Below are 113,185 nucleotides of genomic sequence, written 5' to 3'. Positions count from 1 at the left end.
GCGGCGCAACCACAACAACCGTTTACCTGCGTCGCGCCACGGGTAGAGAACCACGAATACGATGTCGACCATGGCCTGCTCGAAGGGCAATGGACCTGGTTCATCCGCAGCAACCGCGACGGCATCAATTTCGCCCTGTACCAGGCGCCCGATATGGGCGAAGCGCCGGCCGAAGCCGACTGGCAGAACCTGATCCCCCACAGTGACACGGTGATGATCGACGGCCTGAGCCTGAACGCCAGCGCCATGACATTGAGCCTGCGCGAGGGCGGCCTGCCGATCATCGAAGTCCACCCACAAGGTTTACCGGCCTATCGGGTGCAATTGCCGGACGCGGCCTACAGCCTGCACGTGCAGAACAGCCTGGAGTTTGTCAGCGAGCGCATTCGCCTGCGCTACGAAGCGCTGAATCGTCCGGCGCAGATCCGCCAGCTGGACCTGGCCAGCGGTGTTCAGGTCGTACTCAAGCAAACCCCGGTGCTGGGTCCGTTTGATGCCGATGCGTATGTCAGCCAACGGCTTTGGGCGACGGCACCGGACGGTACGCAAGTGCCCATCAGCCTGGTGGTCAAGCGCGAGGCCTTGGGCAAGCCCGTGCCGCTGTACTTGTACGGCTACGGCGCCTATGGCGAAAGCCTCGACCCATGGTTCTCCCATTCGCGCTTGAGCCTGCTGGACCGTGGTGTAGCGTTTGCCATCGCCCATGTGCGCGGCGGCGGCGAACTGGGCGAGGCCTGGTATCGCGCTGGCAAGCAGGAGCACAAGCACAACACTTTCAGTGATTTCATCGCTTGCGCCGAACACCTGATCGCCCAGGGCTTCACCTCGGCCGATCAGTTGGCGATCAGCGGCGGCAGCGCCGGTGGCCTGCTGATCGGCGCAGTCCTCAACCAACGCCCGGAGCTGTTCAAGGTGGCGATCGCCGAAGTGCCGTTCGTCGACGTGCTCAACACCATGCTCGACCCCGAACTGCCACTGACCGTGACCGAATACGACGAATGGGGCAACCCCGAGGAGCCGGACGTTTATGATCGGATTCGGGCCTACGCGCCGTACGAAAACGTCCGCGCCCAGGCGTATCCGGCAATGCTGGTGATCGCCGGCTACAACGACAGCCGCGTGCAGTACTGGGAAGCGGCCAAGTGGGTGGCGAAACTGCGCGCGACCAAGACCGACGAAAACCCGCTGCTACTCAAGACCGAACTGGGCGCTGGCCATGGCGGCATGAGCGGCCGCTACCAGGGATTGCGTGACGTAGCGCTCGAATACGCATTTGTCTTGAAGGTTTTGGGCGTGGCTTGAGGAACTCTGTGGGATGGCCGGGTCTTAGCTCCATACGCCGGGCCCAGATAAAACACAGTCCAATGTGGGAGCGAGCTTGCTCGCGATAGCGTCGGATCAGTCAATTTCAATTCGACTGACACGCCGTCATCGCGAGCAGGCTCGCTCCCACAGGGAATCGCCTTACATTCAAGACAATCCAAAACCGCAGAACACGATAAGAAAAGACCGTGACGACATGTCAGAACCGACCTTACTGAACAACCAAATTCGCGACTGGCTGATGGACTGTGGTCTGTTCGACCAACTGCTGCCCGTCGACTTTGCCGCGGCATCGGGCTATTTCAGCATCAGTACCGTCGCCCAGGGCGAAGCGATTTTTCGCGAGGGCGATGCCGGCAGTTTCATGTGCATCCTTCACACCGGCCAGGTGGCCGTGCAGAAAACCGGCCCCGACGGCCAGCCCGTGACCATCGCCACGCTGCGCAGCGGCCGCGCCTTCGGCGAAATGGCCGTGCTCGACGGCGAACGACGCTCGGCCAGTTGCATCGCCGCCACCGAATGTCAGTTGTTGAACCTGGGCAAGGACTCCCTGGAAAAAATGCTCAACGACGCACCGAAGATCGCCGCCAAGATCATCCGCGCCCTCGCCGTCTCCCTGTCCAAGCGCCTGCGCATGGCCGACGGGCAGTTGCTGTCGCAGCAGGTGTAGCTGAACCATTGGACCTTGCACGAGCCCCTGTGGGAGCGAGCTTGCTCGCGATAGCGGTGTGTCAGTCGACTTTAATTCTGACCGATCCGCCGCCATCGCGAGCAAGCTCGCTCCCACAGGTTATGGCGTCGAGTTAAAAATCTAACCCCCCGGCGACTTCGCCTTCGCCGGCTTCGGTTCCATGCCCGGGATCGGCTGGTCCTTCGGCGGCCTGGGCATTTCGATCGGCGGCAACAGCGGCGGGCCGCCACCCGGTGGGGCAGCCTTGGGCACGCCGTTGGGCGTGACCGGCGGATACGGCATGGGCGTGGCGGTGCCCGGCGCCCCGGGAATGCTCGGCGGGTTGACGGGAATCGTCGGTTGCTGGGCCTGGGCGCAACTTATCGAGAGCGCCGCCACGGCAATGGCCGTTAGAATGGTGCACTTCATCAATGGCTCCGTGGCTATTGTCTGCTTTCAGGCTAGTCCCAACCGGGCCGGTCTGCCCCATTCCCATGAGATTTCCATGAAACGTTTCGTTCTTCTCGACACCACGCCCATTCCCGACAACGGCGGTGCCTTGTGCCTTTTCGAGTATGGCGAAGATTTCGTCATCAAGATCCAGGGCGGTGACGGCGGACAGTTGATGAATACCCGCATGCACGGTTCCGAAGATGCCCTGGCCGAGATTCCCTGTCGCAAGGTCGCCGGCCGTCCCGGCTCGCGGGTGCTGATCGGTGGTCTCGGCATGGGCTTCACCCTCGCCTCCGCCCTGAAACACCTGGGCAAGAGCGCCGAAGTGGTAGTGGCCGAGCTGGTCCCGGGTGTGGTCGAGTGGAACCGCGGCCCCCTCGGCGAAAAGGCCGGGCGACCGCTGTCGGACCCGCGCACCGTGGTCCGCATGGAAGACGTCGCCAAGGTCCTGCAAGCCGAGCCGCAAGGGTTCGACGCGATCATGCTGGATGTCGACAACGGCCCGGAAGGCCTGACCCAGAAAGCCAACAGTTGGCTGTATTCGGCCGGCGGCCTGGCCGCGTGCGCCAAGGCCCTGCGCCCCAAGGGCGTGCTGGCGGTATGGTCGGCCAGCGCTGACCGGCAGTTTTCCGACAAGCTGAAAAAGGCCGGCTTCAAGGCCGAAGAGGTGCAAGTGTTCGCCCATGGCAACAAAGGCACCCGCCACACCATCTGGATTGCCGAGAAGCTCAAGGGCTGAGCTAAACTCTGTCCAACCGTCATCAGTCTTTTTACAAAGGTGAACCCATGAGTTCGTCCACCCCACCGTCCAACACCGCCAAGCTCGACCGCATCCTCGCCGACGCCCAGCGCGACCGGGAAATGGGCTACCGCGACAAAGCCCTGAAAATGTACCCCCACGTCTGCGGTCGCTGCGCCCGTGAGTTTTCCGGCAAGCGCCTGAGCGAACTGACCGTCCATCACCGTGACCACAACCACGACAACAACCCGCAGGACGGTTCCAACTGGGAACTGCTGTGCCTGTACTGCCACGACAACGAGCACTCGCGCTACACCGACCAGCAATACTTCGGCGACGGCTCCCTGAGCACGCCGAAGATCGCCAAGGCGACGCATAACCCCTTCGCCGCGCTGGCCGGGCTGATGAAAAAAGACGAGTAGTCGTCATTACCCGAAAATGTTGCAGGCAGTAAGGCCGCCATCGCGAGCAAGCTCGCTCCCACAGGTTTTGTGGACGCCGAAAATCCAGTGTGGGAGCGAGCTTGCTCGCGATGGCAATCTAACAAACACCACTGATCTCGAACCTGACCACCCTCCCCCATTCCCGTATAATCGCGCCTTTTCCCAAAGGCACCTCCGTCCGTGGCCAACAAACGCTACAGCTGCATCGGTCTGTTCAACCCCAAGTCGCCGGAAAACGTCGGTTCGGTCATGCGTGCCGCCGGCTGTTACGGCGTCGCGTCGGTGTTCTATACCGGCAAGCGCTACGAACGCGCTGCCGACTTCGTTACCGACACCAAAAAAGTCCACTACGACATCCCGCTGATCGGCATCGACGACCTGAAAAAGATCCTGCCCCTGGGCTGCGTGCCGGTGGCCGTGGAACTGGTGGACGGCGCCCGTCCCTTGCCCGAATACACCCATCCGGACCGGGCCCTGTACATCTTCGGTCCGGAAGACGGTTCTCTGGACAAGGACATCCGCGACTGGTGCGAAGATGTGATCTACATCCCCACCAACGGCTGCATGAACCTGGCCGCTACAGTCAACGTCGTGCTCTACGACCGCATGGCCAAAGGCAACAACACCCGCTCGGGGCCGCAATTTCGCTGACCGGCGGGAAATTCCATGGAACGACGGATTCGCTCTGGCAGTCAGCTTTATACACATCCCCACACTGGAGACAGATCATGAGCGACAACAATCCGTTCGGGCCGGTTGAGACCACCCCTTTCCAAACCCGCAGCCCGCAGAACGTGCACGGCTGGGAGCGCATTGGGTCACTGGCCGGTGGGGTGCTGATGATGGGCAAGGGATTGCGCCGCGGCGGTGTGATCGGCCTGGCCCAACTGGCAATCGGCGGCATGGCCCTGGCCCGCGGCATCACCGGACATTGTTCGGCCAAGACCCTGCTGGAAAAAAATCGTCAGCACCTGCACGACGCCCGCGCCCGGATCGAGCAGGCCGGCGATGAACTGAGCCGCATGAAAACCAATGCCGAGGCGGCGACCGGCACCGCTACGGTAACGGGGAATGATTCGTTGGTTTCGCCGAAGGCTGGGCTCTGATCGGACAGATGCGTAGAGGCTGATGGCCCCTTCGTCGGAACGCCGCCCGGAGCAGGCTCGCTCCCACAGGGAGTTGGTTGATTACAAAGGGTAAGTCAACCGAAGATCCAGTGTGGGAGCGAGCCTGCTCGCGAAAGCGGTGTTACTGAAGTAACCGCGTATCCAGAACGCTGGAGCCCCCGCCCAGGATGCTCTCGCTGAGCTGCACAAACTCCTCGGTGTCGACGGTTTCCAAGCGCATCGCCCCTTGCAGCACATCATCCAGCGAACGCTTGTTGCGGGTTTTCAGGCGGATTTCCCGGTCCAGCTCCTGCAACAGCAGCACCGCCTTGGACACCATCGCCGGGCTCACCTGTTCACCACGCAACATCGTGACGCCCTTGCTGTCCCGGGCGAGTCGATCATTCAATGCCTGATAACGCTCGTCGCTCATGCCGCCGGCACGGCGCAGCAATTCGATGGCGTAATACTCGTTGAGCCCTTCGCTGATCCAGTCGCTGCGATCATGATCGTTGATGCGCGCCAGCACCTGGATCAACTCCCGCAATAACGGGCTGCTGCCCCGTTCGCTGACCAGCGCCGGACGGCTGTGCAGGTAAATCGATTCATGGCCGCCCTGGGCGCCACGCCACATCGGATCGCCCGCGCCAACGATCAACAGCTTGGCCGGATGGCGCGGCACGATTGCCTGCACCTGCGGCCAGACGAAGGTCAGCAGCGTCAGCACGTCCATCCGCCGCATGCCCTGGCCTCGCGGCGAAGCCACGGTCACTTCGGTCTCGCCCAGGCGCGTGCGGCGGCTGCCGAGTTTGCCGGCCAGCATCCAGCCCGTCGGCCGGTCGAACAGGCGCGAAGGGTTGTCGATGCGAAAACGCTGCTTGCCGATACGCGGCCAGGGCGTCTCGATGCTTTGCCAGCCACCCGGCAATTCGAATTCCAGGCGTGACACCAGCTCGGTGCCGTCCTGCTGATCCAGCCTGGCTGGCGGTACCAGATCATCACCGCGCAGGAGCGCCCATCCGGGGGTCATGCGGGTCTCAAAGGAGCCGTTTTTGCGCGACTCGCTGAGGCGGACGCGATAAGTCAGGCTCGCCTTGTCGGCGGCTGGGCGCCAGACGCCCCGAGCTTCGTGACCGGGGGTCAGTTGCCACTGGCCATCGGCTTTGAAATCACTGTAGCGACCATCGCTTCCAAGATCGAAATCCAGGCTGCGCACCGCCGAGCCCCGCGCCAGCGTCAGGCGCACTTCGGCCTGGTCGCTCTGCGGCAACAGGTGGACGTGATAATCCAGATCGACTTTCTGCGCGGCCCACAGCGGTCCGCTCACCGCCAGCAGCCCGGCCGCCAGCATCCGTTTCAATCCTGCAGCCATGGGTTCTCCCGGGGTGCGATGGCGGATGTTTCAGCCGGCGCGGAAAATCAGGTGATCTTCCCAATCCTCTTCAGCCACGCTGCCTTCGGCGAGCATGCGCCCGGATTGGGAAATGCGTTCGTGGTGCACCGCGTCACGGTCGCCGCAGACCAGATGGTGCCAAAGCGGCAGGTCCTTGCCCTCGCTGACCAGGCGATAGCCGCAGGTTGGCGGCAACCATTTGAACTCATCGGCCTTGCCCGGCGTGAGCTGGATGCAATCAGGAACAAAGTCGCGACGATTGGGGTAATCGGTGCACTGACACGTCTTCAGGTCGAGCAACTTGCAGGCGATGCGCGTGTAGTAGACGCTGTTGTCGTCTTCGTCTTCGAGCTTTTGCAGGCAGCACAGGCCACAGCCGTCACACAGCGATTCCCACTCCTGTGAATCGAGCTGATCGAGGGTTTTGCGTATCCAGAACGGTTCGACTTTGGCGGCCATGGCTCAAGCATCAACATCACGTGGTGAAAAGGCCGACAGTCTAGTGCCGGGGCCTCTTGAGGCCAAGCATTGGCGACTGTCGGTACAAGGGGGCTTGTCAGCCCGGATGTCTGGACGTAGGTTGCTTCATCACGTTCCCGATCCCAGCCAAGGTAAGCCCATGAGTGCCAATCCCCGCATCGCCGAATACGCCATCCACCCCCAGTTCATCGAACGCTGGTCGCCCCGCGCTTTCACCGCTGAAAGCATTTCCCAAGAAACCCTGCTGAGCTTCTTCGAAGCCGCGCGCTGGGCGCCTTCGGCCTATAACTCGCAGCCGTGGCGTTTCCTGTATGCCCGTCGCGACACGCCGAACTGGGAGCGTTACCTGGGCCTGCTCAACGAATTCAACCGTGGCTGGGCCCAACACGCCTCGGCGCTGGTGATCATCGCCTCGAAAACCACCTTCGCGGTGCCCGGCGCCACCGAGGAAACCCCGGCCCAGTGCCACACCTTCGACACGGGCGCGGCCTGGGGCCACCTGGCGTTGCAAGCGAGCCTCAGCGGCTGGCACACCCACGGCATGGCCGGCTTCGACCAGGACCTGACCCGCAAGGAACTGAAGATCCCCGACGGCTACGCCCTGCACGCGGCCGTGGCGATTGGCAAGCTGGGAGACAAATCGACGCTGGCCGACTACCTCCAGGCCCGCGAAGTGCCGAGCCCGCGCCGGCCGTTGAGCGAGCTGGTGGCCGAGGGTGATTTCACCCTCTGATCTCGACACAATCCCTGTGGGAGCGCATTGAATGCCGGATCAGTAGCCCCGACTGAAATCCACTTCCCCGCGCAACGCTTCGCCGGCCTCATAGGCGCGCAGGTTCTCCAGGAACAACTGCACCATCATCGGCGGCGACGTCGGTGCGGAGCTGTGGCCGGTCAGCAACAATCCCCAGGCGGTCCAGAACGGATGGCGCTGTGGCAACGGCTCCTGGCGGCACACGTCGATTACCGCACCGGCCAGGTGCCCGTCCTGCAACGCTTGCACCAGGTCCGCATCGACCACGGCCACGCCACGGCCGACATTGATGAACAGCCCGGTGGGTTTGAATTGCTTGAACAACGCCGCGTCGTAGATATCGTGAGTGTCCGGTGTATTCGGCAACAGGTTGATCACGTAGTCCACCTCGCCCACCAGACGGGGCAAGTCCTGCAACGCGCCAACTTCAATAAACGGCACCAATTCCCGAGCTTCACTGGCGATGCCGTACAACTGCACGCCAAATGGCACCAGGAACTCAGCCACGCGGCGACCGATATCGCCGGTCCCGACGATCAATACCTTGCGGCCCGCCAGGCTCTGGCTCTGGCGATTATCCCATTTGCGCTCCACCTGGCTGACCAGGCGCGCCAGGACTTCGCGCTCATGCCCGAGCATGTAGGTGAGCACATATTCGGCCATGACCTGGCCAAAAATGCCCACCGCGCGGGTCAGACGGTAGTCACGGGTCAGGCCCTCGGCCAGCAGCGGCGTGATCCCCGCCCAGGTCGATTGCAACCAACGGGGCTTGTGGCCCTGACGCAACAAGGTCGCCAGCAAGTCCGGCTGGCCGAGCCAGACCGGGCAATCGGCGGCCAGGCGTGACAGTTCAGCGGAGTCGCCGCTGGTCAGGATTTCGATATCGGCTGCAGCCTGGCGCAGGAGCTGGGCATACATCGCGTGGTCGTGTTCGGCAATCAGAACGCGCATGAATCAAACCTTTCAAAAACAGTGCAAACGACCGCCGACAGAGTGTTGCTCCATCTTCGCGGCCATCCCGATAATCATTCCAGTGTTTCGAGAGCCCCCAGGACGGACGCCCAAGGCAATCAGACCGGGTCGTTGCGGCGCAACAACTCTTCGGGCAGATGCTCGATGTACTCGTCTTCCGCCGGTGGCATCTGCAGGTGATAACCCTGGGTATCGAGGTTCTCAAGCACCTTGTTGATGTCTTCGCGGGACAATTGCCGCTCCGGGCTCAGAACCAGGTCGAAGGCATGGATCGCCTTGCCGAAGGCCGCCATCAATGGCTCAGGCACACGCTTCAAGGCGTCGCTCTTGAGCACATACAGGTACATCTCGTTTTTTTTCGAGCTTCGGTAGATGGAGCAGATACGTTTCAAGGCTGTTCTCCGGCGGTGGCCAGGCTGTCGAGCAGCGCCTGGCCCATCAACTCGCGGCGCCAGCCACGCAGCGAATCGGGCAGTTGGTAAGGTCCCTCGGGATAGCCGCTCTTGATCAGGGCTTCGAGGGTTTTCTTGCGAAGCATCAATTCAGGAGCAATGCCCAGGCGCTCGGCTTCAGCCTGGCCCAGCGCCTTGAGGCGCTTGATCAGCGCCGCGGCCTCGATGGGCAGCGGCTCGGCCACGGCGGGCGGCCATTGTTCGGGCGGCACGCTGCCGGCACGCTTGATCAGGTCCAGCAGGAATTCGCCGTCCTGACGCACCGTGCGCGGGTGCATGTCTTCTATTTTTGCCAGCGCGCCGAGGTTATCCGGTTGCGTGCGGGCCAGGGGCCACAGCGAATGCTCGCGGAGGATGCGGTTACGTGGCAGGTCACGGGCTCGCGCCTCGCGTTCGCGCCAAGCGTAAAGCTCACGCAGCACGGCCAGTTGCGCACGGGAGAGTTTCCAGGCCAGCTTGGCGTCGCGGTAGACCTCATACGGGTCGACTTCACGTCGCAGGTTGGCCACCAGCTCGGCGCCATCCTCCAGCACCCAGGCGTATTTTTCGCCGGAAAGCTTCGGGCGCAACTCGACGAAAACTTCCGCCAGGTGCACGGCATCCTCGGCGGCGTAGCTGATCTGCGTCTCGGAAAGGGGCCGCTGCAACCAGTCGGAACGGGTCTCGCCCTTGGGCAACTCGATACCCAGCACTTCCTGCACCAGCCGCGAGTAACCCATCGAAAAGCCCAGGTTCAGGTAAGCGGCGGCCAGCTGGGTGTCGAACAGCGGCGCGGGCAGGCTGCCCGTCAGGCGCAGCAAGACTTCCAGATCCTCGCTGCAGGCATGCAACACCTTGAGCACAGCCGGGTTCTCCAGCAGCGCAGCCAAGGGTTGCCAGTCATCAATGGTCAATGGGTCGATCAGGTAGGCGCTTTTACCGTCACCGATCTGCAGCAAGCCGGCAATGGGATAAAAGGTGTCGACCCGCATGAATTCGGTGTCGAGGGCGACGAATGGCAACTGTTGCCATTCGGCGCAAAACCGACCGAGGCTATCGTTGTCGCGAATCCAGTGAATATCGATGGCCACACGGCTCTCCCTTGAAGAATGGCGCGCAGTATATATCGCCGTCGGCGATTGCGAGCATCTACGGAGCAAGAGCTTTAGAGAAATCGCCTGCGCAAACGCAAGAATAGTCCTACATCAGCGGTTAACTGGTCTTACGTAATACATAAACTCGCTTCAAGGCGAAACCGGGCAGGAAATCCTGATACCACTGCACGCTGAAACCGGCCTCGATAAACTCGGCTTCGACCCGGGCCCGGTCGACCAGGCGCCTGGGTGGCGGCTGGCCGGTTCTCAGCCGGCCCTCGATCTGGACCGACACGATCACTGTGTCGCGGCTGACCCGATGGAATTCGCGCAGCAACGCCAGGCGATGCTCGCTGGCCTGGATATGCAGAAACAGTTGCAGACAAAAAATACAGTCCACCGCGTTCGCGGATAGCCCGAGGGTGAACGCGGAACTCGGGAAGGTCCTGACCCGCTCAAGCAACGCTTGCTCGTGGTGGGCGAGCGCGTGATCAAGCATTTGCGGCGACGGGTCCGCCGCCAGGATCACCCGGTTGGCATGTTCGGCCAGCACCGGCCAGAAGCGCCCCGCCCCGCACGCCACATCCAGCACCAGGCCGGGCTCGCCGGCGGCCTTCAGAGCGTTGCGCACCAACTGCTCGTCACGCCAGAACACCAGGCGCAACCGCCGAGGCGCCGGTTGATGGCAGGTTTGCGCATGCTCCTGCTCGTGCTGTCGGGTGAATTCAAGCTCGACGGTGGATGGGGATTGCCCGGGCATACTCACAGCTCAGTAAAAATAAGTGAGCAACAGCTTAAACAGTGCCGCGTGAAAAAAAGGTGTAGGAAACTTCTACTCACGGGCCAGCACGCCGTCGATGACTGCGCCGCGACAACCGGCAAACATGTCCAGCTCCTGGTTGTAGACCTTGCTGTTGACCTCCAGCAGCCCGAGCATCGAATGAAACAGGTTGTCCTGACTGAGGGGTTTTTCCCGACTCAGTTGCAGGCAATGCGTGTCGACCGAGAAGGCTTGCTGATAACCGTCGGAGAACCAGGCCAGCATCGCCACATGTTTCTGTTGCTCCGGAGCGAGCATATAAGGCGTGCCATGGAGGAACAGGTTGTATTCGCCAAGCGACTCGCCATGGTCCGACAGGTACAGCATGGCCGTGTCGACCTTGTCCTGATTCGCCCGCAGCAGGTCGATCAGCGTCGACAGCACATGATCGGTGTATACCAATGTATTGTCGTAGCCGTTGACGATGCTTTCGCGGCTGCAATTATTCAACGCGTTGCTTTCACACACCGGGGTGAAATGCTCGTACTCCTTGGGATAACGCTTGAAGTATTCCGGTCCGTGGCTGCCCATCTGGTGCAACACCAGCACCGTGTCCTTGTCGAGGGTATCGATGAACTGCTGCAGGCCCTGGAGCAGGATTTCATCGCGGCATTCACTGTTGGCACACAGGGCCGGGTCCTTGAGATTACTCACGTCCTGCACCGCAACCCGATCACAGGTGCCTTTGCAGCCGGACTGGTTGTCGCGCCAGATCACTTCCAGTCCGGCGCGCTTGAGCACATCCAGCAGGCCCTCTTCGTTCTTGGCCTTGCTCGCGTCGTAGTTCTTGCGGCCCATGTTGGAAAACATGCACGGCACCGACACGGCGGTCTCGGTGCCGCAGGAATGCACGTCGGTAAAGGCAATCAGGCCGGCCTCTTTATCCAACTGCGGCGTGGTATCGCGGTGATAGCCGAGAATGCCAAAGTTCTCTGCACGCGCGCTCTCGCCCACCACCAGCACCGTCAGGGATTTGCGCCCTTGGGTTTGCCAGGCCGGGTTGCGCTGCGCATCCTCGCCCAATGTAATGAACGGCTGCTTGGCCGAGGCGACCTGCTCGCGCAAGTAGCCGATCGAGGCGCCGATGTAGTTGCTCGGCACCACCATCAGATGCAACTCGTGATGATTGCGAAACAGCGAAGACAACCCTTGGTAATTGATCAAGGCAACCCCGCCCAACAGCGCAGCCGAGACGACGCCGACGAGCAACTTGCTTAACAACTCCCTGGGCCAGCGACGATAACTTATCGGGGTCTTGAACAGTAACCATGCAGGCAGTACACCTAACAGTAAAAGGTAGCCAAACAACTTTAACGACAACAGGTCACGCACTTCCGTGGCATTGGTTTCGGCAAAGTTACGCAACATGCCGGCATCAATCAAAACACCGTATTGGGCCATGAAATAAGCGACCCCGGCGCTGATCATGAACAACAGCATCAACAACGGCTTGAGCAGCGGACGGAACGCCACCAGTGTCAGCACCAGGTTGAACGCGCAGAACACCATCACGGCAAACGCGATGCACAGCAACACACCGTGTCCGTCCGCCGCCGTGATGGCGAGCAGGTGTTGCCACAGAATGGCATTGAAGGCCACTAACAAAAAGGCACTGGCGACCAGCGTCACCCACTCGGGGCGCACGGCTTTAATAGTCAGCATGAGGGTTGGAGACTTCCTGAAAGTTGCTCTTTAAAAAGACCTGCCGTAGGCAAATGTGAAAAATTCATTTGCTACGGCAACACAAACTTTAGGCAGTCCACCATCAATTTTTCGTGAAAAAGTTGCTGTTAAATAATTTTTCAACAGCCACTTCAAAACACTTCAGGCCTGGTTCAGGTACCAACGCCAATCCTGCTCGCCGACCTCGCCCATGAACTGGCGATATTCGGCGCGCTTGACCGCCAGGTAGACGCCAAGGAATTCATCCCCCAACGCGTCCCGCGCCCATGTCGAAGATTCAAGGGCACGTAAGGTGGTCAGCCAGTCGGTGGGCAACAATTGGCTCGCCTGGGCGTATCCGTTGCCCTCGACAGGCGCTCCGGGATCGCGCTGTTCGCATATGCCAAGATGGATACCGGCCAGGATCGCCGCTGCGGCCAGGTACGGATTGGCATCGGCACCACAGATACGGTGTTCGATGTGCCGAGAAAAGGCCGGGCCACCCGGGACTCTCAGGCTGACGGTGCGGTTGTCCACGCCCCAGGTCGCAGCCAGCGGCGCGTAGCTGTGGCTTTGGAAACGGCGGTAGGAATTGGCATTAGGGCAAAACAACAGCAGCGAATCGAGCAAAGTCGCGAGCATCCCGCCCACCGCATGACGCAGCAACGGCGTGCCGTCGGCGGCTTCGCTGGCAAACAGGTTATTGCCCTCCCGGTCGGCGAGACTCACATGCATGTGCATGCCGGAACCCGCCAGGTGATCGAACGGTTTGGCCATAAAACAGGCAGCCATGCCGTGCTGGTGCGCCACGCCCTTGACCAGCCGTTTGTAGCGCACTGCGTCATCCATGGCTTGCAGGGCATCGGTGCGGTGTTCAAGGGTGATCTCGACCTGCCCCGGCGCGTATTCGGAAATGGCCGTACGGGCCGGGATACCCTGCAGCTTGCAGGCCGCATAAAGATCAGCAAGGAAGGGCTCGATCTGTTCCAGCTCACGCAAACCATAGACCTGGGTGGAACGCGGCCTGCTCCCATCTGCGTCCCGCGCCGGTTGCGGCCGCCCCTCGCTGTCCCGTTGCGCATCCAGCAGGTAGAACTCCAGCTCCGCCGCCATCACCGGGTAATAACCCTGCGCCTGCAAGGCTTCGATCACCCGACTGAGCAGATAGCGCGGATCGGCGATGGCCGCCGGCATGCCCTCCCGGGGATGCATGCCGACTTGCACGGCGGCGGTAGGAATCCGCCGCCACGGCATGCGCTGCAAGCTGCCGCTGATGGGGTAGGCACGACAATCGATATCACCGACGTCCCAGACCAGGCCAGAGTTCTCAACATCGTCGCCATTGAGCGTCAGTCCGAGGATCGTGCTCGGCAGTGGCCGGCCACTCTGGTAGACCGCGAGCAGCTCGTCCCGATGCAGCCACTTGCCCCGAGGCACACCGTTGTTATCCACGATAAACAATTCGAACAGCTCGATATCCGGATTCTGTGCCAGGAACGCCTGGGCTTGCTGCACGGAGGCAAAAGAAGATTCGACAAGACTCATGGGAACGCTCGTATTTTCGTGTCGGACGGGCGATCAGGCACCGTCATCCTGTGCTCGCTATCAACGAGCACGGTTCAAGGAATCAACAGGAAATACGGCCATCCGGAGGACGTGCGTGGCGACAATGCCAGAGGGCCCAGAACGCCAGTTCGCAGGGCAGCGCAAAGGATGCTGGAGGCACGGCAGGCGGTTGGGCGCCGACCAGGACGATGGCGGCGCACGGCGGGTATTGAAATGCGACAGGCCAACCATCCATAGGAGCATCACGGAAAAACATTCGACAAGAGCCTCCCATGACGCCAGGAGCCGTTAAACCAGGATTTGATGGAGTCTGCGTTGGCGTCGGCTAAACAATCGTCTTCGCCATGCCGGCTGAACACCGTCTTGCCAGCGGGAAAAGCAGCGGTCGGCATTCTCTGCACACGCTCGTTCCGTTAGGATCAAAACCTGTTTGCGCACGCCCCGCGCAAGGAGCACAGCGAGAGACAGAACGGATGCTGAACAGCAACACCCTCAGAAAGCTCGACATGCAGGACCTCATGGTGTTCAGCGCCGTATTCGAGCAAGGCAGCGTCACCGGTGTGGCGGAAATCCTCTGCGTCAGCCAGTCAACGGTCAGCTACAGCCTGAAAAAGTTGCGGGCCTGCTTTGACGACGAACTGTTCATCAACACCCGGACCGGCATGCGCCCCACCTTCAAGGCCGAAGGCATGCACGAGCATGTGCGCAGCATCTTGCAAAGCATCAACCTCTGCCATGCCGGCACGCCGGCCTTCGATCCGACCCGGCAGGCCGTGACCTTCGAGATTTGCGCACCGGAATACTTTGAACAGCTGCTCCTGCCACAACTGCTGCAAGGCTTCGATCATGCAGACCTGCCCGTCGTGGTGAACGTGCACAAGCTCGGAGCCGATATTCCCGTTGATGACTTGCGTGACGGCAGCCTGGACCTGGTGATCTGTTTCGGCCCCCATTTCCACAGCAGCCATGCCGATCTCAAGACCCAACGCCTGCTGGAAGAAGAACTGGTCTGCGTGACAGACAAACGGTCGGCTCCGCTGGAATCGCCGTTGAGCATCGAAGCGTTCGTACAGCGTCGACACGTTTTCCCCACGCCTTGGGCGTCGCCCACCAACATGGTCGACGGCTGGCTGACGCGGCAGGCTCGGCAACGGCAGATCGCCGCACGTGCCAACAGTTACGGCGCGGCGTTGAAGATGATCACCGGTACCGATTTCCTCCTGACCCTGCCCCGTCGCATCCAGCAATTGCTGGCCAGCGCAGCGACATTCCAGCACTGCCGGGCGCCGGCGGGCTTGCCGGGATTTACCCTGGACATGCAATGGAGCCTTGCGGCCGATCAGGACAGCGCCAACGCCTGGCTGCGTGAACAGATCGTCAAGGCCTGTCCCGGGCAAGACCTCGCTTGAACCTCAAAGACCGATGGCGGCCTTGGCGTAGGGGCCGCGGTCGATATCGAGGACTTCCACGCACAGTTGCACGCTCACACCGGCGGGCCATGGGCCAAGATCCTGGATCACCGCCAGCAGGCTATCGGCCAGCTGCTTCTTGATTTCCGGCGAACGGCCGCTCAGCAAAGCCAGCTTCACATGCACGAACCCACGCTCCCCCATGCCGGTGCCGACGCGAAACGTATCGATTTTCACGGCCCGGCTCTTGATGTCGAACTCGGCGGCGAACTGACCGGATGCCACCAGTGCGTTGTTCATGCGCAACAGCGCGACGTCGGCGTTCAGCTCGGTCAGGTTCGCGGTGTACTCCATGTGCAGGTGAGGCATGTGTTCGACTCCGTTTCGAAAAGATGATGTTGGGATGACAGTCGGCGCAACCATACCTCGACTTTGCAGTTTCAGGCAGGTTTTGTTTCGTCCAGCAAGCCGGCACGCTCGCTCATGAAAGCCTCCAGGCGGGACCGCAACCAGCGTTCGGCCGGGTCATTGTCGACATGGCTCAGCCAGACCATGGAGAGGTCCAGGGTCGGCGTCTGGAAGGGAAAGGGTTCGCAGAACACCTGGCCGGAAGCGGCCATGGCGGTGGCGGTGTAGTCCGGCAGGCTGGCGATCAGGTCGGTGCCAGCCAGCAACGCCGGTAGCGCGCTGTACTGCGGCACCGACAGCACTACCTGGCGCTTGCGACCGATCTCGGCCAGCCATTCGTCAGCAAACCCGGCAATGTTGGCGGTATGGGAAACCAGCACGTGGGGCCGCGAACAGTATTCATCCAGGGTCAGCGGGGTATCCGAGGCATCGGCGCGCAACACGCAGGGCTGGATATGTCGCAACAGCTTGCGCTTGGCATTGGCCGGCAGCCCACGGGTCTGGCTGATGCCGACAGTGATATCGCCCGAGGCCAGCAAATCGGGGATACGCCAGTAATCGACATGCTGGACCACGAACACGATCTGCGGCGCCTCTTGCCGCAAGCTGCGCAACAGCGGCGGCAAGAGGCCAAACTCGACATCGTCGGACAGCCCGATGCGAAACGTCATGGCACTGCTGGAGGGGTCGAAATCATGGGTCAAGCTCAAGGCAACCGACAGCGAATCCAGTGCCGGCGACAGGTGCTGGATGATTTCCTCGGCCCGCGCGGTGGGCTCCATGCGATGCCCGACCCGAATGAACAACGGATCATTGAACAGCGTGCGCAAGCGATTCAGGGCCGAGCTGATGGTTGGCTGGCCGAGGAACAGCTTTTCCGCCGCCCGTGTCACGTTACGCTCAAGCATCAGCGTTTCGAAAACCACCATCAGGTTGATATCGGCCTTGCGCAATTCGTTGCGGTTCATCCATTGCTCCTGGTTCCGGTCGGATAAAGCAAGCGCTGCAATGTGCGGAAATATCTCACAATCATTGGAAACGTATTCCCATTGGCGAAAAATTCCAGCTTGGCTAGGCTTGCCAGGACATGTTCAGCATGTCCTGAATCCGTTAATCGCATGGAGCGAACCGATGTACTTTGAAATCTACCGACAAACCCGAGGGACCCCGAACACAGGACAAGGCCAATGGCGCTGGCGCCTGCGAGCCGGCAATCACGAAACCATCGCCAGCGGTGAATCCTACGTGAACAAGGCAGACTGCCTTCACGTCATCGGATTGATCAAAACCGCCCAATGCGAGACGCCTGTAAAGGAAATCTGAAGCCGTCCATTCGTATCACTCGAAGCTGCTCGATGAGCAGCTTTCCCTTAACTACAAGCCGCCGCTGGGATCGGTCGCACCGGACAGGTATCGTGTGCAGACAAAAGCGAGAGCCGACCTCCCATGACTCAACCCGGTAACCGTCGCGACTGGCTGCTGCGCGCGCCTGAATCGAAGAAGCTGGAGCGCATCGAAGCCTACTTCAGTGGGCACGGCTATAGCGCCCACCGGCATGACACCTATGCCATAGGGTTCACGCTCGCCGGGGTCCAGAGCTTCAACTACCGGCAGAGCAAACGTCATAGCCAGCCCGGCGGAACCATCGTCCTGCACCCGGACGAAGTCCATGACGGCGAGGCGGGGACAAGCGATGGTTTTCATTATCGAATGTCCTACATCGAACCGTCATTGATCCAGCAGGTATTGGGGGGCCGGCCATTGCCTTTCATCGAAGGCGGGTTGTCGAACGATCCCCGGCTCAACGTTGCGACTCGCAGGCTCTTGGGCAGTCTCGGGCATCACCTCGACCCGCTGGAGGAAGACGACGCCCTCTACGACGTGGCCCAGGCACTGGCTGACGCGGCAGGTAACCAGCGCGGACGCCGACTGCTTGACTACCCCGCAGCGGAGCGCGCGCGCCTGTTCATTCATGATGCCCTTGACCAGGCCATTACCCTGGATGACCTCGTGCAGGCCAGTGGCCGGGACCGATGGAGCCTGTCCCGGGACTTTCGCGCCCTGTACGGCACCAGCCCCTATCGCTACATCACCCAGCGTCGATTGAATGAAGCCCGTCGCCTCGTGCTGCATGGCATGCCGCTGAGCGAAGCCGCACTGGCCTGCGGCTTTTTCGACCAGAGCCACATGACCCGGCTGCACACCCAGGCCTTTGGCATTTCACCGGCACGCTGGCTGAAAATGCTGCGCTAGCGGCACGCACGGCATAACGCGAAAAGCTGCACGATCCTCCAATACCCACGCAGTTTCCAGCGCTAAGGTGATGCTCATCAACCACAGAGGAGCACGCCAGGATGACTCGATATTCGCCCATCAACTTCGCGCAGAAGTACACGCTGTTCCATGATCAGTGGGCACCGAAAGTCGTGGCTGAAATGAATGACTACCAGTTCAAGATCGTCCGCCTGGAAGGCGATTTCATCTGGCACACCCACGCCGACACGGATGAAACCTTCATCGTGCTGGACGGCGAACTTCGTATCGACTTTCGCGATGGCGCGGTGCTGATCGGTCCGGGCGAGATGTATGTCGTCAAGCAAGGCGTCGAGCACAAGCCCAGTGCCGCGCAGGAAGTGAAACTGTTGCTGATCGAACCGCGGGGAGTCATCAACACCGGCGAACAAGTGAATGCGCGAACCGCGATCAATGACGTCTGGATCTGACCGAGCCAGGCTCAATCGTATTCCGCCTCCTGATGGTCACCCAACAGCCGCCGTTGGCGAGGTGTCGCGGCGGCCAGCACCGCGGGATTGAACTGCCAGTGCAGGTAAGGTGAAAACTTCTGCGCGACCATCCGCCGGCCATAGTGCACCTGGAGCATGTAGCGGGTGCGGTCGGCGGTCCGGTTGTCACTGCCGGCGTGCCACAACTCGCTGCGCAATATCAGCACATCACCCGCCTGGCACAGCACCGGTTTAGCCGCACGGCCCTGCCACTGGGTTTCGCCGGCCATGGGCGCCCGCCCCGCCTTGTGGCTGCCGGTAATGACCCGCGTCGGGCTCAAGTCGGCGTCGATGTCATCAAGGTAGAACTGTGCGGTGAAAACCTGCATCGGCAGTTCAAAAGAAGGCTCGGCCAACAGGCTGGGGGGCAGCTGCATCGGCAGGTAATCCAGGTGCAGCGCAGCGCCGACAAAACCGGGATGGCAGCGCCAGGCGGTCTGCCCGATGATGTGGCAATCCTCGCCCAACGCCGCCTCGGCCAGCTCGATCACCCCGCTCACCTCCAGATACGGCAGCCAGAACGGGTCTCGATTGAAGACGCATTTGTAATGATCGATGACGCCGCTGTAGTCCCAGTGGTGGGGTTTCAGTTGGTCGATGGCCTGGCGTATTTCGGTGATTTGCGTGGCGGTCAACACACCGGGCATCAGGACAAAACCGTCCTGATGCAATGCGTGCAAAAGATCAGCGGTGGACACGGTCGCAACCTGCTCAGGTGCGGAAACGGCCGGTCAGCTCCGCCAGGTTCCTGGACAGGTTCGACAGCTGCTGGCTGGCGTGCATGCTTTGGGCGGAGTTCGCTGCCGCTTCGTTGGACAGGTCACGAATATCGGAAATGTTGCGGGCAATCTCCTCGGTCACGCTGCTCTGCTCTTCACAGGCATTGGCGATCTGCGCGGCCATGTCATTGATCCGCTGGATCGACCCGCCAGTACCACTGAGCACCTGGTCGACACCGGCGGCGCGCTCGACGCTGTCCCGCGCCTTGCTGCTGCCGACCTGCATGGCCTGCACGGCCTTGGCGACACCGCTCTGCAAGCGCTCGATGCGGACCTGGATATCCTTGGTCGAATCCTGGGTACGCGCCGCCAGCGCCCTGACCTCATCGGCCACCACCGCAAAACCACGACCCTGTTCGCCAGCTCGCGCTGCCTCGATGGCGGCGTTCAGCGCCAGCAGGTTGGTCTGCTCGGCGATGCCACGGATCACCTCCAGCACCGCACCGATACTGGACGTTTCCTGGGCCAATGCCTCGATCGTGCCCGAGGCACTTTCCACTTCGTGGGCCAGTTGGCGGATCGACTCGATCGTGCTGCTGACCACCTCGGCGCCGTCGCGGGATTGGCTGGTGGCCTGTTGCGCGGCGTCCGAGGCGCTCACGGCGTTATGAGCAACCTCATGCACAGCGGCGCTCATCTGCGTCGCGGCGGTGCTGACTTGGTCGAGCGCCGCGTGCTCGCTGCTGATCAGCCGGTCATTCGTCGCAGCCATAGCAGCCATGGCCCGGGCTGCCGAGTCCACTTCCCCGGTTACCCGTCCGACCTCGGCAATCAGCGGCTGCAACTTGTCCAGGAACCGGTTGAACGCGCTGCCAAGCTGCCCGAGCTCATCAGCCGAACGCACTTCAAGGCGCCCCTTGAGATCGCCGCCGCCCTCTGCAATCTGCTCGACGCGGTGCAACAAACGGCGCATCGGGCTCAGCACCACGAGCGGCAAGGCAACCAGAACCAGGATGCAACCGAGCAGGCCAACCAGCAGAATAACGCCCTGCTGCACGCCGACCGCCTCGCCATTGGCGATGGCCGCATCGCCCTCGCGATGGGACGCCGCATCTTCCAGATCACCCAGCTTGTCGATTGAATCACGCATGGTTTCGAACAGGCGCTCGCTGTCACCAAAGCTCAGCGCGCTGGCGCCCTGCGGATCGCCTACCGACTGCTCGACGACCCGCCGCGAAACCTGCATCCATTTCCCGAAACTGTCATTGAACTGGCTGACCAAGGCCTGAGCCTCTGCGCCGGGCTGCATCGCGGCATATTTCTGCACACGGTCATAGGCCTGCTTGGCATTCTCGCCATGACTGGCACTCAGCGCTTGAATATGCTCATCCGCATGACCATCCAGCAGACTGCGCTCGGCCACAAAGGCCTGATAAAGATCGCGGTCGGCATTGAGCAACAGGCTGATGGCCGGCAGATAGCGCTTGGTCAACTGCGTACTGGACTCGGTCACCTGACCGATGCCGCGCATGCCCGTCCACCCCATCAGCACCAGCAGCACCGCCAGGAACGCAATCGGCAGAGTGATTTTCCAACGAAAGCCAAGGTCGGCGAAAAACCGTAGCATGGTGTCACTCCTTACATGGGGGATAACCTGCCTATCGGCAGCCATGCCTTGAGCTATAGACCATTAGTCTAATTGTTACAAAGATTGGCGGTCTCGAAATGCGCACCCTACTCAGCCGTGTTTCATCGAACTGGACAATTCGCGAGCTGCCATTGAGATGGATAGCCGCATGAAAACCGTCCCGAGCATGATCCATTTCGGAAAGCAGCAGGACCAAGTGCTGAACGGGTGCGCGCCAACCAATGTTTCATCGCAGGTGATGGATTGCCGCCTATAAAACCTATAGCGATAAAGCGCCAATTTTTAGGACTTGGAGAATGAAATACGTAATGAGCTGAAGGACCTATTGGCGGTCTACACCCAATGATTTTAGCGTTCGATCCGTTCCATTCATACAAAAGCACGGGGTACAAGCGCGGCATTACCTGTAGCCGCGCTTGCGTAGCGCTCGACTAATTTAGCGACCACCTAGCCTTAATTTTCCATTTATGTTTTCCAGTTTAGAAATATCCTCCAAGCTATATGTACCGCTGTTAGGATATGAGTTCGTACTTATATTTGTCCCGCAGTAAGTGCGAACTCGGCACTGCCCATCTCCCTTATCAATATATTCCGCCCTTGCCTCAGGCGACGACCCCGACCCGCAACTTCTAGAAGCTGAGCTTTTACGCCAAGCATCCTCGCACTGGTCCGCGAGCACAATTTGATGAATCCCCAAGAACATCACTGACAGGGACAGGGCAATTACTTTATTTAAGTTATTCATCCAATAAATCCTCATAACATGAAGTGGCAACTTCATAGTAGGCATTATCATTGCCAGGAACACTGTTATAAATGACAGTTTTTCAATCATTTTTTGAATCAGGATTTAGTTTTATAACTCTTTTAGCACTATCAGGCGTCCGGCTGCCGATCCAGTGCCTTGCACTTGCCCTTTCGCTATTGATCAGTTGAGGAATTTCCATTGCTCCGCCGAATTATGCTCTCTTGCTTGGCTCTGCCAAGGCCCGCCCAACTGGCCACGACGCAACGTCACTGCACTGAGCGGTAATGAAGCAAGGCTCTCCGTCCTGAAAACGCCTCAAAACCAAACGCCAGAAACGACTAAGCCCCTGAAATGTTCAACCATTTCAGGGGCTCAGTCGTATTCAATAATGGCGGAGAGATAGGGATTTGAACCCTAGGTACTGTCGCCAGTACAACGGATTTCGAATCCGTCCCGTTCGGCCACTCCGGCATCTCTCCAGTGGCGCGCATCATACCAGCACATTTGCCGGAAGCGAACCCCCGAGCGAAATTTTTTCCGTGCTATCAGACGCTTGCGTCGATTACAGCGGGACACCCAGGCGTTGGGCGACTTCTTCGTAGGCTTCGATCACGTCACCGAGGCCTTGGCGGAAGCGGTCCTTGTCCATCTTCTTCTTGGTGTCCTTGTCCCAGAGGCGGCAGCCGTCCGGGCTGAATTCGTCACCCAGGACGATGGAGCCGTCGCTGAACACGCCGAATTCGAGTTTGAAGTCGACCAGCAGCAGACCGGCGTCGTCGAACAGTTTGGTCAGCACTTCGTTGACCTTGAGCGACAGTTCCTTCATGCGCGCCAGTTGCTCGGCGGTGCCCCAACCGAATGCCACGACGTGGGATTCGTTGATGAACGGGTCGCCCTTGGCGTCGTCCTTCAGGAACAGCTCGAACGTGTAAGGGTTGAGCTTCATGCCCTCTTCCACGCCCAGGCGCTTGACCAGGCTGCCGGCGGCGTAGTTACGCACGACGCATTCGACCGGGATCATGTCCAGCTTCTTGACCAGGCATTCGTTGTCGCCCAGCAGCTTGTCGAACTGCGTCGGCACGCCGGCGGCTTCGAGCTTTTGCATGATGAAGGCGTTGAACTTGTTGTTCACCATGCCCTTGCGGTCCAGCTGTTCGATGCGCTTGCCGTCGAACGCCGAGGTGTCGTTGCGAAACAGCAGGATCAAGCGGTCAGCGTCATCGGTCTTGTAAACCGACTTGGCTTTGCCGCGGTAGAGTTCTTCACGTTTTTCCATGATGGGCTCCGCTTGCTAAGTAGATGGGCTAGGCGATATGTCGCCAGTCGAGCCCTGAATCTTGATCGGCCAGTTGCAGCCAGTCCGGGTCGCACCCGAGGGTGTCGACGAAACATTGCCGGGCCAGCTGCGGCAGGTTGTTCTTGCTGCTCAGATGGGCCAGGACCAGGTGTTGCAGGCCTTGCCAGCCCAACTCGGCCACCAGGAATGCCGCCTGGTGGTTGTTCAGATGTCCGTGTTCCCCGCCTACCCGTTGCTTCAGGAAGTAGGGATAGTACCCTCGCGCCAACATGTCGCGGCAGTGGTTGGACTCGATCATCAATGCGTCGAGGTCCCGATAACTGTCCATCACCCTGTCGCAGTACGAGCCCAGGTCGGTGAGCAATCCGAAACGCCGCTCGCCATCACTGAACACATACTGCGTCGGCTCGCGGGCATCGTGCGCCACGCTGACCACGCTGATGTCCAGGGCACCGATACGCAACTGCTCGCCACCGGCCACGAAGCCAGCCGGCTCGATGGGCTTGCGCAGGCCACCGAACGTCCCGCGACTGAGGTAGACCGGCAGATTGTAGCGCCGAGACAGCAAACCCACGCCATGCACGTGGTCGGCATGTTCGTGGGTCACGAGTATCGCGCTCAGTTGCGCCGGGTGCACACCCAGGCGCAACAGGCGCTTCTCGGTTTCCCGCAGGGAGAAACCGCAATCGACCAGCACGTAGGTGCCAGCACTGGCTATCAGCGTGCCGTTCCCCTGGCTACCGCTGCCGAGAACGGCAAAACGCATCGGATCAGCCCAGGTTGTCCTGAATCACACCCAATACCTTGCGAGCCACATCGGCTGGCGCCACGGTATTGATGTTTTTCTCGACGGTGACCTGGACGTTGTCGCCGACCTTGCTCAGGCGAACCTGGTAACGCTCGGCGCGGGCTTCGACTTCTTCCTTGTCCGGCGCACTGCCGAACAAGCTACTGAAGAAGCCAGGCTTCTCGTCTTTCTTCTCGGCTTTTTCAGCGAGGTTGATGTAGTAGAGGCCCAGGCTGCGGTTGATGTCTTCAACCCGCCATTCGCCCTGCTCCAGCGCGCGGCCAACGCTCGACCAGGCGCGATCGAGGTCGGAGCCGACGTTGAGCACCGGGTTGCCGCTGCCGTCTTCGCTCAGGCTGACCCGGCTCGGCGTGTCGTAGTCACGGGTCGCGAGCATCGAGACCGAACCGCCCTGCTCGGCGTTACGGCTCATGCTGGCGAGCATGTCGTCGACCAGCGCGGCGTCGAGACTGCCATTGACCGAGCGATTGGTGAAAGCCACGTCGGCAGTGCTGCCGGCGGGACGCTCGGCGCTGACCACGTAGATTTCACTGGTGTTGCGCTGCACGCCCGGCTCGATGCGCACGCGCACGCGGGTTTCGCTGTCGGCTGCGACACCGGCGGCGCTCAGGCGCTTGGCCATGGCCGCGGACAGTTCATCGGAGCGCTGCCAGGTGGTGGTGAATTCGCCGGTCTGCGGGCGCTGTTCGTCCAGGCGGAAACCGTTGTCCTGGAAGAACTGGATAGCCACGGGCCAGACTTCGGCCGGTGGATGCTGGCCCATGACCCAGCTCGAATCACCGCTCTTCTGCAGCGTGTAGTCGCTGGCATCGGCCACGGCCGACAGCGGCTGTGGACGCGGGACAACGTATTCGCCCTTGACGCTGTCGTCGGCGACGTTGCGCGGGATCGGCAGCAGCGGATCCAGGCGCTTGGCAACGCTGACATCAGGTGGCAGTTGCATCGGTGCAGTCTGTTGCGCTTCGAGGTAATCGCTACCACGGTCGCGGAAATAACCATCCGGGCCCCAGATCCATCCACAGCCACTGGTGCTGGAGATAATCAAGGCAAGTGCGGAAAGGCCGGCCATTCGCTTCATGCGGTGTAGTTCCTCAATTAAACCAGGACGCCGGACTGGCGCATGGCCTGCCGCAGCTGTTCGTGACAGGTAGTGCTCAACCAGGTGAGCGGCAGGCGGATGCCTTCGTGCATCAGGCCCATTTCGACCAGGGCGAATTTCACCGGGATCGGGTTGGCTTCGATGAACAGGTCCTTGTGCAGCGGCATCAGTTTTTCGTTGATTGCCCGTGCGGTCTCGGCGTCGCCCTTGAGCGCGGCCTCGCACAGGTCGGCCATGGCGCGTGGCGCGACGTTGGCGGTGACGGAAATGTTGCCCTTGCCGCCCATCAGGATCAGCTCGACAGCGGTCGGATCATCGCCGGACATGACGATGAAGTCCTCGCTCACGCCATCGAGGATGGCCTTGGCACGCGTCAGGTCGCCAGTGGCTTCCTTGATGCCGATGATGTTCGGCACGGTGGACAGGCGGATCACGGTCTCGGCCTGCATGTCGCAGGAGGTGCGGCCGGGAACGTTATAGAGGATCTGCGGGATGTCGACGGCTTCGGCAATGTGCTTGAAGTGCTGGTACAGGCCTTCCTGGGTCGGCCTGTTGTAGTACGGAACGACCAGCAGGCAGGCATCGGCCCCGGCTTCCTTGGCGTTACGGGTCAGCTCGACGGCTTCGCGGGTCGAATTGGCGCCGGTGCCGGCGATTACCGGAATGCGGCCATTGACCTGCTTGACCACCGCGCGGATGACTTCGATGTGCTCGTTGACGTCAAGGGTGGCCGACTCGCCGGTGGTACCGACGGCGACGATCGCGTGGGTGCCGTTCTCAAGGTGGAAGTCCACGAGTTTGCTGAGGCTGGCCCAGTCAAGACGCCCTTGTGCATCCATGGGTGTGACCAGTGCCACCATACTGCCCGCAATCATGAAACCGCTCCTGCCGGAAAAAGAGAGCGGTAATGGTACTGGCGCCAAGATGCTTGTACAAGCGAACTCCCATTCCCCTTGGCGATGGTTTTCGCTACCCTTCAGGCTTTGATCGGTACCGATAAGCTCACACGCCGGTTCCCAGCCTCCGTTTTCGTCGCTACAAGCCCCGATCCTGCGTTTGTCCTGAAGCATTGGCTGATCCCGCAATGCAGCAGAAACCCGGGCAGAGGGCTTGAACCGTTCGCTTTCGCAGGGCTGCTACCGTGCCGCGCGGCACAAAGGTACCGACCGCTCATCGCTTTAGGAATGCTGCATGTCCACCCCCACAGTCCGCGAACAATTCCTTGTTATCAGTGCCCTTGGCGCAAACCCCATGGAGCTGACTAACGTCCTGTGCCGCGCCAGCCATGAAAATCGCTGCGCCGTCGTGACCTCACGCCTGACCCGTCATGGCGAATGCAGCGCCCTCGTGCTGGAGATTTCCGGCAGCTGGGACGCCCTGGCGCGCCTGGAGGGCAGCCTGCCGGTGCTGGCCAAGAAGCACGCCTTCACCGTCAACGTGGTGCGCAGCGCCGCGCTGGAAAATCGTCCCCAGGCCTTGCCGTATGTAGCTTATGTGAGTTCGGCCTACCGCCCGGACATCATCAACGAACTGTGCCAGTTCTTCATGGACCATCACGTCGAGCTGGAAAACCTGACCTGCGATACCTATCAGGCCCCGCAGACTGGCGGCACCATGCTCAACGCCACGTTCACCGTGACATTGCCGGCCGGCACCCAGATCAGCTGGCTGCGCGATCAGTTCCTGGATTTCGCCGACGCGATGAACCTGGACGCACTGATCGAACCGTGGCGCCCACAAAACCCAATGTAAGGAAGCGTTCATGGCCGTTGCCATCGACCAGCCGGTTACCGATTTCCAGGCGCCCGCCACCAGCGGGCAGACCATCAGCCTCGCCGCCCTGAAAGGCAAACAGGTGGTCATTTATTTCTACCCGAAAGACAGCACCCCCGGTTGCACCACCGAAGGCCAGGGTTTTCGCGACCACTACGCGCAATTCCAGGCCGCCAACACCGAAATATTCGGTGTGTCGCGGGACAGCCTCAAGTCCCACGAGAACTTCAAGTGCAAGCAGGAGTTCCCCTTCGAGCTGATCAGCGACAAGGACGAAACGGTCTGCCAACTGTTCGACGTGATCAAGCTGAAGAAGCTGTACGGCAAGGAATATCTGGGCGTTGATCGCAGCACCTTTTTGATCGACAAGGATGGCGTGCTGCGCCAGGAGTGGCGTGGTGTGAAAGTGCCGGGGCATGTGGATGCGGTGCTGGCGGCGGCTCAGGCGCTCAACCAAGCCTGAAGATCTTTGTTGTCTGCACTGGCCTCATTCGCGAGCAGGCTCGCTCCCACACTGGATTTGTGGCGTTAATCAATCCCCTGTGGGAGCGAGCCTGCTCGCGAAGGGGCCATCAGCCTCCCGACCAGTCAGATTGACTTCTACAACAACGGCGCCACCACCGGCTCCTTGCTCGGCCACGCATCCAGCACCGCCTTGAACAACGTCGCCAGGGGAATCGCAAAGAACACCCCCCAGAAGCCCCACAGCCCGCCAAACAACAACACCGCGCAGATAATCGCCACCGGATGCAGGTTCACCGCCTCGGAGAACAGCAGCGGCACCAGCACATTGCCGTCCAGCGTCTGGATGATCCCGTACACCGCCATCAGATAGATGAACTGGTCGCTCCAACCCCACTGAAACAGCGCGATCAGCGCCACCGGCACGGTCACGACCACAGTGCCGACGTAAGGCACCACCACCGAAATGCCCACCAGCAACGCGAGCAACGCAGCATAGTTGAGCCCCAGCGCCACAAAACCGATGTACGTGACGCCGCCACAGATGAAAATCTCGATGACTTTCCCACGGATGTAGTTGGCAATCTGCCGGTTCATCTCCTGGGCCACACGGGTGATCAATGCCCGCTCGCGCGGCAGGTAGCCTCGGACCCAGCGTCCGATCATTTCCCGATCCTTGAGAAAGAAAAACACCAGAATCGGCACCAGCACCAGATAGATCATGATGTTCACCAGCAACGGCAGGCTGGACAGCGAAAACGTCAGCGCCCACTGGCCGAACTTGCCGATCTCGCCACGCACCACTTCGATGGTCTGCAGCACTTGCTCGTCCGAGACCAGGTGCGGGTAGCGTTCCGGCAGCAGCAACAACAGCGATTGCCATTTGGCGAGCATTCCCGGCAGTTCATTGAACAGGGTCACCAATTGATGCCAGAGCAACGGCACGATGACCACGAGGAACACCACCAGCAGCCCCATGAACAGCGCGAACACCAGCCCTACCGCCACGGAGCCAGGCAAACGCAGGCGTTCCAAGGCTGTGACCAGCCCCTGCATCAGATACGCCAGCACCATTCCCGCCAGCACCGGCGCGAGCATCCCGCCCAGCGTCAGGACCGCCGTAAACGCCAGGAACAGCAGCACTGCCAGGACCACCGCTTCCTCATCGGAGAAGTAGCGCTGAATCCAGTCGCGTAACACTTTGAACATTAAAAATCCTTAGGAGACGCTGTCGGTTTTCAGGCTTTTTTCAGCCAGTAACGGTAGACGCCGTTATCGTCTTCTTCGCGCAGCAGCGTATGACCGGCCAAGCGGGCAAAGGTGCGAAAGTCGCGCTGGGAGCCCGCATCCGTGGCCGTCACTTTGAGCACGGCGCCACTGGCCAGGCGATTGAGTTCCAGCTTGGCCTTGAGCAACGGCAGCGGACAGTTCAGTCCACTGGCGTCCAGCTCGGCATCGTGGGCTACAGCATCGGTCATTGTTTCACTCCGCAACAGGTCGTCGAGCGGCCTAGAATATCTGGTCCCGGACCCGCTGTCCGGCTACAGTAAGGTCTTTGTCGACTAAGGCTTCGTGCATGACATTTCTGCGCCCCACCCTGCTGACGCTCGCTTGCCTGCTCGCCTCACCGGGCTTCGCCGACGACCTGCCGTCACTTGGCGATGCCAGTTCTGCCATCGTCTCGCCGGAACAGGAGCATCAGCTGGGCCGCGCCTGGCTGGCCTTGTTGCGCAGCCAGGTCTCGCAACTCAACGATCCGCAGCTCAAGGACTATGTCGAAACCAGCGTCTACAAGCTGGTGGAGACCAGCCAGGTCAACGACCGGCGCCTGGAATTCATCCTGATCAACAGCCCCCAGCTCAACGCTTTCGCCGCGCCCGGCGGGATCGTCGGGGTCAACGGCGGCCTGTTCCTCAACGCCCAGACCGAAGGCGAATATGCTTCGGTCATGGCCCACGAGCTGGCGCACTTGTCGCAACGCCATTTTGCCCGCGGCGTCGAAGCCCAACAGCGCATGCAGGTGCCGATGATGGCGGCGCTGCTGGCCGGCATCGTGATTGCCGCCGCCGGTGGCGGTGACGCCGGGATCGCCGCCATTGCCGGGACCCAGGCCGCCGCCATCCAGGAGCAACGGCGTTTCTCGCGGCAAAACGAACAGGAAGCCGACCGCATCGGCATCCAGAATCTGGAGAAGGCCGGTTACGATCCGCGGTCGATGCCGACGATGTTCGAGCGTCTGATGCGCCAGTACCGGTTTGACGCCAAGCCCCCGGAATTCCTGCTGACTCACCCGGTCACCGAATCGCGCATCGCCGACACCCGCAACCGCGCCGAACAGGCCAAGCCGGGCGGAATCGAGGACAGCATGCGTTACCAACTGATCCGCGCGCGGGTCCAGTTGACCTATGAAGAAACCCCCGGCCTGGGGGCCAAGCGCTTCCGCGCACAGCTGGACGAGAACCCGAAGAGTGACGTGGCCCGCTACGGACTGGCGATCGCCCAGATCAAGGGTGGCCAACTGAATGAAGCCCGGGAGAACCTCAAGCCATTGCTGGCCAAAGCGCCCAACGAGATCATCTACAACCTCGCCCAGGTAGACCTGGACATCACCAGCAACAAGCTGGCGGACGCTCAATCTCGCGTGGATCGACTGCTGAGCCAATATCCGGGCAACTACCCGCTCAATCAGGTGCGCGTCGATCTGTTGCTCAAGCAGAATCGCCCCGCCGATGCGGAAAAGGCCCTGGAAACCCTGCTCAAGAGCCGCCCGGACGATCCGGACATCTGGTACATGGTGGCCGAGACGCGTGGCCTGTCAGGCAATATCATTGGCTTGCACCAGGCACGCGCCGAATACTTCGCGTTGGTTGGCGACTATCGTCAGGCGATCCAGCAACTGGACTTCGCCAAACGACGCGCCGGGAGCAATTTTCCTTTGTCATCGCGCATCGACGCCCGCCAGCGCGAACTCATGGAACAGGAGCGCATGGTCAAGGACATGATGGGCTGAGCATTGACCAGGCATAAAAAAACCGCCTCGATATCGAGGCGGTTTTTTTCAGCTCAATGCCGACTTATTCAGCCAGCTTGAAGGTAATGAAGCTTGCACGCCCCTGGCGCAGGACGCGCATCGACACCGAGCGATTCTTCGGCAACGCCTTGGCGATGTCGGTGAACTCCTTGGCCGAGCCGATGGCCTGGTTGTTCAGGTGAGTAATGATGTCGCCAGGTTGCAGGCCGATCAACGCAGCGGGACCGTCCTGTACTTCCTTGATCACCACACCACCCTGCAATTCCAGGGTTCGCTTCTGCTCATCGGTCAGCTCGACCACCGCGACACCCAGGCGATTGCTGCTGCGCTCGACGCCGGACTTGGGCAGCGAATCCAGTTCCTTGCCTTCTTCCGGGATCGCGCCGACAGTCAACTCGACATTCTTGCGCTTGCCTTCGCGAATCACTTCCAGGTTGGCCTTGGCCCCGGCCTTGAGGGCGCCCACCAGATGCGGCAAGTCGGCGGACATGACGATCGGCTGCCCATTGAGGCTGAGAATCACATCGCCCACTTGCAAGCCGCCCTTGGCGGCCGGACCACCTTCCTGGATCTGCGCCACCAGCGCGCCGGCAGGTTTCTCCAGGCCAAACGACTCGGCCAGGTCCTTGTTCACTTCCTGGATGACCACGCCCAGCCAGCCACGGCTGACCTTGCCCTCGCTTTTAAGCTGGTTGGATACATCCAGGGCCACGTCGATCGGAATAGCGAAGGACACCCCCATGAAACCGCCCGAACGGGTGTAGATCTGAGAGTTGATACCCACCACTTCGCCGTCGAGGTTGAACAGCGGCCCACCGGAGTTGCCCGGGTTGATCGGCACGTCGGTCTGGATGAATGGCACGTAGTTTTCGTTTGGCAGGCTACGCCCAATGGCGCTGACGATGCCCTGGGTCACGGTATGGTCGAAGCCGAACGGCGAACCGATTGCCACCACCCACTGGCCGGCTTTCAGGTTCTGCGATTTGCCGAGCTTGAGCACCGGCAGGTCCTTGCCTTCGATTTTCAGCAAGGCCACGTCCGAACGCGGGTCGGTGCCGATCAGCTTGGCCTTCAGTTCACTGCGATCTGCCAGGCGCACGAGGATCTCATCGGCGTCGGCAATCACATGGTTGTTGGTCAGGATGTAGCCGTCTGGCGAGATGATGAAGCCCGAGCCCAAGGACTGCGCTTCACGCTGACGACCACCGCCAGGCGAACGCGGCTGTGGCATCCCTCGCTCGAAGAACTCGCGCAGCATGGGCGGCAGGCCTTCCAGGTCCGGCATCTGCGGGTCCATCACCCGACGCTCCGGCAGCTTCTGCGTGGTACTGATGTTCACCACGGCAGGCGAAGCCTGTTCGACCAGTTGAGTGAAGTCCGGCAACTCGACCGCCACAGCGGGAACGGCCTGACCGAGCACCAGCACGGTGGCAAAAATGGAGAGATAGGTTTTCAAGCGTGGTATCGACATACGGCTCCCGTTACGACGAGCATGGTTAAGCGATATGGAGCAGAAATACCTGGGAACGATACGCCAGTATTTTTGTTCCGCAAACAGACAAGGCCAGAGCCGAGCGGCTCTGACCTAATAGAAAAAAACTGGTTATTTTGCAAATGAAAATGCTGACAGGAAGTTTCAGCATTTTGCTCAAGCACGCTTGCCGGCCTCTTGCGCAATCGAGCCACCCGGGCAGCGTGTTATTGGGCTGCCGCGACGTCGGAACGCATGGACAATGCGATCCGTTCCGCCGTACCGATAGGTATTTCGCCAACTACCGTCACCATCATCTCGCCTTGGGGTGTAGTAAGCCGACGCGATACCGCTGCGGTCGGGCCAAGCTGCGTGCGGGTGTCGGTGGCAGTTGCACCGTTCAGCGGCTCCAGGAACACCGAGAAACGGGCCAGGCCATCGTCATACATCAAGCTACTGACCTGGATCTTGGTGTCCGGGTCCTTGTGCGCAGCGCTACTGGTCAATTCAAAGCCGGGCGGAAGCCAGTCGGAATGCCAGGCGGTTTTCACCGTGGCGGCCTTACCGGGCCCCTGCGCAACAGCCTTGCATTCGACACTGGCCTGCAGATCAGCGTCTGAAGGCTCACCGATGTTCAAGCGAGTGAATTGGAAACGTTCGAGCAACTGGCCTTTGTCACTGAGCAACAGGGACTTGAGCGGCAAGCCGGTCTCTCTGTCGAGATGCAGCTCAAAGCCATAGCGATGCTGATCCTTGGGGGTCAGGGCGACAATGACAGCCTGACGCCCAGCCACGCGCGACTTGCCAATAACGGCAAGGTCATACCAATTCTTGAGTTTCTGCGGATCGAGCGCACGTGCGGTGCCATCTGGCGTATTGCCCAGCCCGGCGATCAAGGTGCCGCTGACGCATTGAGTCTTTCCGTCAATGCGCATGACCTCCTGTGCCGAACCATCGAGCTGGAGCAGCCGCTCGCGGACTTTGCCATCCTGGACGCGATGCCAGATGTTATGGGTAGAAAAACTACCGTTACGCTCGTAAACGAAAGTGCCTTGGAAGCTTTGCTGCTGCTCGGCTTGACTCAGACGATTGAGCCAGTCCTGAGCTTCACCGGCATAGGCTGGAACAACGCACCAGCCACCTACCAGAAGCGAGAAAAGAGGTATGGCGCGCATGGTCCTCCTTAACGGTTTTCCAGACTGGCCGCACGAGCGTATGGCAGCGCGCTTTCAGTACCTTTCAGCGCAGCCTGCTGGGCATGCTGACGCAGGTAATTAGGCAAACGCTGATCATGCCAGCCTGGCTGGCCTTGCAGTACACCGTTGGTCATCGGACCGGCAGCTTCCGAACCTTCGCTGTAGCCGGCCAGTACCGCCGGACCCTTGACCTGTGGTGCTGCCAGGCCAGGCTGATTGGACTGCTGCGCCATTTGCACGCCGGCAATCTCATCCTGGTTGTACAGACGCACACCTGCCAATACAGCTACGGTAACCGAGGCAGCAACTGCCAGGCGACCCAGGCTGCGCCATGGTCCGCGAGAGGCTTTTGCCGGCACGGCTTCGTCAGCCAGCGCAGCAGAAACGGCCGCAGCGATATCCAGGCGTGGAAGCAACAAGTCCTTGTGCATCACCGCCCGGGCAATCTGGTAGCGAGCCCAGGTCTCACGGGTTTCAACATCGTCAAAGGCATTTAATACCCGACGCAATTCCAATTCGTCCGCTTCGTTATCCATCACTGCGGACAGCGATTCCTGCAGGGCTTCACGACTCATGGCGTTCCTCTCTTGGCTGTCGCCGCTGTCTCAGTTTTCCTGCAACAATGGTTGCAGGGCTTTATCGATGGCCTCCCGAGCGCGGAAGATCCGGGAGCGCACGGTACCCACCGGACATTGCATGACGCTGGCAATGTCCTCGTAACTCAGACCGTCGAATTCACGTAAAGTTAACGCCGTACGCAAATCTTCAGGCAGTTGCTGAATGGTTCGATGGACAGTGCCTTCGATCTCATCCCGCAGCAATGCACGTTCCGGTGATTCGAGATCCTTGAGGCCGTGATCGCCGTCATAGAACTCTGCATCCTCGGAGCTAACATCGCTATCCGGCGGCCGGCGGCCGCGTGAAACCAGATAGTTTTTCGCCGTGTTGATGGCGATGCGGTAAAGCCACGTATAAAACGCGCTATCCCCGCGAAAATTACCAAGTGCCCTGTACGCCTTGATGAAAGCTTCCTGGGCAACATCCTGGGCTTCATGGGTGTCGTGCACAAAACGCACGATCAACCCGAGAATTTTGTGCTGGTATTTCAGCACTAGCAGATCGAAAGCTCGCTTGTCGCCGCGTTGAACGCGCTCGACCAGCTGCTGATCCTCTTCCTGGGTTAGCATGAACACTCCTCGATAAGCTCGAAGGAGGCTTGCATTACTAATCGTCCAAGCTTGCAACCATAGACTCGGGCTTTTCGCAAAAGTTCTCCCCCTTCCAAGCAAGTTTCCGGCGTGCTCTGATCCGGCACGCACGAAAAACGCAGCACGGGATTGCCCGGCCGCGCGAATAATCTGTCGTCGGGCCTGTCGGATGGGACTCGAATCGAAGTCCTGCACCAACCCGACGCTGTTCCCTTTTGCAGACAACCGTCTATTGAACCTAGGCGCTTGGCAAAAGTTCCCACCATTTGTAGCTCTTCGAAACGAAAATTTAGCAACCGTGACGAGATAAACAGCGTTCTGTCCTCGAAAAGGCTGCGTTGTCGCCGTTTCAGCAAAACCTTGATCCGACGAAGCGCGTCGCTTCCCTGTCGCACTGGTTCCATATTGCCATGAACGCCCGGCTATTGTGCCGATCCCCCCCTCTATATACTAGTGGGCTGCACGGTCGCCTGCCCCCATTGAACCGGATGCCTGGCCCCCACCCCGACCCGGGTCGCTTTGAGCGGAAACCATTCGAATGAGCCAACAGTTTCAACATGATGTTCTGGTAATCGGCAGCGGCGCCGCCGGATTGAGCCTTGCGCTGACATTGCCAGCGAACCTGCGCATAGCAGTGCTGAGCAAAGGCGACCTGGCCAACGGCTCGACGTTCTGGGCCCAGGGCGGCGTCGCCGCCGTGCTGGATGACACGGACACTATCCAATCCCATGTCGACGACACGCTTAACGCCGGCGGCGGGTTGTGCAATCGCGAAGCCGTGCGTTTTACCGTCGAGCACAGCAGGGAAGCCATCCAATGGCTGATCGACCAGGGCGTGCCTTTCACCCGTGACGAGCAATCGGGCACCGAAGATGGCGGCTTTGAATTCCATCTGACACGCGAAGGCGGCCACAGCCACCGGCGGATCATCCATGCAGCCGATGCGACCGGCGCGGCAATTTTCAAGACCCTGCTGGCCCAGGCCCGGCAACGGCCGAACATCGAATTACTGGAACAGCGAGTCGCGATCGACCTGATCACCGAGAAACGCCTCGGCCTGGAAGGCGACCGCTGCCTGGGGGCCTATGTGCTCAATCGTGGCACCGGCGAAGTCGACACCTACGGGGCGCGCTTCGTGATCCTCGCCTCCGGCGGCGCGGCCAAGGTCTATCTCTATACCAGCAACCCCGATGGTGCCTGCGGTGACGGCATTGCCATGGCCTGGCGTTCAGGCTGCCGAGTGGCGAACCTGGAATTCAACCAGTTCCACCCCACTTGCCTGTATCACCCCTTGGCCAAGAGCTTCCTGGTGACCGAGGCACTGCGCGGCGAAGGCGCTCATCTGAAGCTCCCCAACGGCGAACGCTTCATGCAGCGCTTCGATCCTCGCGCCGAACTGGCCCCACGGGACATCGTTGCGCGGGCCATCGACCATGAAATGAAGCGCCTGGGCATCGACTGCGTGTACCTGGACATCAGCCACAAACCCGAAGCCTTCATCAAAAGTCATTTCCCCACGGTGTATGAGCGCTGCCTGGAATTTTCCATCGACATCACCAAGCAGCCGATCCCGGTGGTGCCAGCGGCGCATTACACCTGCGGCGGGGTGATGGTCGACCAGCACGGCCGCACCGATGTACCCGGCCTGTATGCGATTGGCGAAACCAGCTTCACCGGATTGCACGGAGCCAATCGCATGGCCAGCAATTCGCTGCTGGAATGTTTCGTCTATGCCCGCTCGGCGGCGGCGGACATCCTCGATCAGTTGCCGCAGGTTGCCATCCCGACCACCCTGCCTACCTGGGATGCCAGCCAGGTGACCGACTCGGACGAAGACGTGATCATCGCCCACAACTGGGACGAACTGCGGCGCTTCATGTGGGACTACGTCGGCATCGTACGCACCAACAAGCGCCTGCAACGGGCCCAGCATCGGGTGCGTTTGCTGCTCGATGAGATCGATGAGTTCTACAGCAACTATAAAGTCAGCCGCGACCTGATCGAGTTGCGCAACCTGGCGCAGGTGGCGGAACTGATGATTCGCTCAGCCATGGAGCGCAAGGAAAGCCGAGGACTGCACTACACCCTCGACTACCCGGACCTGCTGCCCGAGGCATTGGACACTATCCTGGTGCCGCCCACCTACGCCGGCTGAACCTGAGCCGGACCCGCAGGCGCCGATGGACATCCGGCGCCAGCGCGTCGCGGGGCACGCACAACGAGCGGACCCACCACTCGCCCCGCAAGCGAAAGCGCAGCACCACAATCATCGGCAATGCCAGGCTGTCCGGCCGCAACTGCACCGCCTGCCAGCCGCCGCCCTCGCTCCAGAGCTGCCAGCCGTCGGCATCGCGACGCAAACCACGAAAAGCCTGGCGATGGCTCAGCAACAGATATCGCGGTAGCACCCAGGCGCCGTGGCCCAGGCACAACATCGAAGCAACGACTGCGAGCCAGGGAGGAATCGAGCACAGAAACAACGAGCCCAAGGCAAACACCTGGGCCAGGAGATAGGCCGCCAGCAGCTGCCGGGAGGCGCGCCAGCGGCACTCGAAGCGGCTACTTGGGCTGGACACGGTCCAGGATCATCCGGACCATGCGCTGCAGTTCCGGATCCTCGGATTCACTGCGTTCCATGAACCAGCCGAACATGTCCTGATCCTCGCATTCGAGCAAACGGACGTAACACGCACGGTCGACTTCATCAAGGTGTGGGTAGACCTCCTTCACGAACGGCACCAGCAGCACGTCAAGCTCAAGCATGCCGCGGCGGCTGTGCCAGTAGAGGCGATTCAGTTCAACATCTTCGACCATGGAGCACTCCTCAAATAGAGCGCAAGTATACAGGCCCGGCCGTAGCGGAACAGACGGCTTTGGTCGGGCGCCTCCGATCCTTTGTGAACTACCCATTTCAAGGGCGTCCCCTTATGATGTCTGCCAGACCTTTTACCCTGCGATGACCCATGGCTGATTCCGCTTTTTTCTGCACCCTGTCCCACGAAGGCGTTCTCGCGGTCCGTGGCGTGGACGCAAGCAAATTCCTGCAAGGCCAATTGACCTGCAACCTCAACTACCTGAGCGACAGCCGGGCCAGCCTCGGCGCACGTTGCACCCAGAAGGGCCGGATGCAATCGAGCTTCAGGATCCTGCTTGAAGGCGACGGCGTGCTCCTGACAATGGCCAGCGAATTGCTCGAACCGCAACTGGCGGACCTGAAAAAATACGCAGTGTTCTCCAAATCCAAGCTCACCGACGAGAGCGCCGCATGGGTTCGTTTCGGACTGGAAGGCGCCGATGCCACGCTCACCGACCTGGGCCTGGAACTGCCGGTCGATACCGACAGCGTGGTTCGCCATGAATCCTTGATCGCCATCCGCGTCTCTCCAGGCCGCGCCGAACTCTGGGCTCGCGCCGAACAGGCCGATACGCTGCGCACTCGCCTGAGCGCGAAACTGGCCGAAGGCGATCTCAACCGCTGGCTGCTGGGCCAGGTTCGCGCGGGCATTGGCCAGGTCATGCCGGCTACTCGCGAGCTGTTCATTCCGCAGATGCTCAACCTGCAGGCCGTAGGGGGCGTGAGTTTCAAGAAAGGCTGCTATACCGGCCAGGAAATCGTCGCGCGCATGCAGTACCTCGGCAAGCTCAAGCGCCGGCTGTATCGCCTGCAGCTGGAGGCAGGCGAGCTGCCAGAGCCGGGCACTCCACTATTCTCCCCCACTCACGGCAGTTCCATCGGCGAAGTGGTCATTGCTGCCCGCGCCGAACAAAACATTGAACTGCTGGCGGTGTTGCAGGCCGAAGCAGCGGAAGATGGCAATTTGCACCTCGGAGCTTTGGAAGGACCCGCGCTACAATTGCTGGACTTGCCTTACGAACTGGACCGCGACCGCGAAATCCAGCGTTGATCGCAACATTTTGTCGCAACACCCTAGAGAACCGAAATGAGCGATTTGGCGGATAAGGTCCAGCGGGATTTGGTGGCGGCCATCGATAATGATGACCTGGTCCTGCCAACATTACCGGAAGTGGCCATGCAGATTCGCCGGGCCGCCGAAGACCCGGAAATCAGCGTCAGCAACCTGAGTAAAGTGATTGGTCGTGACACCGCCCTCTCGGCGCGCCTGATAAAAGTAGTCAACAGCCCCCTGCTGCGTGCCACCCAGGAAGTAACGGACCTGCACACGGCCATCACGCGGTTGGGGGTCAACTACAGCAGCAACCTGGCGATCGGGCTGGTCATGGAGCAGATATTCCATGCTCGCTCCGAAGTGGTTGAGCAAAAGATGCGGGAAGTCTGGCGCAAGAGCCTGGAGATCGCCGGCGTCAGCTATGCGTTATGTCGCAGCTACACGCATCTCAAGCCCGATCAGGCGGCGCTGGGTGGACTGGTCCATCAGATCGGCGTGCTGCCGATCCTGACGTACGCCGAGGACAACAATGAACTGCTGTCGGACCCGGTCAGCCTCAATCACGTCATCGAGACGATCCATCCCGTGCTGGGGGACAAGCTGCTCAGCGTCTGGGAGTTTCCGGAGCGGTTGGTGAAGTTGCCGGGGCTGTACCTGGATTTCACCCGAGACTCGAAGCAACTCGATTATGTCGACCTGGTGCAGGTTGCCGCGCTGTACTGCTACAAGGATGCCGACCACCCGCTGAGCAGGATTGACGCGTTCGGGGTTCCGGCGATCAGGAAGCTGGGCATCGACCTGGACAACAAGGACCGCTGCGCGGATATCGAAGAAGCTCGGTCGATGTTTTATTAAGCAGGCCGGGCAATGAATGTGTGTTGGTCACAATCTGTGGCATTCGGCTCGGGCTCATTCTGAGCCAGGAGCAAAACTCACTCGCACCTTCAACCCGCCCTCCTGCCCATCATGCAGGGTGATCTGCGCCAGATGCGCACGGCAGATTTCTCCGACAATTGCCAACCCCAATCCCGAGCCGGCCACTTGCTGGTTGCGCCGATAGAAGCGCTCGAATACCCGTTCCCGCTCAGTCTCGGGAATGCCCGGGCCGTCATCCTCGACTTCCAGTACCGCCGGCGCGGTGACCCGCAGGATCACGTTACCGCCCGAAGGAGTATGGGCCAGGGCATTGTCCACCAGGTTGCTCAACAGCTCGTTGAGCAAAGTCGGCTCGCCCCGTAACCAGACGGGTTCATCGGCTTCCAGGGCCAACGCAACCCCACGGGCATGGGCCAGTGGCGCCATGGCCATGCCCAGTTCTCGGGCGAGCTGGCTCAGGTCGAGCAACTGTGCACCGCCTTCGGCAATTGCCCGCGCGCCGTTCTCCACCCGCGCCAGCGACAGCAGTTGATTCGCCAGATGGGTCAAGCGATCAGTGCCCTGGGCGGCGGTTTCCAGGGTTTCGCGCCAGGTCGACGGTTCGCTGGCGCGCAAGCCCAGCTCCAGGCGAGCCTTGAGCGCCGCGAGTGGCGTGCGCAGCTCATGGGCGGCATCGGCAATGAATTGCGCCTGGCGTTCGAACTGGCCGCGCAGCCGTTCGGTGAAATGATTGAGGGCACGTACCAACGGCCACAATTCGTGCTGGACTTCCACCAGCGGCAACGGCCGCAGATCGTCCGGCTGGCGTTCCTCCACCGCCGTGCGCAAGCGTTCCAGCGGGCGCAACGCCGCGCTGACCGCGAACCACACCAGCAACAGCGCGCCCACCGCCAGCATGCCCAGCCGCAACAAGGTATCGGCCATCAAGCCGCGGGCCATGCTGACCCGAGCTTCTTCGGTTTCCGCCACGCGGATTTCCGCCATGCCGTTCATTTCGGGTTCGCTCACGGCCTTGAGCAGGCTCACCACGCGCACATTCTGCCCTTGGTAACTGGCGTTGTAGAAACGTGCCAGCGCCGGGTAATCGTCGGTGCGCGGCGTACCGGGCGGCGGCCCGGGAAGATTCTCGTAGCCGGAGATCAGCTTCTGGTGGATGTCGTTGACTTGATAATAGATACGTCCGGCACTGTCATAGGCGAAGGTGTCCAGAGCGACATAAGGTACGTCCGCGCTGAGGGTACCGTCGCGCTGCGAAAGACCGGCGGCGATGGTTCTGGCCGACGCCAGGAGCGTCCGGTCGTAGGCCGTATCGGCGGCTTCACGACCATTCCAGTAGGCGCTCAGGCCACTGGCGAGCATCAGTACCACGAGCAACGAAGCGAGGTTGCGAAGTAGCCGCCAGCGCAGGCTGTCGGGCTTATGCATCGCGGTTTTCCAACAGATAGCCCAGTCCGCGGAATGTCACGATTGCCACCGCATGGCCGTCGAGCTTCTTGCGCAGGCGATGGACATAGATTTCGATGGCGTCGGGACTGGCCTCTTCATCCAGGCCGAACACCTGGGCTGCCAGTTGTTCTTTGCTCATCACCCGCCCGGGCCGGGCGATCAACGCTTCCAGGACAGCCTGCTCGCGAGAGGTCAGGGTCATCAGTTCCTCGTCGAGGGTAAAGCGCCGGGTGTCCAGGTCGTAGACCAGCCCACCACAGCGCTGCTGCCGCTCGCCACCCAGTACGCTACGGCGCAGCAGTGCCTTTACCCGCGCCTCAAGCTCGGTGAGTTCGAAAGGTTTGGCCAGGTAATCGTCGGCGCCGAGGTTCAGGCCATGGACCCGATCCTTGACGTCGCTGCGAGCGGTCAGCATCAGCACCGGCAGCGTCTTGCCCCGCGCCCGCAAGCGCGCCAGCACCTCGAAGCCGTCCATGCGCGGCAGCCCGACATCAAGGACCGCCACCGCGTATTCCTCGCTGCTCAGGGCCAGATCGGCGGCCACCCCGTCGTGCAGCACATCCACCGTCAACCCTGTGCTCTTGAGGGCCTGGGCGACACTTTCGGCGAGCTGCAGATGGTCTTCGACGAGCAGGACACGCATGGGATTTTCCTCGATTCAGGGATGGTCGGGGCCATTCTTTGGCGCGGAGTTTACAGCCGCATCCGCCACTGTGAAGCTCAAAATCATCCTGACAGCTTTTGAAAGGTTAGCGAAAGGTTGGGCCGCTAGAGTCGCTCCACGGACAGTTTCGACTGCCGGTCGCGAAACACATCGCGAAACGAAAAACGCCTCGAAGCGTTTTCGCCGAATAAAAACAATAAGCGGAGTATTCATCATGCTGTCCGTACAGCTTCTGGCTTCAACGCCCACCCGCCATTCCTGCCCCAACCAGACTACCCTTGCCTGTGCCGCTGCGCAGACCGAACTGCCGCGTCTTTGAAACGCGTTTGCGGATCTGCACCGTACATGTTCTGCGAAGCCTGACTTGAAACACACAACAACAACTCCTGTGGAGACAAAAATGAACCTATCACTGCGCAAAGTAGCCTTGGCCGCCGGATGCCTGATGTTCGCCGGGCAATTGCTCGCCGCGGACCCATCCAAAGAGCCGAAGCGCCCGGAATGCATCGCACCCGCTGCCCCTGGCGGCGGTTTCGACCTGACCTGCAAACTGGCGCAGAGCGCGCTGGTCAACGAAAAACTGCTGACCAAGCCGATGCGCGTCACTTACATGCCCGGCGGTGTCGGCGCGGTGGCCTACAACGCAGTCGTCGCACAACGCCCTGCCGACGCCGGCACGCTGGTGGCCTGGTCCAGTGGCTCGTTGCTGAACCTGGCGCAAGGCAAGTTTGGCCGTTTTGATGAAACCAATGTGCGCTGGCTCGCTGCCGTCGGCACCAGCTATGGCGCCATCGCCGTGAAAAGCGATTCGCCCTACAAAAACCTCGACGATCTGGTACAGGCCCTGAAGAAAGATCCGGGCTCGGTGGTGATCGGTTCCGGCGGTACCGTCGGCAGCCAGGACTGGATGCAGACCGCTTTGATTGCCAAGGCCGCCGGCATCGACCCGCGCAAACTGCGCTACGTGGCCCTTGAAGGCGGCGGTGAAATCGCGACCGCCCTGCTCGGTGGCCATATCCAGGTGGGCAGTACCGACATCTCCGACTCCATGCCACACATCCAGAGCGGCGACATGCGTTTGCTGGCGGTGTTCTCTGATAAACGCCTGGACGAGCCGGAGATGAAAGACATCCCGACCGCCGTGGAACAAGGCTACGACATCCGTTGGCCGGTAGTCCGTGGCTTCTACCTGGGCCCGAAGGTCACCGATGCAGAATACGAATGGTGGAAAAACGCCTTTGACAAGCTGCTGGCCTCCGAAGAGTTCGCCAAGCTGCGCGACCAACGGGAACTGTTCCCGTTCGCCATGACCGGTCCGGAGCTGGACGCCTACGTGAAGAAGCAAGTGGCCGACTACAAGATGCTGGCCAAAGAATTCGGCCTGATTCAGTAATCGCCTCTGTTCTCGCGGCGGCACCGGCACACTCGGCGCCGCCCAGGAGTTAGTCATGCTCGTCATCCAACGTATTATTGCCGCGGTGCTGCTGCTGGCCTGCATCGGCCTGGCACTGATGGCCTGGCCCTATCAGGCTGCCTTTTCCTATGAACCGGTTGGCCCGCGTGCCTTTCCCCTGCTGATACTCGGGCTGATGGGGCTGGCGCTGCTGTACATGCTGTTTCGTCCCACGCCCGTCGTGCACAGCGAAGACGATCCGCACCTGGACCGTGAAACCCTGCAGAAGATCGGTATCTGCGTGGCGCTGTTGCTGGTATTCGCCGGGACCTTCGAGCCCTTGGGATTCATCCTCGCCAGCATTCTGATCGGCGTGCCGATGGCACGTCTGTACGGCGGCCGCTGGGTGCCGAGCGTGGTGATCATCAGCCTCATGGCCATTGGTCTTTATCTGTTGTTCGACAAGCTGATGGACGTGCCGCTGCCCCTGGGCCTGCTCGGCGTCCTGGAGAATTGATATGGATACCCTGAATTATCTCGGCCAGGGTTTTGGCGTTGCACTGACGCCGTACAACCTCGTCACCGCGTTGAGCGGCACGCTGATCGGTACCGTGGTCGGCCTGCTGCCGGGCCTGGGCCCGATCAACGGCGTGGCGCTGCTGATACCGATTGCCTTCGCCCTGGGCCTGCCGCCGGAATCGGCGCTGATCCTGTTGGCGGCGGTGTACCTGGGCTGCGAATACGGCGGACGTATCAGCTCGATCCTGCTGAACATCCCCGGTGAAGCCTCCACCGTGATGACCACCCTGGACGGCTACCCGATGGCCCGCCAAGGCCTGGCCGGGGTGGCGTTGTCGCTGTCGGCGTGGAGTTCGTTCATCGGCGCGTTCATTGCCACCTGCGGCATGGTGTTGTTTGCGCCACTGCTGGCCAAATGGGCGATCGCCTTCGGACCAGCGGAATATTTCGTCCTGATGGTGTTTGCCATTGTCTGCCTCGGCGGCATGGCCGGCGACCGACCGCTCAAGACTTTCATCGCTGCGCTGATCGGGCTGTTCCTGTCTTGCGTCGGCATCGATGCGAACAGCGGCGTGTACCGTTTTACGGGTGACAACATCCATTTGACCGATGGCATCCAGTTCGTCGTGCTGGTGCTGGGCCTGTTCTCCATCAGCGAGATTCTGTTGCTGCTGGAAAAAACCCATCGCGGCCAGGAAGCGGTGAAAGCCACCGGGCGGATGATGTTCAACTTCAAGGAAGCGGCCTCGGTGTTCTGGGTGAACATCCGCTGCGGCGTGCTCGGTTTCATCATGGGCGTATTGCCTGGCGCGGGCGCGACCCTGGCCAGTGCCGTGGCCTACATGACCGAAAAACGCATGGCTGGAGCCAGTGGGACGTTCGGCCAGGGCGACAAGCGTGGCCTCGCGGCGCCGGAAACCGCCATCGGCGGCGCGGCCTGCGGCGCGCTGGTGCCGATGCTGACCCTCGGCGTCCCAGGTTCCGGCACCACGGCGGTGATGATCGGCGCGCTGTCGCTCTATAACATCACGCCCGGCCCGCTGCTGTTCCAGCAACAGCCGGACATCGTCTGGGGCCTGATCGCTTCGTTGTTCGTCGCCAACGTCATGCTGGTGATCCTCAACATCCCGATGATTCGTATCTTCACCCGCATCCTGGCCGTGCCGAACTGGGCGCTGGTGCCGGTCATCGCGATCATCACCGGGATCGGCGTTTACGCGGTGCACGCGACCACATTCGACCTGTTCCTGATGATCGGCATCGGCATCTTCGGTTACATCCTGCGCAAGCTGGATTTCCCGCTGTCGCCCGTGCTGCTGGGCTTCATCCTTGGCGGTCTGATGGAGCAGAACCTGCGTCGTGCATTGTCGATTTCCAATGGCGCGTTGGAAATCCTCTGGTCCAGCCCGATCACCTTCGGCTGCTGGGTCCTGACGGCAATCATGCTGTTCCTGCCGCTGCTGCGCATCTGGCGTCGTCGCAGTGCCCAGCGTCGTGCCCTGGCCAATGTCTGAGGCGACAACTTTCAGACAATGGTGGGGAACACCGCTGGTCGGTCTGGCCGGCGGTTATCTGGCCAGCCTGATCGGCTGGCCCTTGCCCTGGATGGTCGGCTCGCTGTTGGCGATCATCCTGGTGCGCTGTCTAACTCCCTGGCAACTGATGGAAATCCCCGGCGGCCGCAAATGCGGCCAATGGGTGGTGGGCATCGGTATCGGCCTGCACTTCACGCCGGTGGTGATGGAACAGGTCCTCAGCCACTTCGGCCTGATCTTCTTCGGCGCGCTGATCACCAGCGTGTCCAGCATCGTGAGTGTCTGGCTGATGCGCCGCACCGGCGAAGACCGCGCCACGGCCTTTTTCTCCAGCATGCCGGGCGGTTCCGGCGAGATGGTCAACCTCGGCGCCCGCAATGGCGCGATGCTCAGCCATGTTGCCGCGGGCCAGAGCCTGCGCGTGCTGGTGGTGGTGTTGTGCGTGCCGGCTGCCTTCAAATATCTGCTCGGTGACGGCACGCCGGTGCAACACGCCACGGCGGTGGATTGGTTGTGGCTGGCGGTTCTGTTTCCGGCGGGTGCCCTGCTCGCCTGGATCTGGGAGCGCTTGCGCCAACCCAATCCATGGCTGTTCGGGCCCTTGTTGGTCAGCGCGGCGGTGAGCATCGGCTGGGACCTGCACATCGGCCTGCCCGACGGCGGCAGCCAGATCGGCCAATGGCTGATCGGCAGCGGCCTGGGCTGTCATTTCAACCGGCAGTTCTTCCGCCGCGCACCGTCGTTCATGGGTCGTACCTTGATTGGCACGGTGCTGACCATGCTGATCGCCACGCTTGCGGCCCTGGGCCTGAGCACCTGGACCCACCTGGACTTGCGCTCGCTGACCCTGGGCATGATGCCCGGCGGCATCGCCGAAATGAGCCTGACGGCGGAGACCCTGCAACTGTCGGTGCCGTTGGTGACGGCGCTGCAGGTGATGCGGTTGCTGTTCGTGCTGTTTCTGGCGGAGCCGTTGTTCAGGTATTGGGTTCGCAGGCCGGATCCGGACTTGTAGACCGGGGTTGCCCTCTTCGCGAGCAGGCTCGCTCCCACATGGGATTTGTGTTTGTCCTCAAACCCCTGTGGGAGCGAGCCTGCTCGCGAAGGGGCCCTTATTGCCGACCACTAAACCGGCGGCAACCGCCAATCGATCGGCTGCTCGCCATGCTGCTGGAGAAACTTGTTGGTCCGGCTGAAATGCCCGCAGCCGATAAAGCCCCGATGGGCTGACAGCGGTGACGGGTGGACCGAGGTCAACACCAGATGCTTGGTCGCATCGATCAGCTTCTGCTTGCTCTGGGCATGAGCCCCCCACAGCAGGAAAACCAGGTGCGGCTGGTGTTCGCTGACCACTTCGATGACCTTGTCGGTAAAGTGCTGCCAGCCTTTTTTAGCGTGGGCATTGGCATTGGCGCGCTCCACGGTCAAGGTCGTGTTGAGCAACAACACACCCTGGTCGGCCCAGCTCTGCAGATAGCCATGGTTGGGGATATCGATGTTCAGGTCGCGCTTCAATTCCTTGTAGATGTTCACCAGCGACGGCGGCGTCGGCACGCCCGGCTGCACCGAAAAGCACAAGCCATGGGCCTGGCCCGGGCCGTGGTACGGGTCCTGGCCGAGGATCACCACCTTGACCTTGTCCAGCGGCGTGGAATTGAGTGCATTAAAAATCAGCGGGGCCGGCGGATAGATTTCCTTGCCGGCGGCGTATTCACTGCGCAGGAACTCGCGCAACTCCGCCATGTACGGCTGGTCGAACTCGGCACGCAGTGCCTGCTTCCAGCTGGGTTCGAGTTTGATACGGTCGTCAGCGGTCATGGTTGCACCCGGTAGAAACAATGGGCGCACCCTAGGAAAGCCTACAGGGCTTGTCAATTGATCTGACGTCAATCCGGCACTTTCCCCCACAGCAGTCATACTGATCATTCAATTTTCCGATCGAGGTCACGATGAATCTGCACTTCGAAGAACTGACCGGCATCAACGGGGCGCGCCTGGGCGTCGCCACCCTGGATGCCGAAAGATCCTTGAACGCCCTTTCCCTGCCGATGATCAACGCCCTGCGCGATCGCCTCGACGCCTGGGCCCGGGAATCGCAGATTGTCTGTGTGCTGTTGCGCGGCAATGGTGCCAAGGCCTTCTGCGCCGGTGGCGAGGTGCGCAGCCTGGTCGAAGCGTGTCGCGCCCACCCCGGCGAAGTGCCGCCGCTGGCTGCGCAGTTTTTCGCTGCCGAATACCGGTTGGACTTCAATCTGCACACGTATCCGAAACCGTTGATCTGCTGGGGGCATGGCTATGTACTCGGCGGCGGCATGGGCCTGCTGCAAGGCGCCAGCACGCGAATCGTCACGCCGAGCAGTCGACTGGCGATGCCGGAAATCAGCATCGGCTTGTATCCGGACGTCGGCGCCAGTTGGTTCCTGTCGCGCCTGCCGGGCAAGCTTGGCCTGTTCCTCGGCCTTACCGGCGCCCACATGAACGCCAGGGATGCCATCGACCTGGGCCTGGCCGATCGCTTTCTGCTCGATGAGCAGCAGGATGACCTGATCGAAGGCTTGTTGCAGCTTAACTGGCAAGAACAGACCGAGATGCAGCTCAACAGCCTGCTCAAGGCTCTACAGCAAGAAGCACTGCCGCAACAACCCGAAGCCCAATGGTTGCCGCGTCGGCAGCAAATCGATGAGTGGCTGGATGTCAGCGACGTGCGCTGCGCCTGGAAAGCCCTCAGCCTGCTGGTGGATCATCCGGACCCATTGATCGCCCGGGCAGCCAGGACCATGACCGAAGGCTCGCCGCTGACGGCGCACCTGGTCTGGGAGCAGATCAGCCGCGCCCGCCCTTTGTCATTGGCCGGTGTGTTCCGCATGGAATACACCTTGAGCCTCAACTGCTGCCGCCATCCGGAATTCAGCGAAGGCGTGCGGGCGCGGTTGATCGACAAGGACCACAAGCCGCGCTGGCATTGGCCGGATATCAATCATGTGCCGCAAGCGGCGGTCGAGGCGCATTTCCATAAGGTATGGGAGGGGCGGCATCCGTTGGCGGATTTGTCCAATGAGTAACGGACCTGCTTTTGGTGGGCATACCTTTGGTGAAACCCGCCTCCTTGTGGGAGCGAGCCTGCTCGCGATGGCGTCGGCCCTGACAGTAATGCTGTGTCGGGGATACCGCCTTCGCGAGCAGGCTCGCTCCCACAGGGTTTAGAGGGTTAGCTTTACGCAGGCACAAAAAAAGCGGCGCTCAATGCGCCGCTTTTTGCTGCCGATCCGTCAGCGGTGACCGCCCCGTCCGTCATGACCACGTCCATCATGGCCACGTCCCCGATGATCATGCCCACGGTCACGTCCGCCCCGGCCGCGACGGTCGTCATTCCAGCCGCCCCGGTCCCGGCCGTCCCAACCGCCCCGATGCGGATAGGGGCGATACGCCGCTCGCGGTGGCGAGTAATAGCGTGGGCCATGCTGGTAGTAGCGTGGAGCCGAGTAATAACGCGGCGCCGGCTGGTAGTACCGTGGTGGTGCGTAATAGCCACGCGGTGCCGAGTAGTAACTTCCACCGCCGCTGTAATAGACCGGCGCCGGTGAGGTGTAGACCTCGGAACGGTAGTAGCTGGAGCCTCCGTCGGAGTAAGGCACGCAGGCCGAAAGAGTCAAACCGAGAAACGCAATGAGCAGCAGTCGTCGATACATGGCGGCCTCCTGGACCGCGGATGGGCCACATCAGCGACGCTGACGGGCGGCAGTCATCTATTGGGTGACTGACGATTAATCTGACAGCGAAATCGGAATCTGGTGCGACGTTGCAATAACTCGAAACATGTAGCCTTTTGCTTCATTGCGGTGCGCCACGGCACCACAACAACGCATGAATCCGTTTGAGGTACGCGCCTTCCTGGCATGCGGTCGCTCTGGGCCGGGGCTTGCGCGTACTTGGCACGGCTCTCGCTTTAACGAACTTGTGCAGGAGTCATCACAGGTTCGCGGCACCACAATTTGCAATGGCTGACTAGGGTTCCGGCTCGCCTCTGGCGAGTGGCTGGTCCGAGAGTTGGCGACCTCCAGTTGAGGTTACACGGCGGGACAAAAGCCCGGGAGACAAGCCACCGTTCGCGGTGCCGCGTTGCTCCTGTCCGCCCTTGATCAACTGGAGAACCACCATGCTCAAGCTTCGTCTGTCCTCACTGCTCCTCGCCGCGCTTGCGGCCTTCGCGAGCATCCCATCCCACGCCGCGCCCAAGGACCATTTCAACGTCTGCTGGACCATCTATGCCGGCTGGATGCCCTGGGAATACGCCGGCAGCCAGGGCATCGTTGACAAATGGGCGAAGAAATACGGCATCACCATCGATGTCGTGCAGCTCAACGATTACGTCGAGTCCATCAACCAGTACACCGCCGGTCAGTTCGATGGCTGCACCATGACCAACATGGATGCCCTGACCATTCCCGCCGCCGGCGGCGTGGACAGCACCGCACTGATCGTCAGTGACTTCTCCAACGGCAACGACGGCATCGTCCTCAAGGGCGAGGGCAAGAAAGTCGCCGACCTCAAGGGCATGGACGTCAATCTGGTGGAACTGTCGGTGTCCCACTACCTCTTGGCTCGGGCCCTGGATTCGGTCGGCCTCGCCGAGAAAGACCTGAAAGTCGTCAACACCTCCGACGCCGATATTTCTGCCGCCTTCAACACCGACTCGGTCAAGGCCGTCACGACATGGAACCCGATGCTCTCGGACATCAAGGCCCAGCCGGGTGTCAGCGAAGTATTCAACTCCAGCCAGATCCCAGGCGAAATCATGGACATGATGGTGGTCAACACTCAGACCCTCAAAGACAACCCGGCCCTGGGCAAGGCACTGACCGGCGCCTGGTTCGAAGTGGTGGCGCTGATGAACGCCAGGAACGCAGCCGCCAATGCCGCGCTGGAACACATGGCCAAGGCGTCGGGTACTGATCTCAAAGGTTTCCAGGCGCAACTGGACACTACCAAGCTGTTCGCCACCCCCAAGGAAGCCCTCGCCTTCGCCACCAGCGAACAACTGCCCGCCACCCTGCGCAAGGTCGCCGAGTTCTCGTTCCGCCACGGTCTGCTGGGTGAAGGCGCCAAGGATGCCGACGCAGTGGGCATGGCGTTCGCCAATGGCGTGACCCTGGGCGACAAAACCAACCTCAAGCTGCGCTTCGATCCCACCTACGTGCAACTGGCCGCCGACGCCAAGTTGTAGGACCGGAGGACTGGCATGCGCCTGATCAACCGCTACCCCGATCGCCCCAGCCGCTTGTTGCTGGTGATCCTGCCATTTGCGCTGGTGCTGTTTGCCTACTTCATGGGCTCGGCGGAACGGCTGACGGACAACCCCAACGACAAGCTGCTGCCCAGCGCTGTGCAGATGGCCGATGCAGTCAAACGCCTGGCGTTCACCGCCGACGCTCGCAGCGGCGATTACCTGCTCTGGCAGGACACCGCTTCGAGTCTGCGCCGGTTGGCGATCGGCCTGGGCATCAGCGCCCTGGCCGGGCTGTGCCTGGGCATCGCCGCCGGCACGCTGCCGCTGTTCGGCGCGCCGTTGTCGCCGCTACTCACCGTGGTGTCGATGGTGCCGCCATTGGCGATCCTGCCGATCCTGTTCATCGTCTTCGGCCTGGGGGAGTTGTCCAAGGTGATGCTGATCGTCATCGGCATCACCCCGTGCCTGGCCCGCGACCTGGAGCAGCGTGCCCGGGAAATTCCGCCTGAGCTATTGATCAAGGCCCAGACGCTGGGTGCCTCGACCTGGACCCTGATGTTGCGGGTGGTCCTGCCGCAATTGCTGCCGCGCCTGTTGATTTCCCTGCGGCTGATGCTGGGTTCGGCCTGGCTGTTCCTGATCGCTGCCGAAGCCATCGCTTCCACCGATGGCCTGGGCTATCGGATTTTCCTCGTGCGTCGTTACCTGGCGATGGATGTGATCCTGCCCTACGTGGTGTGGATCACCCTGCTCGCCTGGCTGATGGACTGGGGCCTCAAGCGCCTGACCCGCCGAGCATTTCCCTGGTACGAGGGGGCGAAGGCATGAGCTTCATTACCGTGAACAACGTCTGGCAGCAGTATGCCGATCAAGTGGTGCTCGAGCGCTTGAACCTGAGCGTTGCCGAGGGTGAGTTCTGCACCCTGGTGGGTGCCTCGGGTTGCGGCAAGTCGACTTTCCTGCGGCTGCTGCTGGGCCAGGAACGCGCCAGTCGCGGACAGATCCTGCTGGACGGCGAGCCGTTGGCGGGCGAGCCGGATGCCAGCCGTGGAGTAGTGTTCCAGCGTTACTCGGTATTCCCGCACCTGACGGTACTGGACAACGTCGCCCTCGGCCTGGAATTGCCGCGCTCGCCGTTGCTGGGGCGTCTGTTCGGCGGCGCCAAACGCCAGGCCCGCGAAGACGCCGCACAACTGCTGGACAAAGTCGGCCTCGGCCACGCGCTGGACAAATACCCTGCGCAGCTCTCCGGCGGCATGCAGCAACGGCTGGCCATCGCCCAGGCGCTGATCATGAAGCCGCGGGTGTTGTTGCTCGACGAACCCTTCGGCGCCCTCGACCCCGGCATTCGCAAAGACATGCATGCCCTGCTGCTGGAACTCTGGCGGGAAACCCGGCTGACCGTGTTCATGGTGACCCATGACCTGTCCGAAGGTTTCAGCCTTGGCACCCGCCTGCTGGTGTTCGACAAGGTTCGTGTCGATCCCCATGCCCCCGGCGCCTATGGCGCACGCATCACCTACGACATCCCACTGAACAGCGACCGCCGCACCGCCCGTGCCGCCGTCGACGCCCTGCCTGCCGAACTGGCCGGCACGTTGCGTATCGCTTGAAAGGAGAAATTCGATGACCGATTCGATCCAGCTGTTTCCCCCCTTCGCCGAAGAATTGCTGCCCGGTGGCGGCCATCGCTCGTTCGTCCTCAAGCGAGGCCAGTTGCTGCGCCTGACCGATGTGCGTGGCGGTGCCAACGTGAGCCTTACCTTGCTCAATGCCAACGAAAAAACCGAGCGCCTGAACCTGCCGGACAGTCTGAAATGCCAACACACCGCCAAGCTCACCGCCGGTCATTGCCTGTATTCGGACATGGGCCGGGTATTGGCGGCAATCACTGCGGATACCTGTGGCTGGAGCGATAGTTTTGGCGGCGTGCTCTGCGCCGAGGAAGTCGCTGAAAAGTATGGTCAGGGCCGTTACCAGGAACTGCGCAACGGCTTCTTCCGCAACGGCACCGACAACCTGTTGGTAGAACTGGGCAAATGGGGGTTGGGTCTGTCCGACCTGCTGATGACCCTCAACCTGTTCAGCCGGGTCGATGTCGACGAGGCCGGCCACTTCCATTTCGTGGAGGGCAACTCCAAGGCCGGTGACTACATCGAGCTGTACGCACCGATGGACACCCTGGTGGTGCTGACCGCGCTGCAACATCCGATGGACCCGAACCCGCTATACGCGCCGCAGCCGCTCAAACTCAGCTGGATGAACGCCAACCCCAGCGTCGCCGAACACTGCCGCCAATCGCGCCCGGAAAACCAGCGCGGCTTCATCAACACCGACCGCCTGTTCGCCTGAGGATCGTCGCCATGTCACTCGCCATCGCCACTGCACACAAGCAACCCGAGACCGCCGTATACCGTTCCACGATTCCCGCCGGCGAACCCTGGCTGACCGAGGTCAAGGCCGGCCAGACCCTGCGCATCCTCGACCTGGAAGGCAACCAGGCGGTCGATACGTTGTTCTACAGCCTGGCCAACCCCAAGGAACGCTACGACGTGCAACGCACACTGCGCCGGCAGAACAGCGTCTACCTGAGCACCGGCAGCGTGCTGTATTCCAACCTTGGCCGCCCGATGCTGACCATCGTCGAGGACACCTGCGGGCGCCACGACACCCTCGGCGGCGCCTGCGCGCAGGAAAGCAACACCGTGCGCTACGCCCTGGAAAAACGCTACATGCACAGCTGCCGCGACAATTACCTGCGGGCCTGCGCCCACGACGGTCGACTGGGCAAGGGTGACATCGGACCGAACATCAATTTTTTCATGAACGTGCCGGTGACCGCCGACGGCGGCCTGACTTTCGAAGACGGGATCTCGGCGCCGGGCAAATACGTCGACCTGCGGGCCGAGATCGATGTGATCGTGTTGATCTCCAACTGCCCGCAACTGAACAACCCGTGCAACGCCTACAACCCTACCCCTGCGGAGCTGCTGATATGGAACTGAAACTCATGCGCCTGCGCCACTGGCTATTCGCGCTGTGCCAGAGCCGGTCGGGGCAGTGCATCAAATAACGCCTTGGTCTCCTGTGGGAGCGAGCCTGCTCGCGAAGGCGTCGGATCAGTCAGCCTTCATGCGGTTGATGTACCGTTTTCGCGAGCAGGCTCGCTCCCACACAGAGGTTGTGTGGTGTTCGAAGGTATCCGCCCACGGGGACGACCCCGTCGGCCATCGAAAACTGCGGGACGGCCCGCATCCCGATTCAGGCTGGCATTGCGGCCTGAGGGGTAAATGCCATGTTCGAAAAAATCCTGATTGCCAACCGTGGCGCCATTGCCTGCCGCATCCTGCGGACCCTGCGCGAGCTGGACGTCAAAGCCGTCGCCGTTTACTCCCAGGCCGACGAAGCCAGCCTGCACATCCTTCAGGCCGACGAAGCCCACTGCCTGGGCGAAGGCGCGGCGGCGGGCACCTACCTGGCGGTGGACAAGCTCCTGGCGATCGCCCGGGACAGCGGCGCGACCGCGATCCATCCCGGCTACGGTTTTCTCTCGGAAAACGCCGCTTTCGCACAAGCTTGCGAGGCCGCCAACATTGCCTTCATCGGCCCGACACCGGAGCAGTTGCGAGTGTTCGGCCTCAAGCACACCGCACGCGCCCTGGCTCGCCAGCACGGCGTGCCCCTGCTCGAAGGCACGGAGCTGCTCGACAGCCTGGATGCCGCGCTACTGGCCGGCGCGCAGGTCGGCTACCCGGTCATGCTGAAAAGCACGGCGGGCGGCGGCGGAATCGGCATGCGCGTATGCCGCAGCGCCGCTGAATTGAGCGAGTCCTTCGAAGCGGTCAAGCGCCTCGGGCAGAACAATTTCAGCGACGCCGGCGTGTTCATCGAGAAGTACATCGAACGGGCGCGGCACCTTGAGGTTCAAGTGTTCGGCGACGGCCAGGGCCAGGTGATCGCTCTGGGCGTGCGCGACTGCTCGGTGCAGCGGCGCAACCAGAAAGTCATCGAAGAAACCCCGGCGCCCAACCTGCCCGAGGGCATGGCCGACGCGCTTTGCGCTGCCGCGATCAAGCTGGCCCGGGCGGTCGACTACCGCAGCGTCGGCACCGTGGAGTTTGTCTATGACAGTGACACCGGGCGCTTCTATTTCTTGGAAGTGAACACACGCCTGCAAGTGGAGCATGGCGTCACCGAGCAGGTGTGGGGCGTGGACCTGGTGCGCTGGATGGTGCAATTGGCCGCCGGAGAACTGCCGCCACTGAGCGAACTGAGCCAAGGGCTGAAAGCCGAGGGCCACGCGATCCAGGCGCGCCTGTATGCCGAGGACCCAGGCCGGGATTTCCAGCCGAGCCCAGGGCTGCTGACTGCGGTGGAATTTGCGCAGGCCAACGGCAAGGAACTGCGCATCGACACCTGGGTCGAGGCCGGTTGCCAGATCCCGCCGTACTTCGATCCGATGATCGCCAAAGTCATTCGCTGGGCGCCGACCCGCGAGCAGGCACGCCTGGGCCTGCATCAAGCGCTGGACGAAAGCCTGCTCTATGGCGTGGAAACCAACCGTGTCTACCTGCAACAGATCCTGCTCGACGCGCCCTTCGCCGATGGCCAGCCCTGGACCCGCTGCCTGGAGACCCTGGCCTACCGCGCCAACACCGTCGAAGTGCTCAGCCCCGGCACTCAGACCAGCGTTCAGGATTACCCCGGTCGCCTCGGTTATTGGGCGGTGGGCGTGCCGCCGTCGGGACCGATGGACAGCCGTTCGTTGCGCCTGGGCAATCGCCTGCTGGGCAACGAGGAAGGTGTGGCGGCCTTGGAAATCACCATGAGCGGGCCGCTGCTGCGCTTCAACTGCGCTGCGCGAGTGGCGGTGACCGGCGCAGAAATCGCCCTGACGCTGGACGGCGAAACGGTGCCGATGGACACCCCGCTGTCGATCGGTGCAGGGTCCACCCTCGCCATCGGCACGATTACTGGCGCCGGGGCGCGGAGTTATCTGTGTGTACATGGCGGCTTGCAGGTACCGGATTACCTGGGCAGCAAAAGCACCTTCACCCTCGGCCAGTTCGGCGGCCACGGCGGGCGAGCATTGTGCACCGGCGACGTGCTGCACCTGGCTGCGTTGGATGAGCACGTCGTGGTGCCGTCGATCGAAGAGCCGCCCCTGGTGTTGCCAGCCGTGCGGCAGATCCGTGTGATCTACGGTCCCCACGGCGCGCCGGAATATTTCACCGAGCGCTACATCCAGACGTTCTTCGACACCGCCTGGGAAGTGCATTTCAACTCCAGCCGAACCGGCGTGCGGCTGATCGGGCCGAAGCCGGAATGGGTACGTGCCGACGGCGGCGAAGCAGGCCTGCATCCGTCCAATATCCATGACAACCCGTACGCCATCGGCGCGGTGGACTTCACCGGCGACATGCCGGTCATCCTCGGCCCCGACGGCCCGAGCCTGGGTGGCTTCGTCTGCCCCGTGACGGTGATCGAGGCGGACCTGTGGCAACTGGGACAGCTCAAGGCGGGGGACAAGGTGCGGTTTGTGCCGGTGGACCTGAAGACTGCCCGCTCACTGGCCTTGAAATGGGATCAATGTGGGAGCGAGCCTGCTCGCGAAGGGGCCAGATCAGACACCGCATTGACTGCTTCGCGAGCAGGCTCGCTCCCACAGGGGGTTGAGTCGCCTGTGGTTTTGGACATCGGCCAGGACGACACCCGCCTGGTCGCGCGGCTGTCCGGCGACACCCATCTGCTGCTTGAAATCGGCGCTCCGGAACTGGACCTGGTGCTGCGTTTTCGCGCTCACGCCTTGATGCAGGCCCTGGAGCAAAAACACCTGCAAGGGGTGATCGACCTGACGCCGGGTATTCGCTCGCTGCAAGTGCATTACCAGCCCGAACAATTACCCCTGGCCGATCTGCTGGCCATCGTCGCCGGCGAGTGGGACGCCGTGTGCGCCGCGCAAGATTTGCAGGTGCCGTCGCGCATCGTCCATCTGCCGCTGTCCTGGGACGATCCGGCCTGCCAGCTGGCGATCGAAAAGTACATGACCACCGTGCGCAAGGACGCGCCCTGGTGCCCGAGCAACCTGGAGTTCATCCGGCGCATCAACGACCTGCCCAACCTCGACGAAGTACAACGCACAGTGTTCGATGCCAGCTATCTGGTGATGGGCCTCGGCGATGTCTACCTCGGCGCGCCGGTCGCCACGCCGCTGGACCCGCGGCACCGGCTGGTGACCACCAAATACAACCCGGCCCGCACCTGGACCGCGGAAAATTCGGTGGGCATCGGCGGCGCCTATCTGTGCGTGTACGGCATGGAGGGCCCCGGCGGCTATCAGTTCGTCGGCCGCACGTTGCAGATGTGGAATCGTTATCGGGACGTCGCCGCATTTGACGGCAAGCCCTGGCTGCTGCGCTTCTTCGACCAGATCCGCTTCTACCCGGTCAGCGCCGATGAACTGCTGCGCATCCGTCGGGATTTCCCGTTGGGCCGCTTCGAACTGGCGATCGAACACAGCCAACTCAACCTCGCTGATTACCAGCGCTTCCTGGCCCGGGAAGCGGACAGCATCGACGCGTTCCGCGAGCAGCAACAAGGCGCCTTCCGTGCCGAGCGCGAGCGCTGGATCGCCAGTGGCCAGGCGCATTTCGACAGCGAGGAACCAGCAACCGCGCCGAGCGAAGATTCAGTGCTGGACGAGGGCCAACTGAGCGTCGACAGCCACATCGCCGGCAACCTCTGGCAGGTCCAGGTGGAGGTGGGCGCGCGGGTCATCGCGGGTGACGTGCTGGTGATTCTGGAGTCCATGAAAATGGAAATCCCGGTGCTTGCGCCCATCGCCGGCGTGGTCCGAGAAGTGCGCGTCCAGCCCGGTTCAGCGGTGCGCGCCGGGCAACGCGTGGTGGTGCTGGAACGTGACTGAACTCAATCAAAGGATTAACGCCATGACCTTCTCTCTGCGCCTGGACAACCTGCGCGACGCCTACCGCAAGGGTGAAACGACACCGCGCCAGCTGCTGTTGGCCCTGCGGGAAAAAGCCGCTGCGCTCAACCCGGACTATCACCTGTTCATCCACCTGCTCTCGCCCGAAGAACTCGAACCTTACCTTTCGGCACTGGAAAACCGCGACCTGGAAAGCCTGCCGTTGTATGGCGTGCCATTCGCGATCAAGGACAACATCGACCTGGCTGGCATTCCCACCACCGCCGCCTGCCCGGCCTTTGCCTACGTGCCGCAACGTTCGGCGAGCATCGTCGAGCAATTGCTGGCGCTGGGTGCGGTTCCTGTTGGCAAGACCAACCTCGACCAGTTCGCCACTGGCCTCAACGGTACCCGCACGCCCTACGGAGCTTGCCGCAACAGCGTGCTGGCCGACTACCCGGCGGGCGGCTCCAGCGCGGGCTCGCCGCTGGCGGTGGCCCTGGGCGTGGCCAGCTTTGCCCTGGGCACCGACACCGCCGGCTCCGGTCGCGTGCCTGCGGCGCTGAACAACCTGGTGGGGTTGAAAGCCACCAAGGGCCTTATCTCCACCGCTGGCGTGGTGCCGGCCTGCCGTACGCTGGACTGCGTGACCACATTCACCGCGACGGCGCGCGAAGCCAGCCAGCTGTTGGCATTGACTGCGCGTCTCGACCCGCGCGACGAATACAGCCGCCCCAACCCGCAATGGAACGACGGCTCGGCGTTCGGCGCACCACGACGTTTTCGCTTCGGCGTGCCCCGCCGGCAAGACCTGGAATTTTTCGACTTCGACGAAGGCCCACGGCTGTTCGCCGATGCCATCGAGCGCCTCGAACACCTGGGCGGCGAAGCTGTCGAGTTGGACTTGTCACCCTTCCTCGAAGCGGCACGCCTGCTCTATGAGGGGCCGTGGGTTGCCGAACGCTACAGCGTGGCCGGGGAACTGATGGAGCGCGAACCCGACGCGGTACTGCCGGTGATCCGCGCCGTGCTGGCGCAAGCGCCGACGGTGACCGGCGTGGAAACCTTCCGTGCCCAGTACCGTTTGCAGGCGCTCAAGGCCCAATGCGACCGCGCGATGGAAGCGCTCGATTGCGTCCTCACCCCGACCATCGGGCGCCCGGTGACGCTCGCCGAACTCGCCGCCGAACCGCTCCTGCGCAATTCGCAACTGGGTTACTACACCAACTTCATGAATCTGCTGGACTACGCCGCCGTGGCCGTTCCCAGCGCATTCATGGCCAACGGTTTGCCTTGGGGCGTGACGCTGTTCGGCCGCGCCTTCACCGATCAGTACCTGCTGAGCGTGGCCGACGCCTTGCAGCGTCAGCAAGCGCCTGATCTGCCAGTGCCTGCCAACCCGGCGCGCCATGATCGGGCACGGTTGGTCGTGTGCGGCGCGCACCTGGATGGGCTGGCTTTGAACTGGCAGCTCAAGCAACGTGGCGCCCGCCTGATCGAGGCGACCCGAAGCTCAGCGAATTATCGCCTCTACGCCTTGGCCGGCGGCCCGCCCCTGCGCCCTGGCATGCTTCGGGTCGGCGAGGGAGGCGTGGCGATCGAAGTGGAAGTCTGGGAATTGCCAAGCAGCGAGCTGGGTTCGTTCCTCACCGGTATCCCCGCACCGCTGGGGCTGGGTAAGGTGCAACTGGCCGACGGACGCTGGGAAAGCGGCTTCATTTGCGAGCCGTATGGTCTGGACGGCGCGCAGGACATCAGTCATCTGGGCGGATGGCGGGCTTATCTGAGTACCCGTCAGTAAACAGCACCCTGTGGCGAGGGGATTTATCCCCGCTGGGCGGCGCGACGTTTCGCTAAATCCCCTCGCCACGATCTTGCAAAGCTGTAAATCCGAATGTCTTTTCTTACAGGGCCACTAAACTGATTCCATCGGGTCACTCCAAGGGAATCGCCATGTCGCTTCGTTCGCCGTTGTATTCCCAGCGCTCGCCGGTGCTCATCCTGGCCATTTTGCTCGGCGCCGGCTTCCTGGTGACGTCGCTGCTGGGGTACTACGCCGCCAACACGTCGCTGCGGGACAACGTGCTCAAGACGCTGTATTTCAATCTGCTGATCGGCCTGCTGGTGACAGTGGCCGCGCTCGTGGTGCTGCATCGGCTGATGGTCAGCTATCAGCGGCGGATCGACGCCCAAGCGATTCTTGACGGCCTGACCGAGCTGCCCAATCGGCGGGGCTTCGACCTCCTGGCGGTGCAGGCCCTGCACGAAGCCCAACGCGAGCCCAGGCCATTGGGGGCGCTGTTGCTGGAGGTGGATGACTTCAAGCGACTGGACGCCAACCATGGCCACATCGCCAGTGATCAATTGCTCACTGGTTTCGCTCGCGACCTGACCGATACACTGCGCCATTCAGACATTGTCTGCCGCTGGAGCGCCGATGCCTTCGTCCTGCTGCTCAAGGACACCGATGGACAGAACGCTCTGAAAATCGCCGAGAAAATTCGCCAGCGCATCGAGCAACAGCGCTACTTTTGCAGCGGCAAGCAATTGCGGATCACCATCAGCATCGGCCTGACCACGTTGCAGGATAAAGACACCTTGCACAGCCTGCTGTCCCGGGCCGATCATGCGCTGCAACGCGCCCGACAGACCGGAAGCAACCGAACCTGCGTGGAAATGCCTCATTCCAGTTATGAATAAACCCGATCTCTGCCCGGCGTGCGGCGCCACCAACGACTGCACCCTGGCCAATCCGAAAACCGTTGATCGTGCCTGCTGGTGCTATGGCGTGAGCATCGACCCGGCGGTGCTGGAAAATTTGCCGGCCGAGCTGCGCAACCAATCCTGCCTGTGCCCGCGATGCGCCCGGGTCGATGACCAGTTGCGCGCCAAGCACCAACCGATCGCGTAAGATGCCCGCCCCCAGCTCCTCTGCCCGAACTGCTCATGCGCGTTGACCGTTTCCTCAGTAACCTGCCGCGTTTCAACCGCCAACAGGTCCGCCTGCTGCTGGTGGAACGGCGCGTACGGATCGACGACCAGACCGTCATCGATCCACAGGCACAGGTGCGTGAATTCAGCCGCGTCGAGGTGGATGACGAAGTGCTGCAAGCAGGCCGACCGGCGCGCTATTTCATGCTGCACAAGCCGCCCGGCTGCGTGAGTGCCACCCGCGATCCGCAGCACCGCACCGTCCTCGATCTGCTGGACGAACCGGACAAGGACGACTTGCACATCGCCGGTCGCCTGGACTTCAACACCACCGGGCTGATGCTGATCACCAACGACGGCAGCTGGTCGCGGCGCCTGACCCAGCCGCAGACCAAACTGCCGAAGGTCTACTACGTCGAGACCGAGCAAACCATTACCGCCGAGTACGCCTTCACGTTTGCCCAAGGCCTGTACTTTGCGTTCGAAGACCTCACCACCCAACCGGCGCAATTGACCCAACTGGGGCCGACATCCGCGCGCTTGAGCATCGTTGAAGGCCGTTATCATCAGGTCAAGCGCATGTTTGGTCACTTCAACAACAAGGTGCTGCGCCTGCACCGTGAAAGCATGGGCCCGCTGCTGCTGGACGCTGATCTCGCACCGGGCCAATACCGCGCCTTGAGCCCAGAAGAAGTTGGCCTGATCTGAGCCAGACGACCGCTGGGCAGAAGTGTCGGACAATTTTCAAAGAGCACTTGCGCAACGGCCTCCCCCCTGCTTGAATCAAACCGTCGGCCGAAATGTGACCGACGAGTCACCCCATACCTCTAAGAAACTTTTTGCCGGCTGGAACCCTCAGGTTCCGCCTCGTTCGCCGGCAAATTGCCCGCCATAACAACACCCGTCGACCGGCTTGCGTGGATCGACATGGGCCTTATCTTCCAGGCGTATGCCTACCTGTCACATTGCCCGTGCAATCTCATTGCGCGCATACCCGCTTGCCAGGAGTCTTATGACATGAGGCCAGAAATCGCTGTGCTGGATATACAGGGTCAGTATCGGGTTTACACGGAGTTCTATCGCGCAGACGCCGCGCAAAAGACCATCATCCTGGTCAACGGCTCGATGGCCACCACCGCGTCGTTTGCACAGACCACCAAAAACCTCTACCCGCAATTCAATGTCGTGCTGTACGACCAGCCCTACGCGGGCAAGTCCAAGGCTCACAACCGCCACGAGAAAATGCTGACGAAGGAAATCGAAGGCCAGATCCTGCTGGAGCTGATCGACCACTTCGCCGCCGATCACGTATTGTCGTTTTCCTGGGGCGGAGCCGCCACCCTGACCGCCTTGGCCCAGCGCCCGCGGCGCATCGAAAAAGCCGTGATCAGTTCTTTCTCACCGGTGCTCAACGCACCGATGCGCGACTACCTGGAACGTGGCGTGGACTATTTGAGCAGCCTGGACGGCGATCGTGTCGGACACCTGGTCAACAGCACGATTGGCAAGCACCTGCCACCGCTGTTCAAGCGCTTCAACTATCGCCACGTCAGCAACCTGGCCGAGCATGAATACGGACAGATGCACTTTCACATCAACGATGTGCTCCACAGCGACCAGCAGTGCTATGTCAACGCGGCGAAAAAGATCAACGTGCCGGTGCTGTTCCTGAATGGCGAATGGGACGAATACACCGCGGCCACCGACGCCAGGCTCTTCGCCAACCATGTCCAGCACAGCAGCTTCACCACGCTGCAAGCCACCGGGCACTTCCTCGACATGGAACACAAGGCCGCCTGCCGCGACAGCCGCGAGGCGTTGCTGGGTTTCCTCAAGCCAACCCACCACGCCAGCCGACCGCGCTACAGCTATGTACAGGACTACCATGCAGTGGCCATCTGAAAAAAGTCATCGCGGGCAAGCCTCCAGCAATGGCGCTTGCTCGCGAATGACCGCTCTGGTTTGAGTCTTGCGTAGACGGATGACCTCGCCGTCCGGAAAGAAAAACTTCAAATCCCAGGCCACATCTGGTACAAAGTCAGCCGCTCTGAGCGGGTGTCGTATAATGGCATTACTCCAGCTTCCCAAGCTGATAACGAGGGTTCGATTCCCTTCACCCGCTCCAATCGAATTCTGGTCCCGCGTCGTGATGGTTTTGACGGGGGACAAAAAAACCGGCTCCTGGTGGCCGGTTTTTTTTGGTCTGGGGTTTGTGACGGGGCACTCGCTCCGCGATTGTCTTTTTCTCTAAGGAGCCAGGTGAAAATCTTTGCCCGGTTCAAGCAGTACCGGGCAAAGGGCGACACACTAAAGACTATTACGAAAGCATATGCATTTTCCTGCCGTCACCAATATGTAGCGGCAGGAACGCTGCCTTGGCTGTCAGGAAAACATATCATTGGCAAATGTGTTGATGCCCACCAGACTGATGAGCTGCATATCAGCTGTCTGGATCTGTTCGATGGTGTCGTAACCTGCATACCAATCCTTCAGGCGCACACCTTCTTGCGGTGCCTGTCCCGGAGTGAAACTTGATCGGTGCAGATAGAGGTCATCACCGATGCGATCAGCCAACAGTTCAGAGCTATCGATGTAGGACAAAACCAATTTGTCACCGCTGCTGATACCGTCGTCCTGAATCGTCACTAACTTTGGAGTATCGATGGTGTAGATATCCTCACCCTCACCGCCGTTAGCAAAACCGCCGGTCTGCAATATCAGCCTGTCATCCCCCTGACCTCCTGACAGTGAAAAGCCCACGCCTCTACCGGTCAGCAGGTCGTTGCCTTCCCCACCGTCAGCCATGCCATGTATCACAGTGATAGTGTCATTTCCGGCCTCACCGTAGGCTTGAGTCCCCTCGTCGCTCGCAGTCGTGACGATGGTGTCGTTACCGCCGCCACCGTACAGGATGTCTGCCTGCGGCCCGTTCGCCGAGCTATCGACGCTGAAAGGTCCTATCCAAGAAGTCAGCCCACCATAGAGGAAATCATTGCCGTCACCGCCGTCGATGACGTCGTTGCCCAATCCACCCTCCAGATAATTAACACCCGTGTCTCCAACCAGGACATCGTTGAAATGACTGCCCAACACATGTTCGATGTTAAGCAATACATCACCTTCGGCATCGCCACCTTGATTGATTTGCGTCTGCAAGTTGATCGAGATGCCTGTTGTACTTGTAATGTAAAAAGCACTGTCCAGACCTACCCGGCCATCGATTACATCTGCCCCGGCTCCACCAATGAAGATATCCTTCAGACCCGAGCCCGATAGCGTGTCGTCAAAATTGCTGCCTTGAAACATTTCAATGTTGGCGTAGGTCTGACCAGCAGCCGCCCCTATGTTCGTGCCGTTCGTCAGGTCGATCGTCACCGCGCTGTCAGACTGTTCATAAGTGACCAGATCGATGCCAGCCGCGCCATCGTGCGCCACGGGCGAACTACCACCGTAGAAAATGTCGTTGAAATTCGATCCTCTGATCGCCTCGATACCGGTGTAGGTATCACCCGCCGCGATCCCGGAATGCACGCCCGTCTTGAGGTTGATGGCCATGGCTGCTTTGCTGTCGAGATAGCTCGCTATGTCATAGCCAGCACCGCCTATGAGCTGATCCGCTCCCGCGCCACCGTACAGTGTGTCGTTACCCGAACCGCCGGTAATGATGTTGTCGCTGTCGTTGCCATAACCGGTAAATGCACCAGTGCCGACGTAGGTCAGGCGCTCGACGTTGGCCGCCAGGACCGTGCCGTTGGCATTGATCACCGACACGCGGACTTCATCATTGCCGCCACCGGCCTGTTCGATGATGTAGGGGGTCAGCCCCAGATTGATGTTGTATATATCGTCGCCAGCTCCCCCTTCCAGCTGTACCGTTGGGATTACGGTGTATGGGCCAGCGGAGAGCACGTCGTTGAAGGCAGAGCCTATGACGGTTTCGATATTCCCTAAAATGATGCCTTCGGCATCTCCGCCCGTGCCTGCGGTTCCCCACCCATTACGGATATCGACGTTTACCCCGGCAGTAGAGCCCGAGTAGTCGACCGTATCGATCCCGGCACCGCCGTCGAGTTGCATACCGCTGCCATCGCCAACGAACGTGTCGTTGAAATTCGATCCCCTGATCACCTCGATACCGGTGTAGGTATCGCCTGCCGCGATCGCGGAATGCACATCCGTCTTGAGATTGATGGTCACAGCTTCATTGCTGTCGGTATAACCCGCTACGTCAGTGCCAGCACCACCGATGAACTGATCCGCGCCCGCGCCTCCGTATAATGTGTCGTTACCCGAACCGCCGATTAACTGATCTACTCCCCCACCACCGTACAGTGTGTCGTTACCCGAACCACCGGTAATGACGTTGTCGCTGTCGTTGCCGTAACCGGTAAATGCACCAGTGCCGACGTAGGTCAGGCGTTCGACGTTCGCCGCCAGGACCGTGCCGTTGGCATTGATTACCGACACGCGGACTTCATCGTTGCCACCACCGGCCTGTTCGATGATGTAGGGGGTCAGCCCCAGATTGATGTTGTAGATATCGTCGCCAGCCCCCCCTTCCAGCTGTACCGTTGGGATTACGGTGTACGGGCCAGCGGAGAGCACGTCGTTGAAGGCAGAGCCTATGACGGTTTCGATATTCCCTAAAATGATGCCTTCGGCATCTCCGCCCGTGCCTGCGGTTCCCCACCCATTACGGATATCGACGTTTACCCCGGCAGTCGAGCCCGAGTAGTCGACCGTATCGATCCCGGCACCGCCGTCGAGTTGCATACCGCTGCCATCGCCAACGAACGTGTCGTTGAAATTCGATCCCCTGATCACCTCGATACCGGTGTACGTATCGCCTGCCGCGATCGCTGAATGCACACCCGTCTTGAGATTGATGGTCACGGCTTGCTTGCTGTCGGTATATCCCGCTATGTCATAGCCGGCACCACCGATGAACTGGTCCGCTCCCGCACCACCGAACAAGGTGTCGTTACCCGAACCGCCGGTAATGACGTTGTCGCTATCGTTGCCGTAACCGGTGAATGCGCCGGTGCCGACGTAGGTCAAGCGCTCGACGTTCGCCGCCAGGACCGTGCCGTTGGCATTGATCACCGACACGCGGACTTCATCGTTGCCGCCACCGGCCTGTTCGATGATGTAGGGGGTCAGCCCCAGATTGATGTTGTAGATGTCGTCGCCAGCCCCCCCTTCCAGCCGTACCGTGGGGATTACGGTGTACGGGCCAGCGGAGAGCACGTCGTTGAAGGCAGAGCCTATGACGGTTTCGATATTCGCCAAAATGATGCCTTCGGCATCTCCGCCCGTGCCTGCGGTTCCCCACCCATTACGGATATCGACGTTTACCCCGGCAGTCGAGCCCGAGTAATCGATCACGTCGATCCCGGCGCCGCCGTCGAGTCGTATACCGCTGCCATCGCCAACGAACGTGTCGTTGAAATTCGATCCTCTGATCACCTCGATACCGGTGTAGGTATCACCTGCCGCGATCCCGGAATGCACGCCCGTCTTGAGATTGATGTTCACAGCTTGCTTGCTGTCGGTATAACCCGCTATGTCATAGCCGGCACCGCCGATGAACTGGTCCGCTCCCGCGCCACCGAACAAGGTGTCGTTACCCGAACCGCCGGTAATGACGTTGTCGCTGTCGTTGCCGTAACCGGTGAATGCGCCGGTGCCGACGTAGGTCAGGCGCTCGACGTTCGCCGCCAGGACCGTGCCGTTGGCATTGATCACCGACACGCGGACTTCATCGTTGCCGCCACCGGCCTGTTCGATGATGTAGGGGGTCAGCCCCAGATTGATGTTGTAGATATCGTCGCCAGCTCCCCCTTCCAGCTGTACCGTTGGGATTACGGTGTACGGACCAGAGGAAAGCACGTCATTGAAGGCAGAGCCTATGACAGTTTCGATACCAATGAGCGTATCTCCCTCTGCATCGCCACCTCGTCCAACAAGTCCAGTGCCCTGACGCAAATCTATACTGATACCTTCAGTAGATGCCGAATAGTCGACAGTATCTAAACCCGCACCGCCATCGATTTTGTCTGCGCCAGCAGTCCCCTTGATGACATCGTTGCCACCCAGAGCGTTGATCTCATCGTCCCCTGCGGTGCCAATCAGTGCATCTGCGCCAGCTGTTCCATTAATGACTGCCATTTTTCTTCCTTGCTTTAAGGATGGTAGAGGAGGTTTTCGTAAATCAGTGTGTGTTCACAAAACTGAAGCATGAATCCCGGCGGTGTTTTTCGGCTGCGGCCAGTGAAGCTTGAGCGGAGATTCGTCTGGAGAATGAGCAATTAAAGTTTCATCTATTAAATTTCAGGCACGACAAAACCGCCCGATCTGAAACAACGGGATATGTTCGATTTTTTACGGTCCATTGCGCAGCCGATCCATGCTGAGTTCCATCCAGGGCCCTTCCCCCTATTGGGAAGTTGATTGGCACCAAGTTTCCTTGCGTGATAGCACGATAATCAGTATCTACTCAAGCATCTGGCAAATGCCCCAACGGCAGCGCACCCGGAGCCTTCACCGTGTTGATCGCAAAATTACTGCGAATGTCACTCACCCCCGGCAGCTTCAACAGCTTGCCCGTGACAAATCGGTCATAGGCCCGCAAGTCCGGCACCACCACTTGTAGCAGGAAATCCGACTCGCCTGACACCAGGAATGCCGAGATCACTTCGGGTAGCGCGGTCACCGCCAGGCGAAATGCCTCGGCTCGTTCATCGGTGTGCCGTTCGACCTTGATGCCGACAAAGATCGTCATACCGAGGCCCACTTCATCGCGATCCAGGATGGCTTGATAGCCGCGGATCACTCCCGCTTCCTCGAGCATCCGCACGCGGCGCAGGCATGGCGAGGGGGACAGGCCGATTTCTTCGGCCAGTTGTACGTTGCTCAGCCGGCCGTCCCGCTGCAGTGCAGCGAGAATTTTGCGGTCGAAGGCATCAAGTTTCATGATTTGGCACTTTTCGATTGAATGGATCGATCACTTGGCAGGTTATGCCAATTCTTAGAGCTTTAGAAGCTGATTACGCAAGCACCTGCCCTACCCTTCGGCCATAGACTGGCATCTCCAATCCACTGATTGCGGAGGGCATGCAATGACAGAGCTCTGGTTGTTTTTCATGGCGTTGACGGTGGCGTATCTGTTGCCCGGGCCGGACATGATCCTGGTGCTGCAAACCGGTGCCCGTCAGGGCAAGGCTGCGGCGCTGGCAACGGCGGTAGGCTTGGGGATTGCCCGGGCATGTCATGTCGCGCTGGCGGCAATGGGGCTATCGGTATTGTTCAAGGCAGCGCCCTGGACCTTTGATGTGGTGCGCCTGGCCGGGGCTGCGTATCTGGCGTGGATCGGGTTTCAGTGTTTGCGGACCACGTTGTTGCCAAGCTTTGGAGGAGCTGACGCCGAGGTCGGAAAGCGACAGTGGTACCAAGCGATACAACGCGGTCTGCTGACCAACCTGCTCAACCCCAAGGCGCTGCTGTTTTGCTCAGTGTTGCTGCCGCAGTTCATCGACCCACAGGGCGGGCCGGTGCTGGGGCAATTCGCGATGCTCGGTTTGGTGCTGGTCGGCGTCGGCCTGCTGTTTGACAGCGCCTACGCACTGGTGGGCGTAGCGCTCGGACGCTGGATTCAGCGATCGCCCTCGGCCCAACGTGTGCAGCAGTGGGTGTTTGGCAGCGTGCTGATTGGGTTTGCGGTACGGCTGACGTTTGTGCAGCAGTCGTAGGTCCTGTGGATATGTCTGCGAATCGCTGAAACCGGGGCTGCTTCGCAGCCCAGCGGGAGCAAGCTCCCTCGCCACGGGTTGCGATCCTCCAAATGTTCCTTGCGTCTCACATCTGGAAATAGACCCAATTCGACTCTCCGTCGCCTTGTCCTGCGCCGCTTCTAGACTTCAGACGTAGATCCCACTCGATCCCGTTCGTCGCTTGTGGTGGTTATAGTGTTGATCATTCCTTTTCGGTAGGTATAGTACCTACCACACACACCACACGGAGGTGTTGTGAACAGCCGATTCCTGATAAGCCAGATTGTTGCGGATGGTTGGTACCTGGTACGGATCCGAGGCAGTCACCACCATTTCAAGCACCCGACCAAACCGGGACTGGTTACGGTTCCTCATCCCAAGAAGGATCTGCTCAAGAAAACGGCCATCAGTATTTTGCAACAGGCCCTGCTCCAGACGGCCAGTTGCCCAGCTTCCCCGGAGGACGATTGAATGCTTTACCCGATTGCGATTTCCATGGGCGATGAGCACCACGCCTGGGGCGTTGAAGTGCCGGATATCCCTGGTTGTTTTTCCGCAGGCGATGATCTGGACGATGCGATGGCCATGGCGCGCGAGGCCATCGAAGGGCACTTTGAAATTCTTGCCGAAGATGGGTCGCCCATTCCGCCGGCCAACACCGTGACGCTGCACGCGGCCAATCCGAAATATGCCGGGTGCGCGTGGGCATTGGTGGACATTGATGTGACCAGATATCTGGGCAAGGCGCAGAAACTCAACATCACCCTGCCCGGCTATCTGCTCAACCGTATCGATGAATATGTGCTGCATCATCCGGAGGAAAAGAGCCGGTCAGGCTTCCTGGCATCGGCGGCACTCAAGGTTTTGCAACAAGGACGTTGAGCAATACCTGCCGAAACACAAGAACCTGTGGGAGCGAGCCTGCTCGCGAAGGCGGTGGAACAGTCAATTTCCAAGTTGCTGACCTGACGCCTTCGCGAGCAGGCTCGCTCCCACAGTTTTGTACATAGCCCGGCCTGGGCTATGTGATTTATTTGCTCTCCGACTTGGACTCCTGCATCTGCACCGAAGACTTGGTGCCGTCGGTGTTGTCCTTGGTCTCGTTATCCGAATTGTCAAAGCAGCCCTGTAGTGCGAACAGGCAGCAGGCGAGGCAAAAGGTGCGGGTGAGGTTCATGGTGTACTCCGTCGATGAAGGCTTTAAGGAGTGACCATCAGGCAGAGCAAATGGTTGCGCCAGTCTTCGTCCCGGACGATGAACGTCGACGGAGGTTCGGATTGAAATGTAAGTAGAATTTTCGCCGCTTCGTTGGTGTCACACCAGACAGGTGCATCCACTGAGGAAACACGGCAATGACGTTCGCAAAGATTGCTCAAAAACTGGCCCTGTGGGCAGGAAGTCCCAAGACCTTTCTCGGAGCTATTGTGTTGTTGGCGCTCTGGGCCGCCAGCGGACCGTTCTTCGGTTTCAACGACACCTGGCAACTGATCATCAATACCTCGACCACGATCATCACCTTCCTCATGGTTTTCCTGATCCAGAACACGCAAAACCGCGATACCGATATCCTGCACTTGAAAGTCGATGAATTGTTGCGCGCGACCAAGGACGCGCAGAACGCAATGCTCGGTCTCGAGTCGCTGGACCTCAAGCAGCTGGAAGCGTTGCGCAAGCGCTACCAGGACATGGGCAAAGACGAGGCCAAGAGCCTTGATGGTGTAGAAGAAGAGAAGAAAGTCGACTTGAACCAGTGCTGAAAGCAGATGCGCGAGCGTTGTTGCAACGCTCGCGCATCCGAATGCCGCGCATCAGGGCAACGGATTCCCTCCCGTCACGCCGAATACTTCCCCGGTGATATAACTCGACTCCTGCGAGGCCAGCAGCACGTACAGCGGCGCACATTCCGCTGGCTGCCCCGGACGCTTCATCGGAACCTGGGAGCCGAATGTAGGGATCTTCTCCCTAGGCTGTCCGCCGCTGGGTTGCAGCACCGTCCAGATCGGCCCCGGGGCCACGGCATTGACCCGGATTCCCTTGCTGATGACCTGTCCCGCCAACGCCTTGGTAAACGCCACGATCGCCGCTTTGGTGGTGGCGTAATCGAGCAGCGTCGCGGACGGATCGTAGGATTGGATCGACGCGGTATTGATGATCGTCGCCCCGGCCGGCATCAGCGGTACCGCGGCCTTGCAGATCCAGAACATCGCGTAGATGTTGGTTTTCATGGTGTCATCGAATTGCGCGGTGGTGATGTCGGCAATGTCCTTTTGCGCTTCCTGCTTACCAGCGACGTTGACCAGGATATCCAGGCCATCGAGCTCCTGCTGCGCCATCTTCACCATCTGGACGCAGAACGCTTCGTCCTTGAGATCTCCCGGAATCGCAATGGCCTTGCGGCCTTCGGCCTTGATCAGCTCGATGACTTGCTGCGCGTCGCGTTCTTCGCTGGGCAGATAGTTGATAGCTACATCGGCGCCTTCGCGGGCATAGGCAATGGCCGCCGCGCGACCGATCCCCGAATCGCCGCCCGTGATCAGCGCCTTGCGCCCCTCCAGGCGACCGAAGCCTTGATAGGTTTTTTCGCCGTGATCGGGCTGTGGTTCCATGTCCTGGTCAATGCCAGGGGGTGATTGCGGCTGGTCGGGGAATTCCGGACGAGGGTATTGGGTCAGTGGATTCTGCATCGCGTATTGGTTGGGTTCTCGGCGTGTGGACATCGAGGTTCTCCTTTTCGGCGGGCAAAACAAGCCGGGACGCTGGCGTCCCGGTCCTGAGGTAAAAACAGGTGCGGCAAATCAGCGACTGGCCTGCAGCGCCCTGGCCATCTCAAGATGCGTCTGCAATTTGGGCAGGGTTTCGTCGGCGAACGCCTTGATCTCCGGCACGTTGGTGGTCTGGGCCTGTTGCTGGATCTGCTCGATGGCTTCCTCAGTGGCCTTGACCTGGCTGGCGGCATATGCCGCCTCGAACGACTCGCCCTCGGCCACTTGCGGCATCAAGGTCTTGGCCTTGTCCGCGACTTCTTCCCGGGGCGCGACGGGCAAGTCGAGCTTCTTGGCGATTTTCGCCAGGTGTTGGTTGGCGGTGGTGCGGTCGTTGATCACCATGATGGTGTAGTCCTTGACCTCCCTTGATTCCGCCTTCGAATGTGCGGCACGGCTGGCTTCGATATCAGCCATGCCTTTGGCGGATGCATCGTTGATGAATTCGGCGGGTGACTGGGCCCAGGCACTGCTGGCACCCAGGCCCATCAGCACGACAATACTGGTGGTGCGTAAAAAGGTGGCCATCCGGCTCATGGTCACGCCCTCCTCTGATAGAAAATTGCGACAGGGTTTCCCCCGCCGCTGAATCAGAACCACCGTTGAATATTCAGCGAGTCGTGCGATCCGGCTTGCGGCCGATCTCAGCCTTCAGCGGACTTTTATCGACACTCGCGGTGGTGGTTCTCCCACTTTTGCGACCCGCTTCAGACACCTTCGTTCGATCATGAGCAGTGTTTCCCGGATAAATGTTGCCTGACCCGCGCATGCTCGAGCCCTCCGTATTGCATGAATGATGGGCATGCCTGCCCCGTATTTCATTTGAAATGAGTCGGCATTCAAGGTTTGGAAAAAGCGCTGGCGCGACGACGAACGGTGAGGTGGTCAGATGCCGAAGGCCCGGTGATTGTGGCGTTTGGCTGCGTACATCGCCTCGTCGGCGTGGCGGAACAAGGTGATGTCTTCCGTGCCGTGTTCGGGGAAACACGCCACGCCAATGCTCGGTTCGATGCTCAGGCAATGACCGTCCAGCCGCAGCGGCTGGGCCAGCGCGTGACGAATCTGCTCCTGCACCCGGTCGGCGTCTGCCACGCTCTGGATGCTATGGAGCAGTACCACGAATTCATCGCCCCCGATGCGGGCGACAGTGTCGGTGTCACGTATGCAACCCTTGAGTCGGCTGGCCACCGCTTGCAGCAGCATGTCGCCAACGGCATGACCGTAGGTGTCGTTGATCTGCTTGAAGCGATCCAGATCGATGTAGAGCAATGCCATCCGCCCCGATGCAACACGGGCCGTGGTCAATGCGGCCTTGAAGCGGTCACGCAGCAACTCACGATTGGGTACCTGAGTGAGCTGATCGTACTGGGCCATGTGCTGCAACCGGGTATGCAGTTGCTGGCGCTCGATGGCAATCGCAATCTGCGCGCAAACATACTGCAGCAATTCCTTGTCCTGCTCGGTGTAGCGCTCGTTATCCGCCGCGCTCTTGACGATCAACGCGCCAATCGTGCCGCTCTGCGAATTCAGTGGCACACCCAGCCAGCACGGCGCGTCCGGTTTCGCCACGAGGTCGTGCAGCTCCACGGGCAACGAGCTGGAGCCGGGCGTCAGCAGGATCGGCTGACCGCTGCGTATGACTTCGGCACACAAACGCCCAATGGTCGTACCCGGCAGTTCCGGCTGTCGCTCCCGGTCGTCGACGTGATAGGGAAAGTTGAGCTGGGCACATTGCTCGTCATACAACGCCACCGAAAAATTCAGTGCCGGCAGCCACTCGCCGATTATCGAATGGATACGTTTGAACAACGCCAGCAGGTCGGCGGCAGCATGGGCGGCCTCGGAAATCGCGTACAACGCGGCCTGCCGGGACTCCGCCTGCTTGCGCTCGGTGATGTCCCGCGCCACGGCGATCCGCAATTGGTCAGGCTCGGACCAGCGCGCCGACCAGAGGATATGGACGACCCCACCGTCCTTGCGCAGATAGCGGTTCTCGAAATTGAGCTTGGGTTCTCCGCGCATGACTTCGCGCGCCGCATCAAGGGTCCGCTGGCGGTCGGCAGGGTGGACCATATCGATCATCGAACGGCCGATCAGCTCCTTCGGCGTGTAGCCGAAGATCCGCTCGCTGGCGGCACTGACAAACACGAAACGCCCCAGGGCGTCGACGGCGCACACGGCATCCATCAGCAGATCAAGGTAACCGGCCAGCGGCGTGGAGTTTCGAATATCCATGGCACAGAAGCCATCCGGGAATGCAGCAATGAACGAACCGGGAAATCGCCAGGCCAGCGCGCGCCCTGAATACCGGTGAGGATAGCCCAGGCGCCCGGTCCGCCGCAGTAAACCGCTCGGTCAGAACGCCTGAAAGGTTATCGGCCGGTCACGACGTATCTTGATCTGGCTCAGGACTGGGTCGTGATAAAGTCGCGTCCTGCCTTTGCCACGTTTTGAGATGACTTTCGCAATGACCGATTTCCAGGAATACGACGCCCGGCTCGAAAATTGGGAGACGTTGCGCACCGACACCGCTTTCAGCGGCCTGCTGGTGGGCAATGGCGCGAGCCGCGCCGTGTGGGACGATTTCGGCTATGACTCGTTGTTCGAGAACGCCCGCACCGTCGAGGAAAAACCACTGAGCCCTTCGGAACTGAGCGTCTTCGACGCCCTGCAGACCCGCAGTTTCGAGCAGGTACTGGGCGCGTTGAAAACCACCAGCCGGGTCAACAAGGCCCTGGCCGTCAGCTCCGCCGCCCCGCGCAATCGCTATTACGCGATCAAGGAAGCCTTGATCAACACCGTGCACGCGGTGCATATCCCCTGGCGACTGGTGCAACCCTCGACCCTGGGAAGTCTCAATCAGGAGCTGGGCCGCTACCGCACAGTGTTCACCACCAACTACGATCTGCTCAGCTATTGGGCGATCCAGCATACGCCCGAGAACCTCACCGATCTGTTCCTGGGTGCCGATCACAGCTTCGATCCGAGTCGGACCAGTACAGACAAGCCGCGCCTGTTGTATCTGCACGGCGGCCTGCATTTGGTGCGCGACCAGGACGGCACGGCACGCAAGCTCGCTTCCACCGAAGGCACGCTGTTGGGCAGTTTTGCCATCAACAACACCCTCAAGACCCTCGACGACGTGCCGCTTTTTGTCAGCGAAGGGCCGAGCCAGGACAAACTCAAGACCATCCGCAGCAGCGATTACCTGTCGTTCTGCTACGACCAGTTGTTGCACCACGACGACAATCTGTGTCTGTTCGGCCACGCCTTGGGCGAGCAGGACAGCCATATCGTCCATGCCCTGCGCCAAGCGGCGCCGAGGACCGTGGCCATCTCGATTTACCCGCGCAGCCAGGCGTTCATCCAGCATCAGAAGCGGCATTACGCCAAATTGTTCGAGGGCCTGGACACGCAATTGCGCTTCTTCGATGCCAAGACCCACCCACTGGGCGATCCGAAGCTGGCGGTGCCGGTGGAGGTTTAGATCAGACGGGCAGCGCAGAACCGTGGCGAGGGAGCTTGCTCCCGCTCGACTGCGAAGCGGTCGCCATTTACGCGATGGGACCGCTTCGCGCTCCAGCGGGAGCAAGCTCCCTCGCCACAAGAGCTCACTCTATCGGACGAGTGCGGCGCGTAGCCCCTGGCTTCTACAAGGTGATGGCCGTGCCCAGCAGCGTCAGGAACCCCGCCAGCCAGTTCGGATGGGCGGGCCACGCCGGTGCGGTGGCCAGGTTGCCTTGGACATGGGCTTCGGTCACTGGAATATCGATGAACGTCCCGCCGGCCAGGCGCACCTCCGGAGCACATGCTGGATAGGCGCTGCATTCGCGCCCTTCCAGGATGCCTGCCGCCGCCAGCAATTGCGCCCCATGGCACACCGCGGCGATCGGCTTGCCCGCCAAATCGAAATCGCGCACCAGTTGCAGGACGCTTTCATTCAGGCGCAGGTATTCCGGCGCACGACCGCCCGGCACCAGCAGCGCGTCATAGTCGCTGGCCTGGACGCTGGCGAAATCATGGTTGAGGGCAAACAGATGCCCAGGCTTCTCGCTGTAGGTCTGGTCGCCTTCGAAATCATGGATCGCGGTGCGCACCGTCTGTCCGGTGGTTTTGTCCGGGCACACCGCGTGCACTGTGTGGCCGATCATCTGCAAGGCCTGAAAAGGCACCATCACTTCATAATCTTCGACGTAATCGCCGACCAGCATGAGGATTTTCTTCGCGGCCATGGCATGGGCTCCTTTGGGATGCGTGGGGGAACGCATTAAAGGTAGTCCGCAGTAGCGATCTCCCGAGATTAACTGACGGATTGCACCTTCAGGAATGGCGAATGAACCTGTGGGAGCGAGCCTGCTCGCGAAAACGGTGTGTCAGCTCAGTAACTACCGGCTGAAATAATGCTTTCGCGAGCAGGCTCGCTCCCACAGGGTTCGGGGCAGGCGAACTGTCAGGCGAGGTAGCCGTCAGCCCGCAGCAGCGTTTCCAGGCAATGTTCGGTGATGCGGTAAAACGCCTTCAGCTCTTCGATCCTGGCGAGGAGTTCGATGGCATCCACCGGTTCCGGGCGCTTGACCGCCAGGATCATCTTGTTCTTGTTGGTGTGGTCCAGGGAGATGAACTCGAATACCTTGGTCTCGTAGCCACAGGCTTCGAGGTACAGCGCCCGCAGACTGTCGGTGACCATTTCCGCCTGTTGGCCCAGGTGCAGGCCATATTGGAGCATCGGCTTGAGCAGCGCCGGGCTCTGGATCTGCAGGCGGATCTGCTTGTGACAGCACGGTGAACACATGATGATCGAGGCTCCCGAGCGGATGCCCATGTGGATCGCGTAGTCGGTGGCAATGTCGCAGGCATGCAGGGCGATCATCACGTCCACTTCACGCGGCGCGACGCTGCGCACGTCCCCGTGCTGGAACTCCAGGCCCGGATGCTCAAGCCGCGCGGCGGCTTCGTTGCACAGCTTGACCATGTCCTCGCGCAATTCGACGCCTGTCACCAGCCCCTCGGCCTGCAAGGTGTTGCGCAAGTAATCATGGATGGCGAACGTCAGGTAGCCCTTGCCCGAGCCGAAATCCGCGACCCGCACCGGTTTGTCCAGCGCCAGCGGCGAAGACGTCAACGCGTGGCTGAAGACTTCGATGAACTTGTTGATCTGCTTCCACTTGCGCGACATCGCCGGAATCAGCTCGTGCTTGTGGTTGGTCACGCCCAGGTCGGCGAGGAACGGCCGGCTCAGATCGAGGAAGCGGTTTTTTTCACGGTTGTGCCCCGCGGACGGCACTTCCCGCAGTTGCTGGGGCTTGCTCTTGAACAACGAGCTCTTGCCCTTCTTGCTGTATTCCAGCTGCGCCTCGTCAGTGATTGCCAGCAGATGTGCGTTCTTGAACGAGGCCGGCAACAGCGCGGCGACCGTCTCAACGCCTTCGGCCAGCGGGAAGTTCTTGGTGATGTCGCGCGTCTTGTAGCGGTAGACGAAGGACAGGCACGGCTGATCCTTGACCGTCAGTTGCTTGATGATCAGCCGCTGCAGATCGGCTTCGTCACCGACGTATTTGGCCAGTACGAGCTTGATGAAGGCGTTCTGCCCAAGGCTGGCCTGCAACAGCTCGATGAACTGGGCGTGGTGATCCGGCGCGGGACGGGCGGAAGTTGCAGTGACGGACATGGAAAAGCGGCCTCGGGGCGGGCGGATCGGGAATGGCGGGTATTTTAGGGGGGATGGGAAGCCAGGGCACGGGGAATTTCCCCAACGGTGCAAAAGTGATAGTCCATCTTCATAGGTCAACAGGCTTCTGTGGCGAGGGAGCTTGCTCCCGCTCGGCTGCGAAGCAGTCGCCCGATTTGAGGCCTGACTCAACCCTTCAGACCGATGGGGAGCGCTTCGCACTCCAGCGGGAGCAAGCTCCCTCGCCAAAATGGCGCTCCCGCCACAACGGTGTCCGACAGAAAATAGTGTCAGCCGAGCACCACCAACCGATTCGGCAACTCATTGCGCGCATGGGTCACCGGCACATGCGCCTTGAGCAGTTCGCCGCAGGCTTCAATGCACGTCACAAAGCCTTGCAACGTCTGGCCCTGGCGAACCTGCTGGGTAAATGCCGCGACAATCGCCTCCCAATGCTTATTGTCGAGTCGCTTGGAAATGCCCTCGTCCACCAGGATTTCCACATACCGCTCGGCCTCGCAAACGAAGATCAGCATGCCTGTGCCGTCCACCGTATGGTGCAGGTTCTGCTCGAGAAATTGCCGGCGCGCCAGGTTCGACGCTCGCCAGTGACGTACTGAGCGAGGGATCAGGTACGTGGTGATAGCAGGCAGGCGAAACAGCAGGCACAACCCGATGAAACTGCCCCACTGCACCAACAGCAAGCTGTGCGTGGTCAGCCAGCCCGTCAGGTAATGCACCACGCCGGGGGCCACCAGGGCCAGCAAGCTGGCCCAGAGCAGCGGGATGTAGGCGTAGTCGTCGGCGCGAGCAGCAAGCACCGTTACCAGTTCGGCATCGGTGTCGCGCTCGACCCGGGCAATGGCCTCGGCCACCTTGCGTTGTTCGTGTTCAGTCAGTAATGCCATGTCAAAAATGCCTGCTCATTATTATGCTCACCAGCCGCCCGACGAACCGCCGCCACCAAAACTGCCTCCGCCACCGCTGAAGCCTCCGCCACCGCCGCCGCCGAAACCGCCACCGCCGCTTCTGGAGCTGCCACCGCCGGAACCGCCACTGCTCGGCAGGATACCAAGCACCTGGCAAACGCCTATCGTCAGGATGAACAGCATCGCCAGGAAGATTATCAGCCCCGCATGCCGGTCGATGAAGTCGCCCTCACCCTGCCCTCCCGCGTCATACGCAGGGGCTGGCTCATCCAGCGGACTGCCGCCCAACACCACGAGCATCGCCGCGACGCCGTCGCTGATGCCCTTGTTGAAATTTCCCGTCTTGAATGCCGGAGTGATGACCTGATTGATGATGACGGAGCTCTGGGCATCGGTCAGCCGATCTTCCAGGCCATACCCCACTTCGATCCGCAGTTTACGGTCATCGCGGGCGACGATCAGCAGCGCGCCGTTGTTTTTATCCTTCTGCCCGATGCCCCAGTGGCGGCCTAATTGGTAACCGAAGTCTTCGATGCTGGTGCCCTGCAGGTCCGGCAGGGTGACGACAACCACCTGCTCACTGGTCGCCTGCTCATGGGCCTTGAGTTGCGCATCGAGTTGCGTGCGCACCGACGGGTCGAGTAGTTGGGCGGAGTCCACCACCCGCCCCGTCAATGCCGGAAATTTCAACTCGGCCTGGGCCGTGATGGCAAAGACCCAGAGCAACAGCACCAGGCCAAATTTCAACACTCGCATCAGAACTCCTGTGTGGGAGCGAGCTTGCTCGCGATAGCGGTGGATCAGTTTGCATCAATGCTGGATGTTTGGCCGCCATCGCGAGCAAGCTCGCTCCCACAGTTTTTTCAGAACTTCACTTCAGGCGCTTTTTCGGCATTCGGGCTGGTCGCCTCGAAGGTTTCGCGGATCGGCAAGTCGCTGTACATCACGCTGTGCCACAGGCGGCCGGGGAACGTACGGATTTCGGTGTTGTACTTCTGCACCGCCAGGATGAAGTCGCGACGCGCCACGGCAATGCGGTTCTCGGTGCCTTCGAGTTGCGATTGCAACGCCAGGAAGTTCTGGTTGGCCTTCAGGTCCGGGTAGCGCTCGGACACCACCATCAAGCGGCTCAACGCCCCGCTCAACTGGTCCTGGGCTTGTTGGAACTGCTTGAGTTTTTCCGGATTGTCCAAGGTATTGGCATCGACCTGGATCGAGGTGGCCTTGGCCCGCGCTTCGATTACTGCGGTCAGGGTTTCCTGTTCGTGCCGGGCATAACCCTTGACGGTTTCCACCAGGTTGGGAATGAGGTCGGCGCGGCGTTGGTATTGGTTCTGCACCTGACCCCAGGCCGCCTTGGCCTGCTCGTCCAGCGTCGGGATGTTGTTGATGCCACAACCGGCCAGCAATGTTGTGAAGAGCATCAGGGCCAGCATTTGCAGGCCGCGAAGGTGGTTCAGTCGTGGATTCATCAGGTCAAGCGCTCCCTTGCATTGCATTAAAAAAACACCGCCACCTATCTTACCGGCGTCTGGGGCATAATCGCCGCCGCACTGGATCGAATCGGGTTGATGGGCTAAAAGATGCCCGGTGCGAAACTAAGTTCATCGGCACAAGCTCGAAAGTGTGCTGCATTTAACTGGAAACACCCGAACAACAATAGCCGCTCCTCACATTTAGGCTGACCGGCGTGTCCTGATCACCGCCCTTTAGGCTTGCGAGAAAACAATTCATGAAGAAGCTGTGTTTGCTGGGCCTGTTTGTCACCCTGGCCAGTCAATCCGTATTAGCCGACAACCTGCCAGCCCCCATGGAGAACAAGGACGCTTTCATCAGCAGCCTGATGAAGCAGATGACCCTCGAGGAAAAGATCGGCCAACTGCGCCTGATCAGCATCGGCCCGGAAATGCCCCGGGAGATGATCCGCAAGGAAATTGCCGCGGGCAACATCGGTGGTACGTTCAACTCCATCACCCGCGACGAAAACCGTCCGATGCAGGACGCGGCCATGCGCAGCCGGTTGAAGATCCCGATGTTCTTCGCCTATGACGTGATCCATGGCCACCGGACCATTTTCCCGATTCCCCTGGCCCTGGCTTCGAGCTGGGACATGGACGCCATCTACCGCTCCGGTCGTATCGCGGCCAAGGAAGCGGCGGCCGACAGCCTGGACATCACCTTTGCGCCGATGGTCGATATCTCCCGCGACCCGCGCTGGGGCCGGACCTCCGAAGGTTTCGGCGAGGACACTTACCTGGTGTCGCGCATTGCCGGGGTGATGGTCAAGGCATTCCAGGGCAGCGGCGCCAACGCCGCCGACAGCATCATGGCCAGCGTCAAGCACTTCGCCCTGTATGGCGCGGTGGAAGGCGGCCGGGACTACAACACCGTGGACATGAGCCCGGTGAAAATGTACCAGGACTACCTGCCGCCCTACCGCGCTGCCATCGACGCCGGTGCAGGCGGGGTGATGGTCGCGCTGAACTCCATCAACGGCGTGCCGGCCACCGCCAACACCTGGCTGATGCACGACCTGTTGCGCAAGGAATGGGGCTTCAAGGGCCTGGCCGTCAGCGACCACGGGGCGATTTTCGAGTTGATCAAGCATGGCGTCGCCCGGGACGGTCGCGAAGCGGCAAAACTGGCGATCAAGGCCGGCATCGACATGAGCATGAACGACTCGCTCTACGGCAAAGAGCTGCCAGGACTGCTCAAGGCTGGCGAAATCGAGCAGAGCGACCTTGATAACGCGGTGCGTGAAGTGCTGGCCGCCAAGTACGACATGGGCCTGTTCAAGGACCCGTACCTGCGCATCGGCAAGGCCGAGGATGACCCGGCCGACGTCTATGCCGACAGCCGCATGCATCGCGCCGATGCCCGTGACGTGGCGCGCCGCAGCCTGGTACTGCTGGAAAACCGCAACCAGACCCTGCCTCTGGAGAAGACCGCGAAGGTCGCCCTGGTCGGTCCGCTGGCCAAGGCGCCGATCGACATGATGGGCAGCTGGGCCGCCGCCGGTCGCCCGGCGATGTCGGTCACCGTGTACGACGGCATGGCCCGTGCGCTGGGCGGCGAGTCGAAGCTGATCTACGCCCGTGGCGCCAATATCACCGGCGACAAGAAGGTGCTCGACTACCTCAACTTCCTCAATTTCGACGCACCGGAAGTGGTGGATGACCCGCGCCCGGCCCAGGTGCTGATCGATGAAGCGGTGAAAGCCGCCAAGGAAGCCGACGTGGTCGTGGCCGCCGTGGGCGAGTCCCGTGGCATGTCCCACGAGTCCTCGAGCCGCACCGAGTTGAACATCCCGGCCAGCCAGCGCGAGCTGATCAAAGCCCTGAAAGCCACCGGCAAACCCTTGGTGCTGGTGCTGATGAACGGCCGTCCGCTGTCGCTGCTGGAGGAACAACAGCAAGCCGATGCGATCCTGGAAACCTGGTTCAGCGGCACCGAAGGCGGCAACGCCATTGCTGACGTGCTGTTCGGCGACTACAACCCGTCGGGCAAGCTGCCGATCACCTTCCCACGCTCGGTCGGGCAGATTCCTACCTACTACAATCACCTGAGCATCGGCCGGCCGTTCACGCCGGGCAAGCCGGGCAACTACACCTCGCAATATTTCGACGACACCACCGGCCCGCTCTACCCGTTCGGCTATGGCTTGAGCTACACGACGTTCAACCTGTCGGACATGGCCTTGTCGTCCACCACGCTGAACAAGACCGGCAAGCTCGACGCCAGCATCACCCTGGAAAACACCGGCGAGCGTGACGGTGAAACCGTGGTGCAGCTGTACATCCAGGATGTGACCGGGTCGATCATCCGCCCGGTCAAGGAGCTGAAGAACTTCCGCAAGGTGATGCTCAAGGCCGGCGAGAAGAAAGTCATCCACTTCACCATCACCGAAGACGACCTGAAGTTCTTCAACGCCCAGCTCAAGTACGCCGCTGAACCGGGCAAGTTCAACGTGCAGATCGGCCTGGATTCCCAGGACGTGAAGCAGCAGAGTTTCGAGTTGCTCTGAGCCAGCCGCACCGCAATCCCCCTGTGGGAGCGAGCCTGCTCGCGAAGGCGATCTTTCAGTCACTGCATCATTGACTGTCGGACCGCTTTCGCGAGCAGGCTCGCTCCCACTGTTGTATCTGTGGTGTCTGGACTAACCCCGTCGATCCAGCAGATTCACCACCAGCCGGTCCACCCATCCCCACAACCGTTGCTTGACGCGCTTCCACAGCGGCCGGCGCTGCCAGGCGTCGAGGCTCACTTGCAGGCTTTGGTCGAAATCGCGCTCAAAACTGATCGCCACGGCCTTGCTCAGTCCTGAGTCCAATGCTTCCAGATTGGCCTCCAGGTTGAAGCGCAGGTTCCAGTGATCGAAATTGCACGAGCCGATGCTGACCCAATCGTCCACCAGAACCATTTTCAAATGCAGGAAACATGGCTGGTATTCATAGATCTTCACACCGGCCTTGAGCAGGCGCGGGTAATAACGATGGCCGGCGTAGCGCACGGAGGGGTGATCGGTGCGCGGGCCGGTCAGCAGCAGGCGCACATCGACGCCCCGGGCGGCGGCCTTGCGCAAGGAGCGGCGCACGTTCCAGGTCGGCAGGAAATACGGCGTGGCCATCCAGATACGTTTCTGACCGCTGTTTAACGCCCGGGACAGTGATTGCAGGATGTCGCGGTGCTGGCGGGCGTCGGCATAGGCCACCCGGCCCATGCCCTCGCCTACCGGCGGAACACGGGGCAAGCGCGGCAAGCCGAAATTGGAAGCCGGTTTCCAGGCCCGACGATGGCGGTTGGCGAGCCACTGGCGGTCGAACAGAAGCTGCCAGTCGAGCACCAGCGGGCCGACGATTTCCACCATCACCTCGTGCCAGTCGCTTTGGTCTTCCAAAGGGTTCCAGAATTCGTCGGTGACCCCGGTGCCGCCGACCACCGCCAGGCGCTGATCGACCAGCAGCAGCTTGCGATGGTCGCGGTAAAGATTGCGCACCCAGCGACGCCAGCTCAGGCGATTGTAGAACCGCAGCTCCACACCTGCCTCGACCAGGCGATTGCGCAGGCCCAGGGTAAACGCCAGGCTGCCGTAGTCGTCGAACAGGCAGCGCACGCGAACACCCCGCTCGGCGGCCTGGACGAGCGCCTGGACCATCGCCTCGGCGCAAGCGCCCGCCTCCACCAGATACAGCTCCAGTTCCACCTGCTCCTGGGCGCGGGCGATTTCCACCAGCATGCGCGGAAAGAACTGCGGACCGTCGATCAACAACTCGAAGCGATTGCCTTCGCGCCAGGGAAATACCGGACCGCTCATGTCAGCGCGCCGTGAAAATCAGCACCGCATTCACCGGCACCGACAGGCTGATGGTCGACAATCCGGCCAGTGCGCGCAGCTTTTCCAGGCCCGGCGTCAGGCCGAAATCCGCCGCGTTGAGCACCACCGGCTCCAGGGTCACGACCTGGAAACGTCGCTCATCCAGGCGCGTCGCCAGCAGTTGGGCGTTGTATTCGTGCTGCTTGCCATGCAGGTCCACCGTTACCGGCAGGCGCAACTCCAACTGTGCGCCGTTGGCCAGGTCCTGGATCGGCATCAGGTCAAGCTGCGCGGTGATAGTGGCTTCGGCAAACTGCTTGATCTCGAACAGCTCGGCGCGCATGCGTTCGTCCCGCAGCGGGACGCCGCTGTTGATGGACTCCAGCTCGACCTCCAGCCGCGCCAGGCCCTTGGGCTGGACCTGGCCATGAAGCACGAGAAAGCGCTGGACCTCGGACACATTGCCGTTTTTGCTGCTGATAAACGAAAGCCGCGACGATTCGCCGTCCAGGTACCAGTCGGCCTGGGCCGGCAACGCGGCGCAGGCCAGCAGCAACGTGATGACAGCGTGGGGGAGAAACCGCTTGAACATACAGACTCGGAGGGCAGAGAAACCTGTGGCGAACCTTAACCGGGACGGGGGCGATTGCAAACTGTCGGTTTCGACAACTGCAGGAACACTGCGAATCTTGTGGCGAGGGGATTTATCCCCGCTGGGTTGCGTAGCAACCCCAAAACAGACGAAGTGATTCGTCAATTGGAAACTCATTCAGCTATAGGACTGCTACGCAGCCCAACGGGGATAAATCCCCTCGCCACAGGGTCCGCTTCGTTTATGGATTTACTCCAACCGACACCCCTGCCGCTCGCCGATCCAGCGCGCACTGTGGCTACGCCCCAACCCGCTGACCGTGACGCGTCTGGCTTCAACACTCTCGAAAAAATCACTGACGGGAACCGACTGCTTCACATACCCGCGGCAATACTCGGCTGGCTGCCGCATCACATAGCGGCACGAGCAATACTCCTTGGCGGTGTACGCGCTGATGATGTCGGGGAAGGCCTGCAGGGCTACCCGCTCCAACCAGACCCAACCGAACAGGGCAATGAGCAGCACCGACGCCAGGCTGAGCAACACGTTGCGTCTCATGGTCGCACCGCCCCGGCGAAGGCCGCCATGGCGCGCTTGAGCAATTCGTTGTGGCGGTAGCTGCCGTCGCGGTCATCGCCGTAGCGCACAATCACCAGCCTGGCGCTGGGAATGATATACAGCGCCTGGCCCCAGTGACCGAGCGCGGCGAACGTATCCGGCGGTGCGTCAGGCCATGGGCGGAGGGTGGAGTCGGCACCGCGATTGAGCCACCAATGCCCGCCAGGCACGGCTTCATCCTGGCCCGCCTGGAATCCGGCGAAAGGCTCGCGATTGAATGCTATCCAGTCTTTGGACACCAATTGTCGGTCGCCCCAGCGGCCATCGCGCTGCATCAACAAGCCGACACGCGCCAGGTCCTGCGCCGTCAGGTAGGTATAGGACGACCCGACAAACGTGCCGCTGGCGTCGGTTTCCCAGGTCGCGTGGCGGATGCCCAGCGGTTCGAACAGGGCCGTCCAGGGGTAATCGGCATAGCGCGCCGGGCCGACGATGGTTTTCAGCGCCGCCGCCAGCAGGTTGCTGTCGCCACTGGAGTAACGGAACACTTGCCCGGGCGGGCCGAAGCTTGCGTGCGCGGCAGTGAACGCCGCCATGTCGTGGCGCCCCCGCGTGTAGAGCATCGCCACCACCGAGGAATTGAGTGGCGCGTATTCGTAGTCTTCCTGCCAGTCCAGGCCGGAAGTCCAATGAAACAGATCGGCCAGGGTCATGTCCGGGTGCCGCTGCAGCGGCGGGTAGTACTTGGCAGCGGGATCATCCAGGGCGAACAGCCTTTCGCCGTAGGCCACGCCGAAGATTGTCGCCAGCAGGCTTTTACTGATGGACCAGGTCAGGTGCGGAGTCTGGGCGGTCGTGGGTCCGGCGTAGCGTTCATAGACCAGTCGGCCGTCCTGGATGATCAGGAGCGCGTCGGTGCGGATGCCCTCGCGGGTGCTGTCATCCCTTTGGGTAAAGGCGTATTGCTCCAGCGCTTCAAGGGCCGGCCCGGTGGGCGTCGGGCCGGTTGGCCATTGTTCTGAGGGCCAGTCTTCAGCGCCGGCTGTGAGGGTCAACAGCAACAGCGGAAGCAACAGCCAGCGTCTGGGCATGCGTGGGGCTCGCAGGGTTGAACCTGCAGAGCCTAGCCGGGCTTGATGACAGTTTGAGTGTGTGGGGCGCCCGGTGGGAGCGAGCCTGCTCGCGAAAGCGCCGGATCTGTGGCGTGGATGCAGGCTGACACTCCGCTATTCGCGAGCAGGCTCGCTCCCACATAGATCCCGTCGCTCCAAAGGCTAGCCCAACGCCTTGGCCAACCGCTTGGCCCGCGCGCCCGCCGCGATATCCATGACTCCTTTGTCGCGCCCCCACATTTCTCGCCACGACGCCGGCCCAGCAGCCAGTGCCTCGTTCAATTCAACATCAAGCCCCTTGAACTGCGCGAACAGCCCACCCAGCAGCACATGCCCGGCCGCACTGGACGGATTTTGCCGACTTACCTCCGCGCACCCCGCCAGCAGAGCCAACAGGCGCAGTTGCAAGGCCTGCGGCCAATCACACTCCTGGCCCACACCATAGAGCCAGGCAGCCATTGCACTGAGCACATAAAGGTCTTCCAGGGTACGGAACGGTTTGACGTAGGCATCCCAGCCGTCCCCTGGCAGCACTTCGCACAACGCGCCATCGAGCAATACCCGAGCATGGCCGATGTCCGGCATCAAGGGGATGGCGGGGAGTTTTTCCAGGTTTACACCGGGTTCTCCGCCATAGACCACCGCCAGCTTCAGCCGCGGTGCTTCGCCGGCCGCTTCGCTTCGGGCCGCGATCAGCAGCCATTCGGCGGCATCGCCCGCGGTGACGAAATCCTTGCGTCCATTCACCCGCAAGTCGCTGAGACGGGTCTGCATATCCGCCGGGCGCAGGCTGCGCTGCTCGGTGGCGCACAAGGCGCCGAGGCTCTGCGGCGCGCTTGGCCAGAGCGCCCGCAGGGCCGCCTGGTAGCCCACCAGGAACGCGAGCCCCGGCGTGGCCATCAACTTGGCGCCGGCCACGGCCAGCTCGAATGGCGTGACCGGCCCCAGCCGTTGCAACAAGCCCGCGTAACCTTCCGCCAGATCCACAAAGGCAGGCAACCGCTCGCCGCGTTCGATCAGGGTTTGCCAAGGCATGGGGGTTCCTCGTGGGCTGTCATATAAGCATCACCAAAGCTTCATGGCGATGACACCGGGGCTACATAGCCTGACTTTGCACAACATGGCTGCATAAAGAAAGTCGATTGGCTCACCCCAAGACGGGTGTAAAGCCCGCACGGAGATTCGCTATGACTCAGATCGCCCGCATCAGCGACACCGGCAATGAACGCCGCCTGCAAGCCGAACGCCTGATTGGCGCCAAGGCCTTGCACGAAGCACAGGCCCTGCGCTTCAACGTCTTCAGCGGCGAATTCAACGCCAAGCTCAAGGGCGCGGAACTGGGTCTGGACATGGATGACTATGATGTTCACTGCGCCCACATCGGCGTACGCGACCTGAACACCGGCCGCCTCGTGGCCACCACCCGCCTGCTCGACCACCAGGCCGCCAGCAGCCTGGGCCGGTTCTACAGCGAAGAAGAATTCAGCCTGCACGGGCTGGTCCATCTCCAGGGTCCGATCCTGGAAATCGGCCGCACCTGCGTCGACCCGGCCTACCGCAACGGCGGCACCATCGCGGTGCTCTGGGGCGAACTGGCCGAAGTCCTCAATGAAGGCGGCTACAGCTACCTGATGGGTTGCGCGAGCATTCCGATGCAAGACGGCGGCATCCAGGCCCAGGCAATCATGCAACGCCTGCGCGAACGCTACCTGTGCACCGAACACCTGCAAGCCGTGCCGAAAAAACCCTTGCCGGCACTGGACGTTCCGTCCAACGTCATCGCCGAGATGCCACCGCTGCTCAAGGCGTATATGCGCCTGGGCGCGAAGATTTGCGGCGAGCCGTGCTGGGACGAGGATTTCCAGGTCGCCGACGTGTTCATCCTGCTCAAGCGCGACGAACTCTGCCCGCGTTATGCCCGTCACTTCAAGGCGGCGGTGTGATGAGCCGGCTGCGGGTGTACGCGCGAATCGCGCGCGTGTTGCTGGTCGTCGCGCTGGGCCTGGCCATGGCCAGTGTGTTCGGGCTGCTGGAACGCCTGGGGCTGGCCCATTCGATGGTGCGCCGCCAGCGCTGGTCGAGGTTTTTCATGGCGCGACTGAGCAATGCCCTGCCCTTTCGCGTCACCGTTCATGGACACCTGCCAAAACAGCCGATGCTGTGGGTCAGCAACCATGTGTCCTGGACTGACATTCCGCTGCTGGGCATGCTCACGCCGCTGTCATTCCTGTCCAAGGCCGAAGTGCGCACCTGGCCGGTGGCTGGATGGCTGGCGGCCAAGGCCGGCAGCCTGTTCATCCGGCGCGGCTCGGGCGACAGCCAATTGATTCGTAAACAGATGAGCCGCCATCTGGAGCAAGCGCATCCGCTGCTCATGTTCCCTGAGGGCACGACCACCGACGGACGTTCGCTGCGCACGTTCCATGGTCGCCTGCTGTCGGCGGCCATCGATGCCGACGTGGCCTTGCAACCGGTGGCGATCCGTTACCTGCGTAACGGCAAACCCGACTTGCTGGCTCCCTTCATTGGCGATGATGACCTGCTGTCGCACCTGATGCGCCTGTTTGCCAATGACCTGGGCGACGTGGAAATCCACTTGCTGAAGCCCATCGCCTGCCACGGCCAGGAACGCGCGGCCCTGGCGTTCCAGGCGCAACAGGCGGTGCACAAGGCGCTGTTCGGAACGATTCCAGAGAAACAGCAAGCGCCGGTACGGCCTGCGGCGATTGCGGCTTGATCCGAATCCGCATGAGCCCCCTGTGGGAGCGAGCCTGCTCGCGAAGACGGTGTGTCAGCCAATATTTTTATCGACTGATGCACTGTCTTCGCGAGCACGCTCGCTCCCACAATATCAATTTTGCGGTGTGATCTGATTCTGCGCAAAATCCTGCAACTGTGGATAGAACAACCGAAAATCCTCGCTCAACGGCTCATACAGCCTGACCAACTCCTCCATCGCCCCGGCCAGTTCCTCGGGCCGCGACAGGCGCCGGGAAATACCGCGCAGCACCTGCCCGAGCACGTCGAATTCCCTATAGGAACCCAACCAGTCATCCGCTGCCATGAACGGCGCGATCTGCGCCAGGCGCCCGGGCAGTTGCGCTTCGGCGGCGAGCACCTGGTAGACCCGGGAAGTGAAATCCAGCAGCGGCCCTTCGCCGTACTGCGCCCAGTCGCGGGCCAGGCAATGGTCGAAAAACACATCCAGCACGATCCCGGCATAACGCCGGCGGACCGTGGAGAAGCGCGACAAGGCGATATCCACCAACGGATGGCGATCGGTGTACATGTCGATGCGTCGATGCAGGGCGATCGCCGCTTCGATCTGCGGAGTGAACTGCCCCTGCAGCGGCCCTTTGACGAAATCGCCGTAGAGGCTGCCGAGCAGTTGTTCCCGGCCAGGGCCGCCGAGGTGCAGGTGTGCGAGATAGTTCATGGCGGGCAGCTTACCATCGCCACGCCTATATCGTTATAACCCGATATAGCGATTTGTTCGTCCCTCAGATCAAATACATATTGGTATATCGCGAAGCAACGATTTAAGGTTCGCCTCATCGCGATATAGCGTTATACATAAGAGCTGCCCCAATGACCCTCGACCTCGACGAAATAATAAAAGCCCTGGCGCACCCAGTACGGCGAGACATCCTCAACTGGCTCAAGGACCCCAAAGTCCAGTTCCCCGAACAGTTGCACAACCATGAATTCGGTATTTGCGCCGGCCAGATCGATCAGCGCTGCGGCCTTTCGCAGTCCACGGTTTCGGCGCATCTGGCGGTGCTGCAGCGGGCGGGGTTGATCACCAGCCAGAAGGTCGGTCAATGGCACTTCTTCAAACGCAACGAGGACGTGATCCAGCAATTCCTCAAGCAAATGAGCCAAGAGCTCTGACCTGACAAGGATTCGAAATGCCCCTTTCACTCTTGATTCTGGCGCTCAGCGCCTTCGCCATCGGCACGACGGAATTCGTCATCATGGGCCTGTTGCCCGATGTGGCGGCGGACCTCGGCGTATCGATTCCCGGCGCCGGCTGGCTGGTGACCGGCTATGCGCTGGGCGTGGCCATCGGTGCGCCGTTCATGGCAATGGCCACCGCGCGGCTGCCGCGCAAGGCTGCGCTGGTGGCGCTGATGGGGATTTTCATAGTCGGCAACCTGCTCTGCGCCGTCGCCAGCGACTACAACGTACTGATGTTCGCCCGGGTCGTTACTGCCCTGTGTCACGGTGCGTTCTTCGGCATCGGCTCGGTGGTGGCGGCCGGCCTGGTGGCGCCGAACAAGCGCGCTTCGGCCGTGGCCCTGATGTTCACTGGCCTGACCCTGGCCAACGTGCTCGGCGTACCGCTGGGCACCGCACTGGGCCAGCAGGCCGGCTGGCGCTCGACTTTCTGGGCCGTGACGGTCATCGGTGTGATCGCGCTGATCGGCCTGATCCGCTTCCTGCCGGCCAAGCGCGACGAGGAAAAACTCGACATGCGTGCCGAGCTGGTGGCGCTCAAGGGCGCAGGCCTGTGGCTGTCGCTGAGCATGACTGCGTTGTTCTCCGCCTCGGTGTTCACGCTGTTTACCTACGTCGCCCCCCTGCTCGGCGAAGTCACCGGCGTTTCGCCCCGTGGCGTGACCTGGACCCTGGTCCTGATCGGCCTCGGCCTGACGCTTGGCAACATCATCGGCGGCAAGCTGGCGGACAAGAGCCTGGCGAACACGCTGATGGGCGTCTTTTTGACCATGGCGCTGGTATCCACCGTACTGAGCTGGACCAGCGTGGCGCTGATCCCGACTGAAATCACCCTGTTCCTCTGGGCCACCGCCTGCTTTGCCGCCGTGCCGGCCTTGCAAGTCAACGTGGTGACCTTCGGCAAAGCCGCGCCAAACCTGGTGTCCACCCTGAACATCGGTGCCTTCAACATCGGCAATGCCTTGGGTGCCTGGGTCGGCGGCAGTGTCATCGACCATGGCCTGGGCCTGACAGCCGTGCCCCTGGCCGCCGGCGCGCTGGCCGTGCTGGCGCTGCTGGTAACCCTGATCACTTTTCGCCAGGGCGGCAATGCCGACCTGGCCCCTGCCACTCACTGACTTTTAACCCTTCACTTGCGAGGTTGCATTTCATGGCGACAATTTTCGACCCCATCAAACTCGGTGACATCGAGCTGAAAAACCGCATCATCATGGCCCCGCTCACCCGCTGCCGCGCTGACGCAGGCCGAGTCCCCAACGCGCTGATGGCCGAGTATTACGTGCAACGCGCCTCCGCCGGGCTGATCCTCAGCGAAGCCACTTCGGTGACGCCGATGGGCGTGGGCTACCCCGATACCCCAGGCATCTGGTCCAACGACCAGGTACGCGGCTGGGCCAACGTGACCAAAGCCATCCACGGCGCCGGCGGCAAGATTTTCCTGCAGCTCTGGCACGTCGGCCGGATTTCCCACCCGTCCTACCTGGACGGTGAGCTTCCGGTGGCTCCGAGCGCCATCCAGCCCAAGGGGCATGTGAGCCTGGTACGTCCGCTGGCCGACTACCCGACGCCGCGCGCATTGGAAACCGCGGAAATCGCCGACATCGTCGATGCCTACCGCGTGGGTGCCGAAAACGCCAAGGCCGCCGGGTTTGATGGCGTGGAAATTCATGGCGCCAACGGCTACCTGCTCGACCAGTTCCTGCAAAGCAGCACCAACCAGCGCACCGACAACTACGGCGGCTCCCTGGAAAACCGTGCTCGCCTGCTGCTGGAAGTGACTGATGCGGCGATCGAAGTCTGGGGCCCCGGCCGCGTGGGCGTCCACCTGGCGCCGCGCGCCGACTCCCATGACATGGGCGACGAAAACCGCCTGGAAACCTTCAGCTATGTGGCCCGCGAACTGGGCAAGCGTGGCATCGCCTTCATCTGCTCGCGCGAGAAAGAAGGCGCGGACAGCATCGGCCCGCAACTGAAGCAAGCGTTCGGCGGCCCGTACATTGCCAATGAGCGCTTCACCAAAGAGAGTGCCAATGCCTGGCTGGCGGAAGGCAAGGCTGACGCCGTGGCGTTCGGCGTGCCGTTCATTGCCAACCCGGACCTGCCGGCACGCTTGAAAGCCGATGCACCGCTGAACGAACCTCACCCGGAAACCTTCTATGGCAAAGGACCGGTGGGGTATATCGACTATCCAGTCATGTAATTAACCCGCCGCAAACAAAAAGCCCCGCCTTTGCACAGCGGGGCTTTTTGTTTAAACATTTCGTCGACATCTAAAAGTTCTAAATAAAACTTCAATCATTCATATTGCCTCTGGTCGTCACGAGTAAATTAGCGACGACCAAACATCAACTATCTCAAGCAAAGAGAGCAATATGAATAACTTTCCAGAAAACCCAGCAGATACAAAACCAAACGATTCCGCTGAAGAAAAAGCGTACCACGAACACTACGACAGGCAGATCCAGGCGTTGGAATCTGCCAAGGCGCCCGCCCACTCAACACGATTCATCATGAAAGTCGTCAACAATACCGAGCACGACCTTGATGCCAATAAAAACACGCTTGGCCTGAGCGCCGACAACCTCGCCACCTTGCAACTTCCCTCGGGAGGTATCAGCGTCTATGGTCAAGACTTCCGCTACGTTCGAAACCCAGGCTCTCGCAGCAAGGACATATACCACCACTGTATTCAATTCGGCGGAATGACGGTGGGAGCTTTCGTTGAGTTTGGTTTGCGCGTTGACACTTCGTTCGGGCTTTTCGCGCCGACAGTGACGCCAGTTCGGATATGTAAAATCATGTCTATCGGCACCACCCCAATCAACTGTACTGCCCGTATTACTCGTGCATTAAGCACAGACCCTTATAGCTTTACCATGGAGGTGACGCTGGGCTGAACACTTGTTACCCGAGCGCCTGGAAATCTGCCTGTTGCGCCGGCATTACGCCCTGACGGGGCTCGCTTGCCGGACCAAACACAATTTTCCTACAAAGTAACGCGTGTGCTGACTGTCAACGAATCAGCACTACGTATATAAAGTGCCCCGAACCCGGAACCATTCCGTCAGGGCCGTCCGAATGAGCTATTGACATAAACCGACTCAATTACGCATTTTGTTTCATTTGCGCAGGTTAGGGCTCAGGCGCAGCATGTCCAACCCGATATCCACCCAGCGCTCGGCCTCACCGGCCAGGGCGAAGCTGTCCGGCGCCAGCAGCCACTGATACAGGATCCCGTCGATATAGGCATGGATAGCCACCGCAGCTCTCTCGGGATCCAGGTCATCCGGCATCTGACCGCGTTTCATTGCATTGCGCAGGGACAGCGCGATTCGCACGTTACAGTCGAGGCTGACCTCGCGCCGCTGCTGGCGCAAGTCGCACATTTCATCGGTGAATTCGCACTTATGGAACAGAATCTCATTAATGCGGCGGGTTTTCGGGTCCAGGGCCACCTGCTGGAACAACCTCACCAGCAGCTTGCGCACGCACCCCAGCGGGTCGAGTTCCTCCTCGCTTTCGCTGGCGCGGGCCAACTCATCGAGCGGCTCATGCAAGGTATCGAGCATGGCCTGGAGCAAATCCGCCTTGTTGCTGAAATGCCAGTAGATCGCACCACGCGTCACACCGGCCAGCGTCGCGATGTCGGCCAGCGTCGTTCGCGCCACGCCGCGCTCGAAGAAGGCCTTTTCGGCCGCTTCAAGGATCTGGCTGCGAGTCTCCAGGGCTTCTTCTTTGGTACGACGTACCATGGCAGTAAACACCTCAATCAGGATGCGTAAGCAATGCGTAAGGATCGGTTGGATAACCTATGAGGCAGCGCCTGTCGGAACGCGTCCCCGGACTGCATCGGCCTTTGTCAGGCTTTTGTAAATACGGATGGTACGCAATTTGGCTGTTTACAAACAACCATGTACGTAAGTATATTTCTTAGCAACCTATTAATTGAATAATGCTCATTTTTTAACCTTCCACTTTTCGAGTGCGCCTGTTGCGCGCCTGGACCCGAGGATTTCCATGCAATTCAAGCCAGCTGTTACCGCTCTGGTCACTGCCATCGCCCTGGCATCGCTGCTCAGCGGATGCAACAAGGAAGAGGCTGCCCCTGCCCCTCCCCCTCCTCAGGTCGGCGTCGTAACCCTCAAGACTCAGCCTTTTACCCTGACCTCCGAATTGCCGGGCCGCACCAGTGCGTTCCGCGTCGCCGAAGTGCGTCCGCAGGTCAACGGCATCATCCTCAAGCGCCTGTTCAAGGAAGGCGCCGACGTCAAGGCCGGCCAGCAGCTGTACCAGATCGACCCGGCCGTCTATGAAGCGAACCTCAAGAGCGCCGAGGCCAACCTGCGATCCACCAAGTCGATCGCCGATCGCTACAAGCAATTGGTCGACGAGCAGGCCGTCAGCCGCCAGGAGTACGACACCGCCGTGGCCAACCGCCTGGAGTCGGAAGCGAACCTGCAGACGGCCCAGATCAACGTGCGCTACACCAAAGTCTACGCGCCGATTTCCGGTCGCATCGGGCGCTCCTCGGTCACCGAGGGTGCGCTGGTGAGCAATGGCCAGACCGACGCCCTGGCGACCATCCAGCAACTCGATCCGATCTACGTCGACGTGACGCAGAGTTCCGTCGAGCTGCTGAACCTGCGCCGTGAGCTGGAAAGCGGTCGCTTGCAGAAGGCTGGCGATAATGCCGCCATGGTCAAGCTGACGCTGGAAGACGGCAGCCAGTATCCCCATGAAGGCAAGCTGGAGTTCTCTGAAGTCTCGGTCGACCCGACCACTGGTTCCGTGACCTTGCGCGCCGTGTTCCCCAACCCTGAGCACACGCTGCTGCCGGGCATGTTTGTCCACGCGCAGCTGCAGGCCGGCGTGAACAGCGCCGCAATCCTGGCGCCGCAGCAAGGCGTGACCCGCGACCTCAAGGGTACGCCGACTGCGCTGGTCGTGGGCGCGGACAACAAGGTCGAGCTGCGTCAGCTCAAGGCCAGCCGTACCGTCGGCAGCCAGTGGCTGATCGAAGACGGCCTCAAGGCCGGTGATCGCCTGATCACCGAAGGGTTGCAGTACGTACGGCCAGGGGTGGAAGTCAAAGCCACCGAAGCCACCAACGTCGACGCAAAGAACCCGGCCCCCGCTCAGGCAGCTGACAAAGCCGCCGGCGGCAAAGGGGAGTAAACCATGTCGAAATTCTTTATCGACCGTCCAATCTTCGCCTGGGTGATTGCCCTGGTGATCATGCTGGTCGGGGCCCTATCGATCCTCAAGTTGCCGATCAACCAGTACCCGAGCATCGCGCCGCCGGCCATTGCGATCCAGGTGACCTACCCGGGTGCATCCGCACAAACCGTGCAGGACACCGTGGTGCAGGTCATCGAGCAACAGCTCAACGGTATCGACAACCTGCGTTATGTGTCGTCGGAAAGTAACTCCGACGGCAGCATGACCATCACCGCAACCTTCGAGCAAGGCACCAACTCCGATACCGCGCAGGTCCAGGTGCAGAACAAGCTGAACCTGGCCACTCCGCTGTTGCCGCAGGAAGTGCAGCAACAAGGCATCCGCGTGACCAAGTCGGTGAGAAACTTCCTGATGGTGATCGGCGTGGTCTCGCGCGATGGCAGCATGACTCGTGAGGACCTGTCCAACTACATCGTGTCGAACATGCAGGACCCGATCTCGCGCACCAAGGGCGTCGGCGACTTCCAGGTCTTCGGTGCCCAGTACGCCATGCGGATCTGGCTCGACCCGGCCAAGTTGAACAAATTCAACCTGACCCCGGTGGATGTGAGCAACGCGGTTTCCGCGCAGAACGTCCAGGTCGCGTCCGGCCAGCTCGGCGGCCTGCCTGCCCTGCCCGGCCAGCAATTGAACGCCACCATCATCGGCAAGACCCGCCTGCAGACCGCCGAGCAGTTCAAGGCGATCCTGCTCAAGGTCAACCCGGACGGCTCGCAAGTGCGCGTCGGCGATGTCGCCGATGTGGCCCTGGGCGGCGAAAACTACAGTATCAACGCTCAGTTCAACGGCTTGCCGGCCTCCGGCCTGGCGGTGCGACTGGCGACCGGTGCCAACGCCCTTGACACGGCCAAGGCCCTGCGCCAGACCGTCGATGATCTCAAACCATTCTTCCCGCAAGGCCTGGAAGTGGTATTCCCGTACGACACCACGCCAGTGGTGAGCGAATCGATCAAGGGCGTGATTGAAACCCTGATCGAAGCGGTCGCGCTGGTGTTCCTGGTAATGTTCCTGTTCCTGCAGAACTTCCGCGCCACCATCATCACCACGATGACGGTGCCGGTGGTACTGCTGGGTACTTTCGGGATCCTCGCCGCGTTCGGTTTCAGCATCAACACCCTGACCATGTTCGGCATGGTGTTGGCCATCGGCTTGCTGGTGGACGATGCCATCGTGGTGGTGGAAAACGTCGAACGGGTGATGAGCGAAGAAGGCCTGTCGCCCAAGGAAGCGACCAAGAAATCCATGGGCCAGATCCAGGGCGCCCTGGTGGGCATCGCCCTGGTGCTGTCGGCGGTACTCCTGCCGATGGCGTTCTTCGGCGGCTCCACCGGCGTGATCTACAAGCAGTTCTCCATCACCATCGTCTCGGCCATGGCCCTGTCGGTGCTGGTGGCCCTGATCTTCACCCCGGCCCTGTGCGCCACCATGCTCAAGCCAATCCCCAAGGGCGAGCACGGCACGCCGAAACGCGGTTTCTTCGGCTGGTTCAACCGCAACTTCGACCGTGGCGTCCGCAGCTACGAGCGTGGCGTGGGCAACATGCTCAAGCACAAGGCTCCGTACCTGTTGGCCTACGTGATCATCTTGGTCGGCATGGTCTGGCTGTTCACCCGCATCCCCACCGCGTTCCTGCCGGAAGAAGACCAGGGCGTGTTGTTCGCCCAGGTGCAGACACCGGCCGGCTCCAGTGCCGAGCGCACCCAGGTGGTCGTGGACAAGATGCGTGAGTTCCTGCTGCGTCCGAGCAAGGACGGCGGTGAAGGGGATGGCGTGGCCTCGGTGTTTACCGTGACCGGCTTCAACTTCGCCGGTCGTGGCCAGAGCTCCGGCATGGCATTCATCATGCTCAAGCCGTGGGAAGAGCGAAACGCCGACAACACCGTATTCAAGATCGCCGGCCGCGCCCAGCAGCACTTCTTCACGTTCCGCGACGCGATGGTGTTTGCCTTTGCTCCGCCCGCGGTGATGGAACTGGGTAACGCCACCGGTTTCGACGTGTTCCTGCAGGACCGCGCCGGCATCGGTCACGAAAAACTGATGGAGGCTCGCAACCAGTTCCTGGGAATGGCTTCGCAGAGCAAGGTCCTGACCCAGGTGCGTCCGAACGGTCTCAACGACGAGCCCCAGTACCAGTTGGACATCGATGACGAGAAGGCCAGTGCCCTGGGCATCACCCTTTCGGACATCAACAATACGCTGTCGATTGCCCTCGGCAGTAACTATGTCAATGACTTCATCGACCGTGGTCGGGTGAAGCGCGTCTACGTTCAAGGCCGACCGGACGCGCGCATGAGCCCGGAGGACCTGAACAAATGGTACGTGCGCAACAGCGCCGGGACCATGGTGCCGTTCAGCGCCTTCGCCAAGGGCGAGTGGACCTACGGATCGCCGAAACTGGCCCGTTACAACGGCGTGGAAGCGATGGAAGTCCTCGGTGCTCCGGCGCCAGGTTACTCCACGGGTGAAGCGATGGCCGAAGTCGAGGCCATTGCGCAGAAGCTGCCGGCGGGTGTCGGCATCTCCTGGACAGGCCTGTCGTACGAGGAACGCCTGTCGGGTTCCCAGGCGCCGGCTCTGTACGCGCTCTCGCTGCTGATGGTATTCCTCTGCCTGGCGGCGCTGTATGAAAGCTGGTCGATTCCGATCGCGGTCATGCTCGTGGTGCCGCTGGGGATCATCGGTGCCCTGCTGGCCACCAGCCTGCGCGGCCTGTCCAACGACGTGTACTTCCAGGTGGGTCTGTTGACGACCATCGGCCTGGCGGCGAAAAACGCCATCCTGATCGTCGAGTTCGCCAAGGAGCTCCATGAACAGGGCCGGACTCTGGTGGAGGCCGCGATCGAAGCCTGCAGGATGCGTCTGCGGCCGATCATCATGACGTCCTTGGCATTCGTCCTCGGCGTGGTCCCGCTGGCCATTTCCACCGGCGCCGGCTCGGGCAGCCAGCACGCCATCGGTACCGGCGTGATTGGCGGTATGCTCACCGCGACCATCCTGGCAATCTTCTGGGTGCCATTGTTCTTCGTGACGGTGTCGTCAATCGGTCGACGTAAAAATATCGACCAGGACCACACTCCTGAAACTTCTAAAGAGGCTGGCCAATGAGCAAGTCGCTACTCTCCCTGACCATCGCCGCCGTCGTGCTCAGCGGATGCTCGCTGATTCCCGACTATCAGCGGCCCGAAGCACCGGTCGCGGCGCAGTACCCGCAAGGGCCGGCCTACGAGCCGGCCAAAGCACCCGGCCAGGCCGCCGCCGAGCAGGGCTGGAAACAGTTCTTCCACGATCCGGCACTGCAACAGCTGATCCAGGTCGCCCTGGAAAACAACCGCGACCTGCGCGTCGCGGCGCTGAACATCGACGCCTACGCCGCGCAGTACCGCATCCAGCGCGCCGACCTGTTCCCGGCGGTCTCGGCCACCGGCTCCGGCAACCGCCAGCGGGTGCCGGCACGCGCCTCGCAAACCGGTGAAGCGGCAATCAGCAGCTCCTACTCGGCGACGCTGGGGATCAGCGCCTACGAACTGGACCTGTTCGGTCGTGTCCGCAGCCTGAGCGAGCAAGCGTTGCAAAGCTACTTCGCCACCGAAGAAGCCCGCCGCAGCACCCAGATCAGCCTGGTGGCCAACGTCGCCAACGCTTACCTGACCTGGCAGGCCGACAAGGAACTGCTCAAATTGACCCAGGATACCCTCGGCACCTATGAGCAAAGCCTGAAGCTGACCTCGCGCAGCGCCGAAGTCGGCGTGGCCTCGGCCCTGGACTTGAGCCAAGCCCGTACGGCGGTGGAAAACGCCCGCGTGCAACTGGCCCGCTACACCCGCCAGGTGGCCCAGGACGAAAACAGCCTGACCCTGCTGCTGGGCACCGGCCTGCCGGCCAACCTGCAGACACAACCGCTGAGCGCCGACCTGCTCAGCGAAGTGCCACCCGGCTTGCCCTCGGACCTGCTGCAACGGCGCCCGGACATCCTCCAGGCCGAACGCAACCTGCTCGCCGCCAACGCCAATATCGGCGCCGCGCGGGCCGCGTTCTTCCCAAGCATCAGCCTGACGGCCAATGCCGGCACCCTCAGCCCGGACCTGTCCGGCCTGTTCAAGGGCGGCTCGGGCACCTGGACCTTCGCTCCGCAGATCAACCTGCCGATCTTCAACGCCGGCAGCCTGCGGGCAAGCCTGGATTACGCGAAGATCCAGAAAGACATCAACGTCGCGCAGTATGAGCAGTCGATCCAGACCGCGTTCCAGGAAGTCTCCGACGGCCTGGCCGCGCGTCAGACCTACAACGAACAGTTGCAGGCACAGACCGACTTCGTCGCCGCCAACCAGGACTACTACCGCCTGGCCGAGCGTCGCTACCGTATCGGCGTCGACAGCAACCTGACTTTCCTCGACGCCCAGCGCCAGTTGTTCAGCGCGCAGCAATCGCTGATCACCGATCGCCTTGCGCAACTGACCAGCGAGGTCAATTTGTACAAGGCCCTGGGCGGCGGCTGGAATGCCGAGACGGGCAAGCGCGAACCGATCGCGGAGAAAGCGCCGGAGACGAAGTTGTTTTGATGGATGCTTGAACGCTGAACACGAAGCCCACCGAAAGGTGGGCTTTTTGTTTGCGCCGATTCCCTGCCCAACACAAATTCCAATGTGGGAGCGAGCTTGCTCGCGATAGCGTTGGGTCAGCTTGCAGGGATATTGAGTGTGCCGACGCCATCGCGAGCAAGCTCGCTCCCACAGGGAATTGCGTTTGTTTTGCCGTTCGATAATAGCCCGAAACCCGCAAATCGCAATTGAACCGATCCCGGGCGGCCCTTCACCATCGCTCGCACAAAACCAATAACAACAGGTTCGACGCCATGCTCCTACGCCCTGCACCGTCCGGCTGATCCTCAGCCACTTTAACCGTCCAGCCCCACCGTACCGCCTGCAACCCAAGGGTTGCGGCAACGACTCGCTTCGTCCACAGAAAAACAAGAGACACGCCCATGAAACCCACACAGCAAGTTTTCCCCAGCCTCCTTGCCGTCGCGCTGTCCGGCGTAGCATTGCCAGTGTTGTCAGCGGAGTCGGGGTTCGTCGAGGACGCCAAGGCCACGCTGAACCTGCGTAACTTCTATTTCAACCGCAACTTCACCAATGACGCCGCCGCCCAAGGCAAGGCCGAGGAATGGACTCAAAGCTTCATCCTCGACGCCAAGTCCGGTTTCACCCAGGGCACGGTCGGTTTCGGCGTGGACGTGCTCGGCCTGTACTCGGTCAAGCTCGACGGCGGTCGCGGCACCGCCGGTACCCAGTTGCTGCCGGTGCACGACGACGGTCGTCCGGCCGATGACTTCGGCCGTTTGGGCGTGGCCCTCAAGGCCAAAGTCTCGAAGACTGAATTGAAAGTCGGCGAGTGGATGCCGGTGCTGCCGATCCTGCGTTCCGACGACGGCCGCTCCCTGCCGCAAACCTTCCAGGGCGGCCAGGTCACTTCCACCGAGATCAACGGCCTGAGCCTCTATGGCGGTCAGTTCCGTGGCAACAGCCCGCGCAACGACGCGAGCATGGAAGACATGTCGATGAACGGCCGCGGTGCCTTCACTTCGGACCGTTTCAACTTCGGCGGCGGCGAATACGCCTTCAACGAAAAACGCACCCAGGTCGGCGTCTGGTACGCGGAACTGTCCGACATCTACCAGCAGCAATATTTCAACCTGACCCACAGCCAACCCATGGGCGACTGGACCCTGGGCGCCAACCTGGGCTACTTCACCGGCAAGGAAGACGGCAGCGCCCTGGCCGGCGATCTCGACAACAAGACCGCGTTCGCCATGCTCTCGGCCAAGTACGGTGGCAACACCTTCTACGTCGGCCTGCAGAAAGTCGGCGGCGATGATGCCTGGATGCGCGTCAACGGCACCAGCGGCGGGACCCTGGCGAACGACAGCTACAACTCCAGCTACGACAACGCCAAGGAAAAATCCTGGCAACTGCGTCATGACTTCAACTTCGCCGCTGTTGGCGTGCCGGGCCTGACCCTGATGAACCGCTACATCAGCGGTGACAACGTGCACACCGCCACCGTCGATGACGGCAAGGAGTGGGGCCGCGAGACTGAGCTGGCTTATACCGTGCAGAGCGGTGCGCTGAAGAGTCTCAACGTGAAGTGGCGCAACTCGACGATGCGCCGGGACTTCAATACCAATGAGTTCGATGAGAACCGGTTGATTGTCAGCTATCCGATCAGCTTGTTGTAAAAAGCCAAACATGGACGGCGGCTGTACCACCGCCATCGCGAGCAAGCTCGCTCCCACAGGGGATCAGTGCCGAGCAAAAAACTTGTGTTCACCGAAGATCCAATGTGGGAGCGAGCTTGCTCGCGAAGGCGTGGGTACATCCAACATGAGTGCTGGCTGAACCACCGCCTTCGCGAGCAAGCCCGCTCCCCCAGGGATGAAGTCATCCCTCAAGTTCGTGATTCGATGCCCAGTTCATCCCAGACGGATTCGGCCAGGTGGAAGGTGGCGTTGGCCGCCGGGATGCCGCAGTAGATGGCGCTCTGCATGATTACTTCCTTGATCTCGCTGCGGCTCACGCCGTTGTTGGCGGCGGCGCGCAGGTGCAGCTTGAGTTCTTCGTTGCGGTTCATGCCGATCAGCATGGCGATGGTGATCAGGCTGCGGGTATGGCGCGGCAGGCCCGGGCGGGTCCAGATGTCGCCCCAGGCGTGGCGGGTGATCATCTCCTGGAATTCGCTGTTGAATTCGGTCAATGCATTGAGGCTGCGGTCGACGTGGGCATCGCCCAGCACTGCGCGGCGTACTTGCATGCCTTCGTCGTAACGTTGTTTCTCGTCCACAAAAAACTCCTCAGGCGCGGCCAGTATCAAGCAGGAAATCCAGTACCCGCGCGCTGAACGCGGCGCCGGCCTGGACGTTGGACAAGTGCGCGGCATGAAACTCGGCGTATTCGGCACCCTCGACCCGCTCTTGGATAAAACGTCCGCCCGCTGGCGGCGTCACGGCATCTTCGGTGCCAGCGATCACCAGCAGTGGCACACGGATCAGCGATAGCTGCTCACGAAAATCGGCGTCGCGTACTGCGGCGCAGTTGGCCGCATAGCCTTGGGGCGAGGTCGCCGCCAGCATGTCGGTAATTTTTTCCGCCGTCGCCGGATGGGCCTTGGCGAAATCCGGCGTGAACCAGCGGGCAATCGACGCATCACGCAACGCCACCATCGCCGCCTTGCCATCACGCAGCACGGTTTCGATGCGCGGGTTCCACATCGAAGGGTCGCCAATCTTCGCGGCGGTATTGCACACCACCAGTTTGTGCAGGCGCTCGCCGGCGTTGATTCCCAGCCACTGGCCGATCAGGCCACCCATTGAAAGGCCGCAGAAATGCACCTTGTCGATATCCAGCGCATCAAGCATCGCCAGCACGTCGCGGCCCAGCTGTTCGATGCTGTAGGGGCCCTCGGTGACCAGCGACCGGCCGTGACCACGGGTGTCGAAACGCAAGACCCGAAAGTGTTCACTGAACGCCGCGACCTGCTCGTCCCACATATGCAAATCGGTACCCAAAGAGTTGGAGAGCACCAGCACCGGGGCGGCCTGCGGCCCGTCCAATCGCCGCTCATCAAAACAATAGCTCAGATCGCCCTCGGCGAGTTTGACCAATCCCACAACAATCTCCTTTCAGGCATTCAAGGCAAGGTGTTCGGCCACCGCTCGGGCAACCCAGGCCTGGGCTTGTCCGAGGTAGTGGGCCGGGTCGAGCAGATGATCAAGCTCGGTCGCGGATAACTGCGCGGTGACCTGGGGTTCTTCCCCCAGCACCTCGCGCAAATGCCGTTGTTCGGCCACCGCGCGCTTGCAGCATTGCTCCAGCAGATGATGCGCGGTGTCGCGACCAACCCGCTGGGCCAGGACGATGCTGACGGCTTCGGCCAGCACCAACCCTTGGGTCAGTTCCAGGTTACGGGCCATGCGCGCCGTATCCACTTCCAACCCTTCGGCCAGCAGTCGCGCCTGTTGCAGCGCGCCGGACACCAGGCAGCAGATGTCCGGCAGGGTTTCCCATTCGGCGTGCCACAGGCCGAGGCTGCGCTCATGTTCCTGAGGCATGGCGCTGAACAGCGTCGACAACAAACCGGGCACCCGCGTCGCAGCGCCGATCAGCACCGCCGCGCCCACCGGGTTGCGCTTGTGGGGCATGGTCGACGAACCGCCCTTGCCCGGTGCCGAAGGTTCGAACGCCTCGCCTGCCTCGGTCTGCATCAACAGGCTGACGTCGCGCCCCAGTTTGCCCAGGCTGCCGGCGATCAAGCCCAGCACCGCGCCGAACTCCACCAAACGATCGCGCTGGGTGTGCCAAGGCTGCTCCGGCAGGTTCAGTTGCAGCTCGGCGGCCAAGGCTTCGGCCACCGGCAGCGCCTGCTCACCCAAAGCGGCGAGGGTCCCGGAGGCGCCTCCAAATTGCAGTACCAACAGGCGCGGCTTGAGTTCCCGCAAGCGCTGGCGACTGCGCGTGACGGCCCCCAGCCAGCCGGCGATTTTCATCCCCAGGGTGACCGGCGTGGCATGTTGCAGCCAGGTGCGCCCGGCCAGCGGCGCGGCGGCGTAACGTTCGGCTTGTCGAGCCAGGGTGACAGCCAGTTGCGCCAGCTCACCTTCGATCAGTCCGAGCGCCTGGCGCAGTTGCAGCACCAAGCCACTGTCCATCACGTCCTGGCTGGTTGCGCCCAAGTGCACGTAGCGTTCGGCCTCGGCGCTCTCGGCAGCGATGCGCTTGCCCAACGCCTTGACCAGAGGGATCGCAGAATTGCCGGCACTGGCAATCGCTTCGCTCAACGCTGAAAAGTCGTACAGCTGGGCGCGACAGGCATTCCCGATCGGCGCCACCGCCTCCTGGGGAATCAGCCCAACCCGCGCCTCGGCCCGGGCCAGCGCCGCCTCAAAGTCGAGCATCGCCTGCACACGCCCCGCATCACAGAACACTTCGCGCATGTCGCGGGCGGTGAAGTAGGCATCGAACAGCTGATTGCCCGGTCGTTCGCTCATAAACAGTCCTTCGAAAAATGGATGCCTTTATGGCCAGATATTCCTATGGCGAGGGGATTTATCCCCGCTGGGCTGCACAGCAGCCCCAAACAGCCGACTCGATCTGCCTGACACACCGAGTTGCGGATCAGGGGCGCTGCGCACCCCAACGGGGATAAATCCCCTCGCCACAATGAATCAACCAAGCCTTTAAAGATCGTGGTGCAAATACGCTGGCTGTTTTGGCAGGCGCAAGCTGAACAGGAACGCAACGACCATCATCACCGTGACATACCAATAAAAAGCGTTTTCCATGCCCTGGGCTTTCAGGCTCAAGGCAACGTACTCGGCCGAACCGCCAAAAATCGCGTTTGCCACCGCATAGGCCAACCCTACTCCCAGCGCCCGCACTTCTGGTGGAAACATTTCGGCTTTCACCAGACCGCTGATGGAGGTGTAGAAGCTGACGATCGCCAAGGCAAAAGTGATCAGGACAAACGCCAGGAACGGGTTGCTGGTGCCCTTGAGCGTCAGCAGGATCGGCACGGTGCACAACGCCCCCAGGCCGCCGAACCAGAGCATGGAGTTACGCCGGCCGATCTTGTCTGCGAGCATGCCGAACAGCGGTTGCATGCACATGTAGAGAAACAGCGCGCCGGTCATGATGTAACTGGCGGTCTTGGCATGCAGGCCGGCGGTGTTCACCAGGTACTTCTGCATGTAAGTGGTGAAGGTGTAGAAAATCAGCGAACCGCCGGCGGTGTAGCCCAGCACGGTGATGAACGCAGCCTTGTGGTCGCGAAACAACGCGGCGATGCTGCCAGCGTCTTTGTTTTCGCGCATTTCCTTGCTGGTGGTTTCCTTCAAGGACCGGCGCAGGAACAGGGAAATCAACGCCGCGGCGGCGCCCACCACGAACGGGATTCGCCAACCGTAAGCGCGCAGTTCGTCTTCGCTGAGAAACTGCTGCAGGATCACCACCAGCGACACCGCCAAAAGTTGCCCGCCGATCAGCGTCACGTACTGGAACGAGGCAAAAAAGCCGCGATGCCCCTTGAGGGCGACTTCGCTCATGTAGGTCGCGGTCGTGCCGTACTCGCCACCCACCGACAGGCCTTGCAGCAGGCGAGCGAACAGCAGCAGCACCGGCGCCCAGACGCCGATGTCCTTGTAGGTGGGCAGGCAGGCGATGAGCAACGAGCCGAAGCACATCATCATCACCGAGATCATCATCGAATTCTTGCGCCCGTGACGGTCCGCTACCCGGCCGAAAATCCAGCCGCCAATGGGCCGCATCAGGAACCCGGCGGCGAATACCCCCGCCGTGTTAACCAGTTGCACCGTCGGATTGTCCGATGGGAAAAACGCCGGGGCGAAATAAATCGCGCAGAACGCATAGACGTAGAAGTCGAACCATTCGACCAGGTTGCCGGAAGAGGCACCGACGATGGCGAAGATGCGCTTGCTGCGTTCTTCGCCGGTGTAATGGCTGATTGGGGTGGTCATGGGTTAATCACTCGTTGGGGACTGACGAAGTCTAGACATACTTCGTAACACTCCCGTTCCACAGTCTTGCCACCTGTGGCGAGGGAGCTTGCTCCCGCTCGGCTGCGCAGCAGTCGCAAAACCAGGCCCGGCGCTGTTTTGGATGCACCGCGTCGCCTGCCATGGGCTTGCTGCGCAAGCCAGCGGGAGCAAGCTCCCTCGCCACAGAGGTTTTCACTCAGTAATCGAAGAACACTGTCTCGGCATCCGTGCCCTGGAGAATCACGTTCCACTGGTAAACACCCGACGCATCGGGCCTGGCCACGATGGTGTCGCGACGCTCCTCGGGTACGCAGGCCAGCAGTTGATCAGCTTCGTTGGCGGGTTCGTCGGCGAAATAGATGCGCGTCAACAGATGCTTGACCAACCCGCGGGCGAACACCAGTACAACGAGATGCGGCGCCTGGGTCGTACCGCCCAACCCCGGCACGGTGCCCGGCTTGATGGTGGTAAAGCGGAACCGCCCTTCGGCATCCACCGGCACCCGGCCGAAACCGTCGAAATGCGGGTCCAGCGGTTTGTCCTGATCGTCTTCCGGGTGAGCGTATTTACCGGCGGCGTTGGCCTGCCAGACTTCCAGCATGGCGTCGTTGACGAACTGGCCGTTGCCGTCGATCACTTGCCCGGTGATCGCCACGCGCTGGCCGAGCGTCTGGGCGTCGGTCAGGTCTTCGCGGTTCAGCCACGTCAGGCCGATGTGGTAGTAAGGGCCGACGGTGTGGGACGTAGTGGCGTTGAGCGTCATCTTATTTCTCCATCGGCGTGGCTTCGCGGCCGCGCAAGACGATGTCCCAGCGATAACCGAGGGCGTAGTGAGGAATGGTTTTTTCCAGGTCGAAACTGGCGATCAAGCGTTCCTTGGCACGGCTGTCCGGCACGCAGTTGTAGATCGGATCGTATTCCAGCAACGGATCACCGGGGAAATACATCTGCGTGACCAGGCGCGTCAGGATGCTCGGCCCGAACAATGAAAAATGGATATGCGCCGGGCGCCAGGCGTTGTGGTGGTTGCCCCACGGATAGGCGCCGGGCTTGATGGTCTGGAACTGATACCCGCCATCGGCATCGGTCACGGTGCGACCGGTGCCGGTGAAGTTCGGGTCCAGCGGCGCATCGTGGTTGTCACGGTCGTGGTTGTAGCGACCGGCGGCGTTGGCCTGCCAGATCTCGATCAGGATGCCCGGTACCGGCTCGCCGTGCTCATCGAGCACGCGCCCGTGAATGATGATCCGTTCACCGAGCGGCTCACCGGCATGCTGGGCGGTCAGGTCATGGTCCTTCTCCTGAAGACGATCAGCACCTACGGTCGGCCCGGTGATTTCCGACAATGAATGGGGCAGGTACACCAACGGCTTGGACGGCGAGCGCAGGTTGGTGGACTGGTACGGCGGGTGCAGATACTCCGGCTGAGTGCCCACTTGAGGGCGACGGTAACCAGGCTTGTCAGTCATGCAGCATTCCTCGGTTTCTTATTGGTAGGACGACCGTCAGACGCGTTCGATAGCCAGTGCCAGACCTTGGCCGACGCCAACGCACATGGTCGCCAGGCCTTTCTTGCCGCCGGTCTTTTCCAGATGATGCAGCGCTGTCATCACCAGCCGCGCCCCGCTCATGCCCAGTGGATGGCCCAAGGCAATGGCGCCACCGTTCGGATTGACGTGCGGAGCATCGTCCGCCAGCCCAAGATCGCGCAACACCGCCAGGCCCTGGCTGGCAAAGGCTTCGTTGAGCTCGATCACGTCAAAATCGGCGGCCGCCAGGCCCAGGCGCTCAGTCAGTTTGCGCACCGCTGGCACCGGGCCGATGCCCATCACCCGTGGCGCGACGCCGGCGCTGGCCATGCCCAGCACTCTGGCTCTGGGGGTCAGGCCGTGTTTCTTCACCGCTTCGGCGGACGCGAGGATCAGCGCCGCCGCCCCGTCATTCACGCCCGAGGCGTTGCCGGCGGTCACGGTCTTGTCCGGGCCGTTGACCGGTTTGAGTCGGCCCAAGGTTTCCAACGTGGTGTCGGCGCGTGGATGCTCGTCCTGCTCGACCACCGTTTCGCCCTTTTTGTGGGCGATGCGAACCGGCACGATTTCTTCGGCAAAAAATCCCGCCGCCTGGGCCGCCGCCGCACGCTGCTGGCTGCGCACGGCAAAGGCGTCTTGATCTGCGCGGGACACCGCGTAGTCATCCGCCACGTTATCAGCGGTCTGCGGCATTGCATCAACGCCGTACTGGGCTTTCATCAGCGGGTTGATGAAGCGCCAACCAATGGTCGTGTCCTCCAGCTTCATGTTGCGTGAGAACGCCGCATCGGCCTTGCCCATCACGAACGGCGCGCGGGACATCGATTCGACGCCGCCGGCGATGGCCAGCTCCATTTCGCCGCTGGCAATGGCACGAAACGCCGTGCCGATAGCGTCCATGCCCGAGGCGCAGAGGCGGTTGACCGTCACGCCGGGGATGCTCTCCGGCAGACCGGCCAGCAACAAGGCCATGCGCGCTACGTTGCGGTTGTCTTCACCGGCCTGGTTGGCGCAGCCGAGGAACACTTCGTCCACCGCGCGCCAGTCCACCGATGGGTTGCGTTCCATCAGCGCCTTGATCGGCACGGCCGCCAGGTCATCGGCACGCACCGCGGACAGGCTGCCGCCGAACCGGCCGATGGGGGTTCGAATCGCATCACAGATAAAAACGTCGCGCATTCAGGCTTCTCCTGGAGTCTGGCCGTGGGCCGCAGCGGTACGGGCCTCAAGGTCGCGCAATGCGCGCAACTCGACCTCGGTCGGTTCGGCGGTGGTCTGCACCTGGTCGGCGAAACGGATCGCCCAGCCGGTGGCGGCAATCACTTGCTCACGGGTCACCCCGGGGTGCAGCGAAGTGACCACGAACTCATGGCTGCCGGCTTCCGGTTCCATGATGCACAGGTCAGTGATGATCCCTACGGGGCCAGCGCCCGGCAGGCCGAGGCGCTTGCGCGAATCACCGCCTTCGCCGTGACCGACCGAGGTGATGAAGTCCAGCTTGTCGACAAACGAACGCGCCGATTGCTTGAGGATGATCAACACACTTTTCGCCGAGCCGGCGATTTCCGGCGCGCCACCGGCCCCCGGCAAACGGACTTTCGGCTGATGATAATCGCCGACCACGGTGGTGTTGATGTTGCCGAAACGGTCCACCTGGGCCGCGCCGAGGAAGCCGACGTCGATGCGCCCGCCCTGCAGCCAATAGCGAAAAATCTCACCGGTGGGTACGACGGTGTCCGCGGTTTCCGCCAGTTCACCGTCGCCGATGGACAGCGGCAATACGCTGGGCTTGGCGCCGATCGGACCGGATTCGTAGATCAGGACAACATCAGGCGACGAAGTCAGCCGCGCCAGGTTGGCCGCTTTCGACGGCAGGCCGATGCCAACGAAACACACGGCGTTGTTCTTCAGCCGACGGGCCGCGGCGACGGTCATCATCTCATTGGTGGAATAGGTCATGGTTTCACCTGCGAAGCGGCCGCCAGCCGGGCCTGGAATTCACTGAAGTCCCTGGTGCCATGGATGTACTCGTCAATCCATGCGGTAAATGTCTCACGGTCCCGGGCGATAGGATCCCACGCCTGGTAGAAACGATTGTCACGCTCGGTGTAGCCGTGGGCGTAGGACGGATGCGCGCCACCCGGTACATGACATACCGCGCTCAAGGCCCAGGTTGGCAGCACGCAGGCATTCATCGGCGCGTTCAGGTCGTCAACGACTTCTTCCACGGTGACGATGCAACGCTTGGCCGCCAGGGCCGCTTCTTTCTGCACACCGAGGATGCCCCACAGCAACACGTTGCCCTTGCGGTCGGCCTTCTGTGCGTGGATCACGGTAATGTCCGGCCGCACCGAAGGGACGGCGGCCAGTACCTCCCCGGTGAAGGGGCAGGTGACGCTCTTGATCAGCGGATTGACCTTCGGCAGGTCGGAGCCGGCGTAGGCCCGAAGCACCGCAAACGGCAGGCCGGAGGCGCCGGCAACGTAGGCATTTGCCAGGTCGGCGTGGCTGTGCTCCTCGATCTCCAGCGGATGCGGCCATTGCTTTTCGACCGCATCGCGCAGCCGGTGCAAGGAACCCACTCCAGGATTGCCGCCCCAGGAAAAAATCAGCTTGCGAGCACAGCCGGCGCCGATCAACTGGTCGTAGATCAGGTCAGGCGTCATGCGCACCAGGGCCAGGTTCTTCTTGCCCTGACGAATGATTTCATGACCCGCCGCCGTCGGGATCAGGTGCGTGAAGCCTTCGAGCGCGACGGTATCGCCGTCGTTGACGAACTGCTTCACCGCGTCGTGCAGCGAAAGGATTTCAGCCATGGGGCAGGCTCCCGTTATCCAGTAGACCGACATGAAAAAGAGGCGCGAGGTCCAGCGCCTGGGTGACTGAAGATTAAGCCGGGGAAAAACGTCAAACAATCCGATAATCGACAGAGTGTTCGTTTATCGAACAGATTGTTGCGTAGCTATCGATTTACTCTGTCCTGAAACAACGCAGGGCCTGTGGCGAGGGAGCTTGCTCCCGCTGGGCTGCAAAGCAGCCCCCAAAAAACAGGGCCGCTTCGCGCCCCGGCGGGGGCAAGCTCCCTCGCCACAGGTGCAGATTCTGCTTCAGAGAAAAAGTCAGGTCGCATCCGCATGGCTGACCATGCCTTTGATAACGACCGCCGCGGTCGCCAATGCCGCTGGAATCACCAGCGCGGTCAGGACCTGTTCGAAGTTCCAGCCCAACCCCAACAACGTCGCGCCCATCCACGCGCCAAGAATTGCGCCGAACCGGCCGATGCCCAGCATCCACGACACCCCGGTGGCCCGGCCCTGGGTTGGGTAGAAGCGCGCCGCCAGGGACGGCATCGCCGATTGCGCGCCGTTGACGCACATGCCGGCCACCAGCACCAGGGTAGCGAGCAAGGTAATGTTGCCCAGACTCTGCCCCACTGCGTAGGCAAATATCCCGGCCATCAGGTAGAAAATGCCGATGACCTTGTGCGGATTGAAGCGGTCCATCGCCCAACCCACCCCGACGGCACTCAATACGCCGCCAAACTGAAACAGCGCGCCGATGAACGCCGCCTGCTCCATGCTCGCGCCGCTGTCGCGCATCAGCGTCGGCAGCCAACTGGTCAGCAGATAGACGATCACCAGCCCCATGAAATACGTCAGCCACAACAACAAGGTGCCGGCGCTGTAGGTACCGGAAAAGATCACCGCCAGCACGTTGCGCGCTTTTACGGTCTTTTGTTCGGGCACGCTGAAGCTGGCCGCCTGGGCGATGGTCGGCGGGTCGATCGGCGCCAGGGTCTTGCGCACCTTGTCGGTGCCACGGTTACGCACCACCAGGTAACGCGCCGACTCCGGCAGCCAGAACACCAGCACCACCGCCAGGATCAACGGCAGCACGCCGCCGATCAGCAGCAAGCTGTGCCAGCCGAACGCCGGTATCAGCTTGGCAGAGATGAAACCGCCACCGGCCATACCCAGGTTGAAGCCGCAGAACATGCTGGTGACCAGCAGGGACTTCTTGCGTTCCGGCGTGTATTCCGAGAGCAGGGTCGTGGCATTCGGCATCCCGGCCCCCAATCCCAGGCCGGTCAGGAAACGCAGCACCAGCAGTTGGTCGACGTTGGTACAGAAGGCCGAGGCCAGGCTGAAAGCACCGAACAACACGACCGCCCCCACCAATACGATTTTTCGTCCGAAACGGTCAGCCAATGGGCCGGAACCCAGTGCGCCGAATACCATGCCGATCAGCGCTGCGCTCATCACCGGGCCAAGGCTGGCCCGGTTGATGCCCCAATCCTGGGAAAGCGCCGGGGCGATGAATCCCATGGCCGCGGTGTCGAGGCCATCGAGGAAAACGATCAGGAAACAGAGAATGACCACTCGCCATTGGTAACGAGAAATGGGCTGGGCATTGATGAAGGACTGCACATCGAGGCAGGTGCCTACGGAGGTCTGGGGCTGGTTCATTTTATTTTTATTCCACGCAAGAAACGCCAGATGACGCTGCGCGACATTAATGAGCCCGGACAAATACCGTCAATTCACCGAAGCGGAGTGTGTGCGTTTATCGAACAGCTTAAGTGAACAGTTGCGCGCTCAGGTCCCGGCTGGCCCCGAGCAGGCCAGGCAAAAAGCGCTGCTCCAGCTCGTTGCGGCTGACCCGTCCGGCATGGGTGCTGACGTTCAGGGCCGCCACCACCTGGCCCGAAGCATCGTATACCGGCACGGCAATCGAGCGCAGGCCCTGTTCCAGTTCCTGATCGACAATGCACCAACCCTGCTGCCGGACCTGTTGCAGGCATTCGAGCAGCGCCTCGGGCGTGTGCAGGGTGCGGCTGGTCTTGGCCTGCAGGTCGGCATGCTCGAGATAATCACGCAGCGACGCGTCATCCAGTGCCGCCAGCAAAATCCGGCCCATTGACGTGCAATAGGCTGGCAGGCGGCCACCGACGGACAGGTCCACCGAAATCAGCCTTTGAGTCGTGGCCGACCGGGCGATGTAAAGGATGTCATCGCCTTCCAGCGTCGCCATGTTGCAGGCCTCGTGCAGCTGTTCGCTCATGCGGTCCAGGTAGGGTTGGGCAGAAACCGCCAGCGGTGTCGATGACAGATAGGCATGGCCCAGGGTCAGCACTTTGGGCAACAGCGAATAAGTCCGTCCGTCCGTGGTGGCGTAGCCGAGCTTGATCAACGTGTGCAGGCAGCGCCTCACCGCCGCGCGGGGAATTTCGGTGCGGTGGCTGATCTGGGCGATGGTCAGGTGCCGCTTGCGCTCCTGGAATGCCTGGACCACCGCCAGTCCACGGGCCAGCGAGGTCATGAAGTCCGGGTCACCGGTCAGGGCCTGGATCCGCTTGGCCGGCGAAGCGACGATCGGCGGCGCTACTGAAGTGAAGGCGTTGCGCAATTGGTCGTTCATCTCTGGTTCTCCCGGAATGACGGCTATTACAAGCGGCTGCCCGTCGGACAGACAAGTGTCGACCCATCAACACCGTGCGATTATCGAACCGGCGGTCGATAATCGCAATCAGCACGCACCTGCCAGTCTTGCCGTTTTTTGCGTTTTTCCAGCAAGCACCTTGGACGACGAACTTGAACAGCGACAAAGAATAATGAACTTGTCATATGAAAATGACGTCAGGATATCGACACTTGTGATACGTGCCGCACAACTAGCAACACTTATGCAATATTGATTCACACCGGTAACCCGGTACTTTAACTTTGCTAGTGTTATTGCGGCGGACCGCTATAATGCGGGTCAGTGGCGGATCGGCCAATGGCTTCCGCGGGCACAATGGTTTTGTTGTGTCAGTACCCTGGCCGCGTCTCCCGTATCGGCAATATGCGAAACCCTGATGCTACGTCAGCTATCAGCTCTGGTGCCGTGGCCGTCTGCATCGCGTACATGCAGTGCGTATCACCAGATCAATTTCAATTCATTAGGTAATCATGTGACGAAAGACGAACTGCGCGCGGAACTTGAGCGCCAGGAACAACGTTACAAGGAAGTTTACGGCGGAGAAATCACCACCTACGCCGCGCAACCTGAACCGGAACGCAAACCCTGGCGCAAACGCGCCACTGTTCAGGACCAGGCGTTCAGCCAGGAACTGCAAAAGATGGAAAAAGAACTCAAGGCCGAGGAAGAATGATTCTCCGGGCTTGAGTTCCGTAGCGTGTCCGGCCACACCCTGGTCGGACGCCGATAGCGAGGGCCCGCCAAAAGCGGGCCGTCATTCTCTGCACCATCGGTCGGCGGACATTCACCGCTGATTTTCTTTTTTCAGATTTTCAGGCGCCCGCCCCAGCCCCCTCGCGCCCTGCGCAGAACCTTGCCAGCCGGCATTTTCATCCCGAAATCAAAGGGTTGCGCAGCCTATTCAAAACCCAGGCCTGCACGGCTTCCTGCCGGTTATTTCGTTGAAGAATGTTACCGATGAGCAGTCGATGCATCGATTAGCGAGGTTTTCTGGCATAATCGCGCCCCCTTATGACCGGGTCAGAAAACCTTCATGATCGATTTATTCAGCGGACTGGATGCTTGGGTGCTCGTGAGCCTCTTGCTCGCCCTGGCTTTTGTCCTCGCCTTCGAGTTCATCAACGGCTTTCATGACACCGCTAACGCGGTTGCCACTGTTATCTACACCAAAGCCATGCCGCCTCACCTGGCGGTGTTCTTTTCCGGTGTGTTCAATTTCCTCGGCGTACTGCTGGGTGGCGTGGGGGTGGCGTACGCCATCGTTCACCTGTTGCCCGTGGAGCTGCTGATCAATGTGAACACCGGACACGGCTTGGCCATGGTGTTCTCGCTGCTCGCGGCGGCCATCACCTGGAACCTCGGCACGTGGTACTTCGGTATCCCGGCGTCCAGCTCCCATACGCTGATCGGCTCGATCCTCGGCGTGGGCCTGGCCAATGCGCTGATCAACGATATCCCGTTGGCCGACGGGGTGAACTGGCAGAAAGCGATCGATATCGGCGCCTCCCTGGTGTTCTCGCCGATGGCCGGCTTCCTGATCGCGGCCCTGGTGTTGCTCAGCCTGAAATGGTGGCGCCCGCTGTCGAAGATGCACAAGACGCCGGAACAGCGCCGCAAGATCGACGACAAGAAACATCCGCCGTTCTGGAATCGCCTGGTACTGGTGATTTCCGCCATGGCCGTCAGCTTCGTCCACGGCTCAAACGATGGCCAGAAAGGCATCGGCCTGATCATGCTGGTGTTGATCGGTATCGTACCCGCACAGTTCGTACTCGACCTGAACAGCACTACCTACCAGATCGAGCGCACCCGCGACGCGACGTTGCACCTTAGCCAGTTCTACAAGCGCAACAACGAGTCGCTGGGTGAGTTCCTGGCCTTGGGCAAGAGCGTCGAAGGCGACCTGCCGGAGAAATTCCGCTGCAACCCGCAGCAGACCGAACCGACCATCAATGCGCTGCTCGACACCCTCAAAGGCGTGGCGGATTACCACTCGCTGCCGTCGGAAAGCCGCATCGAAGTGCGCCGCTACCTGCTTTGCCTGGACGACACGGCGAAAAAGGTCGGCAAGTTGCCTGGCTTGGCAGCCCGTGAAAAAGACGACCTGAACAAGCTGCGCAAGGACCTGACCGCGACCACCGAATACGCCCCGTTCTGGGTAATCCTGGCGGTTGCCCTGGCCCTCGGCCTGGGCACCATGGTCGGCTGGAAGCGCGTGGTACTGACCATTGGCGAGAAGATCGGCAAGCAAGGCATGACCTACGCCCAAGGCATGTCGGCGCAGATCACCACGGCCTGCATGATCGGTGCAGCGAATATCTTCAGCCTGCCGGTTTCCA

General features: G+C 61.2%; 107 protein-coding genes, 2 tRNA genes, 3 pseudogenes and 1 riboswitch (2 of these 113 cut by a window edge). Of the genes and pseudogenes, 52 read left to right on the top strand and 60 right to left on the bottom strand.

What is annotated here, in order from left to right; genetic code table 11:
* Both J3P86_RS06820 and J3P86_RS06815 read left to right on the top strand, forming a co-directional pair.
* A protein-coding gene (locus tag J3P86_RS06820; RefSeq protein ID WP_434699719.1) for a S9 family peptidase crosses the window boundary here: on the top strand, positions 1–1,302 show its 3' portion. Its footprint begins 753 nt before the window's first position; the window shows 1,302 of its 2,055 coding nt (coding positions 754–2,055); its start codon lies off the left edge, out of view; the stop codon is at positions 1,300–1,302.
* 217 nt (positions 1,303–1,519) lie between these two features.
* Entirely contained in the window at positions 1,520–1,993 is a 474-nt protein-coding gene (locus tag J3P86_RS06815; protein WP_434569467.1) for a cyclic nucleotide-binding domain-containing protein, read from the top strand.
* Positions 1,994–2,134: 141 nt separating this feature from the next.
* Here J3P86_RS06815 and J3P86_RS06810 read toward each other — a convergent pair whose 3' ends face one another.
* The gene (locus J3P86_RS06810) at positions 2,135–2,422 is read right to left on the bottom strand and encodes a hypothetical protein (protein ID WP_434653330.1); all 288 of its coding nucleotides are present in this window, start codon (positions 2,420–2,422) and stop codon (positions 2,135–2,137) included.
* 76 nt (positions 2,423–2,498) lie between these two features.
* Here J3P86_RS06810 and J3P86_RS06805 point away from each other — a divergent pair, with 76 nt between their 5' ends.
* From J3P86_RS06805 to J3P86_RS06790, 4 genes are all read left to right on the top strand, one after another.
* Positions 2,499–3,185 carry a spermidine synthase gene (locus J3P86_RS06805; RefSeq protein WP_434673768.1) on the top strand — a complete coding sequence of 229 codons (687 nt, stop codon included), beginning with the start codon at positions 2,499–2,501 and terminating at the stop codon, positions 3,183–3,185.
* 47 nt (positions 3,186–3,232) lie between these two features.
* The gene (locus J3P86_RS06800; RefSeq protein ID WP_003184246.1) at positions 3,233–3,607 is read left to right on the top strand and encodes a YajD family HNH nuclease; all 375 of its coding nucleotides are present in this window, start codon (positions 3,233–3,235) and stop codon (positions 3,605–3,607) included.
* 201 nt (positions 3,608–3,808) lie between these two features.
* A complete protein-coding gene (locus tag J3P86_RS06795; RefSeq protein WP_264432809.1) occupies positions 3,809–4,279 on the top strand; it encodes an RNA methyltransferase in 471 nt (156 codons plus the stop codon).
* Between the two features lie 77 nt (positions 4,280–4,356).
* Positions 4,357–4,734, top strand: coding sequence for a YgaP family membrane protein (locus tag J3P86_RS06790; protein WP_434603062.1), 378 nt, complete (start codon positions 4,357–4,359; stop codon positions 4,732–4,734).
* Positions 4,735–4,876: 142 nt separating this feature from the next.
* On the opposite strand, the gene J3P86_RS06785 is transcribed toward J3P86_RS06790, so the two are convergent.
* Positions 4,877–6,106: a hypothetical protein gene (locus tag J3P86_RS06785; protein WP_434699718.1), complete on the bottom strand. Its 1,230-nt coding sequence runs from the start codon at positions 6,104–6,106 to the stop codon at positions 4,877–4,879.
* 30 nt (positions 6,107–6,136) lie between these two features.
* Positions 6,137–6,586, bottom strand: a complete 450-nt coding sequence (locus tag J3P86_RS06780) for a YcgN family cysteine cluster protein (RefSeq protein ID WP_003184256.1) — start codon at positions 6,584–6,586, stop codon at positions 6,137–6,139.
* Between the two features lie 160 nt (positions 6,587–6,746).
* On the opposite strand from J3P86_RS06780, the gene J3P86_RS06775 reads away from it, so the two are divergent.
* On the top strand, positions 6,747–7,340 hold the full coding sequence (locus tag J3P86_RS06775; protein WP_434625406.1) for a nitroreductase family protein: 594 nt from the start codon (positions 6,747–6,749) through the stop codon (positions 7,338–7,340).
* Positions 7,341–7,379: 39 nt separating this feature from the next.
* On the opposite strand, the gene J3P86_RS06770 is transcribed toward J3P86_RS06775, so the two are convergent.
* The 6 genes from J3P86_RS06770 to J3P86_RS06745 all read right to left on the bottom strand — a co-directional run bounded on the left by J3P86_RS06770 (position 7,380) and on the right by J3P86_RS06745 (position 13,885).
* On the bottom strand, positions 7,380–8,312 hold the full coding sequence (locus J3P86_RS06770; RefSeq protein ID WP_434699716.1) for a D-2-hydroxyacid dehydrogenase: 933 nt from the start codon (positions 8,310–8,312) through the stop codon (positions 7,380–7,382).
* 119 nt (positions 8,313–8,431) lie between these two features.
* Entirely contained in the window at positions 8,432–8,725 is a 294-nt protein-coding gene (locus J3P86_RS06765) for a YcgL domain-containing protein (RefSeq protein ID WP_434625409.1), read from the bottom strand.
* Positions 8,722–9,855, bottom strand: a complete 1,134-nt coding sequence (gene rnd, locus J3P86_RS06760; RefSeq protein WP_434699715.1) for a ribonuclease D — start codon at positions 9,853–9,855, stop codon at positions 8,722–8,724. Before rnd ends, J3P86_RS06765 begins: the two co-directional genes overlap by 4 nt.
* Before the next feature lie 121 nt (positions 9,856–9,976).
* The gene (locus J3P86_RS06755) at positions 9,977–10,618 is read right to left on the bottom strand and encodes a class I SAM-dependent methyltransferase (protein WP_434699714.1); all 642 of its coding nucleotides are present in this window, start codon (positions 10,616–10,618) and stop codon (positions 9,977–9,979) included.
* Between the two features lie 72 nt (positions 10,619–10,690).
* Positions 10,691–12,340, bottom strand: a complete 1,650-nt coding sequence (locus J3P86_RS06750; protein ID WP_434699712.1) for a phosphoethanolamine transferase — start codon at positions 12,338–12,340, stop codon at positions 10,691–10,693.
* Between the two features lie 162 nt (positions 12,341–12,502).
* A complete protein-coding gene (locus J3P86_RS06745; protein ID WP_434625417.1) occupies positions 12,503–13,885 on the bottom strand; it encodes a glutamine synthetase family protein in 1,383 nt (460 codons plus the stop codon).
* 494 nt (positions 13,886–14,379) lie between these two features.
* Between J3P86_RS06745 and J3P86_RS06740 the strand changes: the two genes are divergently transcribed.
* Positions 14,380–15,315 (top strand): LysR substrate-binding domain-containing protein, encoded by a 936-nt coding sequence (locus tag J3P86_RS06740; RefSeq protein WP_434625419.1) that lies wholly within the window; start codon positions 14,380–14,382, stop codon positions 15,313–15,315.
* A 3-nt stretch (positions 15,316–15,318) separates the two neighbouring features.
* On the opposite strand, the gene J3P86_RS06735 is transcribed toward J3P86_RS06740, so the two are convergent.
* On the bottom strand, positions 15,319–15,684 hold the full coding sequence (locus J3P86_RS06735) for a 5-carboxymethyl-2-hydroxymuconate Delta-isomerase (protein WP_434625421.1): 366 nt from the start codon (positions 15,682–15,684) through the stop codon (positions 15,319–15,321).
* A gap of 71 nt (positions 15,685–15,755) precedes the next feature.
* The gene (locus tag J3P86_RS06730; protein ID WP_434569479.1) at positions 15,756–16,691 is read right to left on the bottom strand and encodes a LysR substrate-binding domain-containing protein; all 936 of its coding nucleotides are present in this window, start codon (positions 16,689–16,691) and stop codon (positions 15,756–15,758) included.
* Between the two features lie 163 nt (positions 16,692–16,854).
* Here J3P86_RS06730 and J3P86_RS06725 point away from each other — a divergent pair, with 163 nt between their 5' ends.
* The 3 genes from J3P86_RS06725 (at position 16,855) to J3P86_RS06715 (ending at position 18,446) form a co-directional block, all read left to right on the top strand.
* Positions 16,855–17,046: a YegP family protein gene (locus J3P86_RS06725; protein WP_434625423.1), complete on the top strand. Its 192-nt coding sequence runs from the start codon at positions 16,855–16,857 to the stop codon at positions 17,044–17,046.
* 123 nt (positions 17,047–17,169) lie between these two features.
* Positions 17,170–17,976, top strand: a complete 807-nt coding sequence (locus J3P86_RS06720) for an AraC family transcriptional regulator (protein WP_434625425.1) — start codon at positions 17,170–17,172, stop codon at positions 17,974–17,976.
* A gap of 101 nt (positions 17,977–18,077) precedes the next feature.
* Positions 18,078–18,446: a cupin domain-containing protein gene (locus J3P86_RS06715; RefSeq protein WP_305496201.1), complete on the top strand. Its 369-nt coding sequence runs from the start codon at positions 18,078–18,080 to the stop codon at positions 18,444–18,446.
* Positions 18,447–18,457: 11 nt separating this feature from the next.
* Here J3P86_RS06715 and J3P86_RS06710 read toward each other — a convergent pair whose 3' ends face one another.
* From J3P86_RS06710 to dapA, 8 genes and pseudogenes are all read right to left on the bottom strand, one after another.
* Positions 18,458–19,204, bottom strand: coding sequence for a phytanoyl-CoA dioxygenase family protein (locus J3P86_RS06710; RefSeq protein WP_434699711.1), 747 nt, complete (start codon positions 19,202–19,204; stop codon positions 18,458–18,460).
* Between the two features lie 13 nt (positions 19,205–19,217).
* Positions 19,218–19,817 (bottom strand): annotated as a pseudogene (locus tag J3P86_RS06705) (methyl-accepting chemotaxis protein); the annotation flags it as partial.
* Positions 19,818–20,123: 306 nt separating this feature from the next.
* A pseudogene (locus J3P86_RS06700) lies at positions 20,124–20,771 on the bottom strand (MCP four helix bundle domain-containing protein); the annotation flags it as partial.
* A gap of 1,239 nt (positions 20,772–22,010) precedes the next feature.
* Positions 22,011–22,100, bottom strand: a tRNA-Ser gene (locus J3P86_RS06695).
* Positions 22,101–22,183: 83 nt separating this feature from the next.
* The gene (gene purC, locus J3P86_RS06690; protein ID WP_025212375.1) at positions 22,184–22,897 is read right to left on the bottom strand and encodes a phosphoribosylaminoimidazolesuccinocarboxamide synthase; all 714 of its coding nucleotides are present in this window, start codon (positions 22,895–22,897) and stop codon (positions 22,184–22,186) included.
* A 28-nt stretch (positions 22,898–22,925) separates the two neighbouring features.
* Positions 22,926–23,684, bottom strand: coding sequence for an MBL fold metallo-hydrolase (locus tag J3P86_RS06685; protein WP_305496207.1), 759 nt, complete (start codon positions 23,682–23,684; stop codon positions 22,926–22,928).
* A 4-nt stretch (positions 23,685–23,688) separates the two neighbouring features.
* The gene (bamC, locus tag J3P86_RS06680; RefSeq protein WP_434653352.1) at positions 23,689–24,804 is read right to left on the bottom strand and encodes an outer membrane protein assembly factor BamC; all 1,116 of its coding nucleotides are present in this window, start codon (positions 24,802–24,804) and stop codon (positions 23,689–23,691) included.
* Positions 24,805–24,821: 17 nt separating this feature from the next.
* A complete protein-coding gene (gene dapA, locus J3P86_RS06675) occupies positions 24,822–25,700 on the bottom strand; it encodes a 4-hydroxy-tetrahydrodipicolinate synthase (RefSeq protein ID WP_434603051.1) in 879 nt (292 codons plus the stop codon).
* A gap of 316 nt (positions 25,701–26,016) precedes the next feature.
* Here dapA and J3P86_RS06670 point away from each other — a divergent pair, with 316 nt between their 5' ends.
* Both J3P86_RS06670 and J3P86_RS06665 read left to right on the top strand, forming a co-directional pair.
* Positions 26,017–26,577 (top strand): glycine cleavage system protein R, encoded by a 561-nt coding sequence (locus J3P86_RS06670; RefSeq protein ID WP_003184325.1) that lies wholly within the window; start codon positions 26,017–26,019, stop codon positions 26,575–26,577.
* 10 nt (positions 26,578–26,587) lie between these two features.
* Positions 26,588–27,061, top strand: a complete 474-nt coding sequence (locus J3P86_RS06665; protein WP_434653354.1) for a peroxiredoxin — start codon at positions 26,588–26,590, stop codon at positions 27,059–27,061.
* A 137-nt stretch (positions 27,062–27,198) separates the two neighbouring features.
* Here J3P86_RS06665 and J3P86_RS06660 read toward each other — a convergent pair whose 3' ends face one another.
* Together J3P86_RS06660 and J3P86_RS06655 are read right to left on the bottom strand one after the other, a co-directional pair.
* Entirely contained in the window at positions 27,199–28,269 is a 1,071-nt protein-coding gene (locus J3P86_RS06660) for an AI-2E family transporter (protein WP_305496211.1), read from the bottom strand.
* Positions 28,270–28,298: 29 nt separating this feature from the next.
* Positions 28,299–28,538 carry a sulfurtransferase TusA family protein gene (locus J3P86_RS06655; protein WP_025212368.1) on the bottom strand — a complete coding sequence of 80 codons (240 nt, stop codon included), beginning with the start codon at positions 28,536–28,538 and terminating at the stop codon, positions 28,299–28,301.
* A gap of 98 nt (positions 28,539–28,636) precedes the next feature.
* On the opposite strand from J3P86_RS06655, the gene J3P86_RS06650 reads away from it, so the two are divergent.
* A complete protein-coding gene (locus J3P86_RS06650; protein WP_434569488.1) occupies positions 28,637–30,070 on the top strand; it encodes a M48 family metalloprotease in 1,434 nt (477 codons plus the stop codon).
* A gap of 64 nt (positions 30,071–30,134) precedes the next feature.
* On the opposite strand, the gene J3P86_RS06645 is transcribed toward J3P86_RS06650, so the two are convergent.
* From J3P86_RS06645 to rpoE, 4 genes are all read right to left on the bottom strand, one after another.
* A complete protein-coding gene (locus tag J3P86_RS06645) occupies positions 30,135–31,562 on the bottom strand; it encodes a DegQ family serine endoprotease (protein WP_305496214.1) in 1,428 nt (475 codons plus the stop codon).
* A 227-nt stretch (positions 31,563–31,789) separates the two neighbouring features.
* Positions 31,790–32,737 (bottom strand): MucB/RseB C-terminal domain-containing protein, encoded by a 948-nt coding sequence (locus J3P86_RS06640; RefSeq protein WP_434569490.1) that lies wholly within the window; start codon positions 32,735–32,737, stop codon positions 31,790–31,792.
* A gap of 8 nt (positions 32,738–32,745) precedes the next feature.
* A complete protein-coding gene (locus J3P86_RS06635; protein WP_434673753.1) occupies positions 32,746–33,333 on the bottom strand; it encodes a sigma-E factor negative regulatory protein in 588 nt (195 codons plus the stop codon).
* Positions 33,334–33,363: 30 nt separating this feature from the next.
* On the bottom strand, positions 33,364–33,945 hold the full coding sequence (gene rpoE, locus J3P86_RS06630; RefSeq protein WP_003172477.1) for an RNA polymerase sigma factor RpoE: 582 nt from the start codon (positions 33,943–33,945) through the stop codon (positions 33,364–33,366).
* 559 nt (positions 33,946–34,504) lie between these two features.
* On the opposite strand from rpoE, the gene nadB reads away from it, so the two are divergent.
* Entirely contained in the window at positions 34,505–36,121 is a 1,617-nt protein-coding gene (gene nadB, locus J3P86_RS06625; RefSeq protein ID WP_434625440.1) for an L-aspartate oxidase, read from the top strand.
* On the opposite strand, the gene J3P86_RS06620 is transcribed toward nadB, so the two are convergent.
* Positions 36,090–36,542, bottom strand: coding sequence for a protein YgfX (locus tag J3P86_RS06620; protein WP_434569492.1), 453 nt, complete (start codon positions 36,540–36,542; stop codon positions 36,090–36,092). The genes nadB and J3P86_RS06620 overlap by 32 nt on opposite strands.
* The gene (locus J3P86_RS06615) at positions 36,526–36,780 is read right to left on the bottom strand and encodes a succinate dehydrogenase assembly factor 2 (protein ID WP_039593311.1); all 255 of its coding nucleotides are present in this window, start codon (positions 36,778–36,780) and stop codon (positions 36,526–36,528) included. The genes J3P86_RS06620 and J3P86_RS06615 overlap by 17 nt, the downstream gene beginning before the upstream one ends.
* Before the next feature lie 149 nt (positions 36,781–36,929).
* On the opposite strand from J3P86_RS06615, the gene J3P86_RS06610 reads away from it, so the two are divergent.
* Positions 36,930–37,871 carry a YgfZ/GcvT domain-containing protein gene (locus J3P86_RS06610; RefSeq protein WP_434699709.1) on the top strand — a complete coding sequence of 314 codons (942 nt, stop codon included), beginning with the start codon at positions 36,930–36,932 and terminating at the stop codon, positions 37,869–37,871.
* A 36-nt stretch (positions 37,872–37,907) separates the two neighbouring features.
* Positions 37,908–38,729, top strand: coding sequence for an HDOD domain-containing protein (locus tag J3P86_RS06605; RefSeq protein ID WP_434569494.1), 822 nt, complete (start codon positions 37,908–37,910; stop codon positions 38,727–38,729).
* A 54-nt stretch (positions 38,730–38,783) separates the two neighbouring features.
* Here the strand turns inward: J3P86_RS06605 and J3P86_RS06600 are convergent, their stop codons facing one another.
* Together J3P86_RS06600 and J3P86_RS06595 are read right to left on the bottom strand one after the other, a co-directional pair.
* Positions 38,784–40,175: a sensor histidine kinase gene (locus J3P86_RS06600; RefSeq protein WP_434625444.1), complete on the bottom strand. Its 1,392-nt coding sequence runs from the start codon at positions 40,173–40,175 to the stop codon at positions 38,784–38,786.
* Entirely contained in the window at positions 40,168–40,839 is a 672-nt protein-coding gene (locus tag J3P86_RS06595; RefSeq protein WP_305496222.1) for a response regulator, read from the bottom strand. Before J3P86_RS06595 ends, J3P86_RS06600 begins: the two co-directional genes overlap by 8 nt.
* Before the next feature lie 421 nt (positions 40,840–41,260).
* On the opposite strand from J3P86_RS06595, the gene J3P86_RS06590 reads away from it, so the two are divergent.
* The 4 genes from J3P86_RS06590 to J3P86_RS06575 are packed head-to-tail and all read left to right on the top strand — an operon-like array spanning position 41,261 to position 45,322.
* Positions 41,261–42,253, top strand: coding sequence for a Bug family tripartite tricarboxylate transporter substrate binding protein (locus tag J3P86_RS06590; RefSeq protein ID WP_434569497.1), 993 nt, complete (start codon positions 41,261–41,263; stop codon positions 42,251–42,253).
* Between the two features lie 55 nt (positions 42,254–42,308).
* On the top strand, positions 42,309–42,770 hold the full coding sequence (locus J3P86_RS06585; protein ID WP_305496223.1) for a tripartite tricarboxylate transporter TctB family protein: 462 nt from the start codon (positions 42,309–42,311) through the stop codon (positions 42,768–42,770).
* A gap of 1 nt (position 42,771) precedes the next feature.
* The gene (locus tag J3P86_RS06580) at positions 42,772–44,286 is read left to right on the top strand and encodes a tripartite tricarboxylate transporter permease (RefSeq protein WP_434603045.1); all 1,515 of its coding nucleotides are present in this window, start codon (positions 42,772–42,774) and stop codon (positions 44,284–44,286) included.
* Positions 44,279–45,322, top strand: coding sequence for an AbrB family transcriptional regulator (locus tag J3P86_RS06575; protein ID WP_434653364.1), 1,044 nt, complete (start codon positions 44,279–44,281; stop codon positions 45,320–45,322). The genes J3P86_RS06580 and J3P86_RS06575 overlap by 8 nt, the downstream gene beginning before the upstream one ends.
* A gap of 110 nt (positions 45,323–45,432) precedes the next feature.
* On the opposite strand, the gene ung is transcribed toward J3P86_RS06575, so the two are convergent.
* A complete protein-coding gene (ung, locus tag J3P86_RS06570) occupies positions 45,433–46,125 on the bottom strand; it encodes a uracil-DNA glycosylase (RefSeq protein WP_305496226.1) in 693 nt (230 codons plus the stop codon).
* A 131-nt stretch (positions 46,126–46,256) separates the two neighbouring features.
* Between ung and J3P86_RS06565 the strand changes: the two genes are divergently transcribed.
* Complete coding sequence (locus J3P86_RS06565; protein WP_434699707.1) at positions 46,257–47,369, top strand: enoyl-CoA hydratase/isomerase family protein; 1,113 nt, start codon at positions 46,257–46,259, stop codon at positions 47,367–47,369.
* 207 nt (positions 47,370–47,576) lie between these two features.
* Here the strand turns inward: J3P86_RS06565 and J3P86_RS06560 are convergent, their stop codons facing one another.
* Entirely contained in the window at positions 47,577–47,996 is a 420-nt protein-coding gene (locus J3P86_RS06560; protein ID WP_305496228.1) for a hypothetical protein, read from the bottom strand.
* Positions 47,997–48,301: 305 nt separating this feature from the next.
* Positions 48,302–48,403: riboswitch (guanidine-I (ykkC/yxkD leader) on the top strand.
* 60 nt (positions 48,404–48,463) lie between these two features.
* Between J3P86_RS06560 and J3P86_RS06555 the strand changes: the two genes are divergently transcribed.
* The 12 genes and pseudogenes from J3P86_RS06555 (at position 48,464) to J3P86_RS06500 (ending at position 61,515) form a co-directional block, all read left to right on the top strand.
* Positions 48,464–49,531: a putative urea ABC transporter substrate-binding protein gene (locus J3P86_RS06555; protein WP_434699706.1), complete on the top strand. Its 1,068-nt coding sequence runs from the start codon at positions 48,464–48,466 to the stop codon at positions 49,529–49,531.
* A 15-nt stretch (positions 49,532–49,546) separates the two neighbouring features.
* Positions 49,547–50,362 carry an ABC transporter permease gene (locus J3P86_RS06550; RefSeq protein ID WP_024616101.1) on the top strand — a complete coding sequence of 272 codons (816 nt, stop codon included), beginning with the start codon at positions 49,547–49,549 and terminating at the stop codon, positions 50,360–50,362.
* Positions 50,359–51,147: an ABC transporter ATP-binding protein gene (locus J3P86_RS06545; protein ID WP_434625452.1), complete on the top strand. Its 789-nt coding sequence runs from the start codon at positions 50,359–50,361 to the stop codon at positions 51,145–51,147. Before J3P86_RS06550 ends, J3P86_RS06545 begins: the two co-directional genes overlap by 4 nt.
* A 13-nt stretch (positions 51,148–51,160) precedes the next feature.
* Complete coding sequence (locus tag J3P86_RS06540) at positions 51,161–51,886, top strand: urea amidolyase associated protein UAAP1 (RefSeq protein ID WP_434625454.1); 726 nt, start codon at positions 51,161–51,163, stop codon at positions 51,884–51,886.
* Between the two features lie 11 nt (positions 51,887–51,897).
* Positions 51,898–52,539: an urea amidolyase associated protein UAAP2 gene (locus tag J3P86_RS06535; RefSeq protein ID WP_434625456.1), complete on the top strand. Its 642-nt coding sequence runs from the start codon at positions 51,898–51,900 to the stop codon at positions 52,537–52,539.
* A gap of 290 nt (positions 52,540–52,829) precedes the next feature.
* Positions 52,830–56,459: an urea carboxylase gene (gene uca / locus J3P86_RS06530; protein WP_434699705.1), complete on the top strand. Its 3,630-nt coding sequence runs from the start codon at positions 52,830–52,832 to the stop codon at positions 56,457–56,459.
* Positions 56,460–56,481: 22 nt separating this feature from the next.
* Positions 56,482–58,260, top strand: a complete 1,779-nt coding sequence (gene atzF, locus J3P86_RS06525; RefSeq protein WP_434699703.1) for an allophanate hydrolase — start codon at positions 56,482–56,484, stop codon at positions 58,258–58,260.
* 281 nt (positions 58,261–58,541) lie between these two features.
* A pseudogene (locus J3P86_RS06520) lies at positions 58,542–59,159 on the top strand (GGDEF domain-containing protein); the annotation flags it as partial.
* Complete coding sequence (locus J3P86_RS06515; protein ID WP_434625462.1) at positions 59,152–59,370, top strand: cysteine-rich CWC family protein; 219 nt, start codon at positions 59,152–59,154, stop codon at positions 59,368–59,370. The pseudogene J3P86_RS06520 and the gene J3P86_RS06515, both read left to right, overlap by 8 nt.
* A 35-nt stretch (positions 59,371–59,405) precedes the next feature.
* On the top strand, positions 59,406–60,098 hold the full coding sequence (locus tag J3P86_RS06510; protein WP_434625464.1) for a pseudouridine synthase: 693 nt from the start codon (positions 59,406–59,408) through the stop codon (positions 60,096–60,098).
* Positions 60,099–60,407: 309 nt separating this feature from the next.
* The gene (locus tag J3P86_RS06505; RefSeq protein WP_305496238.1) at positions 60,408–61,292 is read left to right on the top strand and encodes an alpha/beta fold hydrolase; all 885 of its coding nucleotides are present in this window, start codon (positions 60,408–60,410) and stop codon (positions 61,290–61,292) included.
* Positions 61,293–61,441: 149 nt separating this feature from the next.
* Positions 61,442–61,515: transfer RNA gene (locus J3P86_RS06500), tRNA-Gly, on the top strand.
* 257 nt (positions 61,516–61,772) lie between these two features.
* Here the strand turns inward: J3P86_RS06500 and J3P86_RS06495 are convergent.
* Positions 61,773–65,558, bottom strand: coding sequence for a beta strand repeat-containing protein (locus tag J3P86_RS06495; protein WP_434699701.1), 3,786 nt, complete (start codon positions 65,556–65,558; stop codon positions 61,773–61,775).
* A 328-nt stretch (positions 65,559–65,886) separates the two neighbouring features.
* Positions 65,887–66,363 carry an Lrp/AsnC family transcriptional regulator gene (locus tag J3P86_RS06490; protein WP_434625549.1) on the bottom strand — a complete coding sequence of 159 codons (477 nt, stop codon included), beginning with the start codon at positions 66,361–66,363 and terminating at the stop codon, positions 65,887–65,889.
* Positions 66,364–66,508: 145 nt separating this feature from the next.
* Here J3P86_RS06490 and J3P86_RS06485 point away from each other — a divergent pair, with 145 nt between their 5' ends.
* The 3 genes from J3P86_RS06485 (at position 66,509) to J3P86_RS06475 (ending at position 68,041) form a co-directional block, all read left to right on the top strand.
* Positions 66,509–67,138 (top strand): LysE family translocator, encoded by a 630-nt coding sequence (locus tag J3P86_RS06485; protein ID WP_434699700.1) that lies wholly within the window; start codon positions 66,509–66,511, stop codon positions 67,136–67,138.
* Between the two features lie 276 nt (positions 67,139–67,414).
* On the top strand, positions 67,415–67,630 hold the full coding sequence (locus J3P86_RS06480; RefSeq protein ID WP_434569512.1) for a type II toxin-antitoxin system HicA family toxin: 216 nt from the start codon (positions 67,415–67,417) through the stop codon (positions 67,628–67,630).
* Positions 67,631–68,041, top strand: a complete 411-nt coding sequence (locus J3P86_RS06475; RefSeq protein ID WP_434569513.1) for a type II toxin-antitoxin system HicB family antitoxin — start codon at positions 67,631–67,633, stop codon at positions 68,039–68,041. It begins immediately after the preceding gene.
* A 148-nt stretch (positions 68,042–68,189) separates the two neighbouring features.
* Here the strand turns inward: J3P86_RS06475 and J3P86_RS06470 are convergent, their stop codons facing one another.
* Positions 68,190–68,336 carry a hypothetical protein gene (locus J3P86_RS06470; RefSeq protein ID WP_434569514.1) on the bottom strand — a complete coding sequence of 49 codons (147 nt, stop codon included), beginning with the start codon at positions 68,334–68,336 and terminating at the stop codon, positions 68,190–68,192.
* A gap of 176 nt (positions 68,337–68,512) precedes the next feature.
* On the opposite strand from J3P86_RS06470, the gene J3P86_RS06465 reads away from it, so the two are divergent.
* Positions 68,513–68,917 (top strand): low affinity iron permease family protein, encoded by a 405-nt coding sequence (locus J3P86_RS06465; protein ID WP_434625554.1) that lies wholly within the window; start codon positions 68,513–68,515, stop codon positions 68,915–68,917.
* 51 nt (positions 68,918–68,968) lie between these two features.
* On the opposite strand, the gene J3P86_RS06460 is transcribed toward J3P86_RS06465, so the two are convergent.
* From J3P86_RS06460 to J3P86_RS06450, 3 genes are all read right to left on the bottom strand, one after another.
* The gene (locus J3P86_RS06460; RefSeq protein ID WP_434625556.1) at positions 68,969–69,877 is read right to left on the bottom strand and encodes an SDR family oxidoreductase; all 909 of its coding nucleotides are present in this window, start codon (positions 69,875–69,877) and stop codon (positions 68,969–68,971) included.
* Between the two features lie 78 nt (positions 69,878–69,955).
* On the bottom strand, positions 69,956–70,459 hold the full coding sequence (locus J3P86_RS06455; protein ID WP_434699698.1) for a DUF4142 domain-containing protein: 504 nt from the start codon (positions 70,457–70,459) through the stop codon (positions 69,956–69,958).
* Between the two features lie 348 nt (positions 70,460–70,807).
* On the bottom strand, positions 70,808–72,157 hold the full coding sequence (locus tag J3P86_RS06450; protein ID WP_434695604.1) for a diguanylate cyclase domain-containing protein: 1,350 nt from the start codon (positions 72,155–72,157) through the stop codon (positions 70,808–70,810).
* 232 nt (positions 72,158–72,389) lie between these two features.
* Between J3P86_RS06450 and J3P86_RS06445 the strand changes: the two genes are divergently transcribed.
* The gene (locus J3P86_RS06445; protein ID WP_434699697.1) at positions 72,390–73,409 is read left to right on the top strand and encodes a DUF4917 family protein; all 1,020 of its coding nucleotides are present in this window, start codon (positions 72,390–72,392) and stop codon (positions 73,407–73,409) included.
* Between the two features lie 163 nt (positions 73,410–73,572).
* Here the strand turns inward: J3P86_RS06445 and J3P86_RS06440 are convergent, their stop codons facing one another.
* The 5 genes from J3P86_RS06440 to J3P86_RS06420 form a co-directional block, all read right to left on the bottom strand.
* The gene (locus tag J3P86_RS06440) at positions 73,573–74,154 is read right to left on the bottom strand and encodes a DJ-1/PfpI family protein (protein ID WP_434603030.1); all 582 of its coding nucleotides are present in this window, start codon (positions 74,152–74,154) and stop codon (positions 73,573–73,575) included.
* A gap of 218 nt (positions 74,155–74,372) precedes the next feature.
* Positions 74,373–75,590 (bottom strand): class I SAM-dependent methyltransferase, encoded by a 1,218-nt coding sequence (locus tag J3P86_RS06435; RefSeq protein WP_434695606.1) that lies wholly within the window; start codon positions 75,588–75,590, stop codon positions 74,373–74,375.
* Between the two features lie 290 nt (positions 75,591–75,880).
* Positions 75,881–76,498: a TPM domain-containing protein gene (locus J3P86_RS06430; protein WP_434625566.1), complete on the bottom strand. Its 618-nt coding sequence runs from the start codon at positions 76,496–76,498 to the stop codon at positions 75,881–75,883.
* Positions 76,499–76,525: 27 nt separating this feature from the next.
* Positions 76,526–77,275, bottom strand: a complete 750-nt coding sequence (locus J3P86_RS06425) for a TPM domain-containing protein (RefSeq protein ID WP_434699695.1) — start codon at positions 77,273–77,275, stop codon at positions 76,526–76,528.
* A 107-nt stretch (positions 77,276–77,382) separates the two neighbouring features.
* Positions 77,383–77,991, bottom strand: a complete 609-nt coding sequence (locus tag J3P86_RS06420) for a LemA family protein (RefSeq protein ID WP_305496253.1) — start codon at positions 77,989–77,991, stop codon at positions 77,383–77,385.
* A gap of 260 nt (positions 77,992–78,251) precedes the next feature.
* Here J3P86_RS06420 and bglX point away from each other — a divergent pair, with 260 nt between their 5' ends.
* Positions 78,252–80,543, top strand: a complete 2,292-nt coding sequence (gene bglX, locus J3P86_RS06415) for a beta-glucosidase BglX (RefSeq protein ID WP_434699694.1) — start codon at positions 78,252–78,254, stop codon at positions 80,541–80,543.
* 132 nt (positions 80,544–80,675) lie between these two features.
* On the opposite strand, the gene J3P86_RS06410 is transcribed toward bglX, so the two are convergent.
* From J3P86_RS06410 to J3P86_RS06390, 5 genes are all read right to left on the bottom strand, one after another.
* Entirely contained in the window at positions 80,676–81,833 is a 1,158-nt protein-coding gene (locus J3P86_RS06410) for a phospholipase D-like domain-containing protein (protein ID WP_434699693.1), read from the bottom strand.
* A 1-nt stretch (position 81,834) separates the two neighbouring features.
* Positions 81,835–82,425, bottom strand: a complete 591-nt coding sequence (locus J3P86_RS06405; RefSeq protein WP_434699692.1) for a YceI family protein — start codon at positions 82,423–82,425, stop codon at positions 81,835–81,837.
* 249 nt (positions 82,426–82,674) lie between these two features.
* The gene (locus tag J3P86_RS06400) at positions 82,675–82,983 is read right to left on the bottom strand and encodes an amidase (RefSeq protein ID WP_434699691.1); all 309 of its coding nucleotides are present in this window, start codon (positions 82,981–82,983) and stop codon (positions 82,675–82,677) included.
* Positions 82,980–84,074 carry a serine hydrolase domain-containing protein gene (locus tag J3P86_RS06395; RefSeq protein WP_434699689.1) on the bottom strand — a complete coding sequence of 365 codons (1,095 nt, stop codon included), beginning with the start codon at positions 84,072–84,074 and terminating at the stop codon, positions 82,980–82,982. The genes J3P86_RS06400 and J3P86_RS06395 overlap by 4 nt, the downstream gene beginning before the upstream one ends.
* Before the next feature lie 183 nt (positions 84,075–84,257).
* A complete protein-coding gene (locus tag J3P86_RS06390; protein WP_434699688.1) occupies positions 84,258–85,130 on the bottom strand; it encodes an acyl-CoA dehydrogenase in 873 nt (290 codons plus the stop codon).
* Positions 85,131–85,282: 152 nt separating this feature from the next.
* Here J3P86_RS06390 and olsB point away from each other — a divergent pair, with 152 nt between their 5' ends.
* Both olsB and J3P86_RS06380 read left to right on the top strand, forming a co-directional pair.
* The gene (gene olsB, locus J3P86_RS06385) at positions 85,283–86,038 is read left to right on the top strand and encodes an L-ornithine N(alpha)-acyltransferase (RefSeq protein ID WP_434653417.1); all 756 of its coding nucleotides are present in this window, start codon (positions 85,283–85,285) and stop codon (positions 86,036–86,038) included.
* Complete coding sequence (locus J3P86_RS06380) at positions 86,038–86,832, top strand: lysophospholipid acyltransferase family protein (RefSeq protein WP_434625581.1); 795 nt, start codon at positions 86,038–86,040, stop codon at positions 86,830–86,832. The genes olsB and J3P86_RS06380 overlap by 1 nt, the downstream gene beginning before the upstream one ends.
* Before the next feature lie 114 nt (positions 86,833–86,946).
* Here J3P86_RS06380 and J3P86_RS06375 read toward each other — a convergent pair whose 3' ends face one another.
* Entirely contained in the window at positions 86,947–87,531 is a 585-nt protein-coding gene (locus tag J3P86_RS06375; RefSeq protein WP_434625583.1) for an ACP phosphodiesterase, read from the bottom strand.
* A 152-nt stretch (positions 87,532–87,683) separates the two neighbouring features.
* Here J3P86_RS06375 and J3P86_RS06370 point away from each other — a divergent pair, with 152 nt between their 5' ends.
* From J3P86_RS06370 to J3P86_RS06355, 4 genes are all read left to right on the top strand, one after another.
* Complete coding sequence (locus tag J3P86_RS06370; RefSeq protein WP_014336977.1) at positions 87,684–87,986, top strand: ArsR/SmtB family transcription factor; 303 nt, start codon at positions 87,684–87,686, stop codon at positions 87,984–87,986.
* Between the two features lie 17 nt (positions 87,987–88,003).
* On the top strand, positions 88,004–89,170 hold the full coding sequence (locus J3P86_RS06365) for an MFS transporter (protein ID WP_305496263.1): 1,167 nt from the start codon (positions 88,004–88,006) through the stop codon (positions 89,168–89,170).
* A gap of 32 nt (positions 89,171–89,202) precedes the next feature.
* On the top strand, positions 89,203–90,252 hold the full coding sequence (locus J3P86_RS06360; RefSeq protein WP_434699687.1) for an alkene reductase: 1,050 nt from the start codon (positions 89,203–89,205) through the stop codon (positions 90,250–90,252).
* Positions 90,253–90,424: 172 nt separating this feature from the next.
* A complete protein-coding gene (locus tag J3P86_RS06355; RefSeq protein WP_434699685.1) occupies positions 90,425–90,949 on the top strand; it encodes a hypothetical protein in 525 nt (174 codons plus the stop codon).
* Between the two features lie 222 nt (positions 90,950–91,171).
* Here the strand turns inward: J3P86_RS06355 and J3P86_RS06350 are convergent, their stop codons facing one another.
* Positions 91,172–91,804, bottom strand: a complete 633-nt coding sequence (locus J3P86_RS06350; protein ID WP_305496265.1) for a TetR family transcriptional regulator — start codon at positions 91,802–91,804, stop codon at positions 91,172–91,174.
* A 265-nt stretch (positions 91,805–92,069) separates the two neighbouring features.
* Between J3P86_RS06350 and J3P86_RS06345 the strand changes: the two genes are divergently transcribed.
* The 4 genes from J3P86_RS06345 (at position 92,070) to J3P86_RS06330 (ending at position 99,525) form a co-directional block, all read left to right on the top strand.
* Positions 92,070–93,227 carry an efflux RND transporter periplasmic adaptor subunit gene (locus J3P86_RS06345; RefSeq protein WP_434699683.1) on the top strand — a complete coding sequence of 386 codons (1,158 nt, stop codon included), beginning with the start codon at positions 92,070–92,072 and terminating at the stop codon, positions 93,225–93,227.
* Between the two features lie 3 nt (positions 93,228–93,230).
* Positions 93,231–96,395: an efflux RND transporter permease subunit EmhB gene (gene emhB, locus J3P86_RS06340; protein WP_434653431.1), complete on the top strand. Its 3,165-nt coding sequence runs from the start codon at positions 93,231–93,233 to the stop codon at positions 96,393–96,395.
* Positions 96,392–97,849 (top strand): AdeC/AdeK/OprM family multidrug efflux complex outer membrane factor, encoded by a 1,458-nt coding sequence (gene adeC / locus J3P86_RS06335; RefSeq protein ID WP_434625594.1) that lies wholly within the window; start codon positions 96,392–96,394, stop codon positions 97,847–97,849. Before emhB ends, adeC begins: the two co-directional genes overlap by 4 nt.
* A 422-nt stretch (positions 97,850–98,271) precedes the next feature.
* Positions 98,272–99,525, top strand: a complete 1,254-nt coding sequence (locus tag J3P86_RS06330; protein ID WP_434699681.1) for an OprD family porin — start codon at positions 98,272–98,274, stop codon at positions 99,523–99,525.
* Positions 99,526–99,734: 209 nt separating this feature from the next.
* On the opposite strand, the gene pcaC is transcribed toward J3P86_RS06330, so the two are convergent.
* The 11 genes from pcaC to pcaR form a co-directional block, all read right to left on the bottom strand.
* Positions 99,735–100,127: a 4-carboxymuconolactone decarboxylase gene (gene pcaC, locus J3P86_RS06325; protein ID WP_003184487.1), complete on the bottom strand. Its 393-nt coding sequence runs from the start codon at positions 100,125–100,127 to the stop codon at positions 99,735–99,737.
* 10 nt (positions 100,128–100,137) lie between these two features.
* Positions 100,138–100,953, bottom strand: a complete 816-nt coding sequence (gene pcaD, locus J3P86_RS06320) for a 3-oxoadipate enol-lactonase (RefSeq protein WP_434569539.1) — start codon at positions 100,951–100,953, stop codon at positions 100,138–100,140.
* 12 nt (positions 100,954–100,965) lie between these two features.
* Positions 100,966–102,330: a 3-carboxy-cis,cis-muconate cycloisomerase gene (locus tag J3P86_RS06315; protein WP_434699679.1), complete on the bottom strand. Its 1,365-nt coding sequence runs from the start codon at positions 102,328–102,330 to the stop codon at positions 100,966–100,968.
* A gap of 189 nt (positions 102,331–102,519) precedes the next feature.
* Positions 102,520–103,815 (bottom strand): MFS family transporter, encoded by a 1,296-nt coding sequence (locus J3P86_RS06310; RefSeq protein WP_434699678.1) that lies wholly within the window; start codon positions 103,813–103,815, stop codon positions 102,520–102,522.
* A 217-nt stretch (positions 103,816–104,032) separates the two neighbouring features.
* A complete protein-coding gene (gene pcaG, locus J3P86_RS06305; protein WP_434699676.1) occupies positions 104,033–104,599 on the bottom strand; it encodes a protocatechuate 3,4-dioxygenase subunit alpha in 567 nt (188 codons plus the stop codon).
* Between the two features lies 1 nt (position 104,600).
* The gene (pcaH, locus tag J3P86_RS06300; RefSeq protein ID WP_434699674.1) at positions 104,601–105,305 is read right to left on the bottom strand and encodes a protocatechuate 3,4-dioxygenase subunit beta; all 705 of its coding nucleotides are present in this window, start codon (positions 105,303–105,305) and stop codon (positions 104,601–104,603) included.
* A 36-nt stretch (positions 105,306–105,341) separates the two neighbouring features.
* Positions 105,342–106,544: a 3-oxoadipyl-CoA thiolase gene (gene pcaF, locus J3P86_RS06295; protein WP_434699673.1), complete on the bottom strand. Its 1,203-nt coding sequence runs from the start codon at positions 106,542–106,544 to the stop codon at positions 105,342–105,344.
* Positions 106,545–107,324, bottom strand: a complete 780-nt coding sequence (locus J3P86_RS06290) for a CoA-transferase subunit beta (RefSeq protein ID WP_420764441.1) — start codon at positions 107,322–107,324, stop codon at positions 106,545–106,547.
* The gene (locus J3P86_RS06285) at positions 107,321–108,181 is read right to left on the bottom strand and encodes a CoA transferase subunit A (RefSeq protein ID WP_434699671.1); all 861 of its coding nucleotides are present in this window, start codon (positions 108,179–108,181) and stop codon (positions 107,321–107,323) included. Before J3P86_RS06285 ends, J3P86_RS06290 begins: the two co-directional genes overlap by 4 nt.
* Positions 108,182–108,484: 303 nt before the next feature.
* On the bottom strand, positions 108,485–109,831 hold the full coding sequence (locus tag J3P86_RS06280) for an MFS transporter (protein ID WP_434625610.1): 1,347 nt from the start codon (positions 109,829–109,831) through the stop codon (positions 108,485–108,487).
* Between the two features lie 109 nt (positions 109,832–109,940).
* On the bottom strand, positions 109,941–110,783 hold the full coding sequence (gene pcaR, locus J3P86_RS06275) for a pca regulon transcriptional regulator PcaR (RefSeq protein WP_305496280.1): 843 nt from the start codon (positions 110,781–110,783) through the stop codon (positions 109,941–109,943).
* Between the two features lie 535 nt (positions 110,784–111,318).
* Here pcaR and J3P86_RS06270 point away from each other — a divergent pair.
* Together J3P86_RS06270 and J3P86_RS06265 are read left to right on the top strand one after the other, a co-directional pair.
* A complete protein-coding gene (locus J3P86_RS06270; RefSeq protein WP_305496281.1) occupies positions 111,319–111,519 on the top strand; it encodes a hypothetical protein in 201 nt (66 codons plus the stop codon).
* A 360-nt stretch (positions 111,520–111,879) separates the two neighbouring features.
* A protein-coding gene (locus J3P86_RS06265) for an inorganic phosphate transporter (protein ID WP_305496282.1) crosses the window boundary here: on the top strand, positions 111,880–113,185 show its 5' portion. It continues 170 nt past the right edge of the window; only the first 1,306 of its 1,476 coding nucleotides appear in the window; its start codon is at positions 111,880–111,882; its stop codon lies beyond the right edge, outside the window.

This window comes from Pseudomonas sp. D1-1, from assembly GCF_051132225.1.
Taxonomy (GTDB): domain Bacteria; phylum Pseudomonadota; class Gammaproteobacteria; order Pseudomonadales; family Pseudomonadaceae; genus Aquipseudomonas.
This window is presented reverse-complemented; position numbering and strand designations above follow the sequence as displayed.

Bases quoted from the DNA above. Each gene is read 5' to 3' on its own strand.
- J3P86_RS06815 (WP_434569467.1), top strand. From the start codon at position 1,520: ATGTCAGAACCGACCTTACTGAACAACCAAATTCGCGACTGGCTGATG.
- J3P86_RS06810 (WP_434653330.1), bottom strand. From the start codon at position 2,422: ATGAAGTGCACCATTCTAACGGCCATTGCCGTGGCGGCGCTCTCGATA.
- J3P86_RS06805 (WP_434673768.1), top strand. From the start codon at position 2,499: ATGAAACGTTTCGTTCTTCTCGACACCACGCCCATTCCCGACAACGGC.
- J3P86_RS06800 (WP_003184246.1), top strand. From the start codon at position 3,233: ATGAGTTCGTCCACCCCACCGTCCAACACCGCCAAGCTCGACCGCATC.
- J3P86_RS06790 (WP_434603062.1), top strand. From the start codon at position 4,357: ATGAGCGACAACAATCCGTTCGGGCCGGTTGAGACCACCCCTTTCCAA.
- J3P86_RS06785 (WP_434699718.1), bottom strand. From the start codon at position 6,106: ATGGCTGCAGGATTGAAACGGATGCTGGCGGCCGGGCTGCTGGCGGTG.
- J3P86_RS06780 (WP_003184256.1), bottom strand. From the start codon at position 6,586: ATGGCCGCCAAAGTCGAACCGTTCTGGATACGCAAAACCCTCGATCAG.
- J3P86_RS06775 (WP_434625406.1), top strand. From the start codon at position 6,747: ATGAGTGCCAATCCCCGCATCGCCGAATACGCCATCCACCCCCAGTTC.
- J3P86_RS06770 (WP_434699716.1), bottom strand. From the start codon at position 8,312: ATGCGCGTTCTGATTGCCGAACACGACCACGCGATGTATGCCCAGCTC.
- J3P86_RS06755 (WP_434699714.1), bottom strand. From the start codon at position 10,618: ATGCCCGGGCAATCCCCATCCACCGTCGAGCTTGAATTCACCCGACAG.
- J3P86_RS06750 (WP_434699712.1), bottom strand. From the start codon at position 12,340: ATGCTGACTATTAAAGCCGTGCGCCCCGAGTGGGTGACGCTGGTCGCC.
- J3P86_RS06745 (WP_434625417.1), bottom strand. From the start codon at position 13,885: ATGAGTCTTGTCGAATCTTCTTTTGCCTCCGTGCAGCAAGCCCAGGCG.
- J3P86_RS06740 (WP_434625419.1), top strand. From the start codon at position 14,380: ATGCTGAACAGCAACACCCTCAGAAAGCTCGACATGCAGGACCTCATG.
- J3P86_RS06735 (WP_434625421.1), bottom strand. From the start codon at position 15,684: ATGCCTCACCTGCACATGGAGTACACCGCGAACCTGACCGAGCTGAAC.
- J3P86_RS06730 (WP_434569479.1), bottom strand. From the start codon at position 16,691: ATGAACCGCAACGAATTGCGCAAGGCCGATATCAACCTGATGGTGGTT.
- J3P86_RS06725 (WP_434625423.1), top strand. From the start codon at position 16,855: ATGTACTTTGAAATCTACCGACAAACCCGAGGGACCCCGAACACAGGA.
- J3P86_RS06720 (WP_434625425.1), top strand. From the start codon at position 17,170: ATGACTCAACCCGGTAACCGTCGCGACTGGCTGCTGCGCGCGCCTGAA.
- J3P86_RS06715 (WP_305496201.1), top strand. From the start codon at position 18,078: ATGACTCGATATTCGCCCATCAACTTCGCGCAGAAGTACACGCTGTTC.
- purC (WP_025212375.1), bottom strand. From the start codon at position 22,897: ATGGAAAAACGTGAAGAACTCTACCGCGGCAAAGCCAAGTCGGTTTAC.
- J3P86_RS06685 (WP_305496207.1), bottom strand. From the start codon at position 23,684: ATGCGTTTTGCCGTTCTCGGCAGCGGTAGCCAGGGGAACGGCACGCTG.
- bamC (WP_434653352.1), bottom strand. From the start codon at position 24,804: ATGAAGCGAATGGCCGGCCTTTCCGCACTTGCCTTGATTATCTCCAGC.
- dapA (WP_434603051.1), bottom strand. From the start codon at position 25,700: ATGATTGCGGGCAGTATGGTGGCACTGGTCACACCCATGGATGCACAA.
- J3P86_RS06670 (WP_003184325.1), top strand. From the start codon at position 26,017: ATGTCCACCCCCACAGTCCGCGAACAATTCCTTGTTATCAGTGCCCTT.
- J3P86_RS06665 (WP_434653354.1), top strand. From the start codon at position 26,588: ATGGCCGTTGCCATCGACCAGCCGGTTACCGATTTCCAGGCGCCCGCC.
- J3P86_RS06660 (WP_305496211.1), bottom strand. From the start codon at position 28,269: ATGTTCAAAGTGTTACGCGACTGGATTCAGCGCTACTTCTCCGATGAG.
- J3P86_RS06655 (WP_025212368.1), bottom strand. From the start codon at position 28,538: ATGACCGATGCTGTAGCCCACGATGCCGAGCTGGACGCCAGTGGACTG.
- J3P86_RS06650 (WP_434569488.1), top strand. From the start codon at position 28,637: ATGACATTTCTGCGCCCCACCCTGCTGACGCTCGCTTGCCTGCTCGCC.
- J3P86_RS06645 (WP_305496214.1), bottom strand. From the start codon at position 31,562: ATGTCGATACCACGCTTGAAAACCTATCTCTCCATTTTTGCCACCGTG.
- J3P86_RS06640 (WP_434569490.1), bottom strand. From the start codon at position 32,737: ATGCGCGCCATACCTCTTTTCTCGCTTCTGGTAGGTGGCTGGTGCGTT.
- J3P86_RS06635 (WP_434673753.1), bottom strand. From the start codon at position 33,333: ATGAGTCGTGAAGCCCTGCAGGAATCGCTGTCCGCAGTGATGGATAAC.
- rpoE (WP_003172477.1), bottom strand. From the start codon at position 33,945: ATGCTAACCCAGGAAGAGGATCAGCAGCTGGTCGAGCGCGTTCAACGC.
- nadB (WP_434625440.1), top strand. From the start codon at position 34,505: ATGAGCCAACAGTTTCAACATGATGTTCTGGTAATCGGCAGCGGCGCC.
- J3P86_RS06615 (WP_039593311.1), bottom strand. From the start codon at position 36,780: ATGGTCGAAGATGTTGAACTGAATCGCCTCTACTGGCACAGCCGCCGC.
- J3P86_RS06610 (WP_434699709.1), top strand. From the start codon at position 36,930: ATGGCTGATTCCGCTTTTTTCTGCACCCTGTCCCACGAAGGCGTTCTC.
- J3P86_RS06605 (WP_434569494.1), top strand. From the start codon at position 37,908: ATGAGCGATTTGGCGGATAAGGTCCAGCGGGATTTGGTGGCGGCCATC.
- J3P86_RS06600 (WP_434625444.1), bottom strand. From the start codon at position 40,175: ATGCATAAGCCCGACAGCCTGCGCTGGCGGCTACTTCGCAACCTCGCT.
- J3P86_RS06595 (WP_305496222.1), bottom strand. From the start codon at position 40,839: ATGCGTGTCCTGCTCGTCGAAGACCATCTGCAGCTCGCCGAAAGTGTC.
- J3P86_RS06590 (WP_434569497.1), top strand. From the start codon at position 41,261: ATGAACCTATCACTGCGCAAAGTAGCCTTGGCCGCCGGATGCCTGATG.
- J3P86_RS06585 (WP_305496223.1), top strand. From the start codon at position 42,309: ATGCTCGTCATCCAACGTATTATTGCCGCGGTGCTGCTGCTGGCCTGC.
- J3P86_RS06580 (WP_434603045.1), top strand. From the start codon at position 42,772: ATGGATACCCTGAATTATCTCGGCCAGGGTTTTGGCGTTGCACTGACG.
- J3P86_RS06575 (WP_434653364.1), top strand. From the start codon at position 44,279: ATGTCTGAGGCGACAACTTTCAGACAATGGTGGGGAACACCGCTGGTC.
- ung (WP_305496226.1), bottom strand. From the start codon at position 46,125: ATGACCGCTGACGACCGTATCAAACTCGAACCCAGCTGGAAGCAGGCA.
- J3P86_RS06565 (WP_434699707.1), top strand. From the start codon at position 46,257: ATGAATCTGCACTTCGAAGAACTGACCGGCATCAACGGGGCGCGCCTG.
- J3P86_RS06560 (WP_305496228.1), bottom strand. From the start codon at position 47,996: ATGTATCGACGACTGCTGCTCATTGCGTTTCTCGGTTTGACTCTTTCG.
- J3P86_RS06555 (WP_434699706.1), top strand. From the start codon at position 48,464: ATGCTCAAGCTTCGTCTGTCCTCACTGCTCCTCGCCGCGCTTGCGGCC.
- J3P86_RS06550 (WP_024616101.1), top strand. From the start codon at position 49,547: ATGCGCCTGATCAACCGCTACCCCGATCGCCCCAGCCGCTTGTTGCTG.
- J3P86_RS06545 (WP_434625452.1), top strand. From the start codon at position 50,359: ATGAGCTTCATTACCGTGAACAACGTCTGGCAGCAGTATGCCGATCAA.
- J3P86_RS06540 (WP_434625454.1), top strand. From the start codon at position 51,161: ATGACCGATTCGATCCAGCTGTTTCCCCCCTTCGCCGAAGAATTGCTG.
- J3P86_RS06535 (WP_434625456.1), top strand. From the start codon at position 51,898: ATGTCACTCGCCATCGCCACTGCACACAAGCAACCCGAGACCGCCGTA.
- uca (WP_434699705.1), top strand. From the start codon at position 52,830: ATGTTCGAAAAAATCCTGATTGCCAACCGTGGCGCCATTGCCTGCCGC.
- atzF (WP_434699703.1), top strand. From the start codon at position 56,482: ATGACCTTCTCTCTGCGCCTGGACAACCTGCGCGACGCCTACCGCAAG.
- J3P86_RS06515 (WP_434625462.1), top strand. From the start codon at position 59,152: ATGAATAAACCCGATCTCTGCCCGGCGTGCGGCGCCACCAACGACTGC.
- J3P86_RS06510 (WP_434625464.1), top strand. From the start codon at position 59,406: ATGCGCGTTGACCGTTTCCTCAGTAACCTGCCGCGTTTCAACCGCCAA.
- J3P86_RS06505 (WP_305496238.1), top strand. From the start codon at position 60,408: ATGAGGCCAGAAATCGCTGTGCTGGATATACAGGGTCAGTATCGGGTT.
- J3P86_RS06495 (WP_434699701.1), bottom strand. From the start codon at position 65,558: ATGGCAGTCATTAATGGAACAGCTGGCGCAGATGCACTGATTGGCACC.
- J3P86_RS06490 (WP_434625549.1), bottom strand. From the start codon at position 66,363: ATGAAACTTGATGCCTTCGACCGCAAAATTCTCGCTGCACTGCAGCGG.
- J3P86_RS06485 (WP_434699700.1), top strand. From the start codon at position 66,509: ATGACAGAGCTCTGGTTGTTTTTCATGGCGTTGACGGTGGCGTATCTG.
- J3P86_RS06475 (WP_434569513.1), top strand. From the start codon at position 67,631: ATGCTTTACCCGATTGCGATTTCCATGGGCGATGAGCACCACGCCTGG.
- J3P86_RS06470 (WP_434569514.1), bottom strand. From the start codon at position 68,336: ATGAACCTCACCCGCACCTTTTGCCTCGCCTGCTGCCTGTTCGCACTA.
- J3P86_RS06465 (WP_434625554.1), top strand. From the start codon at position 68,513: ATGACGTTCGCAAAGATTGCTCAAAAACTGGCCCTGTGGGCAGGAAGT.
- J3P86_RS06460 (WP_434625556.1), bottom strand. From the start codon at position 69,877: ATGTCCACACGCCGAGAACCCAACCAATACGCGATGCAGAATCCACTG.
- J3P86_RS06455 (WP_434699698.1), bottom strand. From the start codon at position 70,459: ATGAGCCGGATGGCCACCTTTTTACGCACCACCAGTATTGTCGTGCTG.
- J3P86_RS06450 (WP_434695604.1), bottom strand. From the start codon at position 72,157: ATGGATATTCGAAACTCCACGCCGCTGGCCGGTTACCTTGATCTGCTG.
- J3P86_RS06445 (WP_434699697.1), top strand. From the start codon at position 72,390: ATGACCGATTTCCAGGAATACGACGCCCGGCTCGAAAATTGGGAGACG.
- J3P86_RS06440 (WP_434603030.1), bottom strand. From the start codon at position 74,154: ATGGCCGCGAAGAAAATCCTCATGCTGGTCGGCGATTACGTCGAAGAT.
- J3P86_RS06435 (WP_434695606.1), bottom strand. From the start codon at position 75,590: ATGTCCGTCACTGCAACTTCCGCCCGTCCCGCGCCGGATCACCACGCC.
- J3P86_RS06430 (WP_434625566.1), bottom strand. From the start codon at position 76,498: ATGGCATTACTGACTGAACACGAACAACGCAAGGTGGCCGAGGCCATT.
- J3P86_RS06425 (WP_434699695.1), bottom strand. From the start codon at position 77,275: ATGCGAGTGTTGAAATTTGGCCTGGTGCTGTTGCTCTGGGTCTTTGCC.
- J3P86_RS06420 (WP_305496253.1), bottom strand. From the start codon at position 77,991: ATGAATCCACGACTGAACCACCTTCGCGGCCTGCAAATGCTGGCCCTG.
- bglX (WP_434699694.1), top strand. From the start codon at position 78,252: ATGAAGAAGCTGTGTTTGCTGGGCCTGTTTGTCACCCTGGCCAGTCAA.
- J3P86_RS06410 (WP_434699693.1), bottom strand. From the start codon at position 81,833: ATGAGCGGTCCGGTATTTCCCTGGCGCGAAGGCAATCGCTTCGAGTTG.
- J3P86_RS06405 (WP_434699692.1), bottom strand. From the start codon at position 82,425: ATGTTCAAGCGGTTTCTCCCCCACGCTGTCATCACGTTGCTGCTGGCC.
- J3P86_RS06400 (WP_434699691.1), bottom strand. From the start codon at position 82,983: ATGAGACGCAACGTGTTGCTCAGCCTGGCGTCGGTGCTGCTCATTGCC.
- J3P86_RS06395 (WP_434699689.1), bottom strand. From the start codon at position 84,074: ATGCCCAGACGCTGGCTGTTGCTTCCGCTGTTGCTGTTGACCCTCACA.
- J3P86_RS06390 (WP_434699688.1), bottom strand. From the start codon at position 85,130: ATGCCTTGGCAAACCCTGATCGAACGCGGCGAGCGGTTGCCTGCCTTT.
- olsB (WP_434653417.1), top strand. From the start codon at position 85,283: ATGACTCAGATCGCCCGCATCAGCGACACCGGCAATGAACGCCGCCTG.
- J3P86_RS06380 (WP_434625581.1), top strand. From the start codon at position 86,038: ATGAGCCGGCTGCGGGTGTACGCGCGAATCGCGCGCGTGTTGCTGGTC.
- J3P86_RS06375 (WP_434625583.1), bottom strand. From the start codon at position 87,531: ATGAACTATCTCGCACACCTGCACCTCGGCGGCCCTGGCCGGGAACAA.
- J3P86_RS06370 (WP_014336977.1), top strand. From the start codon at position 87,684: ATGACCCTCGACCTCGACGAAATAATAAAAGCCCTGGCGCACCCAGTA.
- J3P86_RS06365 (WP_305496263.1), top strand. From the start codon at position 88,004: ATGCCCCTTTCACTCTTGATTCTGGCGCTCAGCGCCTTCGCCATCGGC.
- J3P86_RS06360 (WP_434699687.1), top strand. From the start codon at position 89,203: ATGGCGACAATTTTCGACCCCATCAAACTCGGTGACATCGAGCTGAAA.
- J3P86_RS06355 (WP_434699685.1), top strand. From the start codon at position 90,425: ATGAATAACTTTCCAGAAAACCCAGCAGATACAAAACCAAACGATTCC.
- J3P86_RS06350 (WP_305496265.1), bottom strand. From the start codon at position 91,804: ATGGTACGTCGTACCAAAGAAGAAGCCCTGGAGACTCGCAGCCAGATC.
- J3P86_RS06345 (WP_434699683.1), top strand. From the start codon at position 92,070: ATGCAATTCAAGCCAGCTGTTACCGCTCTGGTCACTGCCATCGCCCTG.
- emhB (WP_434653431.1), top strand. From the start codon at position 93,231: ATGTCGAAATTCTTTATCGACCGTCCAATCTTCGCCTGGGTGATTGCC.
- adeC (WP_434625594.1), top strand. From the start codon at position 96,392: ATGAGCAAGTCGCTACTCTCCCTGACCATCGCCGCCGTCGTGCTCAGC.
- J3P86_RS06330 (WP_434699681.1), top strand. From the start codon at position 98,272: ATGAAACCCACACAGCAAGTTTTCCCCAGCCTCCTTGCCGTCGCGCTG.
- J3P86_RS06315 (WP_434699679.1), bottom strand. From the start codon at position 102,330: ATGAGCGAACGACCGGGCAATCAGCTGTTCGATGCCTACTTCACCGCC.
- J3P86_RS06310 (WP_434699678.1), bottom strand. From the start codon at position 103,815: ATGACCACCCCAATCAGCCATTACACCGGCGAAGAACGCAGCAAGCGC.
- pcaG (WP_434699676.1), bottom strand. From the start codon at position 104,599: ATGACGCTCAACGCCACTACGTCCCACACCGTCGGCCCTTACTACCAC.
- pcaH (WP_434699674.1), bottom strand. From the start codon at position 105,305: ATGACTGACAAGCCTGGTTACCGTCGCCCTCAAGTGGGCACTCAGCCG.
- pcaF (WP_434699673.1), bottom strand. From the start codon at position 106,544: ATGCGCGACGTTTTTATCTGTGATGCGATTCGAACCCCCATCGGCCGG.
- J3P86_RS06290 (WP_420764441.1), bottom strand. From the start codon at position 107,324: ATGACCTATTCCACCAATGAGATGATGACCGTCGCCGCGGCCCGTCGG.
- J3P86_RS06285 (WP_434699671.1), bottom strand. From the start codon at position 108,181: ATGGCTGAAATCCTTTCGCTGCACGACGCGGTGAAGCAGTTCGTCAAC.
- J3P86_RS06280 (WP_434625610.1), bottom strand. From the start codon at position 109,831: ATGAACCAGCCCCAGACCTCCGTAGGCACCTGCCTCGATGTGCAGTCC.
- pcaR (WP_305496280.1), bottom strand. From the start codon at position 110,783: ATGAACGACCAATTGCGCAACGCCTTCACTTCAGTAGCGCCGCCGATC.